The sequence below is a fragment of the Shimia abyssi genome, from assembly GCF_003014475.1.
In the GTDB taxonomy this organism is placed as follows: domain Bacteria; phylum Pseudomonadota; class Alphaproteobacteria; order Rhodobacterales; family Rhodobacteraceae; genus Shimia; species Shimia abyssi.
This window is the reverse complement of sequence record NZ_PYGJ01000005.1, coordinates 1-110,760: the sequence shown is the minus strand read 5'-3', so window position 1 is coordinate 110,760 and position 110,760 is coordinate 1. Positions and strand designations below refer to the sequence as shown.

Annotated in this window: 115 protein-coding genes, 1 pseudogene and 1 riboswitch (1 of these 117 only partly in view); of the genes and pseudogenes, 64 read left to right on the top strand and 52 right to left on the bottom strand. The window is 57.4% G+C overall.

What is annotated here, in order from left to right:
• On the bottom strand, nucleotides 1-757 hold the 5' portion of the coding sequence (locus CLV88_RS10535; RefSeq protein WP_106608354.1) for a sensor histidine kinase. It extends 710 nt beyond the left edge of the window; 757 of the gene's 1,467 nt are visible here — the first part of the coding sequence; the start codon lies at nucleotides 755-757; its stop codon lies beyond the left edge, outside the window.
• Between the two features lie 79 nt (nucleotides 758-836).
• Nucleotides 837-1,220 (bottom strand): hypothetical protein, encoded by a 384-nt coding sequence (locus CLV88_RS10530; RefSeq protein ID WP_106608353.1) that lies wholly within the window; start codon nucleotides 1,218-1,220, stop codon nucleotides 837-839.
• 583 nt (nucleotides 1,221-1,803) lie between these two features.
• Between CLV88_RS10530 and CLV88_RS10525 the strand changes: the two genes are divergently transcribed.
• Nucleotides 1,804-2,391, top strand: a complete 588-nt coding sequence (locus tag CLV88_RS10525; protein ID WP_106608352.1) for an acyl-homoserine-lactone synthase — start codon at nucleotides 1,804-1,806, stop codon at nucleotides 2,389-2,391.
• 58 nt (nucleotides 2,392-2,449) lie between these two features.
• Here CLV88_RS10525 and CLV88_RS10520 read toward each other — a convergent pair whose 3' ends face one another.
• From CLV88_RS10520 to cbiE, 7 genes are all read right to left on the bottom strand, one after another.
• Nucleotides 2,450-3,517: a response regulator gene (locus tag CLV88_RS10520; protein WP_165798858.1), complete on the bottom strand. Its 1,068-nt coding sequence runs from the start codon at nucleotides 3,515-3,517 to the stop codon at nucleotides 2,450-2,452.
• Nucleotides 3,518-3,830: 313 nt separating this feature from the next.
• Complete coding sequence (gene cobF / locus CLV88_RS10510; RefSeq protein ID WP_106608349.1) at nucleotides 3,831-4,583, bottom strand: precorrin-6A synthase (deacetylating); 753 nt, start codon at nucleotides 4,581-4,583, stop codon at nucleotides 3,831-3,833.
• 21 nt (nucleotides 4,584-4,604) lie between these two features.
• On the bottom strand, nucleotides 4,605-5,324 hold the full coding sequence (gene cobA / locus CLV88_RS10505; protein WP_106608348.1) for a uroporphyrinogen-III C-methyltransferase: 720 nt from the start codon (nucleotides 5,322-5,324) through the stop codon (nucleotides 4,605-4,607).
• The gene (locus CLV88_RS10500) at nucleotides 5,321-6,637 is read right to left on the bottom strand and encodes a cobyrinic acid a,c-diamide synthase CobB (protein ID WP_106608347.1); all 1,317 of its coding nucleotides are present in this window, start codon (nucleotides 6,635-6,637) and stop codon (nucleotides 5,321-5,323) included. Before CLV88_RS10500 ends, cobA begins: the two co-directional genes overlap by 4 nt.
• 105 nt (nucleotides 6,638-6,742) lie before the next feature.
• A complete protein-coding gene (cobM, locus tag CLV88_RS10495) occupies nucleotides 6,743-7,537 on the bottom strand; it encodes a precorrin-4 C(11)-methyltransferase (protein WP_106608346.1) in 795 nt (264 codons plus the stop codon).
• Nucleotides 7,534-7,899 (bottom strand): cobalamin biosynthesis protein, encoded by a 366-nt coding sequence (locus tag CLV88_RS10490; RefSeq protein WP_106608345.1) that lies wholly within the window; start codon nucleotides 7,897-7,899, stop codon nucleotides 7,534-7,536. Before CLV88_RS10490 ends, cobM begins: the two co-directional genes overlap by 4 nt.
• Nucleotides 7,896-9,095 carry a precorrin-6y C5,15-methyltransferase (decarboxylating) subunit CbiE gene (cbiE, locus tag CLV88_RS10485; protein ID WP_106608344.1) on the bottom strand — a complete coding sequence of 400 codons (1,200 nt, stop codon included), beginning with the start codon at nucleotides 9,093-9,095 and terminating at the stop codon, nucleotides 7,896-7,898. Before cbiE ends, CLV88_RS10490 begins: the two co-directional genes overlap by 4 nt.
• Between cbiE and CLV88_RS10480 the strand changes: the two genes are divergently transcribed.
• Nucleotides 9,094-9,849, top strand: a complete 756-nt coding sequence (locus tag CLV88_RS10480) for a cobalt-precorrin-6A reductase (RefSeq protein WP_207797047.1) — start codon at nucleotides 9,094-9,096, stop codon at nucleotides 9,847-9,849. The genes cbiE and CLV88_RS10480 overlap by 2 nt on opposite strands.
• Here the strand turns inward: CLV88_RS10480 and cobJ are convergent.
• Genes cobJ through CLV88_RS10445 form a run of 7 tightly spaced genes read right to left on the bottom strand, consistent with a single transcriptional unit; the run spans nucleotide 9,822 to nucleotide 17,767 of the window.
• A complete protein-coding gene (gene cobJ / locus CLV88_RS10475) occupies nucleotides 9,822-10,574 on the bottom strand; it encodes a precorrin-3B C(17)-methyltransferase (RefSeq protein ID WP_106608343.1) in 753 nt (250 codons plus the stop codon). The two genes, CLV88_RS10480 and cobJ, sit on opposite strands and share 28 nt — an antisense overlap.
• Nucleotides 10,571-11,302 (bottom strand): precorrin-2 C(20)-methyltransferase, encoded by a 732-nt coding sequence (gene cobI / locus CLV88_RS10470; protein ID WP_106608342.1) that lies wholly within the window; start codon nucleotides 11,300-11,302, stop codon nucleotides 10,571-10,573. Before cobI ends, cobJ begins: the two co-directional genes overlap by 4 nt.
• A complete protein-coding gene (locus CLV88_RS10465; protein ID WP_106608341.1) occupies nucleotides 11,299-11,928 on the bottom strand; it encodes a precorrin-8X methylmutase in 630 nt (209 codons plus the stop codon). The genes cobI and CLV88_RS10465 overlap by 4 nt, the downstream gene beginning before the upstream one ends.
• Nucleotides 11,918-13,063 carry a cobalamin biosynthesis protein CobG gene (locus tag CLV88_RS10460; protein WP_106608340.1) on the bottom strand — a complete coding sequence of 382 codons (1,146 nt, stop codon included), beginning with the start codon at nucleotides 13,061-13,063 and terminating at the stop codon, nucleotides 11,918-11,920. The genes CLV88_RS10465 and CLV88_RS10460 overlap by 11 nt, the downstream gene beginning before the upstream one ends.
• Nucleotides 13,060-16,344 (bottom strand): cobaltochelatase subunit CobN, encoded by a 3,285-nt coding sequence (gene cobN, locus CLV88_RS10455; RefSeq protein WP_106608339.1) that lies wholly within the window; start codon nucleotides 16,342-16,344, stop codon nucleotides 13,060-13,062. Before cobN ends, CLV88_RS10460 begins: the two co-directional genes overlap by 4 nt.
• A 5-nt stretch (nucleotides 16,345-16,349) precedes the next feature.
• Complete coding sequence (cobW, locus tag CLV88_RS10450; RefSeq protein WP_106608338.1) at nucleotides 16,350-17,387, bottom strand: cobalamin biosynthesis protein CobW; 1,038 nt, start codon at nucleotides 17,385-17,387, stop codon at nucleotides 16,350-16,352.
• A complete protein-coding gene (locus CLV88_RS10445) occupies nucleotides 17,384-17,767 on the bottom strand; it encodes a DUF1636 family protein (protein ID WP_106608337.1) in 384 nt (127 codons plus the stop codon). The genes cobW and CLV88_RS10445 overlap by 4 nt, the downstream gene beginning before the upstream one ends.
• 77 nt (nucleotides 17,768-17,844) lie before the next feature.
• Nucleotides 17,845-18,047: riboswitch (cobalamin riboswitch) on the bottom strand.
• Nucleotides 18,048-18,288: 241 nt separating this feature from the next.
• Here CLV88_RS10445 and cobO point away from each other — a divergent pair.
• Genes cobO through CLV88_RS10425 form a run of 4 tightly spaced genes read left to right on the top strand, consistent with a single transcriptional unit; the run spans nucleotide 18,289 to nucleotide 21,040 of the window.
• Nucleotides 18,289-18,897 (top strand): cob(I)yrinic acid a,c-diamide adenosyltransferase, encoded by a 609-nt coding sequence (gene cobO / locus CLV88_RS10440; RefSeq protein WP_106608484.1) that lies wholly within the window; start codon nucleotides 18,289-18,291, stop codon nucleotides 18,895-18,897.
• A complete protein-coding gene (locus tag CLV88_RS10435; RefSeq protein ID WP_106608336.1) occupies nucleotides 18,897-19,247 on the top strand; it encodes a Lin0512 family protein in 351 nt (116 codons plus the stop codon). Before cobO ends, CLV88_RS10435 begins: the two co-directional genes overlap by 1 nt.
• Nucleotides 19,244-19,588, top strand: coding sequence for a Lin0512 family protein (locus CLV88_RS10430; protein ID WP_165798857.1), 345 nt, complete (start codon nucleotides 19,244-19,246; stop codon nucleotides 19,586-19,588). The genes CLV88_RS10435 and CLV88_RS10430 overlap by 4 nt, the downstream gene beginning before the upstream one ends.
• A gap of 3 nt (nucleotides 19,589-19,591) precedes the next feature.
• Nucleotides 19,592-21,040 (top strand): cobyric acid synthase, encoded by a 1,449-nt coding sequence (locus CLV88_RS10425; protein WP_106608335.1) that lies wholly within the window; start codon nucleotides 19,592-19,594, stop codon nucleotides 21,038-21,040.
• A 41-nt stretch (nucleotides 21,041-21,081) separates the two neighbouring features.
• Here CLV88_RS10425 and CLV88_RS10420 read toward each other — a convergent pair whose 3' ends face one another.
• Nucleotides 21,082-22,059, bottom strand: coding sequence for a GlxA family transcriptional regulator (locus tag CLV88_RS10420; protein WP_106608334.1), 978 nt, complete (start codon nucleotides 22,057-22,059; stop codon nucleotides 21,082-21,084).
• A gap of 75 nt (nucleotides 22,060-22,134) precedes the next feature.
• On the opposite strand from CLV88_RS10420, the gene bcoG reads away from it, so the two are divergent.
• The 5 genes from bcoG to CLV88_RS10395 are packed head-to-tail and all read left to right on the top strand — an operon-like array spanning nucleotide 22,135 to nucleotide 26,358.
• Nucleotides 22,135-23,046 (top strand): 3-dehydrocarnitine:acetyl-CoA trimethylamine transferase BcoG, encoded by a 912-nt coding sequence (gene bcoG, locus CLV88_RS10415; protein ID WP_106608333.1) that lies wholly within the window; start codon nucleotides 22,135-22,137, stop codon nucleotides 23,044-23,046.
• Nucleotides 23,047-23,054: 8 nt separating this feature from the next.
• On the top strand, nucleotides 23,055-23,489 hold the full coding sequence (locus tag CLV88_RS10410) for a hypothetical protein (protein ID WP_106608332.1): 435 nt from the start codon (nucleotides 23,055-23,057) through the stop codon (nucleotides 23,487-23,489).
• Nucleotides 23,490-23,492: 3 nt separating this feature from the next.
• A complete protein-coding gene (locus CLV88_RS10405) occupies nucleotides 23,493-24,134 on the top strand; it encodes an SGNH/GDSL hydrolase family protein (protein ID WP_106608331.1) in 642 nt (213 codons plus the stop codon).
• Entirely contained in the window at nucleotides 24,131-25,603 is a 1,473-nt protein-coding gene (locus CLV88_RS10400; RefSeq protein WP_106608330.1) for a carnitine 3-dehydrogenase, read from the top strand. Before CLV88_RS10405 ends, CLV88_RS10400 begins: the two co-directional genes overlap by 4 nt.
• A complete protein-coding gene (locus tag CLV88_RS10395) occupies nucleotides 25,600-26,358 on the top strand; it encodes an SDR family oxidoreductase (protein WP_106608329.1) in 759 nt (252 codons plus the stop codon). Before CLV88_RS10400 ends, CLV88_RS10395 begins: the two co-directional genes overlap by 4 nt.
• Here the strand turns inward: CLV88_RS10395 and CLV88_RS10390 are convergent.
• Complete coding sequence (locus CLV88_RS10390) at nucleotides 26,355-27,212, bottom strand: helix-turn-helix domain-containing protein (protein WP_106608328.1); 858 nt, start codon at nucleotides 27,210-27,212, stop codon at nucleotides 26,355-26,357. The genes CLV88_RS10395 and CLV88_RS10390 overlap by 4 nt on opposite strands.
• Nucleotides 27,213-27,320: 108 nt before the next feature.
• On the opposite strand from CLV88_RS10390, the gene CLV88_RS10385 reads away from it, so the two are divergent.
• From CLV88_RS10385 to CLV88_RS10375, 3 genes are read left to right on the top strand one after another with little or no spacing between them, the layout of a single operon-like run.
• Nucleotides 27,321-27,527, top strand: a complete 207-nt coding sequence (locus tag CLV88_RS10385; protein WP_106608327.1) for a DUF2061 domain-containing protein — start codon at nucleotides 27,321-27,323, stop codon at nucleotides 27,525-27,527.
• Nucleotides 27,520-28,431: a fatty acid desaturase gene (locus CLV88_RS10380; protein ID WP_243403629.1), complete on the top strand. Its 912-nt coding sequence runs from the start codon at nucleotides 27,520-27,522 to the stop codon at nucleotides 28,429-28,431. The genes CLV88_RS10385 and CLV88_RS10380 overlap by 8 nt, the downstream gene beginning before the upstream one ends.
• A 20-nt stretch (nucleotides 28,432-28,451) precedes the next feature.
• Nucleotides 28,452-29,351 carry a DMT family transporter gene (locus CLV88_RS10375; RefSeq protein WP_106608326.1) on the top strand — a complete coding sequence of 300 codons (900 nt, stop codon included), beginning with the start codon at nucleotides 28,452-28,454 and terminating at the stop codon, nucleotides 29,349-29,351.
• A 143-nt stretch (nucleotides 29,352-29,494) separates the two neighbouring features.
• Here the strand turns inward: CLV88_RS10375 and CLV88_RS10370 are convergent, their stop codons facing one another.
• Entirely contained in the window at nucleotides 29,495-29,983 is a 489-nt protein-coding gene (locus CLV88_RS10370) for a MarR family winged helix-turn-helix transcriptional regulator (protein ID WP_106608325.1), read from the bottom strand.
• Between the two features lie 101 nt (nucleotides 29,984-30,084).
• Here CLV88_RS10370 and CLV88_RS10365 point away from each other — a divergent pair, with 101 nt between their 5' ends.
• Nucleotides 30,085-30,453 (top strand): antibiotic biosynthesis monooxygenase family protein, encoded by a 369-nt coding sequence (locus tag CLV88_RS10365; RefSeq protein WP_106608324.1) that lies wholly within the window; start codon nucleotides 30,085-30,087, stop codon nucleotides 30,451-30,453.
• A gap of 37 nt (nucleotides 30,454-30,490) precedes the next feature.
• Nucleotides 30,491-30,934: a hypothetical protein gene (locus CLV88_RS10360; RefSeq protein WP_106608323.1), complete on the top strand. Its 444-nt coding sequence runs from the start codon at nucleotides 30,491-30,493 to the stop codon at nucleotides 30,932-30,934.
• A gap of 103 nt (nucleotides 30,935-31,037) precedes the next feature.
• On the opposite strand, the gene CLV88_RS10355 is transcribed toward CLV88_RS10360, so the two are convergent.
• Together CLV88_RS10355 and CLV88_RS10350 are read right to left on the bottom strand one after the other, a co-directional pair.
• Entirely contained in the window at nucleotides 31,038-31,742 is a 705-nt protein-coding gene (locus CLV88_RS10355; RefSeq protein WP_106608322.1) for an NUDIX hydrolase, read from the bottom strand.
• A 29-nt stretch (nucleotides 31,743-31,771) separates the two neighbouring features.
• Complete coding sequence (locus tag CLV88_RS10350) at nucleotides 31,772-32,170, bottom strand: DUF983 domain-containing protein (RefSeq protein WP_106608481.1); 399 nt, start codon at nucleotides 32,168-32,170, stop codon at nucleotides 31,772-31,774.
• A 216-nt stretch (nucleotides 32,171-32,386) separates the two neighbouring features.
• Here CLV88_RS10350 and CLV88_RS10345 point away from each other — a divergent pair, with 216 nt between their 5' ends.
• The 4 genes from CLV88_RS10345 to CLV88_RS10330 all read left to right on the top strand — a co-directional run bounded on the left by CLV88_RS10345 (nucleotide 32,387) and on the right by CLV88_RS10330 (nucleotide 34,435).
• Entirely contained in the window at nucleotides 32,387-32,884 is a 498-nt protein-coding gene (locus tag CLV88_RS10345; protein WP_106608321.1) for an EF-hand domain-containing protein, read from the top strand.
• Nucleotides 32,885-32,982: 98 nt separating this feature from the next.
• Nucleotides 32,983-33,570, top strand: coding sequence for an RNA polymerase sigma factor (locus CLV88_RS10340; RefSeq protein ID WP_106608320.1), 588 nt, complete (start codon nucleotides 32,983-32,985; stop codon nucleotides 33,568-33,570).
• The gene (locus CLV88_RS10335; protein WP_106608319.1) at nucleotides 33,560-33,928 is read left to right on the top strand and encodes a hypothetical protein; all 369 of its coding nucleotides are present in this window, start codon (nucleotides 33,560-33,562) and stop codon (nucleotides 33,926-33,928) included. The genes CLV88_RS10340 and CLV88_RS10335 overlap by 11 nt, the downstream gene beginning before the upstream one ends.
• A gap of 9 nt (nucleotides 33,929-33,937) precedes the next feature.
• Entirely contained in the window at nucleotides 33,938-34,435 is a 498-nt protein-coding gene (locus CLV88_RS10330) for a periplasmic heavy metal sensor (RefSeq protein ID WP_106608318.1), read from the top strand.
• A 97-nt stretch (nucleotides 34,436-34,532) separates the two neighbouring features.
• Here the strand turns inward: CLV88_RS10330 and CLV88_RS10325 are convergent, their stop codons facing one another.
• Nucleotides 34,533-35,933: a diguanylate cyclase gene (locus tag CLV88_RS10325; RefSeq protein ID WP_165798856.1), complete on the bottom strand. Its 1,401-nt coding sequence runs from the start codon at nucleotides 35,931-35,933 to the stop codon at nucleotides 34,533-34,535.
• An 80-nt stretch (nucleotides 35,934-36,013) separates the two neighbouring features.
• Here CLV88_RS10325 and CLV88_RS10320 point away from each other — a divergent pair, with 80 nt between their 5' ends.
• The 6 genes from CLV88_RS10320 (at nucleotide 36,014) to CLV88_RS10295 (ending at nucleotide 42,457) form a co-directional block, all read left to right on the top strand.
• Entirely contained in the window at nucleotides 36,014-36,298 is a 285-nt protein-coding gene (locus CLV88_RS10320) for a DUF3572 domain-containing protein (protein WP_106608316.1), read from the top strand.
• A 98-nt stretch (nucleotides 36,299-36,396) separates the two neighbouring features.
• Complete coding sequence (locus CLV88_RS10315) at nucleotides 36,397-37,086, top strand: HAD family hydrolase (RefSeq protein ID WP_106608315.1); 690 nt, start codon at nucleotides 36,397-36,399, stop codon at nucleotides 37,084-37,086.
• A 282-nt stretch (nucleotides 37,087-37,368) separates the two neighbouring features.
• The gene (locus CLV88_RS10310) at nucleotides 37,369-38,931 is read left to right on the top strand and encodes a trimethylamine methyltransferase family protein (RefSeq protein WP_106608314.1); all 1,563 of its coding nucleotides are present in this window, start codon (nucleotides 37,369-37,371) and stop codon (nucleotides 38,929-38,931) included.
• Between the two features lie 123 nt (nucleotides 38,932-39,054).
• Nucleotides 39,055-40,797 (top strand): DUF4153 domain-containing protein, encoded by a 1,743-nt coding sequence (locus CLV88_RS10305; RefSeq protein WP_106608313.1) that lies wholly within the window; start codon nucleotides 39,055-39,057, stop codon nucleotides 40,795-40,797.
• Between the two features lie 63 nt (nucleotides 40,798-40,860).
• The gene (locus CLV88_RS10300; protein ID WP_106608480.1) at nucleotides 40,861-41,448 is read left to right on the top strand and encodes a heme NO-binding domain-containing protein; all 588 of its coding nucleotides are present in this window, start codon (nucleotides 40,861-40,863) and stop codon (nucleotides 41,446-41,448) included.
• Nucleotides 41,423-42,457, top strand: coding sequence for a GGDEF domain-containing protein (locus CLV88_RS10295; protein WP_341477157.1), 1,035 nt, complete (start codon nucleotides 41,423-41,425; stop codon nucleotides 42,455-42,457). The genes CLV88_RS10300 and CLV88_RS10295 overlap by 26 nt, the downstream gene beginning before the upstream one ends.
• A gap of 28 nt (nucleotides 42,458-42,485) precedes the next feature.
• Here CLV88_RS10295 and CLV88_RS10290 read toward each other — a convergent pair whose 3' ends face one another.
• Nucleotides 42,486-43,403, bottom strand: coding sequence for a LysR family transcriptional regulator (locus CLV88_RS10290; RefSeq protein ID WP_106608479.1), 918 nt, complete (start codon nucleotides 43,401-43,403; stop codon nucleotides 42,486-42,488).
• Between the two features lie 163 nt (nucleotides 43,404-43,566).
• Between CLV88_RS10290 and xdhA the strand changes: the two genes are divergently transcribed.
• The 6 genes from xdhA (at nucleotide 43,567) to CLV88_RS10260 (ending at nucleotide 53,266) form a co-directional block, all read left to right on the top strand.
• Nucleotides 43,567-45,018, top strand: a complete 1,452-nt coding sequence (xdhA, locus tag CLV88_RS10285; protein ID WP_106608311.1) for a xanthine dehydrogenase small subunit — start codon at nucleotides 43,567-43,569, stop codon at nucleotides 45,016-45,018.
• A gap of 11 nt (nucleotides 45,019-45,029) precedes the next feature.
• On the top strand, nucleotides 45,030-47,336 hold the full coding sequence (gene xdhB / locus CLV88_RS10280) for a xanthine dehydrogenase molybdopterin binding subunit (RefSeq protein ID WP_106608310.1): 2,307 nt from the start codon (nucleotides 45,030-45,032) through the stop codon (nucleotides 47,334-47,336).
• A complete protein-coding gene (gene xdhC / locus CLV88_RS10275; RefSeq protein ID WP_106608309.1) occupies nucleotides 47,336-48,166 on the top strand; it encodes a xanthine dehydrogenase accessory protein XdhC in 831 nt (276 codons plus the stop codon). Before xdhB ends, xdhC begins: the two co-directional genes overlap by 1 nt.
• Nucleotides 48,167-48,254: 88 nt before the next feature.
• Complete coding sequence (locus CLV88_RS10270) at nucleotides 48,255-49,832, top strand: SulP family inorganic anion transporter (RefSeq protein ID WP_106608308.1); 1,578 nt, start codon at nucleotides 48,255-48,257, stop codon at nucleotides 49,830-49,832.
• Between the two features lie 57 nt (nucleotides 49,833-49,889).
• Nucleotides 49,890-51,182: a guanine deaminase gene (guaD, locus tag CLV88_RS10265; RefSeq protein ID WP_106608307.1), complete on the top strand. Its 1,293-nt coding sequence runs from the start codon at nucleotides 49,890-49,892 to the stop codon at nucleotides 51,180-51,182.
• 128 nt (nucleotides 51,183-51,310) lie between these two features.
• Nucleotides 51,311-53,266, top strand: coding sequence for a bifunctional 2',3'-cyclic-nucleotide 2'-phosphodiesterase/3'-nucleotidase (locus CLV88_RS10260; RefSeq protein ID WP_106608306.1), 1,956 nt, complete (start codon nucleotides 51,311-51,313; stop codon nucleotides 53,264-53,266).
• Between the two features lie 54 nt (nucleotides 53,267-53,320).
• Here CLV88_RS10260 and CLV88_RS10255 read toward each other — a convergent pair whose 3' ends face one another.
• Nucleotides 53,321-53,983 carry a DNA-3-methyladenine glycosylase I gene (locus CLV88_RS10255; protein WP_106608305.1) on the bottom strand — a complete coding sequence of 221 codons (663 nt, stop codon included), beginning with the start codon at nucleotides 53,981-53,983 and terminating at the stop codon, nucleotides 53,321-53,323.
• A 286-nt stretch (nucleotides 53,984-54,269) separates the two neighbouring features.
• Between CLV88_RS10255 and CLV88_RS10250 the strand changes: the two genes are divergently transcribed.
• The 5 genes from CLV88_RS10250 (at nucleotide 54,270) to CLV88_RS10230 (ending at nucleotide 57,818) form a co-directional block, all read left to right on the top strand.
• Nucleotides 54,270-54,899 (top strand): ATP-dependent Clp protease proteolytic subunit, encoded by a 630-nt coding sequence (locus CLV88_RS10250; protein WP_106608304.1) that lies wholly within the window; start codon nucleotides 54,270-54,272, stop codon nucleotides 54,897-54,899.
• A gap of 137 nt (nucleotides 54,900-55,036) precedes the next feature.
• Entirely contained in the window at nucleotides 55,037-56,302 is a 1,266-nt protein-coding gene (gene clpX, locus CLV88_RS10245; RefSeq protein ID WP_106608303.1) for an ATP-dependent Clp protease ATP-binding subunit ClpX, read from the top strand.
• 209 nt (nucleotides 56,303-56,511) lie between these two features.
• Complete coding sequence (locus CLV88_RS10240; RefSeq protein ID WP_106608302.1) at nucleotides 56,512-56,895, top strand: NADH:ubiquinone oxidoreductase subunit NDUFA12; 384 nt, start codon at nucleotides 56,512-56,514, stop codon at nucleotides 56,893-56,895.
• Nucleotides 56,896-56,898: 3 nt separating this feature from the next.
• The gene (gene mlaD, locus CLV88_RS10235) at nucleotides 56,899-57,348 is read left to right on the top strand and encodes an outer membrane lipid asymmetry maintenance protein MlaD (protein WP_106608301.1); all 450 of its coding nucleotides are present in this window, start codon (nucleotides 56,899-56,901) and stop codon (nucleotides 57,346-57,348) included.
• Nucleotides 57,345-57,818 carry a DUF2155 domain-containing protein gene (locus CLV88_RS10230; RefSeq protein ID WP_106608300.1) on the top strand — a complete coding sequence of 158 codons (474 nt, stop codon included), beginning with the start codon at nucleotides 57,345-57,347 and terminating at the stop codon, nucleotides 57,816-57,818. The genes mlaD and CLV88_RS10230 overlap by 4 nt, the downstream gene beginning before the upstream one ends.
• Here the strand turns inward: CLV88_RS10230 and aat are convergent.
• The 9 genes and pseudogenes from aat to tldD form a co-directional block, all read right to left on the bottom strand.
• Nucleotides 57,764-58,399 (bottom strand): leucyl/phenylalanyl-tRNA--protein transferase, encoded by a 636-nt coding sequence (gene aat, locus CLV88_RS10225; RefSeq protein ID WP_106608299.1) that lies wholly within the window; start codon nucleotides 58,397-58,399, stop codon nucleotides 57,764-57,766. The genes CLV88_RS10230 and aat overlap by 55 nt on opposite strands.
• A 20-nt stretch (nucleotides 58,400-58,419) precedes the next feature.
• Nucleotides 58,420-59,772 carry an acetyl-CoA carboxylase biotin carboxylase subunit gene (gene accC / locus CLV88_RS10220; RefSeq protein WP_106608298.1) on the bottom strand — a complete coding sequence of 451 codons (1,353 nt, stop codon included), beginning with the start codon at nucleotides 59,770-59,772 and terminating at the stop codon, nucleotides 58,420-58,422.
• A gap of 9 nt (nucleotides 59,773-59,781) precedes the next feature.
• A complete protein-coding gene (gene accB, locus CLV88_RS10215) occupies nucleotides 59,782-60,282 on the bottom strand; it encodes an acetyl-CoA carboxylase biotin carboxyl carrier protein (protein ID WP_106608297.1) in 501 nt (166 codons plus the stop codon).
• Nucleotides 60,283-60,444: 162 nt separating this feature from the next.
• Complete coding sequence (locus CLV88_RS10210; protein WP_423827734.1) at nucleotides 60,445-60,987, bottom strand: helix-turn-helix domain-containing protein; 543 nt, start codon at nucleotides 60,985-60,987, stop codon at nucleotides 60,445-60,447.
• A 104-nt stretch (nucleotides 60,988-61,091) separates the two neighbouring features.
• Nucleotides 61,092-61,721 carry a CoA transferase subunit B gene (locus tag CLV88_RS10205; protein WP_106608296.1) on the bottom strand — a complete coding sequence of 210 codons (630 nt, stop codon included), beginning with the start codon at nucleotides 61,719-61,721 and terminating at the stop codon, nucleotides 61,092-61,094.
• Nucleotides 61,721-62,443 carry a CoA transferase subunit A gene (locus CLV88_RS10200; RefSeq protein WP_106608295.1) on the bottom strand — a complete coding sequence of 241 codons (723 nt, stop codon included), beginning with the start codon at nucleotides 62,441-62,443 and terminating at the stop codon, nucleotides 61,721-61,723. Before CLV88_RS10200 ends, CLV88_RS10205 begins: the two co-directional genes overlap by 1 nt.
• Nucleotides 62,444-62,618: 175 nt before the next feature.
• Nucleotides 62,619-65,246: a type I DNA topoisomerase gene (gene topA / locus CLV88_RS10195; protein ID WP_106608294.1), complete on the bottom strand. Its 2,628-nt coding sequence runs from the start codon at nucleotides 65,244-65,246 to the stop codon at nucleotides 62,619-62,621.
• A 145-nt stretch (nucleotides 65,247-65,391) separates the two neighbouring features.
• Nucleotides 65,392-66,538, bottom strand: a pseudogene (gene dprA, locus CLV88_RS10190) (DNA-processing protein DprA).
• A 169-nt stretch (nucleotides 66,539-66,707) separates the two neighbouring features.
• The gene (gene tldD, locus CLV88_RS10185) at nucleotides 66,708-68,129 is read right to left on the bottom strand and encodes a metalloprotease TldD (protein WP_106608293.1); all 1,422 of its coding nucleotides are present in this window, start codon (nucleotides 68,127-68,129) and stop codon (nucleotides 66,708-66,710) included.
• 183 nt (nucleotides 68,130-68,312) lie between these two features.
• Here tldD and coxB point away from each other — a divergent pair, with 183 nt between their 5' ends.
• From coxB to CLV88_RS10135, 11 genes are all read left to right on the top strand, one after another.
• On the top strand, nucleotides 68,313-69,161 hold the full coding sequence (coxB, locus tag CLV88_RS10180; RefSeq protein WP_106608292.1) for a cytochrome c oxidase subunit II: 849 nt from the start codon (nucleotides 68,313-68,315) through the stop codon (nucleotides 69,159-69,161).
• An 81-nt stretch (nucleotides 69,162-69,242) separates the two neighbouring features.
• The gene (gene cyoE / locus CLV88_RS10175) at nucleotides 69,243-70,181 is read left to right on the top strand and encodes a heme o synthase (protein WP_106608291.1); all 939 of its coding nucleotides are present in this window, start codon (nucleotides 69,243-69,245) and stop codon (nucleotides 70,179-70,181) included.
• A 2-nt stretch (nucleotides 70,182-70,183) separates the two neighbouring features.
• On the top strand, nucleotides 70,184-70,345 hold the full coding sequence (locus tag CLV88_RS23015) for a hypothetical protein (protein WP_165798855.1): 162 nt from the start codon (nucleotides 70,184-70,186) through the stop codon (nucleotides 70,343-70,345).
• On the top strand, nucleotides 70,345-70,920 hold the full coding sequence (locus tag CLV88_RS10170) for a cytochrome c oxidase assembly protein (RefSeq protein WP_106608290.1): 576 nt from the start codon (nucleotides 70,345-70,347) through the stop codon (nucleotides 70,918-70,920). Before CLV88_RS23015 ends, CLV88_RS10170 begins: the two co-directional genes overlap by 1 nt.
• Before the next feature lie 31 nt (nucleotides 70,921-70,951).
• Nucleotides 70,952-71,752: a cytochrome c oxidase subunit 3 gene (locus tag CLV88_RS10165; protein ID WP_106608289.1), complete on the top strand. Its 801-nt coding sequence runs from the start codon at nucleotides 70,952-70,954 to the stop codon at nucleotides 71,750-71,752.
• 106 nt (nucleotides 71,753-71,858) lie between these two features.
• Nucleotides 71,859-72,536, top strand: coding sequence for an SURF1 family protein (locus tag CLV88_RS10160; protein WP_106608288.1), 678 nt, complete (start codon nucleotides 71,859-71,861; stop codon nucleotides 72,534-72,536).
• A 5-nt stretch (nucleotides 72,537-72,541) separates the two neighbouring features.
• Nucleotides 72,542-73,930, top strand: a complete 1,389-nt coding sequence (gene thrC, locus CLV88_RS10155; protein ID WP_106608287.1) for a threonine synthase — start codon at nucleotides 72,542-72,544, stop codon at nucleotides 73,928-73,930.
• Nucleotides 73,927-75,189 (top strand): M16 family metallopeptidase, encoded by a 1,263-nt coding sequence (locus tag CLV88_RS10150; RefSeq protein ID WP_106608286.1) that lies wholly within the window; start codon nucleotides 73,927-73,929, stop codon nucleotides 75,187-75,189. The genes thrC and CLV88_RS10150 overlap by 4 nt, the downstream gene beginning before the upstream one ends.
• Nucleotides 75,189-75,779 carry a GNAT family N-acetyltransferase gene (locus tag CLV88_RS10145; RefSeq protein WP_106608285.1) on the top strand — a complete coding sequence of 197 codons (591 nt, stop codon included), beginning with the start codon at nucleotides 75,189-75,191 and terminating at the stop codon, nucleotides 75,777-75,779. Before CLV88_RS10150 ends, CLV88_RS10145 begins: the two co-directional genes overlap by 1 nt.
• A 267-nt stretch (nucleotides 75,780-76,046) precedes the next feature.
• Complete coding sequence (locus CLV88_RS10140; protein ID WP_106608284.1) at nucleotides 76,047-76,859, top strand: MBL fold metallo-hydrolase; 813 nt, start codon at nucleotides 76,047-76,049, stop codon at nucleotides 76,857-76,859.
• A 33-nt stretch (nucleotides 76,860-76,892) separates the two neighbouring features.
• The gene (locus CLV88_RS10135) at nucleotides 76,893-78,302 is read left to right on the top strand and encodes an FAD-binding oxidoreductase (protein WP_106608283.1); all 1,410 of its coding nucleotides are present in this window, start codon (nucleotides 76,893-76,895) and stop codon (nucleotides 78,300-78,302) included.
• Between the two features lie 58 nt (nucleotides 78,303-78,360).
• Here CLV88_RS10135 and CLV88_RS10130 read toward each other — a convergent pair whose 3' ends face one another.
• Nucleotides 78,361-78,900: an adenine phosphoribosyltransferase gene (locus CLV88_RS10130; RefSeq protein WP_106608282.1), complete on the bottom strand. Its 540-nt coding sequence runs from the start codon at nucleotides 78,898-78,900 to the stop codon at nucleotides 78,361-78,363.
• Between the two features lie 345 nt (nucleotides 78,901-79,245).
• Here CLV88_RS10130 and CLV88_RS23010 point away from each other — a divergent pair, with 345 nt between their 5' ends.
• Nucleotides 79,246-79,422: a hypothetical protein gene (locus CLV88_RS23010; RefSeq protein ID WP_165798854.1), complete on the top strand. Its 177-nt coding sequence runs from the start codon at nucleotides 79,246-79,248 to the stop codon at nucleotides 79,420-79,422.
• Nucleotides 79,423-79,437: 15 nt separating this feature from the next.
• Here the strand turns inward: CLV88_RS23010 and CLV88_RS10125 are convergent, their stop codons facing one another.
• From CLV88_RS10125 to CLV88_RS10090, 8 genes are all read right to left on the bottom strand, one after another.
• Entirely contained in the window at nucleotides 79,438-80,067 is a 630-nt protein-coding gene (locus CLV88_RS10125) for a LysE family translocator (RefSeq protein ID WP_106608281.1), read from the bottom strand.
• 10 nt (nucleotides 80,068-80,077) lie between these two features.
• A complete protein-coding gene (locus CLV88_RS10120; protein ID WP_106608280.1) occupies nucleotides 80,078-80,287 on the bottom strand; it encodes a DUF2927 domain-containing protein in 210 nt (69 codons plus the stop codon).
• 18 nt (nucleotides 80,288-80,305) lie between these two features.
• Nucleotides 80,306-80,749, bottom strand: coding sequence for a hypothetical protein (locus CLV88_RS10115; protein ID WP_133169943.1), 444 nt, complete (start codon nucleotides 80,747-80,749; stop codon nucleotides 80,306-80,308).
• Complete coding sequence (locus CLV88_RS10110) at nucleotides 80,746-81,621, bottom strand: S-methyl-5'-thioadenosine phosphorylase (protein ID WP_106608278.1); 876 nt, start codon at nucleotides 81,619-81,621, stop codon at nucleotides 80,746-80,748. The genes CLV88_RS10115 and CLV88_RS10110 overlap by 4 nt, the downstream gene beginning before the upstream one ends.
• A gap of 193 nt (nucleotides 81,622-81,814) precedes the next feature.
• On the bottom strand, nucleotides 81,815-82,375 hold the full coding sequence (locus tag CLV88_RS10105; RefSeq protein ID WP_106608477.1) for an invasion associated locus B family protein: 561 nt from the start codon (nucleotides 82,373-82,375) through the stop codon (nucleotides 81,815-81,817).
• A 389-nt stretch (nucleotides 82,376-82,764) separates the two neighbouring features.
• Nucleotides 82,765-83,874 (bottom strand): HlyD family secretion protein, encoded by a 1,110-nt coding sequence (locus CLV88_RS23575; RefSeq protein WP_106608277.1) that lies wholly within the window; start codon nucleotides 83,872-83,874, stop codon nucleotides 82,765-82,767.
• A 266-nt stretch (nucleotides 83,875-84,140) separates the two neighbouring features.
• Nucleotides 84,141-85,898, bottom strand: a complete 1,758-nt coding sequence (locus tag CLV88_RS10095; RefSeq protein WP_207797046.1) for a sulfatase-like hydrolase/transferase — start codon at nucleotides 85,896-85,898, stop codon at nucleotides 84,141-84,143.
• A 42-nt stretch (nucleotides 85,899-85,940) separates the two neighbouring features.
• Nucleotides 85,941-86,189, bottom strand: coding sequence for a hypothetical protein (locus CLV88_RS10090; protein WP_133169942.1), 249 nt, complete (start codon nucleotides 86,187-86,189; stop codon nucleotides 85,941-85,943).
• Nucleotides 86,190-86,345: 156 nt separating this feature from the next.
• Here CLV88_RS10090 and CLV88_RS10085 point away from each other — a divergent pair, with 156 nt between their 5' ends.
• Together CLV88_RS10085 and CLV88_RS10080 are read left to right on the top strand one after the other, a co-directional pair.
• Nucleotides 86,346-87,665: a hypothetical protein gene (locus tag CLV88_RS10085; RefSeq protein WP_106608275.1), complete on the top strand. Its 1,320-nt coding sequence runs from the start codon at nucleotides 86,346-86,348 to the stop codon at nucleotides 87,663-87,665.
• A 263-nt stretch (nucleotides 87,666-87,928) separates the two neighbouring features.
• Complete coding sequence (locus CLV88_RS10080) at nucleotides 87,929-89,599, top strand: SulP family inorganic anion transporter (RefSeq protein ID WP_106608274.1); 1,671 nt, start codon at nucleotides 87,929-87,931, stop codon at nucleotides 89,597-89,599.
• 54 nt (nucleotides 89,600-89,653) lie between these two features.
• Here the strand turns inward: CLV88_RS10080 and CLV88_RS10075 are convergent, their stop codons facing one another.
• Nucleotides 89,654-90,292, bottom strand: coding sequence for a CatB-related O-acetyltransferase (locus CLV88_RS10075; RefSeq protein ID WP_106608273.1), 639 nt, complete (start codon nucleotides 90,290-90,292; stop codon nucleotides 89,654-89,656).
• A gap of 2 nt (nucleotides 90,293-90,294) precedes the next feature.
• The gene (locus CLV88_RS10070) at nucleotides 90,295-90,900 is read right to left on the bottom strand and encodes a flavin reductase family protein (protein WP_106608272.1); all 606 of its coding nucleotides are present in this window, start codon (nucleotides 90,898-90,900) and stop codon (nucleotides 90,295-90,297) included.
• Between the two features lie 88 nt (nucleotides 90,901-90,988).
• On the opposite strand from CLV88_RS10070, the gene CLV88_RS10065 reads away from it, so the two are divergent.
• The 5 genes from CLV88_RS10065 to CLV88_RS10045 all read left to right on the top strand — a co-directional run bounded on the left by CLV88_RS10065 (nucleotide 90,989) and on the right by CLV88_RS10045 (nucleotide 94,005).
• Nucleotides 90,989-91,483 (top strand): GNAT family N-acetyltransferase, encoded by a 495-nt coding sequence (locus tag CLV88_RS10065; RefSeq protein WP_106608271.1) that lies wholly within the window; start codon nucleotides 90,989-90,991, stop codon nucleotides 91,481-91,483.
• 28 nt (nucleotides 91,484-91,511) lie between these two features.
• On the top strand, nucleotides 91,512-92,294 hold the full coding sequence (locus tag CLV88_RS10060; protein WP_423827733.1) for an EcsC family protein: 783 nt from the start codon (nucleotides 91,512-91,514) through the stop codon (nucleotides 92,292-92,294).
• Nucleotides 92,295-92,423: 129 nt separating this feature from the next.
• Nucleotides 92,424-92,939 (top strand): aggregation factor core, encoded by a 516-nt coding sequence (locus tag CLV88_RS10055; RefSeq protein ID WP_243403628.1) that lies wholly within the window; start codon nucleotides 92,424-92,426, stop codon nucleotides 92,937-92,939.
• A gap of 27 nt (nucleotides 92,940-92,966) precedes the next feature.
• Nucleotides 92,967-93,431, top strand: coding sequence for a TspO/MBR family protein (locus CLV88_RS10050; RefSeq protein WP_106608270.1), 465 nt, complete (start codon nucleotides 92,967-92,969; stop codon nucleotides 93,429-93,431).
• 73 nt (nucleotides 93,432-93,504) lie between these two features.
• Nucleotides 93,505-94,005, top strand: a complete 501-nt coding sequence (locus CLV88_RS10045) for a CIA30 family protein (RefSeq protein ID WP_106608473.1) — start codon at nucleotides 93,505-93,507, stop codon at nucleotides 94,003-94,005.
• Here the strand turns inward: CLV88_RS10045 and ptsP are convergent.
• The 3 genes from ptsP to CLV88_RS10030 form a co-directional block, all read right to left on the bottom strand.
• On the bottom strand, nucleotides 94,002-96,245 hold the full coding sequence (ptsP, locus tag CLV88_RS10040; protein WP_106608269.1) for a phosphoenolpyruvate--protein phosphotransferase: 2,244 nt from the start codon (nucleotides 96,243-96,245) through the stop codon (nucleotides 94,002-94,004). The two genes, CLV88_RS10045 and ptsP, sit on opposite strands and share 4 nt — an antisense overlap.
• A 58-nt stretch (nucleotides 96,246-96,303) precedes the next feature.
• Nucleotides 96,304-97,542, bottom strand: coding sequence for an aspartate kinase (locus CLV88_RS10035; protein WP_106608268.1), 1,239 nt, complete (start codon nucleotides 97,540-97,542; stop codon nucleotides 96,304-96,306).
• A gap of 182 nt (nucleotides 97,543-97,724) precedes the next feature.
• A complete protein-coding gene (locus CLV88_RS10030) occupies nucleotides 97,725-98,729 on the bottom strand; it encodes a hypothetical protein (RefSeq protein WP_106608267.1) in 1,005 nt (334 codons plus the stop codon).
• A gap of 118 nt (nucleotides 98,730-98,847) precedes the next feature.
• Here CLV88_RS10030 and CLV88_RS10025 point away from each other — a divergent pair, with 118 nt between their 5' ends.
• Nucleotides 98,848-99,291, top strand: a complete 444-nt coding sequence (locus CLV88_RS10025; protein WP_133169941.1) for a hypothetical protein — start codon at nucleotides 98,848-98,850, stop codon at nucleotides 99,289-99,291.
• 3 nt (nucleotides 99,292-99,294) lie between these two features.
• Here the strand turns inward: CLV88_RS10025 and CLV88_RS10020 are convergent, their stop codons facing one another.
• The 3 genes from CLV88_RS10020 to CLV88_RS10010 form a co-directional block, all read right to left on the bottom strand.
• A complete protein-coding gene (locus CLV88_RS10020; RefSeq protein ID WP_106608265.1) occupies nucleotides 99,295-100,278 on the bottom strand; it encodes an Ldh family oxidoreductase in 984 nt (327 codons plus the stop codon).
• Nucleotides 100,279-100,540: 262 nt separating this feature from the next.
• The gene (locus tag CLV88_RS23775) at nucleotides 100,541-100,720 is read right to left on the bottom strand and encodes a nitrilase-related carbon-nitrogen hydrolase (protein WP_106608264.1); all 180 of its coding nucleotides are present in this window, start codon (nucleotides 100,718-100,720) and stop codon (nucleotides 100,541-100,543) included.
• A gap of 423 nt (nucleotides 100,721-101,143) precedes the next feature.
• Entirely contained in the window at nucleotides 101,144-102,562 is a 1,419-nt protein-coding gene (locus CLV88_RS10010; protein ID WP_133169940.1) for a tetratricopeptide repeat protein, read from the bottom strand.
• 128 nt (nucleotides 102,563-102,690) lie between these two features.
• On the opposite strand from CLV88_RS10010, the gene CLV88_RS10005 reads away from it, so the two are divergent.
• The 3 genes from CLV88_RS10005 (at nucleotide 102,691) to CLV88_RS09995 (ending at nucleotide 105,141) form a co-directional block, all read left to right on the top strand.
• Complete coding sequence (locus CLV88_RS10005) at nucleotides 102,691-102,978, top strand: hypothetical protein (RefSeq protein ID WP_133169939.1); 288 nt, start codon at nucleotides 102,691-102,693, stop codon at nucleotides 102,976-102,978.
• Nucleotides 102,971-104,665 (top strand): sulfatase-like hydrolase/transferase, encoded by a 1,695-nt coding sequence (locus tag CLV88_RS10000; protein ID WP_106608261.1) that lies wholly within the window; start codon nucleotides 102,971-102,973, stop codon nucleotides 104,663-104,665. Before CLV88_RS10005 ends, CLV88_RS10000 begins: the two co-directional genes overlap by 8 nt.
• Nucleotides 104,666-104,922: 257 nt before the next feature.
• Nucleotides 104,923-105,141 carry a hypothetical protein gene (locus CLV88_RS09995; RefSeq protein WP_133169938.1) on the top strand — a complete coding sequence of 73 codons (219 nt, stop codon included), beginning with the start codon at nucleotides 104,923-104,925 and terminating at the stop codon, nucleotides 105,139-105,141.
• A gap of 70 nt (nucleotides 105,142-105,211) precedes the next feature.
• Here CLV88_RS09995 and CLV88_RS09990 read toward each other — a convergent pair whose 3' ends face one another.
• On the bottom strand, nucleotides 105,212-105,829 hold the full coding sequence (locus CLV88_RS09990; protein ID WP_106608259.1) for a TetR/AcrR family transcriptional regulator: 618 nt from the start codon (nucleotides 105,827-105,829) through the stop codon (nucleotides 105,212-105,214).
• A 112-nt stretch (nucleotides 105,830-105,941) separates the two neighbouring features.
• Here CLV88_RS09990 and CLV88_RS09985 point away from each other — a divergent pair, with 112 nt between their 5' ends.
• The 4 genes from CLV88_RS09985 (at nucleotide 105,942) to CLV88_RS09970 (ending at nucleotide 109,126) form a co-directional block, all read left to right on the top strand.
• Complete coding sequence (locus tag CLV88_RS09985; protein WP_165798853.1) at nucleotides 105,942-106,886, top strand: MBL fold metallo-hydrolase; 945 nt, start codon at nucleotides 105,942-105,944, stop codon at nucleotides 106,884-106,886.
• A gap of 535 nt (nucleotides 106,887-107,421) precedes the next feature.
• A complete protein-coding gene (locus CLV88_RS09980) occupies nucleotides 107,422-108,003 on the top strand; it encodes a TetR/AcrR family transcriptional regulator (protein WP_279338347.1) in 582 nt (193 codons plus the stop codon).
• Between the two features lie 136 nt (nucleotides 108,004-108,139).
• Complete coding sequence (locus CLV88_RS09975) at nucleotides 108,140-108,577, top strand: GNAT family N-acetyltransferase (RefSeq protein WP_106608257.1); 438 nt, start codon at nucleotides 108,140-108,142, stop codon at nucleotides 108,575-108,577.
• An 87-nt stretch (nucleotides 108,578-108,664) separates the two neighbouring features.
• The gene (locus CLV88_RS09970; RefSeq protein ID WP_243403627.1) at nucleotides 108,665-109,126 is read left to right on the top strand and encodes a GNAT family N-acetyltransferase; all 462 of its coding nucleotides are present in this window, start codon (nucleotides 108,665-108,667) and stop codon (nucleotides 109,124-109,126) included.
• 567 nt (nucleotides 109,127-109,693) lie between these two features.
• Here CLV88_RS09970 and CLV88_RS09965 read toward each other — a convergent pair.
• Nucleotides 109,694-110,440 (bottom strand): SDR family NAD(P)-dependent oxidoreductase, encoded by a 747-nt coding sequence (locus tag CLV88_RS09965; RefSeq protein ID WP_106608255.1) that lies wholly within the window; start codon nucleotides 110,438-110,440, stop codon nucleotides 109,694-109,696.
• Between the last annotated feature and the right edge of the window lie 320 nt (nucleotides 110,441-110,760).

Here is a 110,760-nt window from a genome sequence, read left to right as displayed (position 1 = left end):
CGCGGTCACGTTCAGTGCGCAGTTCTTCGAGTTGATCCAGCCCGCGCTGATATAGTCGCAGGAAGATGACCGAGCATTCCAGAACGAAATAGAGGACAAAGATAGCGGTGGCGAAGTGCAGCCACATCTTAGACCCATAGAGCGGGTTTTCCATCCAGATGTCATGTGCTGGAATGTAGATGAAGAGGGCACCATAAATCACGAGACGCACAGCCAGAACCTGTGGCAATTGGTGATTGTTGACGGCGGCAAACAAACCGGCTGCAAACAGGAAGAACAGCGACGTAAAGTGCTCTGCTGGTCCCTCAAGCTCAGCGACCAGCAATGTAAATGTGGCCACAGCAAGCGAACTGAATAGGTTGGACAAAAACAGAAATGCCAGCAGGCGACGTGTGTGACGGAATGAGTGGTTCTTGCGGTTAACCACCTTGAGCGACACAAAGCTGTCAAAGATATCAGCGAGTTGGCAGAATAGGTAGCAAAATGCCGCTACGGGTATGCTGTAGTAAAAGCCACACAACAGAGCGGATCCGAAATAGATGCCCTGGCGCTGCCAAAACAAGGCCAAGCCGCCACTTGCAAAATCGTGGAGCTGTTTTTCATACCGGCGGACATTCTCAATACTTGGTGTCTCGGCAAACATGAACCGAGCAAGCATACGTCCTAGGCGATGTCTCAGCGTGTTGACTTCGGCTGGCCGTTTGGAAATGTCAGTATGCATTTTGCGATACCCGGTTTGTGGTTTTGTCCCACTCATGCGGAACGGTCTGGTCGCTCTACTCAATCCTAGAATTGTGACTTAAGCGTGGTGTGCGTTCGGCGGGAGTTCGTTGATTTCAGTGCATCCAGACCATTTCCGGCAGAGAATACTTTCGTCCGGCGTGGAACAATTCCGGCCAGCTTTGGGCACGGCAGTTGAAATCGAGCAATAGAAAGGTTGTATCAATGTAACTGGTCTTGTGCGGGATATATCCAGATTGGGCAAAGGTGCCCGTCGCTTCGATGACGTCGCCAGGCGAAGTTTCGTCGCGAAACCTCTTGATGAGATCGGGGTTTTTAAGTGTGAAACACACGCGCTCGGGGTGAGCAAAACCCGGAGCTGAAGCGCCAGTGCTGGGATTGGGCGAAACATCAATCAGAAGTTTCTGTTCGGGTTCTCGCAATAACATGCTCCCGACAAGTTCGCCTTTTACGTGAAACGTCATGAAATAAGGTGACATGTTACCCTCTTGGCAGCGACAGATGTGGTGTGCGGTCCAGGAACTGGTCCGTGAATTCACAGCATGTTTGGGCAAAGGGGCAAATTCGTGGTCTCAAGTTGGAGAATCCACGATTTTGTGAACCACAATGGTAAAGGGCGGATGTGCAAAGAGCGTCCTGCAAATTGTGCATGCCGCTAGCAAAGTGACAATATGTTGAGCATGAGTGTCATCTTGGGCGGTGTTTCTGCCACACCCAAATCCGCCTAAGCTAGAGAATGGCATTTTTTGGTGGAATTTTCGACAGTTATGTGTCTGTCTTAAAAAAAAAATGAGGCAGAGCAGTTGCTACGCAGTTTCAAAACTAGCGTGGCCGAAACGGTCGACCGGTTGGTCGTTCCGTTTGGGTACATGTCATGTTCTCGGCTACGGTCTTGGCCGCAGCCGATATTGAACGTGCGCATGATCGGTTTTCGGGCTGAGTATACCCCCATCTTTAGACCTCAGAAAAATTGGTTTTCCGGACTTGCCCACGCGTTGGTCCGGCTGTGTCTTTCGCCTGTGTGGTTTCGAACTAAATCGACATCTAAGGAGAGATGGGGACATGCTAGCAACCACCCTGTCCTTTGAGAATTTGCACGTCCACGGCGAGTTGCTTGTTAAGCTTCTGAAAGCGCGTCGACAGTGTTTTATTGTTCAGAATAAGTGGAACCTGCCGGAGGCGGAGGGAATGGAGTATGATCAATACGACACGCCTGCCAGTCGCTGGATTGCCGTTCACGATGGCGGTGACGTTCTGGCGGGTATTCGGCTGACGCCCACAACGGCGCGTTGCGGGATGTATTCCTATATGATCCGGGACGCGCAAAAGGGGATGCTAGATGCGATCCCCACGGACTTGTTGGATTTTGAAGCACCTGTGGATGTTAATATTTGGGAATCCAGTCGCGTGTTTATTTCAAACAAAGTACCCGCAAGTTCCCGTACCAGAGTCCAAGCCGAACTGATGAACCAGTTGATTGCCACCTCGCGTGAATTGGGCGCGACCAAAGTGCTGGGGCTGGTGCCGGCTGTCTGGTCGCGGTGGATTGGACGCTTGGGGCTGGTTGCGGAACCCGCGGGGCCGGTTATGGAAATGGACGGCGCGCGTGTTCAGGTCGCGTTGATGGATCTGAGTAAGACGAAGCACTAATGAAAGGGCAGCGCCGATGACGCTGCCCGCATTCAAAATTTCGGTTGATTGGGAAATGCTATCCGTATGCTTTGGCATCGGGAAGTGTGTTTTCTTCACGCAATGCGTCCTGAAGCAAGACCTCATAGGCGCGTCGCTCCATTTCACTCTGGAAACCAGAGCGGCGGTGAACACGCGCTGTTCTGCGCAAAAGGGAGAGGATTTCCTTTTGGTTCTTGGCGCGTTGCTCGGCGTTGGCTCCGGCTTTTTGCAAGGAGAACATTGCCCCGGCACGCGTAAGCGATCGCATGGAAACAGGTTCGCCGACGCAAATTTTAACGTTCTGATCGTCCACATGCAGCGAGGGCACATAGTCTAGACGCGAGTTCAGTTCCACTTCGAAACGTGTGTGTGAAAATGCGCCGATCTTTGGCACCATGACCAAGAACATGCCGTTGCCTCGATAGGTGGCCATAGCATCGTTTTCGGCAAGCACTGACATGGTTTCGCTGGCGATGTCTGACAACATCTGGCGGAACGAGATATGGCTGACCGAGTCAAACAGGCGCTCTACCCCGGCAATCTTGATCGCAAAGACCGAAGAACGCAGCAAAGACGCGCGAGATAGCTGCATGAGGTAGTTTTCAAAAGCCACATAGCCAACGACCTGCGTGATCCCGGACAGTTCGACAGGTTCATTGAGGCTGTGGGCGGTATGGGTCATCAGGTCGCGCTTAAGCGCGGACATTTCAGAGGTACCCTCAATCACGCGTGCCTGTTCGCCGGCAAGCTTGTCTGCCACATTGATGCGGGTGAACAGCTCTAGAAAGTCGAAGGGTTTAGTGATGAAATCCGTGGCTCCGGCGGTAAAGGCAGCGTCGATGTATTTCTTTTGCGACATGGCTGTCAGCATCAGGATTGGTTTTCGCGCATAGCCCTTGGTCTTGCGGATTTTCGAACACAGGGTAATGCCGTCCATGATCGGCATCTGGATGTCGAGCAGGAAGCAGTCAAAGGGATCATTCTCTCTGGCAAGCATACGGATGGCTTCCGGGCCGGAGGAGGCGACCTTGATCGTGTGCGCACTCTTGGCGGCAACTGCCTCAATCAGCAGTTCGCGAATGCTCTCGTCGTCGTCGACGGCCATTATTTTCATATCCTCAGCCCTTTCTCTTCGGCTGTTCATTCGAAAACAAAACAATACACACTATTTGCACACGCGCTGCTTGAGGCGGATTTCAGGCCGCGCACTGCAAAATGTGCTCAAGGAATGCGTCGAGAACGGGGCAAAAACTGGGTTATTGCGCATTTGGTTCGAATTTTCAGGATTATGGTAATTTTTGACGCCAACGGGCGTCAAAAATCGCGCAAAAAGGACCAATTTCAACGGTTTGCGGGGTATTGTTCAGGCCGAATTCAGATTCGCATAGAGCAATTTTCGGCCCAAAAAGCGCGTGATGTCACATTTTACGCAATAGATAGATATCCATGATCCACCCGTTTTGAGCGCGCGCAGAAGCTCGGGCTTCGACAATTTCTGCGTGAACGTCCACCAGCGGCCCTTCGATCAAGAGTTGAATGGGCATGCCGACATAGGCGCCCCACCAGATGCGGTATTTATCCAGGTCAAGATGCTGAAAAGAGCACTCTCCGTCTAGCATGATCGCCACAGTCTCGGCACCCGCAGGCCAGCCATGGTCGCGTAAATTGCGCCCTGTCGTGATCTGGACAGCCCCGGCCAATGTGTTGAGCGGGATGGCGTGCGCCGCAGTCAGCATCTGGAGCGAGGTGATGCCGGGCACGACCGAGACTTCGATATTGACCCCCTGCGCTGTGAGACGATCAGCGATGCGCAGTGTGGAATCATATAGCGATGGATCGCCCCAGACCATCAGCGCCACATGGCCGTCGGGATGGGCGTGCCGCGCAATGAGTCCACCCCAGATCGCGGCGAGCGCATCGTGCCAGGTGTTGACACCGTCAAGGTATTTTGGCGTCGCCGCGTCGCGCACCGGATAATCGAACTCGACGATCTGAGGTGTAGTTTGCAATATGTCTTGCGCGATCATCCGGCGCAAATCGGCCAACTCGGTCTTGTCGTCACCTTTGCGGGGCAACAGGATCAGGTCCGCACTTTCAAGCGTACGGATGGCCTGAAGGGTTAGATGATCTGGGTTGCCGCTGCCGATGCCGACGAGAGAGAGCTTAATCATAGGGGCGTCCGTCTTGAAAGGTCAGCTTTCGGCGAGGTCGCCAAAAAGGATGAGGCCGGGCGTGCCGGAGATCTCGGATGAGAGCTGTTTGGCGAGGTCGGACATGGTGGTGCGCTGCAGGGTCTGGTCGGCGTGGCTGACGTTTTCCGCCAAGAGGGCCGGACAGTCGCGCCGCAGACCCGAGGCAAAAAGTTTCTCGGCCAAGGCCGGAAAGGTGCGTTTGGGCATGAAGAGCACGGTTGTCGCGCCGGGATCGGTCAGTGATTGCAGATGCAGATCGCCGGGCAAAGCACCAGCCACGTCGTGACCGGTAACAAACTGAACCCGTCGCGCCACAAGGCGGCGGGTTAGTGGGATGCCAGCGGCGGCGGCAGCGGCGCAGGCCGAGGTGACACCGGGAATGATCTCATAATCGATCCCGGCTGCCTTGAGCGCGTCGGTTTCTTCTTCGAGCCGTCCAAATATGCCGCTATCGCCGGATTTCAGACGCACGACATGTACGCCGGATTGGGCATAGTCCACGAGCAGCTGGCTGACGTGGTTTTGTTTTGGCGATGGTCGACCCGCGCGTTTGCCGACGCCGACCAGATCGGCCTCTGCGCTGGCATGTTCGAGGATCGGACCGGACGAGAGATCATCAAACAGGATGGCGTCGGCCTTTTTCAGACGGTCCACGGCCTTGAGCGTGAGCAGTTCCGGGTCGCCGGGACCAGAGCCGACAAAGCTGACAAATCCGCTCATTTGCTGGCCTCTGCGATCAGGTGGAAGAAGGTGCCGGTCGTATTACCGCGTAAAGAACCGGTTTCGGGTACAGGGTTGCCGTCGGCGTCGCCCACTTGGGCCAATGGCGCGTCGGGCTCTTCGAGGATGGTGGAATAGTGGAATTCGTGCCCACGCAGGCGCGCACCAGCCCCAAAGCCGGGCATTGGGGCGTGCAGGCTGGCTTGTCGGTAACCAAGGTGGAATTTGCGTTTTTCGTATGAGGTGACAAGGCCAAGCAGCCCAGCCATCTGGTGGCGGGTGCCTTCCTTGTCGATCAATGCGGTGCCTAAGGCCATGTAGCCGCCGCATTCACCGTGCACGGGCTTGGTTTCAGCGTGTTTACGCAAGCCGGAGAGGTATGTGGCATTGGCGGCAAGGGTGCCTGCGTGCAGTTCAGGATAGCCGCCGGGGAGCCAGACGAGATCGGCGTCGGTGGCAGGGGCTTCGTCGGCGAGGGGCGAGAAGGACAGAATTTCCGCGCCCGCATTGCGCCAACCCGTCAAAACGTGGGGGTAGGTGAAGGAAAAGGCCGCATCCTGAGCCAGCGCAATACGTTGCGCGGGCGGTTTGGGCAGAGCGCCGGGAGTTGAGTGAGGCGTGCCAGCAAGGGCGGCGGATTTGATCGCCTCAAGGTCGACATGGTCACGCAGGAAGGTGGCGTAGCCTTGGATCGCCTGTTCGAGGTCGGAGTGTTCAACAGCCTGGATCAGGCCGAGGTGGCGTTCTGGTAGCGCAAGATCACCCCGGCGGGGCAGTACACCCAGCACCTTGACGCCCGCATGGTCCATACCAAGGCGGGCGAGGCGTTCGTGACGTGGCGAGGCGCAGCGGTTGAGGATAACACCCGCAAAAGGCAGGTCGGGGTTATAGGCTTTGAAACCAAGCGCGGTGGCGGCGGCCGATTGCGCCTGACCGCCTACGTCGATCACCAGCACAACAGGCCAGCCCATGCGCAGTGCGGTTTCTGCCGAGGAGCCAAAGCCGCTTTCACCACGTGTTGCAACACCGTCGAACAGGCCCATGGAGCCTTCGGCAACGACGATATCTGCACCTTGCGCCTGATCGGAAATGCCTGAGACCAACGCGTCGTGCATGGCCCAGGTGTCGATATTGAACGACGGGCGGTGTGCTGCGACGCGGTGGAAGGCAGGGTCAATATAGTCAGGGCCGGACTTGAACGGTTGTACGGTTAGCCCGTCCTCAGCAAGAGCGCGCAAAAGGCCAAGCATCACGGTGGTTTTACCAGTGCCGGAGGACGGTGCGGAGATCAGGAGGCCGGGAGGAAGGGTCATGTGATGTGATCCGAGATCTAAGGTGTTTGGGGGTGGAGCCAGCGGGGGCCAGCCCCCGCACCCCCGGGATATTTTGCGCGAAAGGAAAGGTTGGGGCGTTTTAGGTCAATCGTCGCCGTGTTGCCAGCCTGACCATTGGCTGTTTGCTGTTTGAGGGCGGTAGCGGCGGTCATACTCGGTGGCGTAGAGGCAACTTTCGTCAAAGCCGTCGCCAGCCAGTGCCGGGCCGACAAGAATGAGGGCAGTGCGGGTGATGTTTTCGGTGACGTCTGATTTGAGTGATCTCAGAGACGTGCGGATGATCTGCTGGTCTGGCCAACTGGCGCGGTAGACAACTGCGACCGGGCAATCGGCGCCATAGGCCGGGGTGAGGTCGGAAATGACGTGATCAAGGTTGCCTATGGAGAGGTGGATGGCCAACGTGGCGCCTGTCGCAGCGAAATTGGTCAGGGTTTCGCCTGTCGGCATGGAGGAGGCGCGACCTGGCGTGCGGGTGAGGATCACCGACTGGGCAAGGCCCGGAAGAGTGAGTTCGGTTTGCAACGCTGCGGCGGCAGCAGCAAAGCTGGGCACGCCGGGTGTGACCGAGACGGGGATATTGAGCGCGCGCAGACGGCGGATTTGCTCACCCATAGCGGACCAGACGGAGAGGTCCCCGGAATGCAGGCGGGCAACGTCCTGACCTGCGTCATGGGCGGTTTTGCAGTGGGTTGTGATCGCGTCCAGATCAAGCGGAGCGGTGTTGATGATTTGCGCGTCTTTCGGGCAATGCGAGAGGATTTCATCCGGAACAAGGGAGCCTGCATAAAGGCAGACGGGGCATGAGGCGATCAGGTCGCGTCCGCGCAAGGTGATGAGGTCGGCGGCGCCCGGTCCGGCACCAATGAAATGGACGGTCAACGGGGGTCTCCCTTGGCGATGGCGCAGGTCGCAAGGCGATCCAGCGAGATGTGGCGTGGTGTCAGCAGGGTCGCATTGTGGGAAAGCGCGGCCAATGCGCAGGCCTCGGCGACGCTGCCGGTGCCGCGTTTTTCTAAAACTTTTGCCGAGTGCGTTAGGGTGGAGGCGGCCTGCATGGTTGGGGCGGTGATCGGCAGGATGGGAGCGCCGAGCGTTTTGGAGAGGGCAAGGAGTGCGGGTGCGTCTGCCTTATCAGATGGGGTCGCAATCGCGTCAGGCGCGGAGTGGCCGGTTGCATTCAGCGCGTGCTGGAGAGATTGGAGCGTGGCGCTCTGACGAAAACCGATACCGGCGACGATCATTTGGAAACGCTCCATTGCACGATGGGGTAGCTGTGTTTCCAGCCCCGTTTTCGCCCCAGTGGATTGGACAAAGCGATGTCGATGCGCATGAGATCGCCACCTTTGTCGGCGTGCCAGTTCATAAGAAGCGTTTCGGCCTCGAGCGTGACAGCGTTTGCCACAAGGCGCGCGCCGGCAGGAAGTGCAGCCCAGACCGTGGTGAGCATGTCCCGATTGATGCCACCACCGATGAAGACGGCGTCTGGTGGTGTCAGGTTTTTTAGCGCGTCTGGAGCGGAGCCGGTAACGACCGCTAGTCGGTGCACGCCGAGATTTGCGGCGTTGCTGGCGATGCGTTCGGTGCGGGTTGGGTCGATCTCGATAACGGTGGCTTGGGTGCTGGGGTGCGACCAGAGCCATTCAATGGCGATCGAACCTGAACCACCGCCGATGTCCCAAAGGTGTTCGCCGGGGCGTGGGGCGAGGGCGGATAGGGTCAGGGCGCGTACGGGGCGTTTGGTGATTTGGCCGTCATTCTCGAACAGGGTGTCGGGGCGGCCTGTGGCGAGTGGGATAGTGTGGCCATCACCGGCGACTTCGATGCCGACAGAGACAGGGTGTTGGATGTCAGTGTCGTTCAGCGTGCTTGCGGTTGTAGTGCGGATTCGCTGTCGTGGGCCGCCCAATGCCTCGAGCACATGAAGGGTGGAGGCTCCAAAGCCGAGGTCTGTCAGATAGGTGGCCAGATCGGAGAACGCAGTGCCATCACGCAGAGTGGCCAGCAGGTTTTGGCCGGGGTGCAAGTGTGGGCGCAGGGTCGCGAAGGAGGCCGCGTGCAGACCAAATGTGAGAGTTTTTTCCAACGGCCAGCCAAGGGCAGCGGCGGCGAGTGACATGGTTGAAGGGGCAGGGATAGCCACGTATTCATCCGGCGACAGGTGTTTGGACAGAGACGTTCCCGCGCCGTGCCAGAACGGATCACCTGAAGCGAGCGCAACAGTTGGTGTGCCGCGATGGCTCAGGAGCTGAGGGATGCCATCTGCAAAGGGAACCGGCCAAGGGATGAGTCGTCCGGTCAGGTCAGGTAGCAGCGACAGGTGACGTGCCGCTCCCATAATGATCTCGGCGTTTTTAAGTGCTTTGCAGCTTGCAGGCGACAGGCCATCCGGTCCATCTTCGCCCAAGCCAACGATGGTCAGCCACGGAGTGTCAACCATGGATCCCAACCTCCTTATTCTGGGCGGCACAACCGAGGCCAGCGCGCTGGCGAAGGTCGCGGCGGACCATGGTTTGCGCGCCGTGTTTTCCTATGCTGGTCGTGTGTCCTCGCCAAGAATTCAGCCGATCCCGCAGCGTGTTGGCGGCTTTGGCGGTGTTGCGGGACTGGTTGACTATTTGAACGCTCAGAATGTGACCCATGTGGTCGACGCCACGCATCCGTTTGCCGCTCAGATGAGTTGGAACGCGCATCATGCCTGCGTGCAGGCGGGTGTGCCGCTGCTTGCGCTGACCCGCCCTGCATGGCAGACGCAGAGAGGCGATGACTGGCACCATGTCGCCGATATTGAGGGAGCTGTGGCAGCGTTGAATGGGGCGGCGCGGCGCGTGATGCTGGCGCTGGGTAAACTCAATGTCCCAGCTTTTGCCGCACAACCCCAGCATCACTATGTTCTGCGTCTTGTAGACACGCCAGCTGCGCCCATCGACCTTCCCAACCACAACGTTGTGGTCGCGCGCGGACCCTTCGATGTTGCCGGCGATATGGCCCTGTTTCGCGAACACAGTGTTGATGTGGTGCTTTGCAAAAATGCCGGAGGTGTGGGCGCAGAGGCCAAGTTGCATGCGGCGCGTGCGTTGGGCTTGCCGGTGATCATGATTGACCGTCCAACACTGCCACCACGCACCGAGGTAGCGAGTGTTGAGGGGGTGTTGGACTGGCTTGCTCATGTCAAAACAGAGCGCGGCGTGTAGACGAAAGGCGCGCCGTTGCGGGTGATGATGCGGGTTTGTGATGAGCCGAGCAAAACCACGGTGCGCATGTCGGCCATATCTGGCGTGGTATCGTTCAACGGCACAATGCGAATGGTTTGATCAGGGCGCGTGACGTTGCGGGCAAAGATCATTGGGCGTGCATCACCACAGGTATTTTTCAGCGTTTCCAATGCTTTAACAAACCCTTGAGGGCGCGATTTGGACCGTGGGTTATAAAAAGCCATCGCAAAATCCGCCTCTGCGGCCAGGCGCAGGCGTTTTTCGATCAGCACCCATGGTTTCAGGTTGTCGCTGAGATTGATCGCACAAAAATCATGTCCCAAAGGCGCGCCGCAGGCTGCGGAAGCCGCGAGCATGGCGGTGATACCGGGTAAGACGTGGATATCAAGGTCTCTCCAATGCGCGTCACCGTTCTCGACCGCCTCAAACACCGCTGAAGCCATTGCAAAAACTCCGGGGTCACCGGATGAGACAACCACGACGTGCTTGCCCTCGCTGGCCATTTCCAGCGCGTGGCGCGAACGATCGATTTCGACGCGATTGTCAGAGGGGTGCAAGGTGAGGCCGGGGCGGGCCGCAACGCGCTCGACATATGGGATATAGCCGACAATGTCAGTGGCGCGTTCAAGTGCGGCATGCACTTCGGGTGTGATCAGGGCGTCGTTTCCGGGGCCAAGTCCGGCAATGACAAGAGAGCCGTTCATGGTCGTCGCCCCTGTCCATGCACCACGATGATCGAGAAATAGGGCGTGCCTGGATCTGTCATTTCCGAGAGTTTGGTCACAGTCTGCTTGGCCATCGTGGCATATTGCACAATCCATGCGTCATCGAATTTGCCACCGGCCTTGAGCGCAGATTTGACCTTGTCAAAGTTGCTGCCGATTTTCATGATCACCAGCGCATCCGTGCGGCTGATATGGTCGATTAACTTGTCCTCGGGCAGGGTGGCCATCAGCACGGTTAGTACATCGTCGCCCCATGTGATGGGGGCTTCGGTGGCGGTCCAGGCGCCGGACATGCCGGTGATGGCGGGCACAACCTCGACCGGGACGATGTCGCGCAAGCGGGCATAGAGATGCATGAACGAGCCGTAGAAGAACGGATCGCCCTCGCAGAGGACGACCACGTCCTGACCGGACTGCGCCAGCCCGATCAGGTGTTGTGTGACGTCCGCGTAAAAGGTCGAGAGCGCCTCGTTGTAGCGCGGATCATGCAGGGGAATTTCGGTTGTGACCGGGTATTCCATCGGGAACTCAATCACGTTTTCTGGCAACAGACCTTCGACGATCTGGCGGGCCTGGCCTTTGCGTCCTGCCTTGCGAAAGAAAGCGACATGCGGTGTGGAGCCGAGCAGGCGGTGGGCGCGAACGCTCATCAAATCCGGATCGCCAGGGCCAAGGCCGACGCCATATATGGTGCCGGTCTTGCTCATTCTTTGCGGCTCGCGATGGCGTTGATGGCCGCAACGGTCATGGCAGAGCCGCCAAGGCGCCCTTCGACGATCATGCATGGCACAGGCTGGTCAGCCCAAAGCGCGTCTTTGCTTTCGCGCGCGCCGACAAAACCGACCGGGCAGCCAATGATCGCGGCTGGTCGCGGGCAGGTTGAGTCTTCGAGCATGTTGAGCAGGTGAAAGAGAGCGGTGGGTGCGTTGCCAATGGCCACGATTGCGCCTTCCAAACGGTCGCGCCAATGTTCCAACGCGGCGGCGGAACGGGTGTTGCCCATTTCTTTTGCCAATTCTTGAATGCCGGGCGCGTGCAAAGTGCAAATCACCTCGTTATCGGCGGGTAGGCGCGGGCGGGTGACGCCTTCGGACACCATGCGCGCGTCGCAAAACACTGGTGCACCGTTTTCCAGAGCAGTGCGGGCGGCGGCGACCATGCCGGGCGTGAAGCGCACGTGTTTTTCCAAGCCCACCATTCCGGCTGCGTGGATCATGCGCACCACAACTTGTTCTTCGTCTGCATCGAATCCCACCAGATCCGCCTCGCGGCGAATGGTGGCAAAACTTTCGTCGTAAATGGCTTGGCCATTCTGTTCGTATTCATAAGGCATCACATTCTCCGATGCGCTGAGCAAGTGTTTCCGGCGTCAGGCTGGGTATGAGGGGCTCATCCCATGGCAGGCCGTTGCGGACAAGATCAAAGCGCCCGTTGCGACCCACCAGAGTGGTTTCACAGCGGCGCGGGCGGGCGCAGCCTTTGGAACAGCCGCTGATGTGCAGCGGGCGGCGGCTGAGCGGGGCGAGGGTGCGCGCAAGGGCGCGAGTTTCGACTGTGGCCGACGTACATAGAGGTGCGCCGGGGCAGGCGTCGATATTGAGCAGCGGGTCGTCGGCACAGGTGATGAAATCGGAAGTATCATCAGCGAAAAAGGAGGTGCCTTCGAGCAGGATCAGCCGCCACGGTGTTACGCGAAGGGCTTGTGCGCCGGTATCGTTGATCAGGCCGGCCAATGCGGTGGCGTCGATTTTGCCAAAGGCGGCGCCATAAATGTCGCCATTGTCGGTTGCGCCGGGGGCGAGGGGCGAGGCCGCGTTGAGCGGTGCGGTTGTGCGCCATTCGGCGGGCAAATCGGTTTGGGCCAGATGGACGGCCATGCGGCGGTGCTCCGTGCCTCTTGTGTCGGCAAACCAATGCGCCATTCCGATAAGCGCGTCGACGGCGGATTCGGGGGTGACGGGACACCCCAGATCAGATCCATCGGCGCGCAGGATCAGGGTGTTCTCGCCGCGCTCAAAACGGAAATCAGCGGAGTTCTTTTGAAACTGCGGGGTGGGGCCAGTGTCGACGGCATAGCCGACCTTGGCAGGCAAGCCCGGCAGTTCTCCAAGGCGGCGGGTCAATTCGCTGGCAAGGCTATGTGTCTCGTCGCCGTCTTTCCAGAAGGGGGCAATCAGGATGTTGCGGCGGCTTTCCAAGATGGGATCATCTGGTAGAAGATCGAGATCGAAAAGACGCTGCAGTAGGGCTTCGTGATTCGCTTCCGTTACGCCGCGGATTTGCAGGTTGGAGCGGCTGGTGAGATCTAGCACACCAGAGCCAAATTCCTGTGCGGCCTTGCAAAGACCCAAAACCTGATCGCGGGTTAGGCGCGCCAATAGGGGGCGCACGCGCACCACCAAACCGTCGCCCGACATCATCGGTCGATAGGCACCGGGGCACCAGCCTTTGGCCGCTGGTCGGCTCATGCTGAGCGCTCCAGATTGGCAAGGATTGAGTTGCGCCGTGTAATCCAGAGGCCCGCGCTGTGCAGGGCGGCGAACCGGTCACGCATGGCGGCAAGTGCTTCGGGGTTCTCGCGGTCAAGAAACGCAATTACAGTGTCGTCGCCCAGCGTGGCGTCATGGTAGGCATCAAAGAGATGCGGTGGCACTGCCCCGGCAAGGTTTGCAAAGGCAGCCATATGTTCAAGGGTTGCGGCAATTTCTGCGCCGCCGCGGAACCCATGACGCATCATTCCAGCGAGCCAATCCGGGTTCGTGGCGCGGGCATGAACAACGCGTGCGATTTCTTCGCTGAGCGCGCGTGCACGGGGATTTTCCGGGTTGGTATTGTCCATATGATAGAGTGCGGCGTTGCCACCTGTAACAGCTTGCGCCGCGGCGAAACCCGCCTCGTGAGTGGCATAGTCGGTTGCCAGAAGGATGTCGGTTTCGGGCATGTCCTGAAGATGCACAAAGCTGTCAGCATTTGCGACACGTTCGGCGATGCCGTCGCGGTCTTGCACGGGTTTGTCGCCCTCAAGCGCCCATGAACTGGCATTGAGCCATGCCATGCCTGCGGCAGCGCGCCCCTCGTCAGAGTAGTCATCTATGTTTTGGCCAATTCCAAGACCATAGCTGCCCGGTGCGGGGCCGTACACGCGCGGTGCGGTGACACGACCCGCAAATGGGTTCCAGTCAGCGGCCTCATCGCGATTAGACAAGGCGCGGATGGCCTGACCAAAGAGACCCGAGAGGGTTGGGAAGACGTCGCGAAACAGCCCCGAAACACGCAAGGTGACATCTATGCGGGGGCGATCAAGCAGAGTGATTGGCAGGATTTCAACACCGCTCACGCGCTCGCTTCCTGCGTCCCAGACCGGTTTCGCGCCCAAAAGGTGCAGCGCCATCGCAAATTCCTCGCCTGCTGTGCGCATGGTGGCCGAGCCCCAGAGGTCAACGATCAGGTTACGCGGGTAATCCCCCTCGTCTTGTAGATGGCGTCGGACCAGCTCTTCGGCGAGTTTGACGCCTTGGGCATAGGCTGCGCGAGTGGGGACTGAGCGGGGATCGGTGGTGTAAAGGTTGCGCCCCGTTGGCAGAACGTCATGGCGGCCACGGTAAGGTGAGCCGGAGGGGCCAGCCTCGATCCGTTTGCCGGTCAATGCGCGGCGCAGGGCTTTGGATTCTTGCGACACAGAAGCGGCGGTGTCAAAGCTGCTTTCTGTAACTGGAGGGCGGCCAAAGATATGCAGACCGTCGCCGAACTGGCTTTCCTTGATGTCGCAGACGAAGGTGTCGATCCGGGTGATTGCCTCGGCCAGACAGGTTGCGTCGTCCAACCCAAGTTCTGCCTCAAGCCCGAGCGCCTCTGCTTCGCCGCGGATGTCCTGTTGCAAGCGGTCGCGGCGGCGTGGGTCAAGGCCATCGGCGTTCGAAAACTCATCCAATAAGGATTCCAGTTGCGCGAAACGGTCGGGTGTGGCCGATGGTTTGAGCGGCGGGGGCACGTGCCCCAATGTCAGCGCGCCGATACGGCGCTTGGCCTGTGCGGCCTCGCCGGGGTCGTTCACGATAAACGGGTAAATAACTGGCGTTGCGCCGATTAGCACCTCGGGCCAGCATTCAGCGCTGAGGGCGACGGATTTGCCGGGCAACCATTCAAGCGTGCCGTGCGCGCCGATATGCAACAGCGCGTCGATGTTGTGGACACTGCGCAGCCAGAGATAGAAGGCGACATAGCTGTGGCGCGGGGTGCGGGTAACGTCGTGGTATTCTTCGTCGCGTTTGGTATCCTGCCCGCGTTCGGGTTGTAGGGCGATCAGGGCATTGCCGCGCTGTACCGCCTTAAATGTAAATTCGCCGTTTATTACGGTTGGATCGGTTTCTGGCGCCCCCCACGTTTCGGCAAGCTCGTTTTGCAAAACCACTGGAAGCTTGGCCAGCTCGGCGCGGTAGGTATTTACCGGCCAGCTCAGGGATTGTGTAATAAGCGCGTCGGAGAGATCACCGTGTGTGTCGATGGCAAAGCCGTCAGCCTCGAGATCTTCGAGGATGGCGTCTGTGCTGGCCAGTGCATCCAACCCCACAGCGTGAGCCATGTTCCAATCTTTGCCCGGATAGGTGCTGAGGATACAGGCGATATGTTTGTCGGCATTGGGTTTTTGCGACAGTGAAACCCAGTTTTCAACTTTGTCGGCGATGGCTGAAATACGTTCGTCGTGCGCGCGGTGGCCAAATCGGGAATACTCCAGAAGCGGGTCTTTCTTACCCGGTTCCTTGAATGACGACACCCCGGCAAAAAGCCGCCCGTCGACCTCGGGCAGGACCACATGCATGGCGAGATCTGCGGGTGAGAGGCCGCGTTCAGCTTCGGCCCAGTCCTTGCGCCGGGCCGTCGACAAGGCGATTTGAAACACTGGCGCGTCGGTGGCGTCGAGCGGGGAGGTGCCCGCCTCGCCTTTGCCAGAAAAGGAGGTGGCGTTAACAATGGCGGCAGGGGCCATTTCGCGCAACGTTTCGGCCAGCCATGCGGCGGCGGCGGGTTGTTTGAGGGAGGGGGCAAAAAGGCCAATAACCTCAAATCCTCGGGCGCGAAATTCGGTAAAGATCGCCTCAATCGGGGCGGTGTCGGCCGCGCTGACATAGGCGCGGTAGAAGGTGACGGCGATCAGGGGTTTGGCGGCGTCGCGCGCCGGAATGTCCTTGAGAAACCCAGTTTCGGGCGTCCATGCGCCGGTGTCTGGCAAGGCTTTGGAACCAGGCACGGGGCGCGCGTAGAGACCCGCGGCAAGGGCGAGCTGTGCGAGTGCCGCCTGCGCCGCCACAGCGCCGCCGGTGTCACAGAGATGGGTTAGTCGATGCAGGGTGCTGACCGGGAGAGTCGAGACCTCGTCCAGCCGCGTATCGGGGCGGCCATCAGCAGGCAGAACGGCCAGCGCGATGCCTTTTTCCTGCGCCAGCGCCATGACCTGTTGAATGCCATAAGACCAATAGGAGATGCCGCCTATCAGACGGATCAGGATCGCCTTGGCCCCGACCAATGTCTGTTCGACATAGGTATCAACCGAGAGCGGGTGTTTGAGCGCCGTCAGGTTGGCCAGTCGCAGCGAGGGCAGATCGCCATTCGCGCGATGCCAGCCTGCCGCGAAAGCGCCAAGATCAGAATCCGAAAACGACAACACCACCAGATCGGCCGGGGATTGGCCCAGATCCATCGGGGTTTCGGTTTCTTCCAACCCATGGCTTTCGCGAAAGACGACATGCATGGTGCTTAGTCCACCAGAGCGGCGCGGATAGCTGCTTCGTTCACGTCATCATGCTCGGCAATCACGACCATTTTGCCTTGACGGCCTTCTTCGGGCTTCCAAGGGCGGTCGAACTGGTGGCGCACTCGGGCGCCGACGGCTTGAACCAACAGGCGCATAGGTTTGCCTTCCACGGCGGCGTACCCTTTCACACGCAGAATGTTCTGCTCGTTAGCAAGCTTTTCGATCTTGGCCGCAAAAGCCGCCGGATCGGATTGCTCAGGGATATCAATCACAACGCTTTCGAAATCGTCGTGTTCGTGATCGTCGTGGCCGTCATGATGGCTTGGGCGGTTGTCCATGTCGTCTTCGGCAGCAGCTTCCAGACCAAGAATCACGCGTGGATCAACAACGCCCTCGGCCACCTCGACCACGGGCAGAGCGCGGGGTGCTTCTTTGAGCACCATTGCCTTTGCTTTGGCCACACCTTCGGGGCCAGCAAGGTCAGGTTTGGTCAACAGCACGATGTCGGCGCAAGATACTTGATCTTCGAATACTTCGGACAGAGGTGTCTCGTGATCAAGGCTGTCATCCGCCTCGCGTTGCGCATCCACTGCGGCCACATTGGGTGCGAAACGGCCATCGGCCACGGCCTCGGCATCGGCCAGCGCGATCACGCCATCAACGGTGATCTTGGAGCGGATATCGGGCCAGTCAAACGCCTTGAGCAACGGTTTAGGCAAGGCGAGACCTGAGGTCTCGATGACAATATGCTCGGGACGCGGTTCCAGTGCCATCAGCGCTTCTATCGTGGGGATAAAGTCGTCGGCCACCGTACAGCAGATACAGCCGTTGGCCAGCTCCATGATGTTCTCTTCCGGGCAGTCGGGAATGGCGCAGGATTTCAGGATCTCGCCATCTACACCCACGTCGCCGAACTCGTTTACGACAATCGCCAGACGTTTGCCTTGCGGGTTTTGCATCAAGTTGCGTATCAGCGTGGTTTTACCCGAGCCGAGAAAGCCAGTGATCACGGTGACGGGGAGTTTTTCGAGGCTGCTCATTCTGGGGTCTCCTGCGGCGGGATGCGCGCGATACAGTTTTTGCGGAAATGGATGGAGCGTTCACGCCAAGGAACAAGCCCGTCAACGGTGGCGGCGTATTTGGTGACACCATCAGCGACCAGTTCGGCGTCTTCAGCACCGGTGAAACGGCCATAGACATAGGTCCAACGCTCGTTGCCACCACGCAAAGTCACCGAACACCCCTGATCGCAATTGGAAAAACACTCGACCCCTTTGAGGGTCACATTTTCGGGAAGATCAGCGGCGGTAAGCGCGTCGAACAATTGCGTGCCGGGGCGGGGGCCTTCGACATTGGTCGGCTGTCCGGCCCGGCAGGTCGTGCAGACCAGCAATTCAACTGGCTGAGAAGCATCGGCCATCTATCTATCCCTATGGTGGGACGGGGTTGGGCGGGTTGCGCATGTCAGCCCGACACCGGAACACCCCGTCCGGTTTCGTCTTTTCTTCGGTGCTGGCAGGTCTCCCGGCTTGCGGATCTCGGCATATGCCTGCGGTTGCCCTGCCTTCCCGGATTGGTTCCAGTGGCTACGGGCGACCTCTCCGGTCACGGTCGCGGGGGCGGCTGCGCTCGCGGAGTGATCCGGTACGCATTCCCTATTCACCTGTCCGAAAACAGGCACCAGCGCGCCCAAGTGATGCAGGTAGGGGGGCTTTGTCAAGCAACAGGCGGCCATGTTAGCGTTTGTCGCGTGACAAGCGATCATTGCCGACGTGCTTTGCACCAAAACCGGCATGAAATTTGTGGATGTAGCAGCAAGGCATGAGGAGGCGATTCTCTTGTGCATGGCGGCAACACAGGTAAATCCGTCGCAGGCCTGCTTGTGATTGGCATCGGGCTATGGTTTCGTGCCGCGAAATCGCGCAACAGCAGGAACCGGTTATGACTGACGAAAACGCCCGACACACCGAAAAGATGAATAAAATCAAAGCCGCGCGGGATCGCATGATGGCGAACAAAACCGAGGAAAAGGGCTTGATCATGGTCCATACCGGCCCCGGAAAAGGCAAATCCAGTTCAGGATTCGGCATGATCATGCGCTGTATCTCGCACGGGATGCCGGTGGCCGTGGTGCAGTTCATCAAAGGCAATTGGGCCACGGGTGAGCGTGACTTCCTGCGCACCCATTTTCCGGACGAGGTGAAATTCCATGTCTCGGGCGAGGGATTTACCTGGGAAACACAGGACCGCGAGCGCGACATTGCCAAGGCTGAGGCGGGCTGGGAGCTTGCCAAGGAGCTGATCCGCGATCCGGCGAACCGGTTCGTGATGCTGGACGAAATCAACATCGCTCTGCGCAATGATTATTTGAATATCGATGACGTGGTGGATTTCCTGTTGGAGGAAAAACCCGACATGACCCATGTGCTGTTGACCGGTCGTAATGCCAAGCCTGAGCTGATCGAAGCGGCGGATCTGGTGACCGAGATGTCGCTGGTCAAACACCCGTTCCGTGACGGTATTAAGGCGCAGCAAGGGGTGGAATTCTGATGCCGAAAAAACGCCTTCTAACTGAGTTCGGGATGGGATCATCCCTTCGGCGGCTGGACTATACAGAAGCCGCGTGTCGGGCGGTCAGGGATGCGTTGTGGCATAATTCGATCAACCTGTCTGAGCTGTTTGGCAGGGAGAAAGAAGAAATGCACATCACTGTGGAGGTTGGCGTGCAGGATCCGGGGGCGGTGGATGCCGCCAAAGTGGCAGGAATATTTCCCTATGGTCAGGTCGATGTGCGCCCGGTTGCGGGCGGGTTGGATGTGCCACGTAGCGACGGTGGTAATCCGACGGTGATCGCAAATGTGGCGATTTCGGTAGCGCTGGACGTGGAGGAAAAGCCGTGAGTGATCAACGTTTTATTATCGAGATGGGCATGGGAAATGACCAATACGGTCAGGACTATACCAAGGCCGCTGCGCGCGCGATCGAGGACGCCATTCGCCATTCGTCGATCCCGATGTTCGATGCGCTTGGGTTGGACCATACAGAGATGCGTGTGCAGGTCACAGTAGCTGTTCAAGAGCCGGAGAAGGTGGATTGTGCGAAACTGACCCAAGGTTTGCCGCGCGGGCGGGCCGAGGTGAAGGCAGTGTTTGGCGGGCTTAATGTGACCAATCCCGACAGCGGAAATGTTCTGGTAATGGCAAGCGCGGCAGTTGAAGCGTTCTTGGCAAAACAGGCCTAGAGCATGACGCGGGCGGTTATGATCCAAGGGACGGGCTCGAATGTGGGCAAGTCAATGTTGGTGGCGGGCCTTTGCAGGGCGGCGGTGCGGCGCGGGCTGAGCGTGGCACCGTTCAAACCGCAGAACATGTCCAACAACGCAGCCGTGACCAGCGATGGCGGCGAGATCGGGCGCGCTCAGGCGTTGCAAGCGATGGCCTGCGGTAAGCCATTGGTGACGGACATGAACCCGGTGCTACTCAAACCAGAAACGGACGTTGGCGCGCAGGTGGTGGTGCAGGGCAAGCGCCTGACCACTGTAAAGGCGCGCGAGTATGCCAAGCTGAAACCGCAGTTGATGGAACATGTGTTGGAGAGCTTTAATCGGCTGAAATCGCAGCATGATTTGGTAATTGTTGAAGGGGCGGGGTCGCCGGCTGAAGTGAATTTGCGGGCCGGGGACATTGCCAATATGGGTTTCGCCGTGGCAGCGGATGTGCCGGTTGTTCTTGCTGGAGATATTGATCGCGGCGGGGTGATCGCGCAGGTTGTCGGTACTAAATCGGTTATGGAAACGGGCGACGTGGACATGGTGGCCGGGTTCCTGGTCAACAAGTTTCGAGGCGATCCGAGCCTGTTTGATGATGGCTATACCCTGATCGAAAAGACCACGGGATGGCGCGGGTTTGGGGTACTACCGTATTTTGATGAGGCTTGGAAACTGCCCGCCGAAGATGCGCTCGACATATCCAATGCGGAGCGGGAGGATGGGCTGAAAGTGGTGTGTCTGGGGCTGTCGCGGATTGCAAATTTTGACGATCTGGACCCCTTGGCACAGGAGCCGGGGGTGAGCCTGAGGATGCTGCGCGCAGGTGAGGTTTTGCCGGGCGATACGGATGTGGTGATCATTCCCGGCAGCAAATCGACGCGAGGCGATCTCGAGTTTCTCAAAGCGCAGGGTTGGGATGTGGATCTGGCCGCGCATGTGCGGCGTGGCGGGCATGTGCTTGGAATTTGCGGTGGATATCAGATGCTTGGGACCGTGGTGCGGGATCCAGAAGGCATCGAAGGATCGGCAGGCGATACCATGGGGCTGGGGCTCTTGGATGTGGAAACGGTGATGACGTCGGATAAGCGCCTGACCGAGACGCAGGCTGTTCATGTGCCGTCGGGGCAAGCGTTTCGAGGGTATGAGATTCATATCGGGCGAACGGAGGGCGGAGATAGGGCGCGGCCATTTGCGCACGTTGACCGGCGCGACGAAGGCGCGATGCGGGCGGATGGGCTGGTGGCGGGGAGTTACTTGCACGGGATGTTCCGTGATGATGGGTTTCGCGCCGCGTGGCTGGAGAGCGTGTGCGGTGCGGCCAACGGGCTGGAATATGACGCGACAGTGGAGGCAGTGCTAGACCGGTTGGCGGATCATGTAGAGCGGCATCTGGACGTTGCAAGCATTTTGAGCGTCGCGCGGTGAGGCGCAGGTGTTATTGGGTATTTTGGAACATTGAGAGGAGCTTAGCGGGGCGAGACCTTCTGGCGGAGGGCGCGGGTTGAGGTGCCGTAGGCGGCGCGGAAGGCGCGGGCGAAGCTGGACGGGGAGTTGAAGCCGGTGGCCAGTGCGATATCACGTACGGGCAGGGACGTGTCGGTGGCAAGGCGGTGAGCCTCGGACAGGCGGAGCGATAGGTAGTGCGCTTTGGGCGATTGACCGAGCTGGGTGCGGAAGCGCGTTTCCAGCGTGCGTATGGAAAGCCCTGTTTTTGCCGCGATTTCTGGGAGTGGGATTGGGTCGTCCAGAGTCGATTCCATGAGGTCCAATGCGCGGGCGATATGTGGGTTGCGGCGCAGGGGACGTGGCGCGGAGCTGGTGCTTTGCTGGTGGGCTGGGACCGGATCATAGAGAAAGGCGCTGCCGACGCGGCGAGCGAGTTCTGGGCCGAAGCGGTCGTTGAGCAAGTGCAGCATCATATCAATGCATGGCGCCGCGCCGCCGGAGGTGGCGAAGCGGCCTGAAAGGCAAAACCTGTCACGACGCACGTCGATATTGGGAAAGCGGGTGGCGAATTCTTCTAAGTCTTCCCAATGGGTTGTGGCGTGATGATTGTCTAAAAGGCCCGCGCGGGCCAGCAGCCACGGGCCGCCATCGATGGCGGCGATGGGGGTGCCTTGGGCCGCGATCCGGCGTAGGCTGGCAAGCAGTTGCGGGGTGGCTTGTTCTTCGAGCCGGAAGCCCGCGACAATTAGAAGGATGTCGGCGCGGGTGAAACGGCTGATGCTTTGGCCCGTCACAGTCAGGCCGCTGGTGAGGTTTGAAGGCTGGTCCGTTGGTGTAAAAAAATCCCATTTAAACAGTGACTTACCCGCGCGTCGATTGGCGGCGCGCATAGGATCGACTGCGGCGGCGAAGCTGAGCGTGTTGCACTCATCCAGCACGAGGATGGCGGTATCCAGTGTGCGACGGTCTGGTAAAAACGGCATTTTTTCGATTTTCATCAAGTCAACTACGTAAAATGGAAAGTCATTTGACGCAAGTCGGGGAATAATCACACAACTGAAAAGGAGTCGCTTATGCCGTTGGCCATGAACAAAGACGTTTTTATCACCTGCGCGGTCACCGGATCGGGCAGTACACAGGATCGCAGCCCCAAGGTACCACGGTCGCCTGAACAAATTGCTAACAGCGCGATTGCGGCGGCGAAGGCTGGGGCGGCGATTGTGCACTGCCATGTGCGCGACCCTGAAACCGGGGCGCCGAGCCGGGATCTGGCGCTGTATCGTGAAGTCACGGATCGGATCCGTGACAGCGACACGGATGTCGTGCTGAACCTGACGGCGGGCATGGGCGGTGACATCATTTTTGGTGGGGTCGAGAATCCGTTCCCAACAGCAGAGGGCACCGACATGATTGGTGCGACTGAGCGGGTGGCCCATGTGGCCGAATGTTTGCCGGAAATCTGCACGCTGGATTGTGGCACAATGAACTTTGCCGAGGCAGATTATGTCATGACCAACACGCCGGGGATGTTGACGGCGATGGGAAAAATGATGACAGAACTGGGGGTTAAACCAGAAATCGAGGCGTTTGACACTGGTCATCTTTGGTATGCAAAACAGCTGGTCAAGGACGGTGTGCTGGACAGCCCGGCGCTGGTGCAGCTGTGTATGGGCGTGCCATGGGGCGCGCCGGACGACCTCAATACCTTTATGGCGATGGTCAATAATGTGCCAGATGACTGGACGTTCAGCGCGTTTTCGCTGGGACGTAACCAGATGGCCTATGCTGCGGCGGCGGTGCTGGCCGGTGGCAATGTGCGCGTGGGGCTAGAGGATAATCTGTGGCTCGACAAAGGGGTGCTGGCCGAGAACTGGCAGCTCGTGGAACGGGCGCAAACCATCGTTGAAAACATGGGTGCGCGGGTGATTGGGCCACAGGAGGTGCGGGATAAGCTTGGGCTGGAAAAACGTGCGCCGAAAGCGTGATATGTCCAATGGTTAACGCCAAAAACCGCCGAAAAAGCAACGTCGGTTTTACGTCGGTATTGCGTCGGTATCGCGTCGGCGCGGTTTTGGGCGGCGCGCTTTTGTTAACGGGTGCAGTGCAGGCTGAGACGCCGCCAATTTGGGAAGGCTATTGGAGCGGGAACGCCAGTTGGTGCGTCCGCGCCGGTGAGGTGGGCGACGAGACGCCCACCTGGTTCGGGCGCGACGGTTTTTTCGGGATCGAGTGGAGCTGCGAGATCGATGGTGTTGTGGCGATTGGGGTCGGCCAAAGCTGGTCCATACAGACAACTTGTCTGGATGCCGGGTTTGAATACACGCAGTCGCAGATATTCCTGGTGACCTATGAAGACCGGCTGTTGATTTTGGATGAGACCGGAGAGACGGCGAATTTGGTGCGCTGCGCTCTGCCTGAGGGGCCGTGAGAGATGCCGGATATCCTATGTTTTGGAGATAGCAACACGCATGGCACCTGTCCGATGGTGCCGGAGTTTGGCGGTATTGAGCGGTTTGGACGCGATCTGCGCTGGCCTTGTGTGATGGCGCGCGCCTTGGGGGCGGATTGGCACCTGATTGAGGAGGGCCAGCCGGGGCGCACGACGGTGCTTGACGATCCGATTGAGGGCGAACACCGCAATGGACGGCGTGTGCTTCCGGCGATCATTGAGAGCCATGGGCCGATTGATGTGATGATTATTATGCTGGGCACCAATGACCAAAAGGCGCGGTTTGGGTTAACCGGACGCGATATTGCGCTGGGGGCCGGGCGGTTGGTGGAGATGGCACTGGCCAGTGGCAAGGTTGGCCGGGTGTTGATGGTCTGTCCACCGCCAGTGTTGGAGCGGGGCGAGGCGAACGAGGTTTTTGCCGGGGCCGAAGCGCGGAGTGCTGGGTTAGCGACAAAATATGCGGAAGTGGCGCGCGCACTTGGCGTGGCGTTTTTTGATGCCGGGGGGGTGATTGAAAGCCATCCGGATGAGGGCGTGCATTTTGGCGGCGCAGCGCATCGGGCGTTGGGGGTGGCAATTGCGGGCAAGGTACACACGATGATGCAGGAGAGTGCAACGTGACAACGGCGGCGATAATTGGCGGTGGGGTGATTGGTGGCGGCTGGGCCGCGCGGTTCCTGCTGAACGGGTGGGATGTGCGGGTGTTTGACCCGGACCCGGAGGCCGAACGTAAGATTGGCGAGGTGCTGGACAACGCACGCCGTTCGATGCCGGGGCTGAGCGATGTGGCGCTGCCGGAAGAGGGGCGGCTGAGTTTTCATGAGAGCCTGGCCGAGGTCGTTGAGGGCGCGGTCTGGATTCAAGAGAGTGTGCCGGAACGGTTGGAGCTGAAGCAAAAGGTCTATGAGGGACTGCAAGCGCATTGCGATGCGGGCGCGATTATTGGGTCGTCAACCAGCGGGTTCAAGCCAAGCGAATTGCAGGAACAAGCGCCGCGCCCTGAGCAGATCGTGGTGACGCATCCGTTTAATCCTGTATATCTGATGCCGCTGGTCGAGCTGGTGCCGACGGCGCAGAACACTGCGGACCTGGTGGCGCGGGCCAAAGAGATTTTAACCGGATTGGGGATGTTCCCGCTGCATGTGCGCAAGGAAATTGACGCGCATATTGCGGATCGTTTCCTTGAGGCGGTATGGCGCGAGGCGCTTTGGCTGGTCAAGGACGGGATCGCCACGACAGAAGAGATCGATGAGGCGATCCGTATGGGGTTTGGCATTCGCTGGGCGCAGATGGGGCTGTTTGACACCTATCGCGTGGCCGGGGGCGAGGCGGGTATGAAGCATTTCATGGCGCAGTTTGGCCCGGCGCTGGAATGGCCGTGGACCAAGCTGATGGATGTTCCGGAATTCACGGATGAGCTGGTTGATTTGATCGCGGGACAGTCGGATGCACAGTCAGGCCATATGAGCATTCGCGAGATGGAACGCATTCGCGATGACAATGTGGTGTCGATGATGCGCGCGTTGAAAGCACAGAACTTTGCGTCTGGTGCTGTGTTGAATACGCATGATGCCGGGCTTGAGGCCAAGGCGGGCATGGTGAAACGGGCGGGCGATATTGTCGATCCGGGACAACCGATTGTGACCATTCGGCGGGCGGTGCCGGTGGATTGGCTGGATTACAACGGGCACATGACCGAGAGCCGGTATCTGCATGCGTTTGCGGATGCGACGGATCGGTTAATGGAGATTGTCGGTTGTGATGCGGACTATATCGCGACGGGAGGCAGTTTCTTTACCGCAGAGACGCATATCCGCCATATCGATGAGGCCAAGCTGGGCGAACGGATTGAGGTGCGCACGCGGGTGCTGATGGGGGAAGGCAAGAAGATGCACCTGTGGCATGAGATGTATGGGGGCGAACGGCTGTTGGCGACCGGAGAGCATATTTTGATTCATGTGAGTTTGGAGACGCGTCGGCCCGCGCCGTTCAGTGCAGAGATTGCAGAGAATCTGGCGATGATAGCCGGGGCGCAGTCCGGATTGCCAGCACCGGACGGTGTTGGTCGCTATGTGGGAGCGCCGCGGTGAAGCGGGTTCTGATCACAGCCGGAGCCAGCGGCGTTGGGCGCGCCATGGGCGAGGCGTTTGACGCGGCAGGTTGGCAGGTTTGGGTTTGTGATCGGGATGCGAGCGCGTTGGCGGATGTGCCGGAGGCATGGCGCAGATCGTTGGTCGACGTGACCGATGAGGTGGCGGTTTCCGGTTTGTTTTCAGAGGTTTCCGAGGTTTGGGGCGGGGTTGATGCGCTTTGCGCAAATGCGGGTATAGCAGGGCCAACTGCGGCTATTGAGGACGTATCCTTGCAGGATTGGCAAGCCTGTCTGGCGGTCAATCTGGAGGGGGCGTTTCTGGCGGCGAAATATGCGGCACCGCTGATGAAGGCGGCCAAGGCCGGGTCGATCGTGGTGACAAGTTCGACCGCAGGGCAGTACGGCTATCCGTTTCGCGCGCCGTATGCGGCGGCAAAATGGGCGGTGATTGGACTGACCAAGACGCTGGCGATGGAATTAGGGCCGTATGGCGTGCGGGCCAATGTGATCTGCCCCGGCGCCGTGGAGGGGCCGCGCATGGAGGGGGTTCTGGCACGCGAGGCAGAGGCCAAGGGCATGTCGCGCGATGCGGTTTATGAGGGTTATGCCAGCGGGACGGCGATGGGGCGCTTTGTTGAGGGCAAGGATGTGGCCGGGATGGCAGTGTTCCTTGCTTCTGACACGGCACGTTTGGTCAGCGGACAGGTGATTGCGGTGGATGGGTTTACCGTTAACCCGGACCCGAAGGTCTAGATCGCTGTGCGCTGGGTGGACATGTATTCCGGGATTGCGCGGGCGGTGATTTCGGATTTGCGAACGAGATTGTCAAAATGTTCGGTGAAGGACGCAACCCGTTCGGTATCGCGAAAGGCAAGATAGTTGCGGCCGAGATAGAGCACTGCGAGCAGCGGGCCGAAGACGGTGATCGGGCTTGAGAACAGCCGGTGCGCATCAAAGAGATAGATGCGCAGGCGGGGATAGAGTTGAGCTGAGAGATCGGCAAAATGATCGAGCTGTGTGCGGCGCAGGTCGGGCGGCAGGCCACGGTAGTAGCCGGTGCCGGTGGCAAAGCTCTCTATCTCGTGCAGGGGCAGCGCGATTTCGTAGTCTGACTGAGAGGAGCGCATCCAATTCAGGCGGTCGCGCGAGGCGTTGATCGCCTGTTCGGTGGTGCGGCCCAGGTGGGCGGAGTATTCCCAAACCAGCATCTGGTCAGTTTTTAACATGTCGGGCAAACCGGCGGGGACGTGGCGGATTTTGTAGCCCGCGGCCTCTTGGTGCCAGTTGAAAATCTGTTCGTCCACTAGCGCGCGCGGGGCGGCGGTGACGGTGAGAGAGTTCGCAAGGATGTCTGCTGCGCTCTCGGGGCGATCAGTAAGCGAGAGCAGCCAGTCGGCAGAGACGCCTAGCGCGCTGGCGCATTCCCCGACAACTTGCGCATTGGGCAGACGTGCGCCGGTGTCCTTGAGCAGCTGCGATATGGTCGAACGGTCGACCCCAATCTGCCGTGCGAGTGCGCTTTGGGTCACGGATTGCCCCTGCATCGCGGCGGCGAGGCGTTGGCGGAAGCGATCGGCGCGCAGGCGTTTGTCGATAAATTCACTCATATTGTGATTTATATCTCCAATGCTGAATTTTGTTAATCATATTCAGAATTCTGCACGATGCCGATCCGAGGTAACAAAAATGTGAGCAATACATTTTGAGGAAGCAGAATGGAAACCCGAAAGAGGTCAATTCTCAAGGCAGTGATCTGGAACCTGATAGGTTTGGCGATGATGGCGCTGGTTGGGCTGATTGCCACCGGGTCGGTTGCTGTTGGCGGGACGATGGCGCTGATCAATTCGGCAATCGGGCTGACATTCTATGTGGTGTATGAACGTATCTGGGCAAAGATCGGCTGGGGGCGGACCCATGCGTGAGGCCGCAATGCGCCGTTCCCCGTTGGTCGAGTGGCCGACACTTGCGCTGATTGGGCTGTGTTATGCTGCGTTTATCTGCGGGACAGTGTGGCTGGCAGCGTGGTGGCTGCCAGTGGGGATAGCGGTGACGGCGCTGGCGCTGGCGTTGCATTCGTCGCTGAGCCACGAAGTGTTGCATGGGCATCCGTTTCGCAATCGACTGGTGAACGAAGCGCTGGTTTCCCCTGCAATCGGACTGTTCATTCCGTATATCCGGTTTCGCGACACGCATTTGGCGCATCATTTGGATTCAAACTTGACCGATCCCTATGACGATCCGGAGAGCAATTATCAGGACCCGGCGATCTGGGGTGGTCTGCCGGTTTGGCGGCGTAAGGTATTGACGTTCAACAATACTTTGGCAGGGCGGTTGCTGATTGGGCCTTTGGTGGCGCAAGAAGCGTTCATGCGCTGTGACTGGACGTCGATAAGAAACGGAGACCAGGCGGTACTAAAGGGGTGGCTGTGGCATATCCCGGCATTGGCGATCGGGGTCTGGTGGGTTTTGACCGTCGCGGCGATGCCGGTTTGGGCCTATTTACTGTCGGCCTATGGCGCGTTGTCGGTGTTGAAAATCCGCACCTTTCTGGAGCATCAGGCGCATGAGCGCGCGCGGGGTCGAACGGTGATCATCGAGGACCGCGGGCCGCTGAGCTGGATTTTTCTAAACAACAACCTGCATGTGGTGCATCACATGCACGCGCGGGTGCCGTGGTATCAGCTGCCACGTCTGTTTCGGGACAATCGGGAACGCTATCTGACCCGCAATGACGGGTATTACTACCGGTCTTATGGCGAAGTTTTTCGCCGCTATCTGTGGCAGCGCAAAGACCCGGTGCCGCATCCGCTCTGGTCAAAAGACTGAGGGGCGGGCACTAAGGCGGCATGGAACTCTGGATTGCCGCCTCACTTGCCGCCGCGCTGTTTCAGACGGTGCGGTTCATGTTGCAGAAACATTTGGCCAAGGTGTCGTTGTCGGCAGCGGGCGCAACGTTTGCGCGTTTTGTTTATTCGGCGCCGGTGGCGGTGCTGGTTTTGTTGATTGTTTTGTGGGGTGCGCGGCCCGAGGTCAGCGTGTCTGGCGCGGCGTTCTGGACATATGGCGTAGTGGGCGGCGCAGCACAGATCACGGCGACAGTGTGCACCGTGATGTTGTTTGGCCGGCGCAATCTGGCCGTGGGCATGACGCTGATTAAAAGCGAAGTTTTGCTGACAGTTCTGATCGGTTTGGTTGTACTGGGCGAGCGTATTTCCGGCGTTGGACTGGCGGCGATTGTTGTTGGCGTGGCGGGGGTATTGATCTTGTCAGGGCCGGTTGAGGGCGGCGTGGGCCTGCGCCGGTTCTGGACACCGTCGGCGGCGTTGGGAATTGCGGCGGGCGCATTGTTTGGCGTTTCTGCAGTATGTTATCGCGGCGCGACGCTGGAGGTGGCGTCAGATGCACCGCTGCTGCGCGCGCTGGTGACGCTGGCGGCGGTGACGTCGATGCAGATGGTGGGTCTGTGGGTTTGGTTGCGGGTGCGCGAACCGGGGGAAGTGGCACGGGTTCTTGGGGCTTGGCGCACGGCCGGGTTTGTCGGGCTGACCAGCATGGCGGGGTCGTTCAGCTGGTTCGTGGCGTTCACGTTGCAAAACGCGGCCTATGTAAAGGCGGTGGGGCAGATCGAGCTGGTGTTTGGGATTATCGCCACAGTGTTGTTTTTCAGGGAAAAGATCAGCGGGCGGGAGTTTGCTGGGATCGGGCTTTTGGCGATCTCGATCCTTGGGCTAATTGTTTGGTCCTGAGCGTGTTGCAGGACGTTAATGGCATTCTCTGGAAACCATTGTGGAATAGCTTGATAACGGTTGTCGCGAGCATCGTGGAACTTTTTCGAATTTGCGGAGAGTAACGGGAGAAAGCCTAAATGATTGTTGCTGCAAAGCGTATGTCAGCTTTGGGTTGGGCTCATACCTTGCCGCTCTGAGGTTTGTTCGAGACGTGCCTTGAGATGTGCGATGACCTGTTGTGCTGTTGCGATACTTTCTGGTGGCAGGCCGCTTGAAAGCTCATTCACCCACGGGATTTGCTTCGCAATCGCGGCTTCGTATAACTCATGCCCTTTTTTTGTCAGAGAGATTAAATGTGCGCGCTTGTGGTGTGGATTTGGCAGAAATTCCACCATGCCTTCTTTATTCAACTCATTGACGATCCGTTGAACGCCCTGTCGGTGAACCCCCATCGTGCGCGCGTGCCACGCAACTGATTCCGGCCGATCCGCGTAAGCGATGGCACCGAGGATCTGCCATCGGGCACTTGTCAGTTCCAAGTCGGATACGAGCCGATCACCAGCGAGTTGCAAACGACCATTCAGCCGGAACACATCCATTATCAGCGCAGTGACCGCTTCGCCTTCTTTCGTTCTTTGTTCATCTGGCATATTCGCACCTCATTTTATTTGACAATATGTTGTCATTATGGTTTGAAATCACAATATGACAACATGACACCATTTTAGAATGATATTCAAGGAGCACCAAAATGGTTAAATTCAAACCCCTCGACCCCGAGTTTCCCATTGACCGGCAGCTTGGCATCGACGCCGGACCAGTCGTTCTTGTTAATCTCTTTACAGTCGATCCCGTTGACCAAGACGCCTTGGTCGCAGCATGGAAGAGTGATGCTCAATGGATGAAGGCGCAACCGGGTTACATTAGTACGCAACTGCATAAAGCTATTGGCGATGGCGGCATGTACCTGAACTATGCTGTTTGGGACTCTGTTGCCGACTTCCGTGCTGCATTTTCTAACCCGGAATTCCAAGCGCACCTCGATCACTATCCATCAAGCGCCGTAACGGCTCCGCACTTGTTTGAGAAAGTTGCCGTTCAGAATTGCTGCACGGTCTGACATAGGCATTCGCACCGGCCCGATTGAGGAAAAGGTAATGAAAACAACAATTCACGCTACCGCAGGCTGCATCGGTTTTCTGTTGATCCTCATGTTTTGGACATCAACGGTTATGAGCGAACTCTTTATGAGTGACGAAACAGTAGCGGCAATCAAAGCGCTGATCCTGAAAGGAATGTTCATTCTGGTACCAGCAATGGCCCTTGCCGGCGGGTCAGGCATGGCAATGAGCCGCAAACGCAAAGATGCGCTGACGCGTGCAAAGAAGGCCCGAATGCCTTTCATTGCTCTGAACGGATTGCTGACCCTGATTCCGGCTGCTTGGTTTCTCGCAGGTAAGGCGGCCGCGGGCGAATTTGATGGCACATTTTATGCGGTCCAGGTTGTTGAGCTCATCGCTGGTGCCGCCAATCTCACTATGATGGGTTTGAACATTCTCGATGGATTGCGAATGACCGGAAAAATTAGAAGGCCGCGGTGAAACCGCGGTTTTGGTTCTTCGGATGGTCTTTTGTGAGTGGCCGCCGCATTGCGGGCTATTCGAGCGATGTTTTTGTGGAGACAGGGGTTTGTTGAACCTGTCTTTATTCGTCCGCCGCTGTCGGCGGCCGGCCCTTGAGGTGGAGAAACAGGCTTTCTTCGTCGCCGTTCTTGAAGAAAGGAACTGAGGCTGGAGGGGCGGTGTCGTGCAGACGGCCTTCGACTTCGGCGAGGACCACTTCGGTGATAAAGGGCAGGTCGAATTCGCGCGCCTTTTTCAACGGGATCCATTGCAGATGAGAAAGTTCGTCACAGGCGGCGGAAAAATCGTCGAGGTCTGTGGCGATTTGGGCAGCGTCCAGCAGGAAAAAGCGTGCATCAAATCGGCGGGGGCGGCCCGGAGGGGTGATGGCGCGGAACACAAATTGCAACGCCTGAGCAGAAGGCACATGTCCGGTGGCGGCGTAGGATTGCCAATCGGGCGGTGGTGATGACTGCCAAGTACCGGGTGCCCCGAGGATCAGGCCGGTTTCTTCCCACAGCTCGCGGATACAGGCCACGCCAATTGCGTGTACCAAGGATGGGTCCGCGTCCTCGGTAAGGCGGTCGCGGCAGAGCGCGGGCATTTGGCTGGTCAATGGGATATCGCCATCGGCCGCATCAACCGCGCCGCCTGGAAACACAAACTTGTTGGGCATGAACGCGGCTTTGGCACCGCGTTGGCCCATGAGGATATGGGGATCTGTTGCGCGATCACGCAGAACAATGACGGTAGCCGCATTGCGAATGGCGGTCTTGTCGATGGTCATGATCCCCTCCTGATGGCGAAATGCGCGGCTCAGGAACTGGGGTCGTCGTCAAACCCGTGCATGCGCCGTGCGTATTGGAACGCCACGACGACGCCCTTGAGCCTTGGCAGAAGGTAGAGCGACAAGCCGACACAGCCAACCGCAAAAATCGTGAAAAAGGTCAGCGGGTCCGGGCGGTAATGAGAATAGGCAAAATGCATGCCGAACCCGAGGATGTGACCGACAATCAGGATTGTCAGATAGGCAGGCCCGTCATCCGCCCGGTGATGCGAAAGATCCTGTTTGCACACGGTGCAGGTGTCGCGCACTTTGAGATAGCTCTTGAGCAACGGGCCGCTGCCGCAATTGGGGCATTTGCGGCACCAACCCTTGTACAGAGTGGGCCAAAGGGGGCGATCCTCCGCGATGGGAGCGTCTGTGATGGACATCGTGATTCCTTGCTGGTGTGAGGTCAAGATGTGCTCAATCGGGCGTGTTTGAAAGAGGGCAAAACGGCTTGCGTCGCGATGTCGCAAACCGGGCGGTGTGAGAAAGTGAAAGTTTTTGCGACGGAAACGTCGGGCCGCCGCGTTCTAGTTTCAACAAATCGGGCAGGAGCCGGGTTTGAAACCAGAGCAGGACACTGCGAAACAGGAGAATGAGTTATGAAACGCACGACATTTATCACCGGTATCGTTGTAGCAGCCCTGAGCGTGACGGCGGTGGCCGCGTCGGCAAAGGGGCAGGGCGGCAAGCATCGCGGGATGCAGATCAACTTTGAAGAGCTGGATACAAATGGCGACGGGTTTGTGACGCAGGCCGAGATGGACGCCCACGCGGCGGCGCGGTTTGCCAAGATGGATACCAATGGCGACGGCGCGCTGAGCGCGGATGAGCTGGAAGCAGCGGTTGCCGAGCGTGCGCAGGAGCGGGCCAAGAAGGGCGCCGCGCGCATGATTGAACACCGCGATGCCAATGGCGACGGCGTATTGAGCCAGGACGAGATGAAGCCCAAGGCGGAACGCAGTGCCAAGATGTTTGACCGTCTGGACAGCGACGGGGACGGCCAGATCTCGAAAGAAGAGTTCGAAGCTGCTCGCGAGAAGATGCGTCACGGTCATAAGGGCAAGAAGCGTGATGGCGATCGTGGTGGCGACAACTAAGGATCAGACCTGATCGAGCAGGTGGGCGGGCAGAAAATGCCCGCCCGTGATTGCCTGTGATTGCAAGTTTGACGGCAAGAGGCTAGCCATCGGGACCTATGAATATGCCCTATGACACGCAGGCGGATATACCGGACGACGCGCTATTGGTTCTTTATGCCAATGGCGATCAGTCGGCCGCGCGGTCGTTGACGCTGCGGCTGACACCTCGGGTTTTTTCCCATGCGTTTCGCATGTTGGGTGACAGGGCCGAAGCCGAAGATGTGGCACAGGAGGCGTTGATCCGCCTTTGGAAGATCGCGCCAGAGTGGCGGCAGGGCGAGGCCAAGGTGACAACCTGGCTCTATCGTGTGGTGGCAAACCTGTGCACCGACCGGCTGCGTAAAGGGCGCGGGGTTGGGCTGGATACTATTGCCGAACCTGAGGATGACGCCAAGGGGCCGGCACAGGTGATGCAGGATCGCGCGCGGTTGGATGCGCTGCAGGCGGCCTTGAACACATTGCCTGAGCGGCAGCGACAAGCGGTGGTCTTGCGTCACATAGAAGGCTTGGGCAATCCTGAGATTGCCGGGATACTGGAGATCAGCGTCGAGGCGGTAGAAAGCCTGACGGCGCGGGGAAAACGGATGTTGGCCAAGGCATTGGCCGGGCAGAAAGAAGCACTGGGGTATTCGGATGACGGATAAAGATCGTGACGACATGATGCTGGATGCTTTGTTTGCCGAGGCTCGAGCGGATACGGCGGCAGAGCCTTCGCCTGACTTTCTGGCGAAAGTGTTAGGCGACGCGGAGGCGTTTCAGCCCACTGCGCCGGAGGTGGCGCCACTGCCGGAACGTAGTGGGTTCTGGCGGAGCGTTTTGGCTGTGCTGGGCGGTTGGCCCTCGGTGAGTGGGCTGGCGATGGCGGCCACGGCTGGGGTTTGGATCGGTGTGGTCGGATCGACCAGCCTGATTGAAGACGGGATTGGTGCCAGTTTGCTGAGCGCGGGGCAGGACAGTTTCCTGTCGGATCTGGATACGAGCTATGCCTTTGTGGTGGAATAGGAGCGCGCCATGAGCGAGCAAGGAACTCAAAAACCTAAGATGCGGCTGGGCTTGCGGCTGTTGCTGATCGGGTCACTGGCGATCAACCTTGTGGTGGTCGGAATCGTGGGCGGTGCGGTGATTGGGCATCTTAAGGATGACGGCAAGAAGCGCCCACACGACCGATTTGGCTCTCCCTATGTTCGGGCACTGAGCTTTGAGGATAAGCGCAAGGTGGGGCGGTCAATCCGTGAGGCGTATCGTTCAGCTGAGATTGACAGGGCCGCCGAGGGGCGCAGCTATGCGCGGGTGGTAGATTTGCTGCGTTCATCACCGCTGGATCAGGACGCTTTGCAGAATGAGGTCAAACGACAAGAAGCGCATGGGCATGAGCGCCGTGACGTTGCACAACGGATTTGGATTGAGCGCGTCGTGAATATGACGGACACCGAGCGGCTGGAATATGCGGATCGTTTGGAAGACACGCTGAAACGTGGCGGACGTAAGGATAAGGAAAAACGGGATTAGGGGGAGTTGTATGGTGTTTAGTCAAGGCTAGGATCAGCGATGATCCGGTTCGCGTTCGACCCTGTCCCTGGGGCGGGCGCGATTTTTTGCGTTGGGCTCAGGCCGCAGGCGCGCTGAGTGTAACCTGATCGCGGCCATGAGATTTGGCACCATAAAGCGCTTTGTCGGCGCGGTCGATCAGGTCCGTTGCATTGATGTCGTTGGTGTTTGTGCAGTCCGGTACGTTCACGTCTCCCATGGCAACGCCGATGCTGACCGTGAGGGGAATCTGAATGTCGCGTTTTTGCAGGTACACAGGTTCGGCGCGCACGGCTTCGCAGAGGCGGCGAGCGACGTCACAGGCTTGGGCGCGATTTGCGCGGCGCAGCACGATCAGAAATTCCTCTCCGCCCAAACGGGCCAGCAGGTCAGCCTCTCCCACGGTTTGGCGCATTCGGCGGGCAATCTCGGCAAGAACCACGTCGCCTGCGGCATGCCCATAGCGGTCGTTTACACCTTTGAAATGGTCCAGATCGGCCACCATGACCGCAAAACTGGTTCCTTGAAGGCCCGATTGCCGCGCGATTCGCGCCAGTTGGGGTAGAGCATATCGACGGTTGTGCAGGCCGGTCAAAGGATCGGTCACAGCCGCATTCAACCCGTCATGCACATTCTGGCGCAACCGATCAATCAGGTGTTTGCGGCGGATCAGCGCATCGAGACGCAGTGTGACTTCCTCCGCGTCAAAACCGTACGGCAGCACATCATCTGCGCCCAAATCTAGCGCGTCGACGCGGGCCGTGTCATTGTTTGGGCCCATAACGATGAGCACAGCCGATTTGCGGGTGGCAGAACGGGCGCGTATTTCGGCGAGAAACCGCAGAGCTTCTTCCGGCGCGTTTTCATCTAGCGCGATTACAAAGGCGTCGGGCGCAGTGGTTTGCGACAGATTACGTAGGGCGTCATTCAGCGGGTGGTGGCGGTAAGCGTAAGGCGCCAGCGGCTTTAGCAGGCTGCGCCAGCGCAGACCAAGTTCGGGCGCATGGGTGGCGAGCAGGACGGCGGCGGGCGTGTCAAAGGGAGACGGGGACTCGGCAAATCCGAGGGCCTGAGCCGAGGAATCCTTGAGCCGCAGCTCTTCGATGGTATCACGAGCGCGTAGTAAGCTGCGGATGCGCGCCTTGAGGAAGGTGTCATTATGCGGCTTGGCCAAAACGTCGTCAGCCCCAGCTTCAAGTGCTAGGCGGCGGATACCGCAAGTTGCGTTTTCGGACACAAGGATAATGGGAATGAAACGGGTTTTTGCGTGGAGTTTCAGGCGACGGCATAACGAGAGCGCGGCCATGTCTGGCAGGGAGTCGCCCAAAATCACAAGGTCCGGTGGAGATTGTTGGATGAGCGACAGAGCGTCATTGGCGTTGGCCGCTTGTTCGACACGATAAAATGCAGAGGCGAGCTTGACCTTGAGCACGATGCGGTTCGTGGCAATGCTGTCTATGATTAAAATTCTTCCGGGCATTGTGGACCTGAGAAGTTGCCAAAAGGTTGACTCAATTTGTATGTGCATTGGTTAAGAAAACATTTCGAAAGCACTAAATAATGTCGATATCAGAGGAAGCGGCTGAGGTTCTGGCCCTTAAGGCGTTGAGTTGGTTGGTAACAAACGACGAATTGTTGCCAGTTTTTTTGGGCGCGACAGGCGCATCGGTTAACGATTTGCAGGCCAGCGCGGGTGAAAAAGAGTTCCTTGGGTCGGTTCTGGAGTTCCTGACAATGGATGATGCGTGGGTGATGGCCTTTTGTGATGCGCATCGGGTGGCCTATGAAGACCCGATGATGGCGGGTGCCGTTTTGATGGGCACGGCGCGTACGCATTGGACGTGATGGATGCCGTCGCGTAGATCAGCGCTTGTGCTGGTCTGGGCGGTCGGGCAGTCTGCGAACACAACCTTTGGTTTAAATTAGGGCACTCAGGGGCAGATATGCGCGCGGATGGAATATTGTTCGATAAGGACGGCACGCTTTTTGATTTTGGCGGAACGTGGAATGTGTGGTCGCGTGAGGTGATCAGGGCTTATGCAAAGGGCGACGCGGCAATTGAACGGCGGCTTGCTGATGCATTGGTGTATGATCTTGAGGCTGAGCAGTTTCACCCTGAGAGCTTTGTGATTGCAGGGACGAATCGGGAAGCGGCAGAGGCAGTTGCGGCTGAATTGCCTGGGTCAGACGTCGACGTGATCGAGGAGCAGATGGCCGTCAGCGCATCTGAAGCGCCCTTGGCACCTGCAGTGGATCTGGCGCCTTACCTGAAAGGGTTGGCTGACAAAGGATTGCGGTTGGGCGTGATGACGAATGACTCGGAATATTCTGCCAAAGCGCAGTTGAAGGGCGTGGGAGTCGACGGGCATTTCGATTTTATTGCCGGATTTGACAGCGGGTTCGGGGCTAAGCCTGACCCGTCGCCATTATTGGCGTTTGCCGATCACATGAAACTGGACCCTGCACGGGTGGTGATGGTTGGTGACAGCACCCATGACCTGATTGCGGGGCGTCGTGCTGGAATGCAGACTGTTGCGGTGCTGACTGGTATGGCCGGTACGGAAGAGTTGGCCCCTTTTGCGGATGCAGTGTTTCCTGATATCGGGCACATCACAGGATGGGTTGACGGCTGACGCGCAGCTTGTTTGCGCCTGGTAACGACTGGCGCGGGCTTGGCTGAATTGGCCCGCGGATCTTGCATTTTGTCAAGGCAGAGCATGAAACCGCTGTTCCTGAGGGGCAGCGGTGCATAGCGTTTTGGGCGGTGTGGCAGCGCCTGAAGAACAGAAAGGATTACAAAAACCGCACTTTTGAGCAGCCGGGCGTGAAAAACGACAAGACTTGTCGCAAAGGCGCAATCGACTGGCGCGAGCTTGGGTTTTCTTGTGAACCAAGGTTTAACGGGAGACGGATTCATGGCGGAAGAGATTGTGAAGCGGCGGCGCGGCGGTGGTCGTGCAGGCAATGCGGCGCGGCGTGGCCAGTCAGGGGCCATTGAACAGATGCCATGGCGGTTGCCAGTGAATACGGATCGCCCTACCGAACCGTTGAATGCGGATGGCGTGCAGCGCATCCATGAAGGATCGATGCGCATTCTCGAAGAGATCGGTATTGAATTTTATAACGCCGAAGCGCGCGAGATCCTGAAACAAGCCGGGTGTATTGTAGATGGTGACAATATCCGGTTCGGTCGCGATTTTATCATGGAGATGATTTCGAAGGCACCGTCGAGCTGGACGCTGACTCCACGTAATGCGGCCCGACAGATCACGCTGGGCGACAATCATATCCTGTTCGGCAATGTCAGCTCTCCGCCAAACTATTGGGACATGGCGCTGGGGCGTAAGGTGACAGGCACGCGGGAGATGTGTGCGAACCTGCTGAAGCTGAGTCAGTATTTCAACTGTATCCACTTTGTTGGCGGCTATCCGGTTGAGCCACAGGATATTCACGCAAGCATCCGCCATTTAGATGTGCTTTATGACAAACTGACGCTGACGGACAAGGTGGCGCATACCTATAGTCTGGGGGCCGAGCGGGTAGAGGACGCCATGGAAATGGTGCGCCTGTCGGGCGGCTGGTCCGAGGAGGAGTTCGAGGCGTCGCCCAAGCTCTATACCAACATCAACTCGACCTCTCCGCTTAAGCATGATGAGCCGATGATGGACGGCTGGATGCGGATGGCACGGCGCAATCAGGGGCTGGTGGTGACGCCGTTCACGCTGGCCGGGGCAATGGCGCCGGTGACCATGTCAGGTGCGGTGGCACAGTCGTTGGCAGAGGGGCTGTGCGCGGTGGCGCTGGCGCAATATATCCGTCCGGGCGCGTCCTGTGCGATTGGCACCTTCACCAGCAATGTGGATATGAAATCCGGCGCACCTGCGTTCGGTACACCGGAATACATGCGGGCCACGCAGATGACCGGGCAGATGGCGCGGTTCTATGGTCTGCCAATGCGGGCCAGCGGCGTGTGTGCGGCCAATGTGCCGGATGGTCAGGCGATGTGGGAGACCTCGAATTCGCTATGGTCGGCGGTGCAGTCCGGCGCGAACATGGTCTATCACGCGGCCGGGTGGCTGGAAGGGGGGCTGATTGCCTCGCCAGAGAAGTTTGTTATGGATTGTGAAGTGATCCAGATGATCCAACGCTATATGGAGCCTGAAATTTGCGCGACAGGCGAGGACGAGATTGCAATCGACGCGATCAAGGATGTGGGCAGTGAAGGGCATTTCTTTGGTATCCAGCACACGCAGGATCGCTACGCCACTGCGTTCTATCAGCCGATCGCTTCGGATTGGCGCAATTATGAAGCCTGGGAAGCGGCGGGCAGCGTTTGGACGCCTGAGCGCGCGCACCAGATTTACCGCGATATTCTTGCGGATTTTGAGGCCCCTGCAATGGACGACGCGGCGCGCGGTGCGCTGATGGAGTTTGTTGCGCGACGCAAGGAAGAAGGCGGCGCGCCCACAGATTTCTAAGGCTACGTGGGTATTGGTTTTCAGGGCGCGGCACAGCGATGTGTCGCGCCCTTTGCGCTAGGGCGTTGTTATTCCTTGTAAACTGCGGGTAAGCTGAACGCGAGTGATAGGCAGGAGGGCGCGATGTTATCCAGAGACGAACAAAGACTGGTAAGCCGCGCCGAAATGGCGCTGATTGGGGCGCTGGCCGGGGCGGCCATGTGGGTGCTGATCGAGTATGCGCGTGATGTGCTGGTCTCTGCGCATTTGTTTGTGACTGTGGCCAGTGGCGTCGCCGGTTTTTTCGCTGTGCTGCTGGCGTTGAGCTGTCCTGCGACGGTGCGTCGCGCTGCTCTTGGGGCGGTGATTTTGACAGTTCCAGCTGCGGTTTTACTGGGCTTGAGCAGTTTGCGGTATGACACGCTGGGTGAGTTTGCTGAGGCGGCACATCTGGTGTTTGCCTGGGGCGCGATGCTGTTTATCGGGACGCCGTTTTTGGCGGTCTGGCTGGAAGACCGGCGCGGGGTGCACAACTACGAGATGCTGTTTGACGCCGCCTGGAGCATAGTTGTGCGCTACAGCGCGGCGTGGCTGTTTGTCGGCGTGGTTTGGGCGGTTGTGTTCCTTTCGGACGCACTGTTGCAGATTGTCGGAGCCACGGTGATTGACGATGTGCTGGACATTCCGGTTGTTCCACATGTGTTGAGCGGCGTTGCACTGGGGCTTGGGCTGGCTGTGGTACACGAGATGCGTGACTACGTGTCACCATATCTGTTGTTACGCCTTTTGCGACTTTTGGTGCCGGTCATGCTGTTGGTGGTGGGCGTGTTTGTTAGTGCTGCGGCGCTGCGTGGTACGGGCGCGATGTTTGACGAGCTGAGCGTGGCAGCGACGTTGTTAGCGGTGGCGCTGGGGGTGATATCGCTGGTCAGCGTTGCGCTGGACAAATGTGATGAAGACGCGGTGACGATAAGTTGGATGCGTTGGGCAACTGGCGCGCTGGCGCTGTTGTTGCCGGCGCTCGCTGGGCTGGCGGGCTATGCGGTTTGGTTGCGCGTGGCGCAATACGGCTGGACGCCGCCCCGTTTGATGGCAAGCACGATCACCGGAGTTGTCGGGGTTTATGCGGTGACATATGCGGTTTCGGTGCTGTTGCGCGGGCGCTGGATGGAGCATATCCGACAGGCCAACATTGTGATTGCGGGCGGCATCCTGCTGCTGAGCGCGGTATGGATGACACCGGTTCTGAATGTTGAAGCGATTTCTGCCAGGAGCCAGATGGCGCGTATTGTGAATGGCAATGTTGCACCTGAGGACGCAGCGCTTTGGGAGTTTGCCAATCGTTGGGGCAGGCCGGGCAAGGCGGTGCTGGCTGATTTGGAGGCGCGCGACGATACCAGTGCAGAATTGGTGGCGGCAATTGAAAAGGCGCGTAGTCAGGCGAACAGTGTTTATCAGGCACCCGTTACGGAAACTCAATCGGAGCTAAGCGCAGAGCTGCGCGCGATGATCCGGGTGTTGCCGGATGAAGCCGCGCTGAGTGTGGCGATGCTATCAGGGCTACCCGACTATCGGGTGCTTGAATGGTACGGTCTGTGTGGGCGCAGCCGAGAGCCGGGCTGTGTGCTGGTGCTGGACGATTTTGATGTGTCGCGCGCCGGTCTTGAGGGCGTGATGTTCCTGCCCGGAGAAGGGCAGGGATATGATGTGATGAGTATGTGGGTCGAATCTGGAATGCTAAGCGCCGGGCTGTACGTGCAAGAATTGGGGCAAAGTGGCGTCACGCGGGGCGATGTTGAGCGTGTATTGCGTGGCGATTTCAGGGTTGCCCCGAGTAGTCGCAAAGCGCTTTGGATCGGTGATTTGGAGTTATTTCCGGAGAATTGAACCTATTGGGACTTTCTTAAACCCCTTGTGGTCATACTTGGCTGAAACGTAAGGGGAATGGCCATGCATGGGCTGATCAATAGAGCGATTCAGTGTTTTGTGCAGGACAGCTATGGCAATTGCCGGTGGATTGAAATCACCCGGTTGGCCGGACTGGACACGGTCGAGTTTGAAGCGATGCTGCATTACGAGGATCATGTTACGGATCAGCTGATCGCGGCGGCATGTCAGCAAATTGGTGCGCCAAAGGAGACAATACTGGAAGATATCGGCACCTATCTGTTGTCACATCCGAATGTCGAGGCCCTGCGGCGGTTACTACGGTTTGGCGGCGTGAATTTTGTCGAATTCCTGCATTCTCTGGATGATTTGCCCGACCGTGCGCGGCTGGCAGTGGATGATCTGCGGCTGCCAATTCTGGAACTGCGGGAACACGCCGTAAATCGCTTTAGTTTGACCTGTACGCATAGCAAGCAGGGGTTTGGTCACGTCATGATTGGCGTTTTGCGGACATTGGCTGATGACTATGGTGCATTAGTATTTTTGGAGCATCAGGGCGGTTCAGGTGGTACGGAAACCATTGATATTACGCTGATCGAAACGGCCTTTGCTCAGGGGCGCAGTTTTGATCTTGGCGCAAGGGCTGTGTAGCGCCATGGTGTGTTTGGGATACCTGACAAAGATGCTGGACGTGTTTTGTCCAATGCATATGGTGCTGGATGCGACCGGACACATCAGCCATGCAGGGCCAACCGCGCAAAAGCTCCTTCCTGACGATACGCTTGTGAATAAGCGGTTTTTGGAGGTTTTTGAGCTGTGTCGGCCAAGATCGGTGTCGTCCATGGAACAGCTTTTGGGTGTCGCCGGACTAAAGTTGCATCTGCGCAAACGGGATGCAGCGCAAACGACGACTAAAGGGGTCTTGGTGCCGCTGCCCGACAATGGCGGTGCGATTATCAACCTGAGTTTCGGGATTTCGATCATCGATGCAGTGCGGGACTTTGCGCTCACATCTGCTGACTTTGCGGCCACGGATCTGACTATAGAAATGCTTTATCTGGTGGAGGCAAAGTCAGCCGCGATGGAGGCGTCGCGCAAGCTTAACCAGCGGTTGCAAGGCGCTATGATTGCGGCCGAAGAGCAGGCATTTACCGATACATTGACGGGGCTGAAAAACCGCCGCGCGCTGGAAACAATCGTGCCGCGATTGTTGGAAGATCGCAGCCCATTTGGGATGATGCAGATTGATCTGGATTTCTTTAAGGCGGTGAACGACACGTTGGGTCATGCGGCGGGCGACCACGTTCTGCAAAGGGTTGCCAAGGTTCTGGTTGAGAACAGTCGGGACGACGATTGCGTAGCCCGAGTTGGTGGCGACGAGTTTGTAATGGTGTTCAAGGGCATCACGGATGCGGATGTGTTGGGACGCATTGCAGCGCGGATCATTGCCGAGGTTGAGCACCCTATGCCCTTTAAGGAACATGTCTGCAAAGTGTCGGCCAGCGTTGGCATTTCGGTGTTCGCCGGGCAGGTGGGCACCACAATTGATACGATCATGTCTGACGTGGACATCGCGCTCTATGCATCCAAGCATCAGGGGCGTGCGACTTATACGTTGTTCTCGGAAAACCTGCGTCAGGATGGACCGTTGTCGCAATGAAAACCGTCGTGGCAGCGTGGATGAGATATCACTGTGCCTTGGAAATGGTGTCGAGTTTCTTGCGCGCCTCGACTGTCATGAAATCCACAAATTGGCGAATTTTGGGATCTTGGAATTTGCGATGAGGATAAAGACAGCCAAAGCTTGCAGGCAGTGGAGGGGTGTCTGGCAGGATCTCGACCAGGTCACGTGTGGCCAAATGGCGGGCAATATCAAACCGCGGCTTGTTGGCGATGCCTGCACCATCCAACGCCCATTCCGTAAGAACGTCGCCATCGTCGGCGTCAAACCGGCCTGACGCTTCGATCTTGCGAGTGCCATTAGGGGTTTGCAACGTCCAGAAATATTCGGGTGAGCGTGGGAACCGCAGCAGAAGACAGTTGTGATCGCGTAATAGATCGTCAGGTGTTTCTGGTGTGCCCGCGCGCGCAAGGTAGTCGGGAGACGCGACAAGCACGCGGTCGCAATCGGCGATTTTGCGAAGCTTGAGATTCGAATCCTTAAGCTCGCCTAACACGAATGCTACATCGAGACCGTCCTCGAAAAGGTCCACTTTGCGATCGGACAGGCGCATTCGGATGTCGACAAGCGGATACTGGTTCGTAAACAGAGGAATCAGGGGGGCAATGATGCGCCGTCCGATCCCAAGCGGCGCAGTCACGCGGATTGTGCCGCGAGGGGTGTCGGAAAACCCGGCGACCACGGCCTCGGCCTCGTCCAATGCGTCGATTACTTTGCGAGCATGATCATAAAAGACCTTGCCGACCTCGGTCGGAGAGAGGTTCCGCGTGGTGCGGTTGAAGAGGCGTACACCGAGGCGCTGCTCTAATTCCTTGACCCGATTGGAGGCCACCGCTGGCGTCAGGCGCATGTCGCGCCCGCCGGAGGTGATCGATCCAAGCTCGACCACGCGCACGAAGACTTTGAGACTTTCGAGATAGGGCATGGTGTCTCCGAGGTTTGCCGTTTCCTTCAACATAGAGGCAATTGAATGTGCGATTATCAATGATTTGTTGAAATAGATTAGCAAAAACTCTCGTTTCATTGAAGGCTAATCGTCCGATAGAGTGAGATCAGCACAGGATTCCGCCAATTCCAGAGAGGGTAGCATGCAGGTTCGCAACGAGATCAGGTTTCTTTTGAATGGCCGGGATGTCGCGATGCGCGATGTGGCGGCGGATGACACGCTGTTGGATTTTCTGCGAATTGAGCGCCGTTTGACCGGCACCAAGGAGGGCTGTGCCGAAGGCGATTGTGGGGCCTGTACGGTTCTGGTGGGGCGCTTGACAGATGGCGGTTTACGTTATGAGGCGGTGAATGCGTGTATCCGGTTTCTGGCATCGGTGGATGGCTGTCATGTGGTGACTGTCGAGCATTTGCAGGGGCCAGGTGGGCGTTTGAACCCGGTGCAACAGGCCATGGTCCAACATCACGGCAGCCAGTGCGGATTTTGCACACCGGGCTTTGTAATGTCGCTTTATGCGTTGTGGATGGAGAACGAACGCCCGTCGGCGACCGAGGTTGAGACAGCGATACAGGGGAATTTGTGCCGGTGCACCGGATATGCGCCGATCATTCGCGCCGCGTTGGCCGTGGCTGAATACGGTACACCATCGGCGGAACACCTGGCAGCTGAGCGAGAGGATGTTGCGGCGCGGTTGCGGACGTTGAAGGATGGCACGCGCGTTGAGGTGTGCAAGGGCGCAGCGCGCGCGATTTTGCCGGGTGATGTGGATGACCTGGCCGCTGTTTTGGAGGCGGAGCCAGAGGCAACGATTGTTGCGGGTAGCACGGATGTAGGGCTTTGGGTGACAAAGTTTTTGCGCCCGATTTCACCTGCGGTCTTTGTGGGCCATTTGGATGGGTTGAAGGCGATCGAGGTTGATGTGGACGCGGTGACGATGGGGGCAGGCGTGACCTATTCCGAAGCGCAGGATGTGATTGCGCAGGAGTATCCACATCTGAGCGCTTATTGGGATCGGATCGCAGGTTGGCAGGTGCGCAACATGGGCACGATTGGCGGAAACATCGCCAACGGGTCGCCCATCGGGGACACTCCGCCGGTGCTGATTGCGCTAGGGGCGGAGGTTGTCCTGCGCAAAGGCCCAGTGCGGCGGATTCTGCCGTTGGAGGCGTATTTTATCGCCTACGGCAAGCAGGACCGCGTGGCAGGTGAATTTGTCGAGAGCATTCGGGTGCCGCGTCTGAAGGGCGGGTTTCATGCGGCGTACAAGATATCGAAGCGGCGAGACGAGGATATTTCTTCGGTTGCAGTCGGGTTTAATGTGCAGGTTGAGAATGGCGTGATCGCCAGTGCCTGTGTGGCCTTTGGCGGGATGGCGGCGACGCCAAAACGCGCAGGCGCGGCTGAGGCAGCTCTGGTGGGGCAACCTTGGAGCGCGGCGGCGTTTGACGTGGCAGGCGAGGCGCTGGCGCGGGATTTTGCGCCGCTCAGCGATATGCGAGCCACGTCGGAGTATCGGATGAAGGTCGCTCAGAACCTGTTCCGTCGGTTCTGGTTGGAACAGTCGGGCGCAGATGTGCGCCTGATGAGCGCGTGAGGAGTGGGGCGATGAAACAGACAGTATCCATTCAAGGAAGTGTGCACACGGATTTGCAGCACGATAGTGCGGTCAAACACGTGACGGGTGCGGCGGATTATTGCGACGATATTGCCGAGCCGATTAGCACACTTCACGCCTATCTGGGCACATCGAACGTAGCGCATGGGCGGATCAAGGCGATTGACCTGAGCAAGGTGGCGCAAGCCGCTGGTGTTGTTGGTGTTTTGACGGCTGACGACATTCCGGGTGTGAATGATGTGAGCCCAACTGGGCGTCATGATGAGCCGGTCTTTGCGACGGACAAAGTTGAATTCTGGGGTCAGCCGATCTTTGCGGTTGTGGCAACCAGCCGCGAGAACGCCCGCAGGGCGGCGGAGCTGGCTTTGGTGGATTATGAAACTTTCCCGCATGTGCTTGATGCGGCGGAGGCGATGGATCAGGGATATCCACATGTGACCGATCCGCTCAAATTAGAGCGTGGCGACGTGGCCGAGGGGCAAAAGGCGGCGCATCGGATCAAAGGGCGGATGCGCGTCGGTGGGCAGGACCATATGTACCTTGAGGGGCATATTGCCTTTGCCATGCCGGGTGAAGATGACGACGTGATCGTGCATTCCTCGACCCAGCACCCAAGCGAAGCACAGCACATGGTGGCCCATGTTCTGGGCGTGCCCTCAAACGCCGTGGTCGTAAACGTGCGGCGCATGGGCGGCGGGTTTGGTGGCAAGGAAAGCCAGATGAACCTGTTCTGTGCGGTCGCGGCGATAGCGGCCAAGAAGTGGAACTGTGCGGTGAAAATCCGTCCTGATCGTGATCAGGATATGGAAAGCACCGGCAAGCGGCATGATTTTGTCGTGGATTACGATGTGGCCTTTGACGAAGGCGGGCAGATTCAAGCGGTTGAGGGGCAGTTTGCGGCGCGCTGCGGTTGGACCTCGGACCTGAGCGGGCCTGTGACGGACCGCGCGTTGTTCCATGCTGATAATGCGTATTTCTATCCAAACGTGCGCCTGACCAGCCGTCCGATGAAGACCAATACGGTCAGCAACACAGCGTTTCGCGGCTTTGGTGGCCCACAGGGCGTGATCGCGGCAGAACGGATGATCGAAGAGATCGCATATGAGCTGGGCAAAGACCCGCTTGAGGTGCGCAAGGCCAATTTTTACGGCGTGCAGGGCGATGTGACGCCCTACCACCAGACAGTTGAAGACAATATCATGCCGCGTTTGGTGGACGATCTTGAGGAGCGCTCGGAGTATCAAGCGCGGCGCAAGGCGGTGCTGGAGCATAACGCCAAAGGCGGAATCATCCGCAAAGGGATCGCGCTGACGCCGGTCAAGTTCGGGATCAGTTTCACGGCGACATGGTATAATCAGGCGGGCTGTTTGCTGCATGTCTATAATGACGGCTCGATCATGTTGAACCATGGCGGTACTGAAATGGGGCAGGGCCTCAATACCAAGGTGGCGCAGGTGGTGGCAGATGCGATGCAGGTGGATTTTGAGCGAATCAAGATCACCAAGACGACCACCGAAAAGGTGCCGAACACCTCGGCCACGGCGGCATCGAGCGGAACGGATTTGAACGGTATGGCGGCGCTGGATGCGTGTGAGCAGATCAAGGCGCGGTTAGTTGAGTGGGCCGCTGGGCATTGGAATGTGACACCTGAAGAGGTTCACTTCCTACCAAATCAGGTCAAGGTTGGGTCGGAAGGCTTTGCTTTTGCCGATTTTATCAAACAAGCATACATGGCGCGCGTACAGCTGTGGGCCGCTGGGTTCTACAAGACGCCCAAGATTCATTGGGATCGTGAAAAGGGAATGGGTCGCCCGTTCTATTACTATGCCTATGGTGCGGCAGTGGCCGAAGTGAGCGTTGATACCCTGACCGGAGAATACGAGGTCGACCGGGTCGATGTGCTGCATGATGTAGGCAAGTCGCTGAACCCGATACTGGATAAGGGGCAGGTTGAGGGCGCGTTCATTCAGGGGCTGGGGTGGTTGACCACCGAAGAATTGTGGTGGGACGATGCCGGGCGCCTGCGCACCCATGCGCCGAGTACCTACAAGATTCCGTTGGCCAGCGACATACCGCGCGAGTTCAACGTTGAATTGGCGGATTGGTCGGAAAACCGGGAATTGACAATCAAACGATCCAAAGCTGTCGGCGAGCCACCGTTTATGTTGCCGATCTGTGTGTTTGAGGCGCTGGGCATGGCGGTGGCGTCGGTCAATGAATATGCCGAGTGTCCACGGCTGGACGCGCCCGCGACACCGGAGCGCGTGTTGATGGCGGTGGAGAGGCTTCGGGGCTGATGCGGGCCGAGGCGCTCTTATCGTTTCTGGATCGCGAAGCGGTGGTCGTGCAGGTCGAGATTACGCGGGTGCGTGGCTCGTCCCCGCGCGAGGTCGGCGCGTCAATGTTTGTCGCACCGGATGCGATGGTGGGCACGATTGGTGGCGGGCAGTTGGAGTATATGGCGTTAGATGAGGCGCGTAAGCTGTTGAAAAACGGCAGTGATACGGCGTTCATGGATGTACCGCTAGGGCCCGAAATCGGGCAGTGTTGCGGTGGGCGTGTTGAGATCGCGTTGACCTTGATGGACGCCACCGCGCGCACCCTGGCGAAGACGCGGGCAGGCGCGGATGAGCGGGCCTTGCCGCATGTTTATGTGTTTGGTGCCGGGCATGTTGGCCGGGCGCTGGCCGATCTGTTTCAGCATTTGCCTGTGCGCTGCATTCTGGTGGACAGCCGTTCTGAGGAATTGGCGTTGAGCTCGGCGCGGGTAGAGCTGCGGCTTTCTGCGCTGCCTGAAGCGGACGTGCGGGCGGCACCCAAAGGGAGCGCGTATATCGTGTTAACCCATGATCACGCGCTGGATTTCCTGTTGAGCGCGGAGGCGTTGGAACGTTGTGACGCGACCTGGGTCGGGATGATCGGGTCAGCCACCAAGCGCGCGTCGTTTGAAAGTTTTGCCAAGAAAACCTGCGGCGGATTAACCACCGACGCATTAATTTGCCCCATCGGGGCAAGCGGTAGCCGCGATAAGCGGCCGTCTGTGATTGCTGCGGCCGTGGTGGCCGAAGTGATCACGGCATTGACCTCTGAACCTGCCGCACAATCGCCCGAAAGGGCCATGCCCTGAGCTGACGCCTCAGGGAGATTGGAACCGGCCATCCCACCACCCCCGAGGAGGAGCGGGAGGGGTGCGCCTTTTACAGAGGAGACCCGCTATGAGCGGATCAAGCTATACATATAAGCTGTTTTCACGCAGCGATTTCAGCGCCTTCTGGGCGCTTTTTACCGATAACCTGATCAACCTGATGGTTTTGGCGGGGATTTGCCAGTTCGTCTTTGGCATGCCCGCCGAGATCGTGTTTGGCCGCATCGTGCCGGGCGCGGCGGTCGCGATTATGGCGGGCATTGCGGTGTACACGTGGCTGGCCAAACGCACGGCAGAGCGCACCGGGCGTGACGTGACCGCGTTGCCCTATGGTATTTCGACGCCGGTGATGTTCGTTTATCTGTTTGGCGTGATCGGGCCGATTTACTGGTCGACCAATGACCCGGTTCTGGCATGGCAGGTTGGGATTGGTGCCGGGTTCATGGGCGGGATTGTCGCCGCCTTTGGCGCGCTGATCGGACCGTTCCTCAAGCGGGTAACACCGCGCGCCGGAATGCTGGGCACATTGTGCGGGATAGCGTTGGTGTTCATTGGCACGGTGCCGCTGGCGACGATTTTTGAAGACCCTTACATCGGATTTGCATCACTGATCATCATCTTGTGGGGTTTGGTCGGGCGGTTCCGTTTGCCGTTTAACATGCCCGCTGGTCTGGTGGCGTTGTTGGTTGGGACACTTGTTGCGCTTATTTCTGGCAAGGCATCGGTTTCAGTTGAGGGTGTCGGGCTGTATCTGCCGCTGCCCTATGTGGGCGATCTAGTTGCAGGTATTCAGCACCTCTTTGCCAATCCAGAGCTGTTTCTGGTTCTGGTGCCGGTCCAGATCTACAATTTCATCGAGACCATGAATAACGTTGAGAGCGCAGAGGCGGCAGGGGATCATTACCCGGTGGGCCTGTGTCAGGTGACGGACGGTGTGGGCACGATGATCGGTGCAGTCTTTGGCTCTCCTTTTCCGACCACGGCCTATATCGGGCACCCTGCGTATAAGCGTATGGGGGCACATGCGGGGTATTTGATTGCCGTCGGATTGGTCATTCCGGGGGCGGCGTTCCTTGGGTTGCTGGCGTTCCTGAACAATCTGATCCCTGTTGCGGCGGCGGCACCGGTGCTGGTGTTTGTAGCGCTGAGCCTGATTACCAACACGGCACAATCGGTGAAACCGGCGCATATGGCGGCAGTGACGATTGCGATGATGCCGCATGTGTCGGCGTTCCTGATAATCAAATGGGGCAGCCTGATGAACGCGTTGGGGGCAACCGGAGTTGAGGGCCTGCCGCGTTTGGGCGACGAGGCGCTGACCGCAGCCTTGTTGCAGCAGGGCGCGCATTTCAGCGGACATCTTGCTTTAAGTCAGGGCGCGATCATCACCGGGCTTGTCTGGGGTGCGATTGTGGCAAGCGTGATTGACGGGCGGTTCCGCAATGCAGGTGGCTTTGCGCTGGCGGGGGCTGCGATGTCGGCGATTGGAATCGTGCATTCGGCCAGCCTGCATTGGCCGGAATTGTCGGGTGTGACGGTAGGATATCTGATTTCGGCGGCATTCCTGTTGATTTACCCGATCTTTCACAAAGCTGAAGAGAATTCGCATCTGGCAGTGGACGAACCGGGCGCGACAGCGGCAGAATGAGGCAACGGCGCGGGCGGCGGTTTGCGGCCCGCGCCACTATTGAGTGTGAGACAAATGATGACAAAAACAGTTCTGCGCGGGCGTATTCTGAGCTTTGAGCGCGAGCCGCAAAGCCCTGAGGATGTAGAGGCGTTTTCTTATATCGAGGATGGCGCGCTGGTGATAGCGGATGGCCTGATCGAAGCGGTTGGGACGTTTGACGAGATTAACACATCGGAGTGCAATGTCGTTGATCATCGCCCGAACCTGTTGATGGCGGGCTTTGTTGATACACATCTGCATTTTCCACAGGTGCAGGTGATTGCGAGCTGGGGTGCGCAGCTGTTGGATTGGCTGAACAATTACACGTTCCCCGAGGAAACCCGTTTTGTGGACAAGGCACATGCCGATGGCATTGCGAAAGTGTTTTTTGATCAGTTGATCGCGCACGGTACTACAAGTGCGGTCGCCTATTGTTCGGTGCACACAGAATCGGCAGAGGCCTATTTTGAGGAGGCCGCACGGCGCGATATGCGCATGATTGGCGGCAAGGTCATGATGGATCGCAACGCTCCTGATGGCCTGAGAGATACGCCGCAATCGGGGTATGATGACAGCAAGGCGATGCTGGAAAAATGGCACGGGCGGGGGCGGGCGCTTTATGCGATTACGCCGCGTTTTGCGATCACGTCCACTCAGGAACAGCTTGAGATGGCTGGGGCCTTGGCCGGCGAGTTTCCCGAGTGCCATATTCAGACGCATCTGAGCGAGAACCACGATGAGATCGCGCTGACAAAGGAGCTTTTCCCGGAAGCGCGGGATTACATTGATGTCTATCAACAGGTTGGCCTTTTGACCGACAAGAGTCTGTTGGGGCACTCAATCCATCTGGAGCCGCGCGAGATTGACGCGATGGTCGATACCGGCGCACACCCGGTGTTTTGCCCAACATCGAACCTGTTTCTAGGCTCGGGTTTGTTTGACTATGAAGGACTGCGCGCGCGGGGCCTTGTGAGTGGCGTGGCGACAGATATCGGCGGGGGAACGAGCTATTCCATGCTGACGACGTTGGCAGAGGGGTACAAGGTGCTTGCGCTCAGGGGACAGAAGCTGCACCCGTTCCGCGCATTTGACTGGATCACCCGTGGTAATGCCGAAACACTTGGGCTGGCGGACAAGATCGGGACATTAGAGCCCGGAACGGAAGCAGATGTCGTGGTGCTGGACGCACGCGCGACGGAGGCGATGGCGATCCGGATGGATCGTGTTGAAACGCTGGCAGAGGAGTTGTTTCTGTTGCAGGTCATGGGGGATGATCGCGCGATTGCCGAAACCTATGTGGCGGGCAAAGCGATGAAACAGGCCGTTTGAAGGTGGCGGTTAGGCGCTGATTGGGATGGGTGTCAAAAACGTTTCACATCTCCGTTCTTGCCAGATGGCGTCAAAGGTCTAGGCTCATTCGGGTTCTGCTCGCACAATTTTTTGATTGGAGACGCCAAATGCCGATTACCCTGAACCGCCGTCATTTTCTGGCAAGCACTGCCGGTTTCATTGCGCTACATCCGTTTTCCGCCAACGCCGCGACCAATCAGGCCCATCTGCGGATTATGGAAACTACGGACCTGCATGTGCATGTGTTCCCTTATGACTATTATGCTGACAAGCCACGCGACACGGTTGGTCTGGCGCGGACCGCGTCGTTGATCAACGCGATCCGCGATGAAGCCTCAAATTCCTTGTTGATCGACAATGGAGATTTTTTGCAAGGCAACCCGATGGGCGACTACATCGCTTATGAGCGGGGTATGAAGGAGGGCGACACGCACCCGGTGATTGCGGCGATGAATACGCTTGGGTTTGATGCTTCGACCCTTGGCAATCACGAGTTCAACTATGGGCTCGACTTTTTGATGAAGTCGCTGGCGGGGGCAAAATTCCCGGTGGTGAATGCCAATGTCGCGTTGGAGTTGGGCAGTGACCCGACCAAGGACAAAACGCTGATCCCGCCTTATGTGATTTTGGATCATATGGTGACGGATGGCGGTGGCGCTGAGCATCCGGTCAAGGTGGGTTTGATTGGGTTCACACCACCGCAGGTTATGAACTGGGATCGTCGTCATTTGGAAGGCAAGGTTCAGGCGCGCGATATCGTTGAAACTGCCAAGGCGTATATTCCGCAGATGAAAGAAGAGGGCGTTGATATTATCGTGGTGTTGTCGCATTCCGGTATCGGCGCCGCGGATGCCAGTGACGGGATGGAGAATGCAGCTGTTCCGCTTGCCGGGTTGGATGGTGTGGACGCCATTCTAACCGGTCACAGCCATCTGGTGTTCCCTTCGCCGGGTTATGCAGAATTTGCTGGGGCCGATGTGGACGCGGGCACGTTGATGGGCACACCTGCCACGATGGGCGGTTTCTGGGGCAGCCATATGGGACTGATCGATCTGTTGATCGAGAAGGATGGCAGCGAATGGCGTGTTGTGTCGGCGGTGTCCGAAGCGCGCCCGATTTCCAAGCGCAACGAGGACCGTTCGACCACTGCGCTGGTCGAAAGCGATGCGGCGGTGCTGGCTTCGGTTCAGGCGGAGCATGATGAGACGCTGGCTTATGTGCGCCGCGCTGTTGGCAAGACGGATGCGCCGTTGCACAGCTATTTTGCGTTGGTTGCGGACGATCCGTCGGTACAGATCGTGTCGATTGCACAGCTTTGGTACATTGAACAGATGATGAAGGGCACCGAGCACGAGGGCCTCCCGATCTTGTCCGCGGCGGCGCCGTTCAAGGCTGGTGGTCGCGGGGGGCCGGAGTATTTCACCGACGTGCCCAAAGGGGATGTTGCGATCAAGAATGTCTCGGACTTGTATCTTTATCCGAACACGGCACGTGCGGTACGGGTGACAGGGCAACAGGTGAAGGACTGGCTGGAACGCTCGGCGGGGATATTCAATCAGGTAACGCCCGGCGCGCAGGATGTGGTTCTGCTGAACCCGGCCTTTCCGAGCTATAACTTTGATGTGATTGACGGGGTTGAGTATCAGATCGACCTGTCACAGCCCTCAAAATACGATCCCAAGGGCGGGCTGCTGGACGAAAATGCAAGCCGCATTGTCAATCTGACCTACAACGGCGCGCCGCTGGATCTGGGCGCGGAGTTCATTATCGCAACCAACAATTATCGCGCAGGTGGTGGGGGCAAGTTCCCCGGAGCGTCCTCGGAAACCACCGTGTTTGAGGGACCTGATACCAACCGTGACGTGATCGTGCGCTATATTGTGGAGCAGGGCACAATCAGCCCGCGTGCGGACAGTAACTGGTCGTTTGCGCCGATGGCAGGCACGACGGTGTTGTTTGACACAGGGCCAGCTGCAAAGGCTTATCTGGATCAGGTTGATGTCAATATCGAAGAAGCCGGAGACGGCCCGGACGGGTTTGCACGGTTCCGTATTTCGCTGTGAACCATGGCAAGCGTCACGGGGTGCGTCGCGTCGCCCCCCGTGACACAAGTCTGTTCAAACTGACTTAGACAAAACCTGACTGATCTGCGTTAGGCCACGGCCGGATTGCTCCATCCACGTGTTGAACGCGGACTGGACGTTCTTCATGGCACCTTTGGACGTTGGTTGTTTGTCGATCACACCCTCGGCGATCAGGCGGGCGACGACATCCCGGCTGATGATGAAGCTGTCACGACCCATAAAGCGCATGGCATATTGGCCGGTGTTTCCGCCGATACGCGCGCCGTTTTTCTTCATGGAGTCTAGCAGGCCGACGTAGTCAGTGGAGGGCCAGCCGCCCAGAACACTGCCTGCGCCGCCCTGATCGCGCAAGCTCTGGAGGTAGTGGGCATTGTCGATGACGGTGCGAATCTTGGGGCCGTTGCGCACGATCGCGGTGTCTGACATCAGGCGATCCATGTCTTCGTCATGAAGAAAGGCGCAGCGGTCAATGTCAAAGCTGTGAAAGGCGGTCTCGAAGCCATCCCATTTGTTTTCCACGACTTTCCAATTGAAACCAGCCTGAAATACACACTTGGTCAGTTGCGCGAGCCAGCGGTCTTCGGGGATTTTGGCGAGCTCTGCGGGTGCCAAAGGAGACGCCAGCGAAGCATTGAGAGCGTCCGCGCCGCCTTTACGTTCAGCGGCAATGTCAAAAATGTCGTCAAAAGAACGCATTGGAATACTCCGGGTCGGGCGGCCAGAGAATGGCATGGTGTGCCCTGGTGGGGAAGGGGCGGATTGGGTATTTTGAAACATTGAGGATGAGGGTGCTGACAGTGATCGCAGGTGTTGCACATGAGATGCGCAACGGGGTGCGCTCACGGCGACTTAACCGTTCGTTAACTTAAAAAAGATCAGGTGGCCTTGCAGCCCCCCGGACGCGGCACTAAGACTCTGTGACGGGGGACGCGATGTGGACCCCGGATACGGTTGAACAGGCAGGTTGCACAGGCAGGCGGATATGACAGACCCATTTGAGACATATATGAACACGTTGGTGCCTATGGTGGTCGAACAGACCAGCCGGGGCGAACGTGCCTACGACATCTTTTCGCGGCTTTTGAAAGAGCGGATCATCTTCCTTAACGGTCCGGTACATGACGGCATGTCGAGCCTGATCGTGGCGCAGCTTTTGCACCTCGAGGCGGAAAACCCATCGAAAGAGATTTCGATGTATATCAATAGCCCCGGCGGCGTGGTGACCAGCGGATTGTCGATCTATGACACGATGCAATACATCAAACCCAAGGTGAGCACGCTGGTAATTGGCCAGGCAGCTTCGATGGGGTCGTTGTTGTTGACGGCCGGCGAGCAGGGGATGCGATTCTCGTTGCCCAATAGCCGCGTGATGGTGCACCAGCCATCCGGCGGATATCAGGGTCAGGCGACGGATATCATGATACACGCCGAAGAAACGCTGAAGCTTAAGCGGCGTTTGAACGAGATCTACGTCAAGCACACTGGCCAGGAACTCGACAAGGTTGAGGCGGCACTTGAGCGCGACAACTTCATGTCGCCGGAAGAAGCCAAGGCATTTGGCCTGATCGACGAGATCGTTGAAAGCCGCGCCAAGGGCGACGACGAGAGCTGATGGTGATCGTCCCGCGGCGTGTCGTGCGGCGCGGGACACTTTGACATTGTACCCGCCAATTGGCTGGCCTAAGCTGGTCCAAACGCGGGAGCCAACCGGGCCAACCGGGCGGCATATCAGGGCCTGAAAGGTAGAACATGGCGAACACGTCCGGCGGAGATAGCAAGAACACCCTCTATTGCAGCTTTTGCGGCAAGAGCCAGCACGAGGTTCGCAAACTGATTGCAGGACCCACAGTGTTCATCTGTGACGAATGCGTCGAATTGTGCATGGACATTATCCGCGAGGAAACCAAAGCCTCGGGATTGAAAGCAAGTGATGGCGTGCCGACGCCGCGCGAAATTTGCGACGTTCTGGATGATTATGTGATCGGTCAGGCGATGGCCAAGCGTGTTTTGTCGGTGGCTGTGCACAACCACTACAAACGTCTGAACCACGCTCAAAAGACTGGCGATATTGAGCTGGCCAAGTCCAACATTCTGCTGATCGGCCCGACGGGCTGTGGTAAGACGTTGCTGGCACAAACGTTGGCGCGCATTCTGGATGTGCCATTCACGATGGCAGACGCAACCACGCTGACTGAAGCGGGCTATGTGGGAGAAGATGTTGAAAACATCATTCTCAAGCTGTTGCAGGCTTCTGAGTATAACGTGGAGCGCGCGCAGCGTGGGATCGTTTATATCGACGAGGTCGACAAGATCACGCGCAAGTCTGAAAACCCGTCGATCACACGTGATGTATCGGGCGAAGGGGTTCAGCAGGCGTTGCTGAAGCTGATGGAAGGCACTGTGGCTTCTGTGCCGCCGCAAGGTGGGCGCAAGCATCCACAACAGGAATTCCTGCAGGTGGATACAACGAACATCCTGTTCATATGTGGTGGCGCGTTTGCAGGTCTTGACCGGATCATTGCGCAGCGTGGCAAAGGCTCGGCCATGGGGTTTGGCGCAGATGTGCGTGACAATGACGAACGCGGTGTGGGTGAAATTTTCCAAGAGCTCGAGCCGGAAGATCTTTTGAAATTTGGTCTGATCCCGGAATTCGTTGGTCGCTTGCCTGTTTTGGCAACGCTGGAAGATTTGGACGAAGACTCGTTGGTGACGATCCTGACGGCGCCCAAGAACGCGCTAATCAAACAGTATCAACGCCTATTTGAGTTGGAAGACACGCAACTGACGTTTACTGACGATGCGCTTCAGGCCATTGCCAAACGAGCCATTGAACGCAAGACCGGTGCGCGAGGATTGCGCTCGATCCTTGAGGAGATCTTGCTCAACACGATGTTCGAATTGCCGGGGATGGATAGCGTGACCGAAGTGGTGGTGAATGAAGAGGCCGCGACGAGCGATGCTGCGCCTTTGATGATCCACGGCGAGGCAGAGAAAGAGCCGGCAAGCGCCGGGTGACCCCGATCGAGACGGTCTGAGAATTGCGCCCCGGTGTCATCGCCGGGGCGTTTCTTTGTTCATGGATCGGGTGCGCGTCATGTTCCCTAAATGAAACGGTCGCACAAGAGGCGGGTGTCGGGCGATTTGGCGCTGAGACACTGCTATGCACGGGCTGGACCTTTTGCGCGTAATGGTCCATATGAAAAAGAGAATTTGCGGAGGCATCGATGGGCATTCTGAGCACGATCAACAGCGTTCTGACTTGGTGGAATGGCGGGACGCTAAACACTCGCCTTTATACCCGCCGCAAGGGCATCAAAATGGGCGAAGATGACCAGGGTAACGTTTTTTACCGCAATGCCGACGATTCCAAGCGCTGGGTGATGTTCAACGGCGAAGTTGAAGCGAGCCGGATTGGCGCGGATTGGCATGGCTGGCTGCATCGCACATTTGACGAGGCCCCCTCGGACAAGCCACTGCCACGTAAATCGTGGGAAAAGCCACATCAGGAAAACTTGTCGGGCACGGCGATGGCCTATGCGCCGGCCGGATCTATCCGCTCTGGCGCGCCGGTCGAGAGGCGTGACTATGAGGCGTGGAGCCCGGAATAAGCCATGTCGGCAGTACGCACAGAGGCCACCGTTGGGGCCGTGGTTGTTGCAGCGGCCGCTGGGTTCCTGATTTATGCCACGCAATTCACCAGCCTGTCCGCCAGCAGCGCGGGCTATCCGCTAACCGCGTCCTTTCGCTCGATCGAGGGAGTCAGTGTGGGCACGGATGTACGCCTCGCTGGTGTTAAGATCGGCACGGTCACAGATATTGTTCTGGATCCGGCGACGTTCCGCGCGGATGCGGAATTTACTGTCGCAAACGGTGTTGAATTACCCGATGACAGCGCTGTTGTGATCTCGTCCGAGGGGCTTTTGGGTGGGAATTTTGTGGAAATTCTGCCGGGAGGCTCGCCGTTCAATCTGGCCGCCGGGGATGAAATCGAAGACACGCAAAGCTCGGTCAGTTTGATCTCGCTATTGCTGAAGTTTGTGTCCGGTGGGGATGACGAATGAGGCTTGGTGCGGGAGTGATTGCAGGCGCGATATTGCTGTCCGCGCCAGTTTTGGCACAGGAAATCATTGTTGAAACGCTTGAGATTGAACCGCAAACCTTTGAGCCATTGCAACAAACGCTGGGTGATGTGACCAGCGAGAGTGTCACGGCGGCCAAAATTGCGCTGGGTGCGCAGCTGCGAGGGTTGGACAAGTTGACTGGCGATCTGGTTGATTTTGATCTGGAAAACGGGTTCAGCGTAAATTTTGGCGCGTTGCGTGTGGATATGGCCCAGTGCCGGTATCCTGAGGACAATGCGACAGGTGAGGCGTTTGCCTATCTGACGATCTGGGAAGACAACGGCGCGGGTGCCGTGGCATTTGAGGGCTGGATGGTGGCGTCTTCTCCGGCGCTGAGTGCGCTGGATCACGCGCGTTATGACGTCTGGGTCCTGCGGTGCAGCACCTCGGGGGCTGACGGCAGCGAGTGAGCCGTGATGTCGGCGTTCTGTCGGATCGCCCATGTCAGCAGTTTGTGATAATCTGCGCGCGGAATTTCGACCGCGCCCAGCGTGGCCAGATGGTCTGTTAGAAATTGCGTATCAAACAATGTAAACCCGCTGCGACGCAGGTGCTCAATCAGGTAGGCAAGCGCAATTTTTGACGCGTTCGGGCGTCGGGAAAACATGCTTTCCCCAAAAAACGCTCCGCCTAAAGTGACGCCATAGACGCCGCCGATCAGGTCGCCGTTATCCCAGAGTTCGAGCGAATGCGCCTGACCCCGGCGGAACAAAGCGATGTAGAGGCGGCGGATTTCGTCGCTGATCCAAGTCTCTGACCGGTCAGCGCAGCCATCAACGACACCCATAAAATCGCGGTCGAGCGTGACCGAATAAGGCGTTTTGCGAATGGCGCGGGCCAAGGAGCGCGAGATGTGGAATTTATCGAGAGGAAATACACCGCGACGGATGGGGTCGACCCAGAATATTTCTGGGTCGCCACGATGTTCGGCCATGGGGAAAACGCCCATAGCGTAGGCGCGCATCAATGTATCGGGTGTCAATTCACCCATACCGGCGCGCGCCCATCGTATCAGCCTTCGGGCAGGTTGGTTTCAAGCCAGCGTTCCAGCCAGTGGATATTGTAGTCACCCGACAGCACGTCATTTTCGGCCAAAAGTGCGTGGAACAGCGGCACGGTGGTGTCGATACCGTCCACGATCAATTCGCCCAAGGCCCGGTTCAGGCGTGCGAGCGCCTCGTTCCGGTCGCGGCCATGCACGATCAGCTTGCCAATCAGTGAATCGTAGAAAGGCGGGATCGAGTAACCGTTATAAAGCGCCGAATCCATCCGCACACCCAGCCCGCCGGGTGCGTGATAAGCCGTGATTTTGCCCGGACAAGGGGCAAAATTGGGCAGACGCTCGGCATTGATGCGTACTTCGATAGCGTGGCCGTTGATCTCGAGATCGTCTTGACCAAAGGACATATCCATACCGGAGGCGACGCGAATTTGTTCGCGCACAAGATCAACACCAAAGATCGCTTCGGTTACGGGGTGTTCCACCTGAAGACGGGTGTTCATTTCTATGAAATAGAACTCGCCATTCTCATAGAGAAATTCGATTGTGCCTGCGCCGATATAGTTGATCTGTGCCACCGCATCCGCACAGACCTTGCCGATTTTGGCGCGTTCCTCGGGGGAAATGCTGGGGCCGGGCGCTTCTTCGAAGACTTTTTGGTGGCGACGCTGCAGTGAACAGTCACGCTCGCCCAAATGTACGGCCTTGCCCTTGCCATCTCCAAAGACCTGAATTTCGATATGGCGCGGTGTGGTGAGGTATTTCTCGATATAGACCTCATCATTGCCAAAGTTGGCTTTGCCCTCGGCGCGCGCTGTTTGGAACGCGCTTTTCATCTCATTGGCGTTATGGGCCACTTTCATGCCCTTGCCTCCGCCGCCTGCCGTAGCTTTGATGATCACCGGGTAGCCGAATTCTTCACCAATTTTTAGAGCGGATTCGACATCTGGTACACCGCCATCCGAGCCGGGCACGCAGGGCACGCCAAGCGCCTTCATTGTGTCCTTAGCCGTGATTTTGTCGCCCATGACGCGGATATGTTCGGCGGTCGGGCCAATGAATGTCAGGTGGTGGTCTTCGACGATTTGCACAAAATTGGCATTTTCCGACAGAAAGCCATAGCCGGGGTGAATGGCCTGGGCGCCGGTGACTTCGCAGGCGGCAATGATCGAGGCCATGTTGAGATAGCTCTCGGTGCCAGCGGCAGGGCCGATGCAGATGGCTTCGTCCGCCATACGCACATGCATCGCGTCAGCGTCAGCGGTGGAATGCACCGCAACCGACTCGATGCCCATTTCGCGGCACGCGCGGATCACGCGCAGGGCGATTTCTCCGCGGTTGGCGATCAGGATTCTATCAAACATATCAGCGCCTTATTCGATGATCACCAGAGGAGCGCCGTATTCGACAGTGTCGCCGTCGCCCACGAGGATACGTTTTACGGAGCCGGATTTGGGCGCTGGAATGTGGTTCATTGTCTTCATAGCTTCGACGATCAGGATGGTGTCACCTTCGTTAACCTGTGCACCGACGCTGACAAATGGAGGTGTGCCGGGTTCAGCCTGAAGATAGATGGTGCCGACCATAGGCGACGTCACGGCGCCGGGGTGGCTGGCAGGATCGTCATCGTCAGTCGCGGCGGCAGCGGGCGCGGCTGCGGCGGGCGCTGCAATCGGGACGGCAGCAGGGGCGGCGGCCACGGCGACCGGCGCGGCGGCAATGGGGGCGGGTTGTTGGCGGCTGACACGCACATTCAGGCTGTCATCTTCGCCGTATTCGCGTTTGACTTGGAGTTCGGTCAGATCGTTTTCACGCAAGAGCTCTGCCAGTGCCTGAATAAAGGCAACATCTGTCTCGTGGTTCTTGGTGCTCATGTTCGTTTCTACCCTCTGCGACGCTTAAAAGCGGTTCTGGTCTTGTTTGGTGTTCCCTGCCGCGCCTTATAGGTGAAAACCACGGGCGTGGGAAGCTGATCTGACCTCGCCAGATAGGGGTTTGGCGCAGTTTTTACGAGGGTAAATCGCACAATTTGCGCATCAAAGCGGCATCCCCGACAGTTTCGCCACCAGTTCAGCGAGTTTACGTGCGCTGAATTTGCGCAGAAGGCGGGCGCGGTATTCTTCGACTGTGCGGTATGAGAGGCCAAGTTCGAGGCCGATTTCCTTGGAAGTTAAGCCGCGACAAGTCAGAATGGCGACTTCGCGCTCGCGCTGGGTCAGTTCGACCAATGGGCGTTCGTCGGAAAGGTCTGCAAACGACCAGATCGAGCGCTGAAATGGGTTGTCGGGAGTCAGGGAGGTTCCGCGGACACGGCACCAGAAAAGTTCGCCACCCCGGCGACGCATGACGCGCTCGTCATTATATCGCCCAGCCGCCAGAAACCCGGCCATGACCCGCTCGCCCATGACCTGAAAGTCTTCTTCTGAGGCGTAGAATTCGGCCAACGAGAGGTTTTCGCATGTTTTTGGATCTTCGCGGAACATCTCGCCGAAATGGCGGTTGCACCGCCGGATGATGCGGTTTTCCAGAACAAGAAGTCCCACAGGAGCGTAATCAAAGGCAAGTGCGTCCAAATCCATGCGCCTGTGATGGCATAAGCCGCGCCAAACGCCAAGAGGCAGGCGGCAAGACAAAAGCCCGGCCAATGAGACCGGGCTTTGGAATTGAGTGGCTGTTGATGCGCTTAATTGACGAGGGTCGCTTCGGTTGCGGCGCGCAACTCGTCTTCGGTGACACCGTCTGCGGTCTCGACAATCTTGAGGCCGCCTTCGACCACATCCAGTACGCCGAGGTTGGTGATGATGCGATCCACCACACCCTTGCCAGTCAGCGGCAGAGTGCATTCCTTGAGCAGTTTGGATTGGCCGTGTTTGTTGGCGTGATCCATAACCACAACCACACGTCCAACTCCGGCCACCAGATCCATCGCGCCGCCCATGCCCTTGACCAGCTTGCCGGGGATCATCCAGTTCGCCAGGTCGCCGTTTTCGGCAACTTCCATCGCGCCAAGGATGGCCATGGCGATCTTGCCGCCACGGATCATGGCAAAGGATTGGGCGCTGTCAAAATAGGCGGTTTGTGGCAGCTCGGTGATGGTCTGTTTGCCCGCATTGATCAGGTCCGGGTCTTCTTCGCCCTCATACGGGAAGGGGCCCATGCCCAACATGCCGTTCTCCGATTGCAGCGTCACCTCGACTCCGTCGGGGATGTAGTTGGAGACCAGTGTTGGGATGCCGATGCCGAGGTTTACATACCAACCATCTTGTAGTTCCTGCGCCGCGCGGGCGGCCATTTGGTTACGATCCCAAGCCATTATGCTTCCTCCCGCTTGCGCACAGTGCGCTGTTCGATGTGTTTTTCGGCGTTGCCCTGAACGATGCGGTTCACGTAAATGCCGGGTAGGTGAATGCTGTCTGGTTCGAGCGAGCCTGTGGGCACAATCTCTTCAACCTCAACCACGCAGAATTTGCCACATGTCGCGGCGGGCGCGTTAAAGTTCCGAGCGGTTTTGCGGAACACGAGGTTTCCGGTTGGATCCGCTTTCCAGGCTTTGACCACTGCGAGATCGGCAAAGATGCCTTCTTCCATGATGTAGTCTTCCATGGTGCCGTCGGGACCGGTGGGGAATTGCTTTTCGACCTTGCCGTCAGCGATTACGGTTCCAACGCCTGTCTTGGTAAAGAAGCCCGGGATGCCGGCGCCGCCGGCGCGCATACGCTCGGCCAAGGTGCCCTGAGGATTGAACTCAAGCTCAAGCTCGCCAGAGAGGTACTGGCGCATAAACTCGGCGTTTTCACCAACATAGGAAGACATCATTTTGCGCACCTGACGGGTTTCGAGCAGGATGCCAATGCCGTGACCGTCTGTACCGGCGTTGTTTGAGGCGAATGTCAGATCCTTGACACCGGAGTCGCGGATCGCATCTAGCAGCAGTTGAGGAACGCCGCAGAGCCCGAAGCCACCTGCCGCGATGAGCATGTCATCACGCAGGATACCGTCGAGCACCTCTGCAGCGCTTGCATATACCTTATTCATGGAACTCTCCCTTAGAACCGGAATTGCCCGTGTTTTGGCGAGGTGGGACGTGGGAGTCAATGTGAAGCGGGCAGGCGCGTATTACTACGGGCGGCTTGTAAACCAGCTGCTACCCGCCGTTGGCGGGGGGCGCTCGGCTAACGCTTGCGGGGCTTTGTCGCCAGCGGCGACGTTGCTATTCGGACGTGGTTTTCGTTGCCACAGGTTTTTTAGCGGTCGCCTTTTTGGCAGCTGTCTTTTTTGTCGTGGTCTTTTTTGCGGCAGCTTTTTTGGCGGGCGCTTTCTTTTTTGCAGGGGCCTTGCGTTTGGACCCTGATTTGGCAGCCTTTTCCGCAATCCATTCGACAGCTTGCTCAATGGTGACGTCTTCGGCTTTGACGTCCTTGGGGATGGTCGCGTTGACCTTTTCCCATTTCACATAAGCGCCATAGCGCCCGTCCATGACATTGACCGGACCACCGGAGTCGGGGTGTTCACCCAGTTCCTTCAATGGTTTAGCGGCGGCCTGGCTGCCGCGGCGGCCAGGGTTATTGCGTTTTTCGGTCAACAGTTCTACGGCGTGGTTCATGCCAATGTGAAAGACGTCGTTGGGGTCTTTGAGGTTGGCATAGACCGGTTTCGCATCGTCCGGCAGTTTGTGCATGACATAGGGGCCAAAACGCCCGAAGTTCGACGAGATCATCCCACCCTCGGGGTGTTCACCGATTTCGCGTGGCAAAGACAAGAGCGTCAGGGCCTTATCAAGGTCCATATCCTCTTTGTTCCAGCCGCGTGGCAGGCTGGCGCGTGGGGGTTTCTTGTTCTCAGGTGTGGGTTCGCCGCGTTGCACGTAGGGGCCAAAACGACCCGCCTTGAGCCAAATCTCGTCGCCTGCATCTTCGCCCAGAAGACGTTCGTCGCCGTCGGCCCCTTCGCCCGCGATGGGACGTGTATAGGTGCATTCGGGATAGTTGCCACAGCCAACAAACCCGCCCGTGCGAGAGGATTTGAGGTGTAGCTGGCCGTTGCCGCATTTGGGGCAGACACGCGGGTCGGTGCCGTCCTCGCGAGGCGGGTAAAGCTGAGGGGCGAGCGCGTCGTCGAGCACATCGAGCACTTGAGCAATCCGCAGTTCGGATGTTTCGGCAATGGCCGCCGAGAAGTCTTTCCAGAACCGTGCAAGGACGGTTTTGTAGTTGCGGTCGCCTGCGCTGACGTCGTCCAGCTCTTCTTCCAGATTAGCGGTGAACTCATAGCCGACATATTGACGAAAGAAATTCAGCAGGAAGATGGTGACGATCCGGCCCTTGTCCTCGGGGAAGAGGCGGTTTTTGTCCTTGCGGACATATTCGCGGTCCTGAATCGTAGTGATCACGCTGGCATAGGTTGACGGGCGGCCGATGCCCAGCTCTTCCATCTTTTTGACCAGTGTCGCCTCGGTATAGCGGGGCGGGGGCTGGGTGAAGTGCTGTTCGGGTGAAATGGATTTTTTGGTGGCGGCTTCGCCTTGCATGATTTGCGGCAGGCGCTTGTCGTCGTCATCGACAACCTGATCGTCGCGCCCCTCTTCATACACTCGCATAAAGCCGTCAAACAACATGACCTGACCGGTGGCGCGCAGGCCGACCTGTCCGTCATCGCTGGCGATGTCGACAGTGGTTCGCTCAAGGCGGGCACCTTCCATCTGGCAGGCAAGGGTGCGTTTCCAGATCAGATCATAAAGCTTGCGCTGGTCGTCATCGGACAGTTTGAGCGACGTTGCGTCGCGCGCCATGTCGGTGGGGCGAATACACTCGTGTGCCTCTTGCGCGTTCTTGGCCTTGTTTTTGTAAATGCGCGGTGACTTTGGAACGTAGTCGTCGCCGTAACGGTTTGCGATGGCCGCGCGGGCCGCCTCAACCGCTTCGGGGGCCATGTCGATACCGTCGGTCCGCATATAGGTGATATGGCCTGCCTCATAAAGCCGTTGCGCGGTGCTCATGCATTGGCGCGCGCCCATTCCAAATTTGCGGCTGGCTTCTTGCTGGAGCGTGGACGTCATGAAAGGGGCAGACGGGTTGCGGCTGGCTGGTTTGGCCTCGACCCGTGCGATTGAGAGATCGCGGGAATTGATTGCCTGAACGGCCAGTTCTGCGGCGGTGCCATTTTCAAGATCGTAGCGATCCAGTTTGTTGCCACCAAGTATGGTCAGACGTGCTTCGTATTCCTGACCGCGCGGTGTCGACAAAATGGCCTTGACCGACCAGTATTCGCGCGGATTAAACGCCTCAATCTCCATCTCGCGTTCCACGATCAGACGCAGGCAGACCGATTGCACACGCCCCGCAGATCGCGCGCCGGGCAGTTTACGCCACAAAACAGGTGAGAGATTAAAGCCGACAAGATAGTCCAGAGCGCGGCGGGCAAGGTAGGCGTCGACCAGCGGCTGATCCACTTGACGGGGATTCTTCATCGCCTCGGTCACGGCCGATTTGGTAATAGCGTTGAACACCACGCGGCTGACGGGCGTGTCTTTCTTGATGGCCCGCCGCTTGCGCAGGGCCTCTTCAAGATGCCAGCTGATCGCCTCTCCTTCGCGGTCGGGGTCGGTTGCGAGAATGAGTGCGTTATCTTCTTTAAGAGCGTCGGCTATCGCTTTGACATGTTTGCGAGAATCGTTGCCGATTTCCCATGTCATGGCAAAGTCGTCATCGGTATCGACGGACCCATCTTTGGGGGGCAAATCACGCACGTGGCCGTATGAGGCCAGAACCGTGTAATCGGATCCCAGATATTTATTGATCGTCTTGGCTTTGGCTGGGGACTCGACAACAACAACCGGCATGAAAACTCCTATCGACTCGAGACGAGCGTTATGGCGGCGAAAAATGTGGGGCGAAAGGGGGAATTGTCAATGCGTGACAAAAAAAGCGTTTTGTAGGTGAGGTGGCCGGGTGCCAGGTTGCGGATCATTTCAACGCGCAGTGAAATCAATTGCGGCTGAGCAACCCGCCAGATTGGCGCGTGATCTTGCCGTCAAGTTCGAGGTCGACCAACACCGGTGCGACATCTGAGGTGTCGGCCTTGAGGTCGCGGATCAACTGATCTTCGGCAACGGGGGTAGGGCCAAGACGGTTCAATATCTGCATATGCAGGTTGGACGTGTCGCGCAGCGATCGCTTTTTTGGTTTTTGTGCAGGTGGTAGATTGGGCAACTCTGGTTGGTCGAGCGGCGAAATGCCCGTAAGGTCGCTGAGCGCCTCGATCACATCTTCAGCAGAGCGCACCAGTTGCGCGCCGTCACGAATTAACATGTTGCAGCCCGAGGCGCGGGCATCAAAGGGATGTCCGGGCACGGCCAGGACGTCACGCCCTTGATCCAGCGCGTTGCGTGCAGTGATTAAGCTGCCAGATTTGGCGGCGGCTTCGATCACGACAACGGCCCGGGATAGGCCCGAGATAATCCGGTTGCGCGCCGGGAAATGGCGCGCCTGTGGCATGAGACCCATGGGTTGTTCAGAGATGCGCAGCCCCTGTTTGCCGATATCTTCGGCCAGCCGGGTATTTTCAGCCGGGTATATGGTGTCGACCCCGCTGGCGAAGACAGCAATGGTGCCAGTGGGCAAAGCTGCCAGATGGGCGGCGGTGTCCACGCCGCGCGCGAGGCCGGACACGACAACAAACCCCTTGTCGCCCAGATCGTGCGCCAAGGCGCGCGCCATGCGCGTCCCGAGTGAGGACGCGTTGCGTGCGCCGACAAGGGCAATCATTGGTTGATGAAGGAGTTCGATGCGCCCCATAGCCCAAAAGAGTGGCGGGGAATCGGGGATGTCGTTAAGCGCGCTGGGGTAATCGTAATCTCCGCGCGCAATCAAATGCGCACCTGTCGCCCGGCCTGCGTTAAGTTCGCGGTGAATAACCGACTCTGGGCAGACTTCGTATCGCTTTACACCGGCGGCGCGCGATTTCTGGCAGTGCCTCAAGAGCAGCGGCGGCGCTGCCGTGTTCGACCATCAAGCGGTTGAATGTGGAAATCCCAACCCTGCGAGAGCGCAAGAGACGAAGCCACGAAAAACGTTCTTCTTCCGTGGTGGGTGGGAGTTGGGGGTGAGTGGAAGAATAGTTGTCTTCAATCATCCGTGGCTCCGTCTGCTTGCAGAATCAGGTTTAGCGCGGTGGTGGTTAATGACGCGTAAACCAAGAACGATAATGTCGCAGAGCCGAAGAATTTTCTGGATGTGATGAGTCCGGCGCGATTGCACGCCTGAATGCATTGCCCACCGTTTGGCGGGCAATGCAAAGTTACTCAGGCAGCTGAGCCGCCCACGGTCAGCCCGTCCATCAGAACAGTTGGTTGGCCAACGCCAACCGGAACCCATTGACCCGCCTTGCCGCAATTCCCCATACCAGGATCAAGCGCCATGTCGTTTCCAAGGCCGCGAATCTGGGTCATGGCGGTGGCACCATCCCCAATCAGGGTTGCGCCCTTGACCGCTGCGCCGATCTTGCCGTTCTCAACACGATACGCCTCGGTGCAGGAGAACACGAATTTACCATTCGTGATATCCACCTGCCCGCCGCCAAAGCCCACCGCATAGATGCCATCCTTGAGCGAGGCGACCAGATCCTGTGGATTGGCGTCGCCACCTTCCATGTAGGTGTTGGTCATACGCGGCATGGGGGCGTGCGCATAACTCTCGCGACGTCCATTGCCGGTGGGGTTTACGCCCATCAGCCGGGCGTTCTGTCGATCCTGCATATAGCCAACAAGAATACCATCTTCGATCAGAGTGTTTTTACCGGAGGGCGTTCCCTCGTCATCCACGGTTATGGATCCGCGGCGATCCGGGATGGTGCCGTCATCAATGACGGTCACACCACGAGAGGCGACCTGTTGACCGATCATGCCCGAGAATTTCGAGCTGCCTTTGCGATTGAAGTCCCCTTCCAGACCGTGGCCGACCGCCTCGTGCAGCAGAATGCCAGGCCAGCCGGGGCCAAGCACAACCTCCATCGGGCCAGCCGGGGCAGGGACCGCATCGAGGTTTACAAGCGCAACGCGCAGCGCCTCGCGGGCTTTGTCCTGCCAATCGGCGGGATCAAGCAGGCCATCAAGTCCGATGCGCCCGCCGCCACCAGCGCCACCGCTTTCGCGGCGTCCGTCCTGTTCCACGATGACCGAGACATTGACGCGGGTCATCGGACGAATGTCGGTCACGCGGGTGCCGTCGGGACGCAGGATCACCACCTCTTGGTGGCTGGCGGCCAACGTGGCCGAAACCTGAACCACGCGCGAATCAAGGTCGCGGGCAAAGGCGTCGATTTCACGGAGGGTGTCGATTTTTACTGGAAAGGACACACCTCCAATGGGATCCGCGTCTGTATAAAGTTTGCGGTTGGTTGGCATCGGACCAGCGGCCAAGGAGCCACCACCCGCGCCGATTGCAAGGCGTGCGGTTTCCACGGCGCGTTTGATCGAGGCTTCGGAGATGTCTGAGGAATGGGCATATCCTGAAACATCGCCGTTGACAGCACGCAGGCCAAATCCTTCGCCCGCGTCATAGCTGGCGGTTTTTAGGCGGCCATCGTCAAAAACCAGTGCCTCCGAACTGCGCCGCTCTAAAAACAGCTCGCCGTCTTCGGCGCCGTCAGTTGCGGCGCGCAGGTGGCGCAGGGCTGTGCCTTCGTCCAAAATGGTCTCAAAGGGTCGAAAGGTGGTGTCGTTCATGCTCGGTTATCCCCGGTTATTTGATCTAAATCAAAAAAAGCGTCTGTTTGCCGCAAGCTTCGATCTTTATCTGTGCGTTAGAATATGGTTTCTAGGCGCGAAACAACAACAGGATTCCACGCAAGCCGCGTCGTGTCCTGTCGTTTAGACATAGAACAACACCGCAACCGATCAGGGTGACACATGCGAATTCTCTCGACAGTCCTGGGCCTATTGGCAGCCATCACAGCCGTTCCGGCAATCGCTCAGAGCGTTGAAACAGTGGGCAAACCGGTCCCGAAAGGCATCGGGTTCCAACCCGCTGCAACCGAGCTGGCACGCCAGATCCAATCGCTGGATTTTATGCTGCTGGTCATTATCACAGCCATCGTTGCGTTTGTTAGCGCGCTGATTCTTATCGTGATCGTGCGCTACAACCGCCGCGCCAATCCGACCCCATCCACATTTACCCATAACACGACGGTGGAAATCGCTTGGACTTTGATTCCGATAGTGATCCTGGTCTTTATCGGCGCGTTCTCGTTGCCGGTGCTGTTTAACCAGCAGGAGATTCCTGAAGGTGATGTGCACATCAAGGTCACTGGATACCAGTGGTACTGGGGTTATGAATACACCGATCACGAGTTCGAATTCGAAAGCTTTATGTTGGGCAAGACGGCTCTGGAAGAGAATGGCTATGCGCCTGACGAATATCTTCTGGCAACCGATACCAAGGTTGTTGTGCCAATCGGCAAGACCGTGGTGATGGATGTAACAGGTGCCGACGTGATCCATGCATGGACGATCCCAGCGTTTGGCGTCAAGCAAGACGCCGTTCCGGGCCGTATTGCGCAATTGTGGTTCGAAGCCGAGCGTGAAGGCATCTATTTCGGCCAATGCTCGGAACTCTGCGGTAAGGACCACGCATACATGCCAATTACTGTCGAGGTTGTTTCAGAAGAGAAATACCAAGAGTGGCTGAAGGGCGCGATCGAAGAGTATGCTGGCAATCCCGCAAGCCTGCCTGCAGTGAAAGTGGCTTCGGCTGATTGATTGAGATGGCGGGGGCTCCCCCGCCTTCTGACAAGCTTTTGGTTGAGGGGCCCCGCCCGTTGACCCCGCAAGGAAGAACAGATGAGCGACGCAAGCATTAATACGCAAGCCAGCACAAACGAGGCCGGGTTCGGCGATTATTTCGCCCTGCTCAAACCTCGCGTGATGTCGCTTGTGGTGTTCACGGCTGCCGTTGGGCTGTTGGCTGCGCCGGGATATGTGCACCCTTTTGTTGCGTTTTGCGCGATTCTGTTCATTGCAGTGGGTGGCGGTGCCTCTGGTGCTTTAAACATGTGGTGGGATGCCGACATCGATCATGTGATGAAACGCACGCAAAATCGCCCGATCCCATCTGGCAAGGTTGAGCCGGGTGAGGCGATGGCGATTGGCGTTGCGCTGTCTGGCTTCTCTGTTGTGATGCTGGGCCTTGCGACCAACTTTGTGGCCGCGGGGCTGCTGGCATTCACGATTTTCTTTTACGTGGTGATTTACACCATGTGGCTTAAACGCTGGACGCCGCAGAACATTGTGATCGGTGGTGCGGCGGGTGCGTTTCCTCCGATGATCGGTTGGGCGGCTGTGACCGGTGGCGTATCCGTCGAAAGCGTTTTGATGTTCACGTTGATTTTTATGTGGACGCCTCCGCATTTCTGGGCGCTGTGCCTGTTTATGAAATCTGACTACAAGGATGCGGGCGTTCCGATGCTGCACGTGACCCACGGGCGCCGTTCGACGCGCAACCACATCCTCGTTTACACGCTGTTGTTGGCGATCATTGCCGTGGGCATGGCCTTTACCGGTGTCGGTGGTCCGATTTATCTGGCGACATCGCTGGTGCTGAACGCGTTGTTTATCATTGGCGCAGTTGCAATCTGGCGCCGCTCGGAAGAGGCGTCTGAGGCGGATGGGTTCAAGCGCGAGAAATCATTCTTTGGCTTGTCGCTGCTCTACCTATTCCTGCATTTCGGTGCGATACTTGCCGAGAGCGCCTTGGCGCCTTACGGACTGGGGGGCTGGTGAGCATGAGTTTTCGTGCAGAACACGAGATTCACAAACGCCGCTTTGGCCGCAACCTTGGGGTGGCCTTAGTCTTGGTCGGCTTTATCGCAATTGTCTTTGGCTTAACCGTGGTCAAAGTGACCCGCGGGGACTATGAGCCTGAAAATTCGGTGATGACGAACTGATGGCTATGCAGGGTAAAAATAAGACAGCTGTTCAGGCGGTAAGCGTTGTAATCGTGATGGGTGCGCTGGCGTGGGCGTCGGTGCCGTTTTACGATTGGTTCTGTCGCGTGACAGGCTTTGGTGGTGTCACAAATGTTGCGGCAGATGGGTCTGATGTGATCCTTGATAAAACCATCAAGGTGCGTTTTGACGCCTCTAAGGAGCGCGACATGCCTTGGGAATTCAAACCCATGCAGCGCGAGATGGAAATCCGAATTGGTGAAACGGGACTGGCCTTCTATGAGGCGTACAACCCGACTGATCGTCCCATCGCCGGGTCAGCCAGCTATAATGTAGCCCCCTATGACGCAGGTGGGTTCTTTACCAAGATCGACTGTTTTTGCTTTGAAGAGCAGGTTCTGCAACCCGGTGAGCGGGTGACAATGCCAGTGAGTTTTTACGTGGATCCCGAAATTGTTGATGACCGCGACGCGAAATTCGTCAAGGTGATAACGCTGGGTTACACGTTCTTTGAAATCGATTTGCCCGAAGAAACCGCGTCTTTGACGCGGACGGGTGAGACGGACGTAAACTAAAAAAGCTTCCAACGAGGGGAAGAGAGAAAAAATGGCGCACGCAAAAAATCACGATTATCATATTTTGCCACCCTCGTGGTGGCCGTTCCTGGGCGCATTGGGTGGCTTTATCATGCTGTTCGGTGCGGTTCTGTGGATGCACGACAATGGCCCATGGATGTTCCTGATTGGTCTGGTGGCTGTTCTTTACGTCATGTTCGGCTGGTGGGCCGAGGTGGTTACAGAAAGCCGTGTTGGCGATCACACGCCAGTGGTGCAGATTGGTCTGCGCTATGGCTTTATCCTGTTTATCATGTCCGAGGTTATGTTCTTTTCGGCGTGGTTCTGGACTTTCTTCAAACACGCCATGTACCCGATGGGCCCGCTGAGCCCCGCAGTAGATGGCCCATGGCCACCCGTCGGTATCGAGACGTTTGACCCATGGCACCTGCCATTGATTAACACGCTGATCCTGTTGTGTTCGGGCTGTGCAGCAACCTGGGCGCACCACGCGCTGGTGCACGAGAACAACCGTGAAGACATGAAATGGGGTTTGATCATCGCGATTGCCCTTGGCGCGATCTTTACCGTTTTCCAGGTCTATGAATACAGCCACGCGGCGTTTGGTTTTGCTGGCAACGTCTATGGCGCGTCATTCTTCATGGCGACCGGGTTCCACGGTGCGCATGTTGTGATCGGAACAATCTTCTTGTTTGTCTGCCTGTTGCGTCTGATGAAGGGACACTTCACCCAAGATAAACATGTCGGTTTCGAAGCGGCGGCTTGGTATTGGCACTTTGTTGACGTGGTTTGGCTGTTCTTGTTCGCAGCAGTCTATGTATGGGGTCAATAAGCCTGGCGCATATGGCTTGAGCCGGTTGAAACCTGAATAAGAATAAGATTAAGAAAACGCGGATGGTTTTACTGTCCGCGTTTTTCTTTTGTGCAAGGAGCCCTGCGTGGCCCGATATCTTCTTCCACTCTTCTTTGGTGTTCTGGGAACCGTGGTTCTGGTGTCGCTTGGCGTATGGCAAGTGCAGCGCATGGGTGAGAAAGAAGCCTATTTGTCGGATATCTCGGCACGTATTGGCGCGGTGGCCGCCGACCTTCCTGCAAAGCCGGACCCGGTGTCGGATCGGTTTCTGGCGGTCCGCGCCGCGGGGCAGTTTACCGGCGAAGAGTTGCATGTCTTGGCCTCGACCCGCGACGTGGGTGCCGTTTATCGGATTGTCGCCGCGTTTGAGACCAGCGACGGTCGGCGTGTGATGGTGGATCGTGGTTGGATTAAGCCACCGCAAAAGGATGTGACGCGACCCAAAGTGGATGCAATGATCGAGGGCAATTTGCATTGGCCTAACGAAGTAGACAGCTATACGCCCCAAAATGATCTGGCAGCCAATATCTGGTTTGCGCGGGACGTGTCGGTTATGGCAGATGCGCTTGGTGCCGAGCCGGTGTTGATCGTGCTGCGCGAAACGTCGGAAAATGACCCAACGGTGACGCCTTTACCGGTCGACACATCTGGGATTGCAAATGATCATCTGGAATATATCGTGACATGGTTCGGACTGGCGATTGTCTGGGTCGCGATGACGCTCTATTACCTGCATCGACTGCGCAAAAGCGAAAAGGCCTGAGTCCTGTGAAATACATTTCGACCCGTGGAAACGCACCTGAACTAAGCTTTGAAGAGGCCATGCTGACCGGGCTGGCGCGGGATGGGGGGCTTTATGTGCCCGAAGCCATCCCGACGATGAGCCCGGAGGACATCGCGGCATTGGCTGGGCTGTCTTATGAAGAGGCTGCGTTTAAGGTGATGCGCCCGTTTGTGGGTGATGCATTCACCGATGAAGAGTTTAAGGTTATTATCGCCCGCGCGTATGCGGGTTTTCGCCACGATGCACGGGCGCCGCTGGTACAGCTGGCACCCAATCACTATTTACTTGAACTGTTTCACGGGCCGACGCTGGCGTTCAAGGATTTTGCCATGCAGCTGATTGGTCAGCTATTCCAGTTTTCGCTGGACCGCCGCGATGAACGTGTGACCATCGTGGGCGCAACAAGTGGCGATACTGGGTCGGCTGCGATTGAAGCGTTTCGGGGTTTGGACAACGTAGATGTGTTCATCCTGTTCCCGCATGGCCGGGTGAGTGACATTCAGCGCAAGCAGATGACCACACCAGACGATGCCAACGTGCACGCGCTGGCGCTGGATGGTGATTTTGACGATTGTCAGGCCAAGCTGAAAGACATGTTCAACGATTTCGAGTTCCGTGACGGTGTGAAACTGGCGGGTGTGAATTCGATCAACTGGGCGCGGGTTCTGGCGCAAGTGGTATACTTCTTTACCTCCGCCGTGAGCCTTGGTGCGCCGCATCGCAAAGTGTCGTTCACTGTGCCAACTGGGAACTTTGGCGACATTTTTGCCGGTTACATTGCCAAAAAGATGGGGCTACCCATCGAGAAACTGGTGATCGCCACCAACCAGAACGACATTCTGCACCGCACGATGGAAAGCGGGGCGTATACCAAGGATGGTGTGACGCCTTCGATCAGCCCGTCGATGGATATTCAAGTCAGCTCGAATTTTGAGCGCGCGCTTTTTGATGCCTATGGCCGGGATGGCGGTGCTGTGGCGCAATTGATGGAGGAACTCAAGGATGGGTCTTTCACTATCAGTCAGGGCGCGATGGAAACCCTGCGCGATCATTTCAGCTCGGGCCGGGCTTCGGAAGCGGAAACCTTGGCGGTAATATCCGAGGAATTTGTAAGCTGCGGAGAAGTTCTTTGCCCGCACTCGGCAGTTGGGGTAAAGGTTGGAAAAGAAAACCTTTCCGGGACACCCATGATCACTTTGGCCACTGCCCATCCGGCAAAATTCCCTGACGCTGTTGAACAGGCCATGGGCGCGCGACCGGTGCTACCGCCGCATATGGACGATATGATGCATCGCGAAGAACATGTGACGCGCGTGCCCAATGATCTGGAGCATCTGGAAACTCTCATCAAGGAACGGATTGCCCAACGTTGACCGTAGAACTGCACACACTTTCCAACGGCTTTCGGGTTGTGACGGAACATATGCCGGGGCTGGAATCCGCCGCGGTGGGAATATGGGTCAATGTCGGTGGTCGTCATGAACGACCACATGAGAATGGCATTGCCCATTTTCTGGAGCACATGGCCTTTAAAGGTACCAAGCGGCGCAATGCGCTGGAAATTGCCGAAGCCATCGAAGATGTGGGCGGCTATATCAACGCCTATACCAGTCGCGAGGTAACCGCCTATTACGCGCGTGTGCTGAAAGATGATGTGGCGCTGGCGTTGGATGTCGTGGGCGATATCGTATTGAACCCGGTGTTTGATCCGGTCGAAATCGAGATTGAGCGGGGTGTGATCCTGCAAGAGATTGGTCAGGCGCTGGACACGCCCGATGACGTGATTTTTGACTGGCTTCAAGAACGCGCCTATCCTAATCAGCCGCTGGGCCGTACCATTCTGGGCGAGGGCGCGCATGTACGCGGATTTGGGCGTGATGACTTTTCGGCATTTGTGTCCGAACATTACCGGCCCGAACGGATGGTACTGTCTGCTGCGGGTGGCATCGATCACGATGAGATTGTGCGCCTGGCCGAAGAATTGTTTGGCCATTTAGAGCGCGGACCCGGAATTACCGTGGCACCGGCGAAATTCGGCGGCGGTGAATTCCGCACCGAGAAAGAGCTGGAGCAGGCGCATTTTGCACTTGGTCTCGAGAGCCCGGATTACCGCAGCCCTGATATTTATTCGGCACAGATTTACACGACCGCCTTGGGCGGGGGCATGTCGAGCCGTCTGTTCCAGGAAATCCGCGAAAAGCGTGGTTTGTGTTATTCGATCTTTGCACAGACCGGGGCCTATGCTGATACGGGCATGACCACAATCTATGCGGGCACCTCTGGTGGGCAGATTGCCGAACTGGAGCAGATCACGATTGACGAGTTGAAGCGCGCCGCCGAGGATATGAACCCGACCGAGATTGCGCGGGCGCGTACGCAGATGAAAGCCGGCTTGCTGATGGGGCTGGAAAGCCCGTCGAGCCGCGCCGAACGGCTGGCACGGATGCTGGCGATTTGGGACCGCATTCCGGCGTTAAGCGAGACGGTCGAACGCATTGATGCTGTGACCGACGCGGATGTGCGCCGGATTGCCGAGCATATGGCAGTGGCCGCGCGTCCGGCGCTGGCGCTTTATGGGCCTGTGTCCAGTGCGCCTGATCTGGACACATTGCAGCGGAGGCGCGCTGCCTGATGCTGCTCAATCGGCGTAAGGTGCGGATTGATACGGAACGGTTGGTTTTGCGCCCACCGATCCATTCGGACTTTCGGGAATGGGCCGAACTGCGCAGCGACAGCGCAGATTTTTTGATCCCATGGGAGCCGATTTGGGCGCCGACCCATCTGAGCCGTAAGAGTTTTACCAATCGGGTGTATTGGGCGCAGCGCTCAATTAGCAATGACAGCGCGATGCCTTTGTTTCTACTGCGTCGCAGTGATGACATGCTAATGGGCGCGATTACGCTAGACAATATTCGGCGTGGCCCGGCACAGGCGGGGACGCTGGGATATTGGATTGGTCAACAATATGCCCGGCAGGGTTTTATGCGGGAAGCGATTGAAGCGGTGGTGCATCACGCGTTTCAACGCATGGATCTTAGCCGAATTGAGGCAGCATGTTTACCTGAAAACCTTGCGTCGCGTGGGGTGTTGGAAAAGTCGGGCTTTAAATACGAAGGCGTGGCGCAGAGTTATTTGCAGATCAATGGGCGTTGGCGCACACATGTGCTGTATGCGGCTTTGCGCGGTGATCGGCGCGGACGCACACTCGCGGGTCAGGCTTAGGGGCGAGGTTGGTTGGGGGCGTTGCCCCCTCACAGCAAAGCTGTGATTCCCTAAAGTATTTTTGGCAAGATGAAGGTGTTGGCCGCGTAATCGACGCCTTTACGTAGGGTTGGTGAGCGCAAATTGGTCGTTTGCTCGCAGAATTGGCACCCTCGTTATCTGTTGCAACGGAGGTCGGCTTTTGCACGCCGATATTGTGCTGTTGCAAAAGCAGTAGAGCGTGGCAGAGCGATTCTCTGATAGCCTGACGATCAGGGAGGCACGGATATGATACGCATTCTATTGGCACTGTTACTGACTTCAGGTATTGCACACGCGCAAGAGCGGCGGGTTAGTCATTGCATCGCGCTGGCAGAAGCGACGCCGGGCATTCAATATCTCCACAAAGCGTCGTTTCGCGATCCGGTTGAGAAACACGCCGTGCGCATCAGTTATATCTCCCATGCCTCTTTCCTGATTCAAAGCCATGATGGGCTGTCGGCAGTGACGGATTTTACCGGGTTTGTTGGCAATGTGGATTTTATCCCTGATGTGGTCACGATGAATCATGCCCATGGCACCCATTGGACGGCCAGTCCCGATCCGGCTATTACGCATGTATTACCCGGGTGGGGAGAGTATGGGCAGGGGATTGATCATCATCTCGATCTTGGCACGATGTTGATCCGAAATGTATCGACTGATATCCGATCCTTTGGAGGGGTAGAAGAAAACGGCAACTCAATCTTTGTTTTTGAAGTGGGCGGTTTGTGTGTCGGGCATCTGGGGCATCTGCATCATGAACCCAACCCGGCGCAATATGCAGCTCTTGGGCGGATCGACGTGGTGATGGCAGCGGTGGATGGTGGAACCAGCCTAGATGTGCCTACTATGATGACGGTGCTGCGTAAGCTGAGGGCGCAGGTGGTAATCCCGATGCATTGGTTTGAGGGTTGGACGCTCTCGGGTTTTTTGAATGGCATGTCAGATGCCTATGCTATTGTGAACGAAGGGGAAAGCAGCGTTGAGGTGAGCCTGCGCACGTTGCCGGATCGACCGACAATTGTGGTTTTACAGCCGAGATTTCTGACCGGGCCATAGACAGGTGATCGCTTGGGGCTTAAGCCTTGGAGCATGACACTCAATCCTGCTGACACTGCCTTTTGCGACCACCTTGCGGCGCTATTGCCAACCGATATTCTATGCACGCCTGAGGCGCGATATCTGGAAGAACCGAGAGGCAGGTTTGCCGGGATAGGTGGCGTTTTGGCGCGACCGCGCACCGTTGAGCAAGTGGCGTCTGTTGTCCGCGCTTGCAATGTTGCGCGCGTTGGTGTGGTGCCTTATGGCGGCGGGACCGGGCTGGTTGGGGGGCAAGTGCAACCAGAGAGACCGGCACCTGTTATTCTGTCACTGGAACGAATGAATCGAGTACGCGATGTGCGCCCGTTGGAAAACGTGATCGTTGCGGAGGCCGGTACCATTTTGGCAGATGTTCAATCGGCGGCAGAGGCGCAGGAACGTTTGTTTCCACTGTCGCTTGGATCTGAGGGCTCGGCCCGCATCGGCGGCAATTTGGCGACCAATGCCGGCGGGGTGAATGTTTTACGTTATGGCAATGCGCGCGACCTTTGCCTTGGGTTAGAGGCGGTGTTGCCAAATGGTGATATCTGGCGTGGCTTGACGCGGCTTCGCAAGGACAACACCGGCTATGACCTGCGTAATCTGCTGGTGGGGGCAGAGGGGACGTTGGGGGTAATCACGGCGGCAGCGTTGAAGCTGTTTCCACGACCCTCATCTGTTGGCACCGCGCTGATGGTGGTGAAGAGCCCGGAGGCGGCGTTAAAGCTATTGGCGATGGCACGAGATGAGGTGGGCGAAGGGGTGTCCAGTTTTGAGTTATTGCATCGTCAGGGGTTGGAGTTTGTGCAAGAGGTCCTCCCGGATGTGCGCGTGCCGTTTGAGGATTTTCCAGAATGGACTGCGCTGATCGAGTTTGGATTAGCGCAGGACGCAAATGACGCACTTGAACGTGTGTTTTCTGCCGGTTTGGAGGCGGATCTGGTTTCAGATGGATTGATTGCCCAGAGTGACAGCCAGCGAATGGCCTTTTGGGGGCTGCGAGAGGCGATTCCTCAAGCCAACAAGATTGTGGGTTCGATCGCGAGCCATGACATTTCCCTGCCGCTGGATGAGTTGCCTGGTTTTATCTCCAAAGCACGGGGGGCACTGGCTGAATTGGGGCCGCTGCGTGTGAATTGTTTTGGGCACTTAGGTGATGGGAATTTGCACTTTAACGTCTTTCCCGCCGCTGGCAGACACCGAGGCGAGTATGATAACATCCGCGCGCAAGTGACTGACATTGTGCACGAATTGGTTTACGTATGTTCCGGGTCCTTTAGTGCGGAACATGGTTTGGGGCGTATGAAGGTAGCGGATCTTGAGCGCTATGGAGACCCCACCCGATTGGCCGCTATGCGCGCCATTAAGTTGGCGCTGGACCCGAACGGGATCATGAATCCTGGCGCTGTTTTGCGCGCTTAGGTAGGAGTTGGCGAGCCGCCGCGTTAAAGAGCGTGCTGGCGACGCCTGACGCGATCACTCAGAGACCTTCGAATTCGCAGAGAACGGTCACATCCATACCGAGGTTTTCCAATCGCTTGCGTCCGCCAAGATCGGGTAGGTCGATGATAAAAACACATCCGATGATTTCGCCACCAAGACGTTCCACCAGTTTGATCCCGGCCTCTGCCGTGCCACCCGTGGCGAGCAGGTCGTCGACCAAGAGGATCTTTTCGCCGGGCTGAATGGCATCGTCATGGATTTCGACAATCGCCTCGCCATATTCCAGTTTATATTCTTCGGAAATGGTGGTGCCGGGCAGCTTGCCTTTTTTGCGGACGGGCACAAAGCCGACGCTGAGCTGGTGGGCGATAGCTCCGCCAAGGATAAATCCACGCGCCTCAAGCCCGATGACTTTGTCAATCCGCTCGCCTGCATAGGAGTGTAACATTTGGTCGATCGCCATTCGAAACCCACGCGGGTCTGCAAATAGCGTTGTTACATCGCGAAACAGAATACCCTCATGAGGGAAGTCCACGATTGTTCGGATATAGTCTTTGACTTCAGTTTTCTTGGCCATTTTTGCGCCTCTGCCTGTCGGTAATTCGGGCACAGCAATCACCCAAACCGCCCCTTAAATCAAGTGGCAGACGGTTCCATTCTTTTGGCGAAGCCGAAAACAGGTTACTCCCAGCGGCGGCGCGACGAACGGTACATGCGCACCCCAAACCAAGCCACATGCGGCTTGTGCCAGTCCATCCGGTCCTCAACCAAGAGCGTTTTCGCGGCGTGAAGGTTCATTTTTCATTCCTTTCTCAAACCGCCTCAGATATCGTTGTGTGTCTTTTGTATAGTTTTTGTATATACTGTGCGCGAACTAGATGCTAAATTTGGCTAACATGAGACGCGTAAACGTGGGGTAAACGTGGCGAAAAAAGACGGCAAATCCAAGGCCAAGAAGGACAGTCAGTTGGTTTTGCGACTGGACAAGAACGAGCGCGATGCGTTTGTCGACCTCTGCAAAGAGCTCGACACAAGCGCAGCGCGCGAAATTCGCGGTTTTATTCGCAAATTCATGAAAGAAAACCAGCTCGACGAATAGATCGCCGCCACCCTGTCAGGCAGAGCGGCGCAAGGTTGCCGTCAGAACCCCCATTCCAATGAGCGTAGCGCCGCCTGTGCGCGTGAGCCAGCGAATGACCGAAGGACGTTCGATGCGCGCGCGCAAGCGATCTGCCAAAAGGGCATAGGCCAGTGCGTTCAACGCGGCGAGCGTCACAAATGTCGCTATCAGAATGGCAAATTGCACGGACAAGGGGCGTGTCGGATCGATGAATTGCGGCACGAAAGCAATGAAAAACCCAATGCTTTTGGGATTGAGTGCCGTTACGGCGGCGGCATGTCCAAACACTCCGCGGGCGGGCAGTGTGCGGGCGCGCATTAGTGACCCGATTTCAGCATGTTGCGCCCCCTTGATCATCTTAAAGCCCAGCCAAACCAAATAGGCTGCACCGACCCATTTTAGCACAGTGAATGCGGTAGCTGAGGCCAGCACGATGGCTCCCAATCCAAGCAACGAAGCGGTCATCGCGATGAAATCGCCAAGGGCAACACCGGCCGCAGTGGCAACGGCCACTTGGCGACCCTGTGACAGGGCATAAGACAGTACCAAGAGGATCGTCGGCCCGGGAATTAGCAAGAGCGCGGTGGAAGCGGCGACGAAAGTGAGCCAGAGATCAAAGGGCATGGTTGTTCCTTTAGGGGTAGTGACGTCTCAGGACCATACGGTCTTGACCCTGAATGCGCGAGAGGCTGTAGCCGTCTTGGGAGAAGATACTTCGATTGGTGTAGTAGGGGTTATCAATATCCGTCAACAGGCCAAGCGCCTGAGTGATTTCTTCGAGCATTGTGGAGTTGATTGCGTCTGGGCCAATACCTGTGCCGATTACAATGGCGCTGCGTTTAATGCGATGGTTGCCATCCCACTAGATCTGAACACGTGCGGCTTCGATCTCAATGCCGTCTAGGCCAGATATGCCCGTGCCGTGTAACGTGCCGCCTTCTGGGATGTCGAGAAGTAGGATCGGGATCTTTGGACGGTTTGCCGATGGCCGCAGTTTGATGTCAGCGCCACTATTGTTAAGCTGTTGAATTGCTGATGAAACAGCTGCCTCTATCTGGGGGATGCGAGATGCTGGAAATGCGGGGTCAATGCGAGTGATGCCAACCGTCAAGCGCCGCGCATCCCGGCTGGACCAGCGCACGATGGGTTTGTTGCAATCCCCGCCAGGTGGGGCGCCACATGAGATCAAGCGATAGAAATCCGGGTCGCTTAGGCGGCCTTGGGTCGTGATGTATTCTTGTGCGAAGGCGAATGTGCCCATGCACAGGAACAGCGTGAGAGCTATGGCGCGCCTCAGGAGTTTCATCCCAACACGCGGCCTGCGATCGCGTCGAGCTTGGCGGTCATGGCTGCGTCGCGGGCGTCGGAGGCGGTGAGAATGGCGTATTCTAATGCGCGGTCGCAGCCGTGTGGGCATAAGTCGCGAGAGCCACCGAGCAGGGCGGGGAGGCGGGCGACGAGGTCGCGGGCTTTTTGCGCGTTGCCGGTCAAAGTGGCAATGATTTCAGAGACATCCACTTCGCCGTGATCGGGGTGCCAGCTGTCATAATCCGTCACCATGGCGACCGAGGCATAACACAGCTCTGCCTCGCGTGCGAGTTTGGCCTCGGGCATGTTGGTCATGCCGATCACATCCGCGCCCCAATGTTCGCGATACATTTTGGATTCCGCCAACGTTGAGAATTGCGGGCCTTCCATGGCGAGGTAAGTTCCCCCCTTGTGCACGGTCACACCGGCATCCGTGGCGGCCGTGAAGCAGGCATCGGACAGGCGCGGGCACGTGGGATGGGCAACGCTGACATGGGCAACAAGGCCGGGACCGAAAAAGGATTTCTCGCGTGCAAAAGTGCGGTCAATGAATTGATCTACAACGACAAAATCTCCCGGCGCCATCTCCTCGCGGAATGATCCGGTAGCCGAAACCGAGATCACATCAGAGACCCCGATCCGCTTTAATGCGTCGATATTGGCGCGGTAAGGAACAGAGCTGGGCGTGTGCACATGGCCGCGTCCATGGCGCGGCAGAAAGGCCATTTTTACACCGTTGAGCGTACCGGTCAGGATCTGGTCAGAGGGCGCTCCCCAAGGGGTTTCGACGGTCTGCCAGTTGGCGTTTTCCAACCCGTCAATGTCATAAATGCCGGAACCGCCGATGACGGCAATCATGGTCTCGCTCATGAAAGTGATCCTTTGTTAGCGCTGTTATTTTGGGGTCAAGTTTTGGGCCTGTGACGCAGATAATGCAACTGGGTTCACCAAGAGGTTAATGCGCCGTTTCGACTCAAAGCCTGACGTCGGTATCACGTCGGTATTTTGTCGGTAACGCATCGGTGCCAGATTTGTTGCATTTGTGTTTAAGCGCATCGCGCGCTCAGGGTAGATTGCGTTTATCCGATTGCGCGACGAAATCCTCATATGCGGGTGCGAACCCTTTGAGGGGCCAAGTCAGGTTGCGTGGTGCTCCGTGCCGATCGGTGAAGGTAAAGCGAAAGGCGTCACCGGTTTGCATGGCATCAACGAGCGGTGTTGCGTCATCGCCGCTGAACGTGCAGGCAAGGCCAGTCAGGCACCCGCCTCGCTGGGTGGACCAGATAATGGTGTCGTCGGCTGAAGTGATACGGAACCCGTCCGGATCGTAAATGGTGCCCGGTTCCATACCGAAGTCAACTTTGGGCCCATTTGGTTCGGGGGTGATGAAGACAAACTGCCCGGCGAATTTGGGCGCGCGCGAAAAGACGTCGACCCAGCGGATGTAGCAGCGCTGTGAGAGGGCGCCGTTATCAGGGCGTTCATCGCAAATGCTTGTCCAGATGCCAAAGGGTTCGAAATGCGTGACGACCCATTCACCAGGAGTGTCGTTGCCCTCACGATCCTGAGCGGAAAGGGGGACAGCAAGTGGAACTGAAAGGAGGAGAGGAAGTAGCCAGCGCATCATGTGTCCTTGGTGTTGATGCCATAAGGTGGAGCCGGACGCACGCAGGGTCCAGTCACAAGGGGGTGAAAGGGGGAAGAGTAAAGTAGCGGCCGCGCAATTTTTAACAAAGGGGGCGCCAATGTCCGAAGCCGTACATCCAAAAAATGGTGGCGCGAGGCAAAGCAGACGCCAGCAGTTACAGGCCGATACCCCAAGAATGCTAAGGAGCGGGCCATATTGCTGGTCGGTTTTGCGACAGACCTCCAGGCGGAGTGGCCTGTTCTGAACGGTCGCTAGCCCGTGATGGGTACTACAAGAGAGTCATCGCGGACCGTCAAAAGGAGTTTTAGCTGGGCTCCCGAATGGACGGAAACGCCAAGCAAGTCTGCGTAACCAAAATACCTTGGTCAGAGATAGTTCATCATCTTTGTGATCCAGAACAATATTTCCGCCAAGATTCCGATAGCGCCGGCCTTGTCAGTCATGACCAATGCGGTTCCAGAGGCACCGATGGGTAAGGATACAGGGTCAATCCCGTCTGGGGTTTCAATCATGACAGGGAATTCTGCGCTCCCGCGGAGATCGCGCAAACTCGGCAACCCGCTGCGTGTATCAAGCGAACCTTCTGCGGTTCCCGGCGGTAGTGCCGCAATACGCGCAGTGAGTTCTTTTCCAGGCAGAGCTCTCAGGGCCACGCGGATCTCGTCTCCGACGGCGACATTGCCGCGGCTCGATTGAGGCAGGGTAGCTACCATTCTGCGGTCCTGCGGGATCATGAAGTTGATCGCCCCACGCAGTGTTGTAACCCGGTTGCCTGGTCGAAGAGTAAGGCCCGTCACAAGGCCATCATCAGGTGCGCGTACTGTTGTCTGCGAGAGGTTCCAGCGCGCCGCGACCAGCGCGTTCTCGGCTTCGGCTACGCCGACATCCTGACCGTCGACCTGTGCCGCGATCCGGCGTTCTAGCCCCGCTTTGCGTGCTTCTGCCCCTCTTATGCCAGCCGTGAGCTGATCAATAGTGGACACGGCTTCCTGCAATTGGAACGTCGTTGAGGCACCTCGGTCTTCGAGGCGTATGATGTCGTCCCGGCGCTGGATTCCAAAGACCAGTTGAACATTCAGCGAGTCAATCTCGGCTTTTGCGGCCTCGAGGTCCAGATGAAGCTGGTCTGCGGCAGACCGTGCCGATTCCAGAGAGGCTTCTAGGCGCGCCACTTCTGCTGCATAGACCGTATCATCGATCTGGAACAGGACATCGCCCTCCTTGACCTCTGCTCCGGGCTCTACCACGACATCAGTTACACGCCCTGACACATTGGGAACGATATTGGTTACGACGCCCTGTACGGAAACCCGACCGGTTGGGGTCGTGTGGTTTAAGGCGCCAATCACAACAAGGGCAATGACGAGCGCAACCGTCCACACCACGGATTTAAAGAAACCGTTCCAGGGAAGGAACTTCATTTTGAAGAAGATAATCCAGACAAGACCGGCGTAGAGACCGAGAACAATAAGCATCTAGAAATATCCCTTTGTTGTTTGGCGCTACGTCATTGCAGCCAGTTATTCGTAATCAAAATGCTCTGTCAGGAACGTTTCGTCGAGCGTGAGCACCCTGTGCATCAGAGCCTGAGCCGCGGCACGGGTCAATGTCAACGGTGCGTAGGTGGAAGTGGTGGGGCGGTGGATTGCACGAGGCGCCTGTGGGTAAACAAGGCGGCCTTTCGTTGTTCAGCTGGAAAAGGGATCCCGGCCCTCACGGGGAAGGCCGGAATGCTGTTAACTCATTGTCCGATACTTGGATCAGCGTTCGGATCAAAAGGAAGTTCGTCCAGATGATCGATATATTCGAGCGGATCAAATGGCAGATCTTTCAAGATCAGTTGCGGGTTTTGCTCACGCTTTAGCGCCTCGGACGCATTGGCGATACCTGTCCACGGGATACCATGCGTTTCCGGGCGATCCGGATACTTTTCTTTCCACAGGTTGTGGCGTAGCACCATCCGGTTAAAGGGACGCTTTAGGTGGATAAGGTTGGTCAACATAGGTTGTACTTCGCGTGGATCGGACGGCAGGAAGTAAAAAGCTGCTGGAATGCCGCTGGCTTCACCGATTGGATCAGGCGAGATCATGTGGCGTTTGTAGTCACCCTTTACGACCGCGCCAAGCGTCGGACCCGCATAGGTAAATGTATAGTCCCGCCGACCTGCGGTATCACCATTCGGTAACAGTGCTGTTTGGTCGACACCATCAATCACGCGATCCGTTGGGATGTTGCCGATGGCTCCACCGAGGCTGGCGAATGTCGTAAACAGATCGGTGATGTGGATCATATCATTGGGAAGCGATCCAGGTTTGATCACGCTTGGCCAGACCGCAAAGGCTGGAACACGTACACCGCCTTCGAGAAAATCGCCTTTTCCGCCGCGGAAGATCGTTTCAGCAAAACCAGTGCCAGGGGGCGGGTTGTGTGACATTGGTCCGTTATCAGCCATCGCCACAATCAGAGTGTTTTCCGCGATGCCCAGTTCATCAAGTTTGGCGCGCAGTTCCGCAATGAACGGATCGATTGTGCACTGAAGCCCATTTTGCAGCAAGGCGCGAGCGCGGGTACATTTGGGGCGGATCGGCATGAAGTTCGCCATATTTGGACAACTGGCGACGAAGAAAGGTTTGCCCTCCTTGGCGTTGGCCTCGATGAAGGCAAACATGCGTTTGAAACCTTCGTCATCCATTGCTTCATAGGATTCGGTTGTGTTGTCACGCCATTGCAGTGTTTCCCCGCCCTTGGTGCCTTCGGCGGCCATCACCCAGTCTTTGGTGATGAATGTGTCGTCCAGTTTGTAAGGGTTCTCGGGCAGCATGTCCTCGAAGAGGCCGATCGAAGCGTTGCCCTGCTCTGCCTCGCGAGTGTTTAGTGAGAGGATTTGGTTATACCCGGTAAAAAGCGCCTCATCGAAACCCTGATTGTGGGGGTAGCTTTGTTCGATGTCGCCAAGGTGCCATTTGCCAAAAAATGCGGTGGCGTAGCCAGCATCACTTAAGACTTCGGCCAGAGTAACCTCTTCAGCATTCAGACCATGGCTCTCTTGTAGCATGCCAATGTTGTACATGCCTGAACGAACGGCCAGGCGCCCCGTGATCGCAGCGGCGCGGCTGGGGGTACAGCCAACCTCGGTGTACATGCGGGTAAACATCATACCTTCTTGGGCAAGTGCGTTGATGTTAGGGGTATCGAGACCGCGCACTGCCTGAATGCCAGGCATTCCGAGATCACCATAAGCAGTGTCATCCCACATGATGTGGATGAGGTTTGGCGGGGTGCCGTGCTTCTCGCGCAATGCGGCCAGCTTTGCCTGGATGTCCGCGTCCTCCGCTGCCCAGCTTTCGCCGTTTTGGGCCATGAGAACGTAGTACTCTGCGTCGTGAACGAGGCCGCCCGGACCCTCTGCGGTCTGGGCGAAAGCCGGGGCTGTCACCATCCCGGCTAAGGCCACCGCGACCAGCATCCTGCTGGTTTGCGCCATCTCGGATTTCGTCATCTCATTCCTCCTATTGGTGGTGAATTGTTTGCGCGTCAGTGGTCATTCTGCGGTCGATCGGGCGCGAAGGTGTCGCCGGATCTCTTCTGACAGACCGTCAAGGCTCTCTGCGACGGCCTCATCGTTTTGCTTACCTTCGCGTAAGACTTTGGCCATCAACTCAAAGTCGTGGCAGATCTCGTCAAATACCGGATCGTCATTGCGCAGCCTTCGAACTTCGCTGCGTTGCTCGGCAAAGAGGTCCTCTGGGGATCGAATGGCACCGTTACGCATTGGGTTTATCGGGTTCATTGATACAAGATGCTTACCCCTTGCATTCCCAAGCAAGGGTTTTACTGTGAATGTGGTGTTACATTGCAGATGTAACGTGCTGTAACGTTTTGGAATTGTTGTGCTTTGATGAAGATGTCCAACGACAGCGAGAGAGAAAGTAGTGCGGGCGCCGTTATGGAAAACTCAGTCCGCACAGCGCTTGAGTCTGCCCTGTCCAGCCCATCGTTCGCAAACGCCGGTCGACTGCGCGCCTTTTTGAGGCATGTTGTAGAAGAGACTCTCGAAGACCGTGCTGATCTGCTCTCAGGGAAGAGCATCGCGCATGGCGTTTATGGCCGCGACCCTGATGACACTGACAGTATTGTACGTGTCGACGCGGGCCGGTTACGACGCAAGCTAGCGGAGTACTATGCGGCGGAAAGAGCCACCGAGACGGTTCGCATCCACATCGACAGCGGTGGCTATGTTCCCCGGTTCGAGGAACTAAATCAGGAGGCGCCACCTGCAATTGACGAACCAGCGCACAACAATGGCGCCGCTAGGCGCTTTGGGCCCTTGAGCAAGCTTTTGGCGGTTGCTGGCATTTGCGGTCTAGCGGTTTTGTTCTGGCAGATGCGCACTGAGCCTGCTGATCCACCAGAAGACAGTGGGCACCGTGCGGTCATGAGCGCACAGAACAGCCTTGAACGTACGGCGCTGGCGGAGAAATCGACCGCGACACTGCAGGCCGCCAATCTGGCCGAAAAGGCGAGTGATCTTTTGTTTCCGATAGCCGATGCAGAACATCAGAAACTGGCGACTGCAATGTACCGGGAATCGATCCGGATCGACCCAACTCATTCTGGTGGATATGCAGGTGCTGCGCACAGCCTCGCGACCCTCGCCTTGATCGCTCCGAGCGCAGAACAGAGCGCGAAATTTCTGGAGGAGGCCGAGAGCTTTGCTAAACAGGCCGTTGAACTCGCCCCGTTGTCCGGCTGGTCCCACTCGGCCGTCGCCTGGGTCGCTCTGGCGGCGCAGAACTTCACTGAGGCCGTTGAGTTGAGCCGGTTTGCGGTGTCCCTCAGCCCGATGGACGGCAAAGTGTTAGATTTTTACGCCGTGACAGCGCTGATCACGGGGCATTTTGAAGAAGGGTTGCAGGCTTCGGACCCCGCTCGACCACGTGATAACAAGGGTCGTCAGCCCGCTTATCTCAATGTGCAGGGTGTGGCGAATTACCATTTGGGTCATTTCGACGAGGCCATCGCTTGGTTTGATGCAGCCATTCAGGATGGCGGTCCAGTGAGCGAGTTGACATTGACCTATAAGGCCGCTGCAAGTCAGGCGGCTGGTCGCACAGAAGTTGCGCGCGCCCTTTTGGATGAGCTGGCGCAGACCTGGCCGGCGTTTCGCCCGGAACCTATCCTGAAGAAGTTTTACCAATACCCGGAACATGCCGAACAAGTCATAGCCGAGCTTCGCGCAGCTGGTTGGCCCGCGGTTTTGAAATAGTCGGCATGGCAGCGAGGGATCTAAGACAAATCTCTACCTGACCGTCAGAGCGTGCAAATGGCTGGGTCTCGCGGCGTCGAGGTTCTGGAAACACGTATCGAATGACTGTTTAAAAAAAACGGGAGCGCAGCCCGTCAGCGCGGCGGGGTGTTTGAGCAACGCGCATGGCGGGTTTGTGTTGTGGGCATTGTGATTAAGGGCATTTGTCGTTAGGGACTGCGCCAAGCGAACAACACCCCACACCCTAGAAAGACAGGTAGCTCATGAGACGCGCGGCGCTGGCCATGCTGGCCAAGAACATTTCCCCGCCCAACCTTTCCATCATGCAGGATGAAGGGCTAAGTGCAGGCCGGATCCGCACCGAAGTGCTTTCGGGGCTGACCGTGGCGCTGGCCTTGGTGCCCGAAGCGGTGGCTTTTGCCTTTGTCGCAGGAGTGCACCCGCTGGTGGGGCTTTATGCGGCCTTTCTGGTGGGGTTGATCACGGCGATTATTGGCGGGCGTCCGGGCATGATCTCGGGGGCGACGGGGGCCTTGGCGGTGGTCATGGTGGCCTTGGTCGCGCAGCACGGGGTTGAGTACTTGTTTGCGACCGTGGTGTTGATGGGGATCTTGCAAGTTATCGCAGGTGCGATGCATTGGGGCAAGTTTATCCGATTGGTGCCGCATCCGGTGATGCTGGGCTTTGTGAACGGGCTGGCGATTGTGATTTTCCTCGCTCAGATGAGCCAGTTCAAAGTGCCCGGATCGATGGTGTCTGATGGGCATGGCATGACCGGCGGCGAATGGCTGGCAGGCCCGCAGTTGATCACGATGCTGGCGCTTGTGGGGCTGACGATGGTGATCGTGTGGGGGATGCCCAAGGTCACCAAGGTGATCCCGGCGCCGCTGGCAGGTATCGCGATCACGGCGTTTGTGGTGATTGGCTTTGGTCTGGATGTGCCGCGCGTGGGCGATATGGCCTCGATCGAGGGTGGTTTCCCGGCGTTCCATATTCCGTTTGGTGAGGGGCTTGGGATTTATGGCACACCGTTGGCACCGCTGAACCTTGAGACATTTTATATTATCTTGCCCTATGCGGTCATTCTGGCGGCGATTGGGCTGATCGAAAGCCTGCTGACGCTGAACCTTGTTGGGGAGATGACCGGCAAGCGTGGTGGCGCCAGCCAGGAATGTATCGCGCAAGGCGTGGCTAATGTGACCACCGGCTTCTTTGGTGGCATGGGCGGCTGTGCGATGATTGGTCAGTCGATGATCAACGTGAAATCGGGCGGACGGACGCGGATTGCGGGCATTGTTGCGGCGCTGTTCCTGTTGCTGTTCATCGTGGCGGCAAGCCCGTTGATCGAGCAGATTCCATTGGCCGCATTGGTTGGCGTTATGTTCATGGTGGTGATTGGCACGTTTGCGTGGAACTCGTTCAAGATCATGCGCAAAGTGCCTTTGATGGATGCGTTTGTGATCGTGCTGGTGACGGTTGTGACAGTCATGGAAGACCTTGCCGTGGCGGTTGTGGTGGGCGTGATCGTGAGCGCGCTGGCCTATGCGTGGCAGAACGCGCGGCGTATTCACGCCATCGAGCGAGAGTCGGAAACCGAGATTGGCGCCAAGGTGTATGAAATTCAGGGGCCGCTGTTCTTTGGCTCTGCTGACGGGTTTGCGGAGCTGTTTCACATCCAGGACGATCCGGACATGGTGATCGTGGACTTTAAGGCCAGCCGGGTGGTGGATCAGTCGGCGTTGCAGGCGATTGAGTCTGTTGCGGCCAAGTATGAGGCGGCGGGCAAGAATATCATGCTGCGACACCTGAGCCGGGATTGTCACAAGCTGTTGACCCGCGCAGGGCACCTGATGATCGACAGTGATGATGACCCTGAATATGAAATTGCCGTGGACTACTCGGTCAAGACCGGGGTTCTGGGAGGCGGGCACTAGCGAATGTGCCAGAGGTTTTTGAGGGCGGTTCCGCAAGGAGCCGCCCTTGTTCGTTCAGGGGGCGAGGTGTTCGAGCGCGGCGATGTCGCCTTTTAGGATCGCTTGCAGGGCGTGTTCGATCAGGGTGACGGGCCAATCCCACCAAGCAAGTGCCAGCAATCGGGCGACGTCATCGGGCGAAAATCGCAAACGGGCGACAGTGCCGGGATTGCCGGTGACGACAGAATAGTCGGGCACCGTGCCGCCCACGACAGCGCCTGCACCAATGATGGCACCGTTACCAATCCGGGCACCGGGCAGGATCAAGGCGCCGTAGCCAATCCAGACGTCGTTTCCGATGGAAGTGTCGCGCGTATCGGGCTGATAAGCTTGCATATTTGCCGGGTCAAACACCGGGAAAGGATAGCAGCTGAGCCCATCCTGAGCGTGATTGGCTGAGCTGGTCAGAAAGCGCACACCATGGGCGATTTGGCAGAACTTGCCAATGCTGAGCGTTTCCTGAGAAAACGGAAAAAGATAGGGCGCGAGATGGCTGGCCCAATCTTGGGGTGGGTTGAAGTCTGAGGCGTAAGTATAGGCCCCTGCGTGGAATTTTGGGTGATCGATGACCTGCGAGAGGAACACAGTGCCCTTGTGTGCACTGCCGTCGGGCAACGTGATGGGGTAGCGCTGGGAAGGGTCTGGTAAATGCATAGTCAATCGTCGGGGCGTGAAAGGGTGAAGGTGTTGTCCACTACAGAGTAGTCGCGATAGCCAAGCCGCGCGAGCGGGCGGTAGGTGGTCACATCAAAGATGCCATCAACAAGGCAATTGTCGCGCAGGTGGATGCCGATCACCTCGCCCATGATCATGAAGTTGTTTGCGCCCAATAACGGTACGATCTGTGTCAGGCGGCATTCCAGCGCGGCTGGAGCGCCGTGGAGGCGAGGGCAGTCGATGGTTTCACATTGCGCCGCAGTCAGGCCCGCGCGTTCGAATTCGTCCACGTCCTTGTCAAAGGTGGTGGTTGAGACATTCATGGCATTGCGGGCGGATTCTTCGACCACATTGATGCAGAATACCTCTGTTGCGCGGATATTGGCGAGCGAATCCTTGCCCTCGGTCTGGTCGGGTTTGGTGCCGGTCGAAGCAAACATCACCTGTGGCGGTGTGTAAGCAATACCGTTGAAAAAGGAATAAGGTGCGAGGTTTTTGACGCCATCCACGTCGCGTGTGGATACCCACGCAATGGGACGCGGGGTGATGATGGCGTTGAACGGGTTGTGGGGCAATCCGTGGCCGTCGGCGGGGCGGTAAAACATGCGTTGCGTGTCCTTATGGTTTGCCCAAGAGGTAGCGGCATGTTAGTGGCGATTCCACTGTAAAAAGACCAAATGGGGTGCAGGGCACGTGTTCACGCTCGCACAGGAGACAGATCAGGACTGGTGGGAGGTCGAGGCGCTGTATGACCTGTGCTTTGCGCCGGGGCGCGAGGCGTTGAGTTCCTATCGGTTGCGTGATGATGTTCCGCCAGTGACAGGGCTTTCCCTGGTTGCGCGTGACGGTCAGGATATCCTGGCAGGCGCCATCCGGTATTGGCCGGTGCGGGTGGGCACGTTTGAGGCGCTTTTGCTGGGACCGGTGGCCGTGCACCCGACCCATCAGGGCGAAGGATTGGGTGGGCTGCTGATCGAAGAGAGCCTGTCGCGCGGTGTGGATTTCGGCTGGGATCGGGTGATGCTGGTGGGGGATGCGCCGTATTATCGCAAGTTTGGATTTGCGCGGCTCGGTGACGTTATCATGCCACCGCCGACCAATCCGGAACGCGTTTTGGGACGTGAACTGCGCCCCGGCGCGTGGCACGGTGTGGCGGGTCATGTGCGGAGTTTCGCCGAGGAGGCTTGAACCAGCACGTGCGCGGGCCAATCTTTATATGATGAGTGATATTGATCCGTATACCGTAATTCATGCGCCAGTGATCGACCCCGAGGCCGAACTGGCGCGATTGACCAGCCGCTATCGCAATGCGGGCGGGCTGGGCATTGAAATCCTGAATGTGCTGGGTGGGCAGGCCGAGGGCCTGTTGGAGCGTTTGCCGTCGCAGGTGCGTGACACGTTGGATGGCGCCACCGAAGCGGCGTTGACCCAAGCGATGCGGGCCGCGCAAGGATCGCGGCGGTTCGTTGGTGATCCGCAGAAATCATGGCTGAACACGGCTGTTGCTACCGCGCTGGGCGCGGCAGGTGGGGCCGGGGGATTGCCCGGAGCGCTGGCGGAGCTGCCAGTGACCACCGCGGTTTTGTTGCGCGCCATTCAGGATGAGGCCAAGCGGCAAGGCTTTGATCCGCAATCAGAAAACGTGCAGTTTGACTGTGTGCGGGTGTTTGCCGCGGCAGGACCGATGGCCAAGGATGACGGGGCGGACCTGGCCTTTGTAAGCACGCGGCTGGCGCTGACGGGGGGGGCGATGCAGGCGTTGATCGCGCGTGTTGCGCCGCGCTTGTCGGTGGTGCTTGGCCAGAAGCTTGCAGCACAGGCGGTGCCGGTTTTGGGCGCGGCCGTGGGGGCGGCGACAAACTATGCTTACACGAATTACTATCAAGAAATCGCGCATGTGCATTTTGGGCTGCGCCGGTTGGCGATAGATGCGGATCTGGATCACGATGAGCTGGTGGCTGAGATGCTGGCGGGGATGAAAAAGCCGTTTGCGGCGTGATATTCGACGCTGTGAGGGTGGGCCGCTCTTCAAGCCCTTGCGGGCTTTCCTCGCGGGGCGCGCGCGAAAATGATCGGTTTGGTGGCGCGGTGCGTAGTCCTCCAATTCTACAGGAACAGGGAGCGACAGATGACATATTCACTCAGCCGGGCAAGCATGGTTTTGGGAACAGCCTTGATCGTGGCGGCACCGATGGCACAGGCTGATCTTGCCGTGCGGTTCATAGAAGGCGCGCCGAAGGATCGGTTTCAAATTGAGAATACTGGTGCATGCGCGGTGACGTCTGGACTGGTGCGGCTGGATTTGGCGACTTCGGATGGAAAACTGATTTTTGACGTCACGGATCGCGGTGCGGGTGTGGAAGTGTTTCAGCCCTTTGAGTTGGTTCAGGGGCAGTCTGCGGTTACTGATGCGCCAGCCGTTGTGGATGGGCAGTCGGTTGTTGAATTGGGTATTAAGTCCCTGGCACCCGGCGATATTATCGCCTTTACTATTGATGTTGATGACACGGTGGGGCAGCGAGAGATCACGGTGTCAGGGTCTGAGATCGCAGGCGCAACCGCGTCTTATGTGCGCGGGGCAGAGCGGTTTACAGCGGATTTTGATGAACGCGCCAGAACGACGGTCCCATTGAGTGTGTGCTAGGGGGATGCGCTGCGAGGCGAGTGCTTTATGAGTGTTTGGGTGGTACGCTTGGCGTTTCTGGTGCTGGTCATGGGTGGTGGCATCCTGATTGGCACCACAACGGCGCCGGGCTCTTGGTATGCTGATCTGAACAAACCGTTCTTCAATCCGCCAAACTGGATATTTGGCCCGGTTTGGACCGTTCTTTACGTGTTGATTGCCATGGTTGGCTGGCGTCAGTTTGAAGGTCGACGTTCAGGGGCGGAAACTGGGGCGGTGATGCGGCTTTGGTGGGCGCAGTTGGGGTTGAATTTCCTCTGGTCCCCGGCGTTTTTCGTGATGAAGCTGCCGTGGTTGGCGTTGATCGTGATCGGTGCATTGTGGGTGGTGTTGGTTTTTTTGATCAGAAGTACAGCGCGCACGGATCAGGTATCGACGTGGGCATTGTTGCCCTATCTGGCATGGGTCAGTTTTGCGCTGCTGCTGAACCTGTCAATTGCGGTGCTGAATTGAAGGGGCGATGATGCGGAGTGCTTTTGCGGCTGTATTTGCCGCTTTGTTTTGTCTGGGAGGGGCTGCGGCCTTGATGGCTGAGGACTTGGTGATCGAAACTTTTGACTCCGCGCCCGGTACCCGTTGGGATTATGTCGCCGATACGGTTATGGGCGGCGTGTCGACCGGGCAGGCACGTTTTGAGACGGAGCGGGGCGTTGCGTTTGCTCGGTTGAGCGGCGAAGTGAGCACGCAGAATAATGGCGGATTCATTCAGGTGCGTCATCGGTTGCAAATTCCAGTGCCAGAGACGGCCGCAGGTGTGCGGCTGATTGTGCGTGGGAATGGCGAAGAGTACTTTGTGCATTTGCGCACCAAGGGGACGCGATTGCCGTGGCAGTATTACCAAGCTGAGTTTGAGACAACCGGCGAGTGGCGTGAAGTGCAATTGCCCTTTGACGTGTTTGCGCCGTCGGGCAGCTTAATGCGGAAAACGCCCACGCCGGGGCGTGTGGTGTCCGTGGGCGTGGTGGCGTTTGGCCGGGATCACAGTGCGCGGGTGGATATCCGCGAGGTCGGCTTCTACGACCGCTAGTCTCGGGTGCGGAGATAATCCATGACGGCAGGGCGCACGGATTGGTCGCCGCGCTCGCGGGCCTCGATGATGACGTCGCGCACTTCGTTGAGGTGCACACGGCGCAGGAGGCTTTTGACCGGCCCGATAGAGGCGGGGCGCATTGACAGGTAGCGCAGGCCGATGGCCGCCATGCACACGGCTTCGATCGGGCGACCTGCATCCTCGCCACAGAAGCTGAGCGGGGTTTTTGTGGTCACGCAGCGGTTTACGATGCCTTCGAGGAAAGTCAGGAAGCTGACATTGAGTGTGTCATAGCGACGGCGCACCCGTTCGTTTTCGCGGTCGGCGGCAAAGAAGAACTGTTTCAGATCATTGCCACCGATGGAAAGGAAATCAACCTCTTCAAAGAATTGCTGTGGCGCGAAGGCGAGTGATGGGGTTTCCAGCATTGCGCCTACTTCGAGCTTTTCGGGCACGGCGTGGCCAAGGATATGTTCACGTTCAAGCGCCTTGTCCATTTCCGCACGTGCGGCCCGATATTCATCATATTGCGCGATGAAAGGGAACATCACAGTCAGCGGACGCCCTTTGGCGGCGCGCAACAGCGCCTGAAGCTGCATCCGCATCACGCCCGGTTTGTCCAGCGCAACCCGCACGGCGCGCCAGCCAAGTGCCGGGTTGGGTTCATCCTGTGGTGCCATGTAGGGCAACACTTTGTCTGAGCCGATATCAAGTGTGCGAAACACCACGCGTTTGCCCTCGGCGGCGTCCATTACAGTGGAATAAGTCTGGGCCAGCTCGGTCCGTTTGGGCATTTGGTTGCGGACGAGGAATTGCAATTCGGTGCGGAATAGCCCCACGCCATCAGCGCCAGAGCTGGGCAAGCTGGGCAGATCGGCCATGAGGCCGGCATTCATTTGCAGGGAAACCGTGATGCCATCGCGCGATTGTGCGGGTTTGTCGCGGATCGATGTGTAGCGTTCCTGAGCCTTTGCGGCCATGGCGATTTTGTCACGAAATGCCGCGACAACCGTATCGTCCGGGCGCAGGTGCACCGCGCCCTGATCACCGTCGACCATGATGTGATCGCCATTGAGCGCCTCGGTCGTGATCCGTTCGGCGTGGACAACCAACGGAATAGCCAAAGCACGGGCGACGATGGCGGCGTGGCTGCCGACAGAGCCCTCTTCGAGCACGATACCGCGCAGCGAACGGCCGTATTCAAGCAATTCGCCGGGGCCGATGTTGCGGGCGATCAGGATCGGGTCGGCGGGCAAATCCGCGCCGGTTTCGGAGCCTTGCCCTGTGAGAATACGCAAGAGGCGGTTTGAGAGGTCGTCCAGATCGTGCAGGCGTTCGCGTAGGTAGGCGTCAGTGACCTGTTCCATGCGGGCGCGGGCGGTGGATTGTTCTTTCTCGACAGCCGCCTCGGCTGAGAGGCCGCGCGAGATGTCCTGCTCCATGCGCTTCATCCAGCCCTTGGAGTTGGCAAACATCCGGTAGGCTTCGAGCACGTCGAGCTGTTCCTTGTCGCCGCGCGCGGCCCCTGCAAGCATCTTGTCAACGCCGACGCGCAGCTCTTCGACCGCGTCTGAAAGGCGCTGAAGCTCGGTTTCGGGATCATCGGCCACCGGGTTTGTGACCACAACGCGTGGTTCGTGAAGCCAGACGTGACCTTCGGCAGCGCCTTCTTGAGCGCTTCCTCCTTTGAAGGTGACGGCCTGTTGATGGCGCGCGCCCATGGCGGCACCTTCACCTATAAAGGCCCCCAGTTCGGTCATTTCGGCCAACACCATAGCGACCACTTCGAGCGCATAAACTTCGTCGGCGGAATAGCTACGGGCGTCTTTGGATTGGACCACAAGCACGCCGAGATTGTCGCCAAGACGTTGGATTGGCACGCCGCAAAAGCTGGAATAGATTTCCTCGCCTGTTTCGGGCATGAAGCGGAAGCCCTTGGCGGAGGGGGCATCATCGGTGTTGACCACTTGTGAGGTGCGCGCCACGCCCCCGACGAGCCCTTCGCCCACGCGCATACGGGTCTGGTGCACCGCGTCGGGGTTCAGACCTTCGGTGGCGCAGAGTTCAAGGGTTTCTTCGTCGCGAAAAAGGTAAATAGAGCACACTTCGGTGCCCATGGAGGTAGCAATCAGCTGAGTGATCCGATCAAGCCGTTCCTGGCCTGCCGTGTCTTCTGCGAGGGCGTCGCGCAGACGCCCCAACAGTTTCCGGCTTTCTGATTCAGGTCTGTCGGCCATGTTCGCCCATCACTTGTATCCGACCCACGCAGGACACCGCAAAGACAGGCGATGACCCTTAGGCCGCGTTTTCCAATTCGAACGCATCATGCAGTGATTGCACGGCAAGTTCCATGTATTTTCTGTCAATCAGCACGGAAATCTTGATTTCTGACGTGGTAATGACGCGAATGTTTATGCCTTCATCGGAAAGCACTTTGAACATCTTGGCTGCAACTCCAGATTGAGAGCGCATCCCAATGCCAACCACGGAAATTTTGGCCACGTCCAGATCGGTGATCAGGTCGGCAAAGTTCAGGCCGCCGGAGTTCTTGAGCTCTGCCAGCGCGCTTTCGGCGCGTTTGACCTGATCTGTGGGCAGTGAGAAGGTCATGTCGGTGCGACCATCCTCGGAAATGTTCTGCACGATCATGTCGACATTCACGCCACCATCGCTGAGGCAGCCGAAGATGATCGAGGCGATGCCTGGACGGTCCGCGACAGATTGCAGGGTCATTTTGGCTTCGTCGCGGGAATAGGCGACGCCAGAGACGGCATTGGATTCCATGATTTCCTCCTCATCGCAGACCAGCGTACCGGCCTCGTCGGATTGTTCTTCAAACGAGCTGAGTACGCGCAGTTTGACTTTGTAGCGCATGGCGAGTTCGACCGAGCGGGTTTGCAGGACCTTGGCCCCGAGGCTGGCGAGTTCGAGCATTTCCTCAAACGCGATCTTGTCCAGCTTGCGCGCCTTTTCGCAAATGCGCGGGTCCGTTGTGTAGACGCCGTCGACGTCGGTGTAGATGTCGCAGCGTTCCGCGTCAAAGGCAGCGGCAAAGGCCACGGCCGTTGTATCCGAGCCGCCCCGACCCAGCGTGGTGATGCGCCCTTCGGGGCTGACGCCCTGAAAACCCGCGACAACAGCCACGCGCATACCTTCGTCAAACTTGGCGTTGATATTTTCGGGCGGGATGTCTTCGATCCGGGCCTGTGAATGGGCCGAAGTGGTCAGGAGCGGCACTTGCCAGCCTTGCCATGAGCGCGCCGGAACATCCATTTCCTGCAACGTGAGAGCCATGAGGCCAGCGGTCACGTTTTCACCTGAAGAGACAACAGCGTCATATTCACGGGCGTCAAACAATGGCGAGGTTTCATCAACAAGACCAACCAGCTTGTTGGTTTCGCCGGACATTGCCGAGACAATAACTATGACGTCGTAGCCTTTGGCGACTTCGACGCCGATACGTTTCGCCGCGCGGCGGATGCGGTCGAGATTGGCGACCGAAGTGCCGCCGAATTTCATCACGAGAACAGGCATAGCGTTTCCCTGGATAAGAACTTGGGGCGGGGTTTACGCGGTTGGGCCGGAGGGTGCAAGTGGGCGGGAGGAGGGGCGTTGCCCCTCTTGGCGCGGTGCGCCAATTCACCCCAGGATATTTTTGGCGAAAGGAAGCCAAGGATGTGGTTGAGAGGGTTGGCGTGCGCAAGTAAGTTGCGCGGTCAGCGCATCCAATAGCCGTTTTTGCGCAGAGTGTTGCGAATGGCCTGTTCCTTGCGCGGCAGGAAGGAGCGGTCAAACAGGGCGCGGGCCTTGTGGCCACGGTTTTGGTAGATCATACGCTTGAACGGGTCGTACTGCTTGAGCACCTTTTTGATGCGGTTCGGTGCGGCCACCTGTTCAAGTACATCAACGGCATGGTCGCTTTCACGCGCATAAAGCAGTGGTAGAAAACGATAATGGCAGCTGACTGAGCCGTCGAGATATCCCGGCGGTAGCGTGTCGCGCGCGCCGCCAAAGGAATGGATCACGAGCGGTAGGGCCACCTGATCAAGCCAAGGTTTCATGGTCTGGCAGACCAATTCGACCGGTGGGTCCGTTTGGATCGCGATTGCATAGTCCAGAAATCGTTGGCCAAATTCATGCGGGCAGCGGTAGTAGAAAAATCCGGCGTTGAAGTAGAGATATCGGCGCCAGTATTCATCGGGCTGCGAACGGTCGAGCGTGGGTTCAAAAGAGAGGCCAAACTTGTCGTAGAGCGACTTCCAGATCTGGGTGTAGCCGGGGCCGTAAAGTTCGATCTGCGGCCATGTGCCTTCGACTCTGAGGGAGGCGGAGGGACGGGCAAAATCAAAGGGAACTGATGACAGGTCGCCGGTGATCAAGGTGTCGGTGTCAAAAAACACAAACGGTTCGCCTTTGGGGAGCGCCGAGAGCAGTTCGATCTTGTTTCCTTCGGGATAGGATTGACCAAAGTGGCGGTTTTCTATGGGCAGGATCTCAGCATCTTGCTCCTGAAGGAAAGCTCGGACATCCGGGTTGGACATGCGCGGATCCTTGTCCCACAGAGGCCCCGGTTGCGGTTCAGCCACAAACAGGCGCCCGGAAAAATCCGGATTTGTGTGTCGCAAAGAGGCGACAAACAGCGCCGCCTCATATTGCAGGCGTCCCGATTGCCCGACCACGACAACGTTGAAATCTTTGGGAGGCGTTGCTTTTCTTGCCATTTTGCCTGCTGCCCTGCACGATGTTTGGATTGACTATAGAGTGCCCCGGCGTGTGGGAAAAGCAGAACCCACAATGGAGTGCGCAAAGGGGCGTGATGTCTCGGGTTATGGAGGGTTTATGAATAAGGTATTGATATCGGGTATTTGCGCGGCGTTTTTGATGGGCGCCGAACCAGTTGTCGCGCGCGAAGCGGAGGATCAGACTCCATCGGGCAAGTTTTTGACCGCGACCGAGGTGCGTCCGATCCTGGATGCGACCAAGGGGAACTGGGTGGCGGTTCGCGAATATGGCGGGCAGGATCTTGTGTATTTTACGCATCTTTTGAGCTGGCGATGCGGGCTGTTTGACGTGCATTTTTCGATCAATGGCGGCGAGATGCAGCGGTTTGACATTCCCGAATGCCCGCCCGACATTGCCCAACCCAACGCAATTCCCGACGATGCGACCATCTATCTGAGTTTTGAGCTGGGGTCAGTTCAGTCGATTGAAGTAGAACTGCTGTATGACGATCTGGGTGCCGACGCCGCCACGTTTGAGCGTGCCGCTATCCTATTGCCCTGACCCTCAGGCACGCCCGGCCAGCGCAAGTGTCTGCTCCCATACCGCCATTTCGAGCGGGACTGGGTCCATTTCAGCCTTGCCCTGACCGGGCATGCGCGCGCCTTCGTCCAATGCAACGCCTTCGGCCACACGCTGCATGCGATCAAAGAAGTCTGGGGCATTGCCGGGGTCAATCAGTAGATAATATTGGCCCAAATCGTGAGGTGGGCCATCCGGCGCCTTGAGTGGTTTGACATCGCGGCTGATCACGCCGCCGGTCATGCCCGCGGCCAAAAATTCGGCCATCAGGCCAAAGCCCCATCCTTTGTAGCCCCCCATACTGACCAATGACCCACCAAGGGCCGCTTCCGGATCAGTTGTGGATTGGCCTTTTGCATCTACAGCCCAGCCTTCGGGGATGGTCTCTCCTGCGGCCTTGGCCATGGTGATCTTGCCAAGTGCCACGGTGGTGGTGGATTGGTCGAACTGCATCGCGATCCCACCCGACCCGTCGGGCACCGAAAAGGCAATTGGGTTGGTGCCGATCACGCGGGTTTTGCCGCCCGGAGGTGCGACAATGGGCGAGGCGTTGGTCAATCCAAGACCGATCAGGCCACGGCACGCGATCTGTTCTGTGAAATAGCCCAGCGATGTGCAGGTGTGCGCATGGCAGATGGCAAGGCTGGCGACGCCGTTCTCCTGTGCCGCCGTCATGGCGTCTGACAGACCGCGTGAAAACGCCGGTTGAGCAAAGCCGAATTTCGCATCAACGACAACGGAGCCGGGTTTGGGGCGCGTAACCTGTGGTTCGGCACTGCCGTCCACCCGCCCGCTGTGCAGCTGTTTGCAATAGCTTTCCAAGTAATAGAGGCCGCAGATGCGATTTCCGACCGCCTCGGCCTTGCGCACGGCGCGTGCCACTTCGGCAGCGATCCAAGGTTGCGCACCATGACGTTCAAGTGCGGCTTGGGTGGTCGTCTCGATCTCGGTCAATGAAATGTCGGGCATGTCGTGCTTTCGTAAATGTCGCTGCCTGACTGGCATCGCCTCTGACCGTAGCGCCCGAGCCAAGCTCAGGCTAGGCAAATAACGCTGTGATCCGAGCAAAAGCGCGTTGGTTTGAATCTGCGGGAAGACTATGTGCGGGTTTTTGAAGGTCTCGTTCCGAGATCGTCTGTCAGTGGCTGTTTGGTGCACAATATTTCGCGATCCCGCAGGTCCGGCACGGCCTTGCGTGCGCGTTAGATCAGATCAAGGTCCAACGTGGCGCCTATGACTTGCTCGGAAGGATCGCGCCAGCATTAGAACGGCCGGAGGGGTCAACAATGCAGCTGAGACCGCAATGCTCGTGGTCGTTTTCTGAGCCGCAGCAGTGAGCACAAACCATGAAAATGCCATTCTCATAGCCACTCGAGGAGGCAACGAAGTGTGACGACTGTTCCCAATCCACGCCGCAAGAAGCCGGGACCGAACTGGCTTAGGCACCTATGGCTGCAAGGCGGCGTATCAGATCTGGGAACGTGCACTCATGTTAGAAAACAATGCCCATTCTCACATGGCGAATATTGAAAACTGTAACATAAGTGCCGAGAGCATACTAATCCTGCTCGGTCCTAACCGGCAGCATGGATTTTCGATATTTGGTCTGCGTTTGGCCCAAGGCATCAATCAAAATGGCAGCTGTAAAACCCAAGTCACACGAGCGTTCGGGATACACTTCGAGAAAGCGGCCCTTCGCTGCAAGTGCAAGCCGGGCGTGTCGGAACATTGAAAGCAGACATTGTAGCAATGGCTGGTTTGTCAACACCCTCCGCCTTTAGGTCCAACTGTAACGCTCAGCATTTTAGTCAAACAAAGCCGGAGCGGCGTTTGCCTAATCCTCGAGACTGGTCGTAGGATTTGAAGGTGTGGGAGCTGACCATCCCGACTCTTCTAGCGCTCTGGTCAGGTCTGTCACTTGATCCGGATTCAAATACAACCTGCTCAAAACTGTCTGCGGGTCAAAATCTGGCCAGTTCTCCGTGAGTTCAACAACGTGGCGTTTTGATTTGAACGCATTGCCCAAGCGATGATGAGAAGCGGCCAGATACGCAAGAGTTGGAGCTGAAATAGGGTCTCCCGAAATGGTCGCGGCTGTTAGGGCATCAATGGAATCCTGATATTGCCCGAGATGATAGCTAGATGCGCCAAACAAACTCTTGTTGGCGAACCGGCCCAATCCGGACGTTCGCTTTCTGTTGTTATCAGACGCCTCTTGCGCAGCAGTGAAATTGCCAGCTGAAAGCATCAAAACCGCGTAAAAATCCAGAACATTTCCATCCGTCGGCGCAAGATCAATCGCAATATTTGCGTGCTCAATTGCCTGTTCTGTCTGCCCCTCTACGAAAAACACCCAGGAAAGTGCGGACTGTGTCCAAGAGTTGGCCGGTGAAAGCGCTTCTGCCTGGTCAACCATATCGCGCGACTCTTCTAAGAGCGCAGACTTTTTTTCCCCTTCTGGCAGGTAGATCGCCAGGGCAGCGAGGCTTTGCGAAGCCCCGGCGTATCCCCCGAAATACAAACTGTCCTTTTTGATCGCCTGCCGGAACATTGCGAGCGATAATTCCACCTGTTGCGTTTCAACAAAAGGAAAGATTAGATTCCGGGCCTGGTCCGACATAGTAACGGCTTGAAGGCTGGACGGCGATTTCGCCAATCTTGCACGACGTTCTGCTTCGAGTTTCGGATCGCCGGAGTATTCCACCTGAAGATCAGAGGGTTTGAGCGTTTGATCGCCCGGAAAAAAGGCGACGCCCAATCCAAATCCGATGAATAGCGCGACAAAAACTGCAACAACTGTCGTGAAAGGCCTTTTCCACGCCCCGTGCGTCGATGCTCCCAGCTCCGAAGGTGTGAATTCCGCGTTCTGTGCACGTTGGTTTGTTTCGAAACGAGGTACATAAGCGCCGGGATCGACATGAATCAGTATCGGATTGTCCCGCCCCGGACCGGCATAAAATTCCGCCAGTCGTCTTCTCAGCCGTCCGGCATCAACCCTGACAATATTTTGACTGTCGTTGTCCTTGTCGGGAGCTCTGCCATATATTTCCTCTGCGATTGTTTTGGCCAAAATCTTTCGCGAAGGATCTTTTAAATTCTCTTTCACAATGTATTCGAGCAGGTCGACAAGTCGACTTGCGCCAGAGAACATTTCGCTCGACCGGATCGTCTGCAACTGTTCAAGGACCGCTTCCGGAGAAACGGAAGCGGTAGTCTGGTCCTTAGCGTCAGCTGAATCGTGTGCGCTCGTCATTTGACTACTTTAACCGTAACTATCGAAAATCAAAAGTATTTCACCCCTTTCACACGGTGTGAAACTGGCGGGCCGTCGATGTGAGTGCGATCCTGATGGCACGGACCGATCCAGGATTGGAGGGGCACATGGACATTTTCGAGGAGGACTTTCCGGAGTGGGTCAACATAATTAGGGCTCTCCGAATTGTAGATGCGGAAACAGATGAAATTTGTCGCGACTACGAAATCCTAAAAGTCGATCTGCACGATGCTGAACGCATTGAAGGCATATCGGGTGAGAGCCGGCAGGCTGATCTCAGAGCGAGCCTCTCGGGGTTGGAAAAAGAGATCCAAGCCAAGGTTATGTCAAGCCGGGGTGCTGCTCTGCGGAACACAGAAACCACAAAGCAAAGAAAGGGAACAATTGATGGTTAGGAGATGCGCGATTCTTGCGTCAACATTTGCCACAGTGGCATTTGTATCGACGCCTTACGCACGGGCTCAGGAGGCCCCCATCGTTCGCGACGCGGAGTACCGGATCCTTGAACGCCAGCACGGGGACCAATGGGCTGCAGAAGACGCAAACATAAATGAAAAGCTCGCAGAGTTTCGTGAGCGCAACGGCGGAAAGCCACCAAATATTCTTTATATCTTGCTGGATGACATTGGGTTTGGTGAATTTGGAATGCCAGACCTGGATGTTATTCGCGGATACTCAACTCCTGAGATTTCGAATTTTGCCGAACAGGGCATGTCGATGATGCGGATGTACTCTGAGCCAAGCTGCACGCCAACACGCGTTGCCATGATCACTGGTCGACACCCGGTCAGAACCGGTTTTGACGAGGCAAAAGCCGTACCCGAGGGCGAAGGTCTTGCGGCCGGTGAAGTGACGATTGCCGAAATACTAAGTGATGCAGGCTATGCCACGGCCCATATCGGCAAATGGCATATGGGGGATATCGAGCAGAGCTATGCGATCAACCAGGGCTTTGACTATGCCGAACACCCGATCCATCAGCAGGCGCAGCTAGCTCTTATGAACACAACAGCGCTGAACGAAGGCCATATCTCGGGTGTGGACTTGCGTCTGCGCTCTGATGAACTGATGCTGGACGACACGTTTCGAATTGATCCATTCGCCATGGTCTACAACATTGTCGGCGAAAAGGGAGGTAAACCGCGCGAAGTTGACATGGAGCCTGGCCAGAAGTTCTCGCAAGATGACTACCTAGCGATGGGGCAGCGTTATCAGGACAAAACCTTGGAGCAACTCGAAGTACTGTCTTCAGGTGACAAGCCTTTCTTCCTACAATACTGGCCGTTGATTCCGATCAGCTTTACCCGGACCGATATCGAGCAGGCCCAGACGCTCAACGGAGGGCCGATTGCCGAAGCCATCGTCAACATCGACACTTACGTTGGTGAAATCCTGGACCGGATGGACGCGCTTGGGATTGCGGACAACACAATCGTTGTGATCATGGGCGACAACGGCCCGTTCATGGAGTTCGTTGACCGCAGCGGTCAGTCCGACCGGATTTACCGGGGTGGGAAGACCGAGCATCTTGAGGGTGGGGTTCGTGTAAATGCCTTTGTCCGTTGGCCCGAATTGATCGAAGCAGGTTCTCGCGTTAAAGACATCACCCACGTGTCGGACCTGTTCACCACATTTGCCAGGCTTGGTGGCGCCGAAGAAGGCATTCCACGGGACAGAATTATTGATGGCGTTGACCAATTGCCGTTGTGGCTTTTGGGGGAAACACATGGTCGGCGCGACTATGTCTTCATTTACGAGGGATTTGTGCTCAAGTCATTGGTCAAGCAGCAATACAAGATGCATTTGCCACCACCAGGTGGAAATCCAATTCTGGCTTCTATGTACGACCTTTACAAAAATCCGCGTGAAGACCGCCCGCAGGATTCCATTCAGGTCGGTGTTGGTTTTGGAGCCAATTTTAGTCTCATGGCGCAAAGACATCTGGGCATGAAGGAACTCTATCCTGATATGCCGGCAGGGCATGGCCCACTGTATGGTGGCATCGAATACCTGCGCCCAGAAACTCAGGCACTGGTCGACAACATCTTGTTTGCGCAAAGCCTGACAAAGAAGCCAGAGTAAAATGGCTTTCCCGATCCCTGGCCAAACTCTTTCGGCTGGGGATCCCGCAAATTTTGCGGATCATCAGGTTTCGATGATTACGGTGTCCTCTACACACATTTGAAATTCTGCGAGACCTACACTCAGGCCTTTGACGCAATGGATGTCATAAGAAATGTCCATTTTTGAAGCTGCAATGCTGTGAGGCTGGTGTTCTTCTGATTAAGGCAGGACGCCATTTAGGTGCCCCGTTCAGGGTCTGGAACAGGATGCAGACAATGACCGGTATATTTGCCCGGAAGGTAAAGATCTCCACCACATACGGCGGAAATACTCCGCCGCCAGAAGAGACAAACCCAAATCTGGTTGCTCCACAATATCAGACCAACATTCCCGAATGCTCCATCGAAAACAGCAATTTTTTAACGACATCGGCCCAAAGTGACGAATGCTGCGGTCCGTTCAAACGGCGGCGTATCAATAAAAGCTGGCGCTAGCTGAATTCAATGCTGCAACATGCCTATGGCCGTTTGGGGAACATGCACAGGTCACGAACCGCGTTGCCCGTCATTGGTCACAACAAGAGTCCAATTGTTGGGCAATGCACCCGACCGAGAACTCCACCACGTCTTCCAGATCAGCTTTGGACACTCCACGTGTTGTCATCTGCCGCAAGCCGGTATGCAGGGTCATAAGGTAGGTGCCAAGAGCTTGTGCGTCGCTTGTCGGGCGCCCGGCTGACAGCAGTGCCCGTTCGAAAAAAGCAACGTATGTTTGCTGCGCCAGCGCATTCATTGCGTGGACCTTGGCGGTCTCATGGTTTGGCAGATGCCCCCCACAATCATCTGTTGAAGACGACAAGACCAAACATCCTTTTGGACCATCTGGGTGTTTAACAGACGCCAATGAAGCTTTCAAAAACATGCGGATCGCTTTGGTTGCCCCGATGTCATCCCGTTTCAAGTGAACGTAGGCAGTTTGGGACTGTTGCTCAATGTATCGATCAAGTGACGCAGAGTACATCGAAGCCTTGTTGCCGTAGGCCGCATAGAGACTTGGCTTGGTCAGACCCGTTGCCTCAACCAGATCAGACATAGTCGTTCCGACATAGCCTTTGCGCCAGAACACATCCGTGATGCGACTTAGAACCTGCCCTTCATCGAAAGTCCTCGGACGCCCTTTCATGCCGCACTCCTCTTTTTTATCAGTTGACTTATATACCGAACGGTATGTATGTCAAATAAATACCGTTCGGTATAGTAATGTGATTGAACTCTTACAGCTTGGGAGACTGTTCATGGAACGACGTGACTTCTTGATTGGAACTGGAATGACATCCGCATTGGCAGCTCTTGGATGGTCGGTTGGACCTGCGGACGCCGAAGGGCTTGTAGCGGCACGACGCTACCGGGTTGGGGCAGCAACGGTTCATGTCTTGTCTGACGGGTACATTCCACTCGGGCCAGAAATGCTCAATGGAGTTACCCCAGAAGAGTTCGCATCCTTGCTTGAGGCCGCGCATATCTCGTCCGATTTGCATCCGACCGCTGTAAACGCGTTCCTTGTTGAGATCGGAGAAAGCAAAATTATGATCGACGCTGGCGCTGGGGACATCCTTGGCCCGACAGCGGGCAAGCTGCCAGAGGTTATGAATGCCATCGGCATCGACCCGGCTGATATCGACACGGTGATCTTCACCCACCTGCACGGGGACCATATCGGTGGCGTTGTGTCGCCGTCGGGCAATCCCTTCATCAACGCAGCGCTGCGGGTCGCAAGTGCGGACGTCGACTTTTGGACCAACGCCGATATCCAGGCCCAAGCCCCGGACGCATTCAAACCCTCGTTTGACCTTGCGCGCGCCGCGCTTGGCGGCTTTGGAGACCGTGTGGATGCGTTCGGGTCAGGTGAAGTTTCGCTTGCGCCGGGCCTGACAACCGTTCCGTTGCCGGGGCACACGGTCGGCCATACGGGGCTGATGCTTGAAAGCGAAGGCGAAGCCCTATTTATAACTGCCGACATATTCCATGTTCCGGCGGTGCAGCTTTCGATGCCCGGCGTGACAATTGGCTTTGACACTGATCAAGAGTTGGCACGTCAGACGCGCCTGAGAACGTTGGATATGATCGCAACGGATCGCATGATGATGGGTGGATCGCATGTCGCTTTGCCCGGCTTGGGCCATCTCGACACAGCCGGCGATGGATATCGCTGGACGACTGCCCGGCATCAATATGGATAGTCCGCCCCCCCCCCGCCAAACGACTAACGGCCAATCCTGCCAGTGGGTTTATGGCCAGCCGTTCTGTGGACCTACCTGGAGCTCATAAACTTTGTGGCGAAATGGTCGCGACACGCGAAGAACCGAGCAGAAAACGCCTTAACCGGACCTAGATGTGGATCTCAGCTGATGACGGCTTTGGGCCAATGTTCAAGATGCTGCATGGTGCATTACTACCCGCTGGTGCTGAGTCTTTTCCGATTGAGGTAAATTCACCGTGCACTGGTGCGAACTCTCCTTGTTCGCCATCGGCAACAGATGCCTCTCAATTGGCCGAAGATGAGCTTCTAGTGTGTCCCGGATCGGATTCATCCAATTTTCTTCAGGCTTTGACTCCCGCAATACGTCACATTCATAACTGACTTTACAGTCACTGACCTTTTAGTCAGTTATGGTTTGCGGTTTTGTCCCCGAGGAGATTCGCTTCGAATTACGGGTTTCTGCTCCTTGAAGAGAAGCCCATAGCGACATCGTCACAACGTAAAGGCTGACACAGATGAGACCACAAAAGGGGAAGAAAAAGATTTTCGATGCCGCGATGGAGCTGTTTGAAACACAGGGGTACTTTGCGACGACTGTAGAGCAAATCACCGCAAAGGCCGGCGTTTCCAAAGGTCTCGTCTACAACTATTTTCCCAGCAAAGAAGCCTTGCTAGTTGGCCTCATTGAAAACACAACAGAGACGATGAATGTTGTGGCGGAAACGTGGACGCAACAAGAGACATTAGAAGCATCAATATCCGGGTTTTTAGACGGCTATTTCCAGTACCTTGCGTCTGAACGCCGTTTTCTGAAACTCCAGCTGACGCTTTTGTTGATGCCTGAACTGCAGAGCGTTGTGCGACAACCTCAGCAAGCACGTGCGCAGCTATTGCTGTCGATTATGACCGATTGGTTCGCAGAGTGGGGGTCCGCAGAACCGGAAAACCAAGCCCGGCTGTTTCTGGCGATGTTGGATGGAATAGCCCTGCATTACTTGTCTGTGTACGAAAACTACCCCTTGGTTGAGGTGAAGTTGACCCTTTTACAAACGGTGAATGATTGGTGTCGTAACACCTCTGTGGGGTCGCAGCCATGAAAATTGGGCGACACAAACACCCCGTATGAAATTTCGAGAATGATGGTTTCAGTCTCCTTGGCGGAGCGAAAATCCGGCGACAAGTCCCTGAGTAAGACGATCACAAAGATCCAGAAGAACAATCGAAAGCAAGACAATGATCAGAGAATATACACACAACGATACCAACGCACTGATTGCCATTTGGGAAAAGGCCAATGCACTGGCGCATCCGTTTCTGGCCCGTGATTTCGTTGCTTTCGTCAAGGACGCGATGCGCAACATGTATCTGCCCAACGCGGAAACATGGGTGCTCGAAGAGAACGGCAGCCCCATCGGCTTTATCGCCATGATCGGCAATGAAATCGGAGGGTTGTTCCTTGATCCGGCACATCACGGGCAAGGGCACGGGCGTGCGATGGTGGACTACGTGGTCGAACTTAAAGGCCCGCTACGTGTCGAAGTGTTCGAAGACAACAAAGTAGGCCGTCCCTTTTACGAACGCTATGGGTTTGAGTTTGTCGAGGACTACCTGCACGAGCAATCAGGCGCGGTTAACGTGAAAATGTCCATGCCCGGTGCAGCATCAATTTAACCAGCGAATTTAACGCCCCCGCAGTTGCGCATCGCTATGTGCATCACGGGCTCTACTGTTCGGGGTGCAAGATACAGGGCACCTACATTGGAAGCGATCATGACGAATAATGCACTCACAATCCGCCCCTATGACACAGAAGACAACGCCGTGTTGACCGACATTTGGTATTCAGCGTCAAAGGTAGCCCATCACTTTCTGGGAGAAGACAAGCTTCATGAACATCGGTCTTTGGTTGCGGAACTATATCTACCGCAAGCAGAAACATGGGTAGCATGCCTTGACGGGACTCCTGTTGGGTTCGTTGGCCTGATGAATAACTTCGTCGGCGGACTCTTTGTTTCTCCCGAAGCACAGGGCAAAGGCGTCGGCCAAGCGCTAATCGCATACTGTCTTGAGTTGAAGGGCGGCCTGAATTTGGACGTCTATGCCCTCAATGTGCGCACCTATGAATTCTACAATAGATTGGGGTTTGTAGAAACTGAACGCAGGCCAACTGACAAAGAAGGGCTTCCCTTCGAAGAAATTTCTATGTGCTTGTCAAAATGAGACTGCGTTAGGGAGGAGGGCTTCCAACCTGGAACTCACGTCATCATTGTTTGTAATGGGGCCACCGCTCTGAATTGGGCTCGACGCTGTTCATCGCCCACCAGAGAACAGAGCGCATCATCGACCGGTGTGGAAGTGCAGTTGCCACAGTCCGAATAGCGGACCTTGGCTCATCCCGCGGCGAACGAACGCTCCCCGCCATTTCAGTTGGCGACGTGAACGGCGCTTAGCTGACCTTGATGCGGATCGAAGCTAAGGTCCGGTATGAGCCCAACCTGCACCTTCATCACGCCGCGGCGAGCTACCCTTGGCCTATTTGGGGCTAACGTTTCAAAGCGTCAAAAACTGTGCCTTGGGTTTCAAACCAACCGGTCGCTTTGGAGGTTCAGGCAATGCTTGGGCGGGCCAGAAACGACCTAATTGATATCCATTCTCCGGATGCGACCGACGAGCTAAAGGCGAGAAGGGATGCAGGCGCCTCGAATACCATCGCGAAACAACGCCCCTGCTTGACTGCACCGCTCAACCTCAAGGTCGCGGCGTTTCTTCTCCATAATGAGCCGAGACCTAATGGAAAGTCAGGCCGCCGTCGATGACCAGCGTCTGACCGGTGACCGTCTCTGCCCGGCAGAAAGTCAGCGCCTGCTCGGCCACATCGTCGATAGAAGTTGTCTTCTTCAATTTGGCCGCCTCGCGCCAAGTCGAAACGAAGCTTTCGGGTGCCCCGCCGCTCATTACCGTGTTCTCCATCAGCCCGGGCGCTACGCAGTTTACCCGCACATCCGGCGCCAGAGAGGCCGCGAGGAATCGGGTCAGGCCCGAGACGGCGGCCTTCGCAGGCTGAAATGTCCGGTCGGCACCCCAAGTTCCGTGCCCGATGGTGGAGCCGAAATTGACGATAGCGCCCCGCGCGGCGCGCAGATGCGGAGCGGCAGCCCGGGAGACGAGGAAGGGACCACGGAAGTTGATGTCGCTGATGCGATCCCAGGTCTCGGGGTCGTAGGCGAGGAGATCGCCCGCGGGCGGCCCCCCGGCTGCGCCGGCTGCGTTCATCAATATCGCGAGGCCGTCCAGCGCCTCGGCCGCCAACGCCACACCCGCTTCGACCGAAGCTGGGTCTCTCAAATCGAGCGGGACAGCGACCGAGCGGCGACCGTGCTTCTCGACCGCTTCGCAGGCCGCTGCCGCGCGGTCCTCGCCGCCGCTCCAACCCACGGCCACGTCGGCGCCCGCCTCCGCCAGCAGCTCTACCAACCGGCGGCCCAGACCGCCGCTGCCGCCGACGACCAGAGCCGGTTTTCCTGCGATGTCCATGTCGTAGCGCCCTTTCTTTGAAGCAGGCTTCTCCAAGCTAGTTAAATACTGCCAAGCTCCGACCGCTGGCGCAACCGATCAAGCGGAACCAGTCCCATCGGCGAAGTCGATGACGGCAGAGACGCCGAACGTGTTGAAAAACTAGGAAGCCAGTTATCTGCTACGGAATCGACAGCTTCTGTCGTTTGCAGGAACCCGCCTTTCAGTGGATGGCAGCTTTGTCCGGAGGCTGTGTGGAAACTCGGCTGATTGCGATGCCCGTCTGTCTTTACCTGCGTTTTTGCCCGTTTTGGCGTGAGATCGGCATTTCAGCCGACAGA

Bases quoted from the DNA above. Each gene is read 5' to 3' on its own strand.
- CLV88_RS10405 (WP_106608331.1), top strand. From the start codon at position 23,493: ATGCCGGATATCCTATGTTTTGGAGATAGCAACACGCATGGCACCTGT.
- bcoG (WP_106608333.1), top strand. From the start codon at position 22,135: ATGCCGTTGGCCATGAACAAAGACGTTTTTATCACCTGCGCGGTCACC.
- CLV88_RS10465 (WP_106608341.1), bottom strand. From the start codon at position 11,928: ATGCCTTATGAATACGAACAGAATGGCCAAGCCATTTACGACGAAAGT.
- coxB (WP_106608292.1), top strand. From the start codon at position 68,313: ATGCGAATTCTCTCGACAGTCCTGGGCCTATTGGCAGCCATCACAGCC.
- CLV88_RS10035 (WP_106608268.1), bottom strand. From the start codon at position 97,542: ATGCCTGTTCTCGTGATGAAATTCGGCGGCACTTCGGTCGCCAATCTC.
- CLV88_RS10025 (WP_133169941.1), top strand. From the start codon at position 98,848: ATGAATAAGGTATTGATATCGGGTATTTGCGCGGCGTTTTTGATGGGC.
- CLV88_RS23575 (WP_106608277.1), bottom strand. From the start codon at position 83,874: ATGCTTATTGTTCTCGGTCTCTACGCCGGTCTTGTCTGGATTATCTTC.
- CLV88_RS09985 (WP_165798853.1), top strand. From the start codon at position 105,942: ATGGAACGACGTGACTTCTTGATTGGAACTGGAATGACATCCGCATTG.
- CLV88_RS10370 (WP_106608325.1), bottom strand. From the start codon at position 29,983: ATGCCAGATGAACAAAGAACGAAAGAAGGCGAAGCGGTCACTGCGCTG.
- CLV88_RS10500 (WP_106608347.1), bottom strand. From the start codon at position 6,637: ATGACCCTTCCTCCCGGCCTCCTGATCTCCGCACCGTCCTCCGGCACT.
- topA (WP_106608294.1), bottom strand. From the start codon at position 65,246: ATGCCGGTTGTTGTTGTCGAGTCCCCAGCCAAAGCCAAGACGATCAAT.
- cbiE (WP_106608344.1), bottom strand. From the start codon at position 9,095: ATGGTTGACACTCCGTGGCTGACCATCGTTGGCTTGGGCGAAGATGGA.
- CLV88_RS10005 (WP_133169939.1), top strand. From the start codon at position 102,691: ATGGACATTTTCGAGGAGGACTTTCCGGAGTGGGTCAACATAATTAGG.
- CLV88_RS10360 (WP_106608323.1), top strand. From the start codon at position 30,491: ATGAAAACAACAATTCACGCTACCGCAGGCTGCATCGGTTTTCTGTTG.
- CLV88_RS10075 (WP_106608273.1), bottom strand. From the start codon at position 90,292: ATGCATTTACCAGACCCTTCCCAGCGCTACCCCATCACGTTGCCCGAC.
- CLV88_RS10050 (WP_106608270.1), top strand. From the start codon at position 92,967: ATGAGTGTTTGGGTGGTACGCTTGGCGTTTCTGGTGCTGGTCATGGGT.
- CLV88_RS10090 (WP_133169942.1), bottom strand. From the start codon at position 86,189: ATGAACCCGATAAACCCAATGCGTAACGGTGCCATTCGATCCCCAGAG.
- CLV88_RS10380 (WP_243403629.1), top strand. From the start codon at position 27,520: ATGCGTGAGGCCGCAATGCGCCGTTCCCCGTTGGTCGAGTGGCCGACA.
- CLV88_RS10330 (WP_106608318.1), top strand. From the start codon at position 33,938: ATGAGCGAGCAAGGAACTCAAAAACCTAAGATGCGGCTGGGCTTGCGG.
- ptsP (WP_106608269.1), bottom strand. From the start codon at position 96,245: ATGGCCGACAGACCTGAATCAGAAAGCCGGAAACTGTTGGGGCGTCTG.
- CLV88_RS10375 (WP_106608326.1), top strand. From the start codon at position 28,452: ATGGAACTCTGGATTGCCGCCTCACTTGCCGCCGCGCTGTTTCAGACG.
- CLV88_RS10250 (WP_106608304.1), top strand. From the start codon at position 54,270: ATGACAGACCCATTTGAGACATATATGAACACGTTGGTGCCTATGGTG.
- CLV88_RS10530 (WP_106608353.1), bottom strand. From the start codon at position 1,220: ATGTCACCTTATTTCATGACGTTTCACGTAAAAGGCGAACTTGTCGGG.
- CLV88_RS10290 (WP_106608479.1), bottom strand. From the start codon at position 43,403: ATGCCCTATCTCGAAAGTCTCAAAGTCTTCGTGCGCGTGGTCGAGCTT.
- CLV88_RS10140 (WP_106608284.1), top strand. From the start codon at position 76,047: ATGATACGCATTCTATTGGCACTGTTACTGACTTCAGGTATTGCACAC.
- xdhA (WP_106608311.1), top strand. From the start codon at position 43,567: ATGCAGGTTCGCAACGAGATCAGGTTTCTTTTGAATGGCCGGGATGTC.
- CLV88_RS10385 (WP_106608327.1), top strand. From the start codon at position 27,321: ATGGAAACCCGAAAGAGGTCAATTCTCAAGGCAGTGATCTGGAACCTG.
- xdhB (WP_106608310.1), top strand. From the start codon at position 45,030: ATGAAACAGACAGTATCCATTCAAGGAAGTGTGCACACGGATTTGCAG.
- CLV88_RS10305 (WP_106608313.1), top strand. From the start codon at position 39,055: ATGTTATCCAGAGACGAACAAAGACTGGTAAGCCGCGCCGAAATGGCG.
- CLV88_RS10135 (WP_106608283.1), top strand. From the start codon at position 76,893: ATGACACTCAATCCTGCTGACACTGCCTTTTGCGACCACCTTGCGGCG.
- CLV88_RS10300 (WP_106608480.1), top strand. From the start codon at position 40,861: ATGCATGGGCTGATCAATAGAGCGATTCAGTGTTTTGTGCAGGACAGC.
- CLV88_RS10230 (WP_106608300.1), top strand. From the start codon at position 57,345: ATGAGGCTTGGTGCGGGAGTGATTGCAGGCGCGATATTGCTGTCCGCG.
- CLV88_RS10060 (WP_423827733.1), top strand. From the start codon at position 91,512: ATGATGAGTGATATTGATCCGTATACCGTAATTCATGCGCCAGTGATC.
- cyoE (WP_106608291.1), top strand. From the start codon at position 69,243: ATGAGCGACGCAAGCATTAATACGCAAGCCAGCACAAACGAGGCCGGG.
- CLV88_RS10480 (WP_207797047.1), top strand. From the start codon at position 9,094: ATGGATCCCAACCTCCTTATTCTGGGCGGCACAACCGAGGCCAGCGCG.
- CLV88_RS10110 (WP_106608278.1), bottom strand. From the start codon at position 81,621: ATGAGCGAGACCATGATTGCCGTCATCGGCGGTTCCGGCATTTATGAC.
- CLV88_RS10350 (WP_106608481.1), bottom strand. From the start codon at position 32,170: ATGTCCATCACAGACGCTCCCATCGCGGAGGATCGCCCCCTTTGGCCC.
- CLV88_RS10080 (WP_106608274.1), top strand. From the start codon at position 87,929: ATGAGACGCGCGGCGCTGGCCATGCTGGCCAAGAACATTTCCCCGCCC.
- CLV88_RS10030 (WP_106608267.1), bottom strand. From the start codon at position 98,729: ATGGCAAGAAAAGCAACGCCTCCCAAAGATTTCAACGTTGTCGTGGTC.
- CLV88_RS10310 (WP_106608314.1), top strand. From the start codon at position 37,369: ATGGCGGAAGAGATTGTGAAGCGGCGGCGCGGCGGTGGTCGTGCAGGC.
- CLV88_RS10045 (WP_106608473.1), top strand. From the start codon at position 93,505: ATGGCTGAGGACTTGGTGATCGAAACTTTTGACTCCGCGCCCGGTACC.
- CLV88_RS10115 (WP_133169943.1), bottom strand. From the start codon at position 80,749: ATGAAACTCCTGAGGCGCGCCATAGCTCTCACGCTGTTCCTGTGCATG.
- CLV88_RS10085 (WP_106608275.1), top strand. From the start codon at position 86,346: ATGGAAAACTCAGTCCGCACAGCGCTTGAGTCTGCCCTGTCCAGCCCA.
- CLV88_RS10355 (WP_106608322.1), bottom strand. From the start codon at position 31,742: ATGACCATCGACAAGACCGCCATTCGCAATGCGGCTACCGTCATTGTT.
- CLV88_RS09990 (WP_106608259.1), bottom strand. From the start codon at position 105,829: ATGAAAGGGCGTCCGAGGACTTTCGATGAAGGGCAGGTTCTAAGTCGC.
- cobW (WP_106608338.1), bottom strand. From the start codon at position 17,387: ATGAGCAGCCTCGAAAAACTCCCCGTCACCGTGATCACTGGCTTTCTC.
- xdhC (WP_106608309.1), top strand. From the start codon at position 47,336: ATGCGGGCCGAGGCGCTCTTATCGTTTCTGGATCGCGAAGCGGTGGTC.
- CLV88_RS10335 (WP_106608319.1), top strand. From the start codon at position 33,560: ATGACGGATAAAGATCGTGACGACATGATGCTGGATGCTTTGTTTGCC.
- CLV88_RS10200 (WP_106608295.1), bottom strand. From the start codon at position 62,443: ATGAATAAGGTATATGCAAGCGCTGCAGAGGTGCTCGACGGTATCCTG.
- CLV88_RS10170 (WP_106608290.1), top strand. From the start codon at position 70,345: ATGGCTATGCAGGGTAAAAATAAGACAGCTGTTCAGGCGGTAAGCGTT.
- accB (WP_106608297.1), bottom strand. From the start codon at position 60,282: ATGAGCACCAAGAACCACGAGACAGATGTTGCCTTTATTCAGGCACTG.
- CLV88_RS10490 (WP_106608345.1), bottom strand. From the start codon at position 7,899: ATGATCGTCGCCGGTATCGGTTTTCGTCAGAGCGCCACGCTCCAATCT.
- aat (WP_106608299.1), bottom strand. From the start codon at position 58,399: ATGGGTGAATTGACACCCGATACATTGATGCGCGCCTACGCTATGGGC.
- CLV88_RS10425 (WP_106608335.1), top strand. From the start codon at position 19,592: ATGACGCGGGCGGTTATGATCCAAGGGACGGGCTCGAATGTGGGCAAG.
- tldD (WP_106608293.1), bottom strand. From the start codon at position 68,129: ATGAACGACACCACCTTTCGACCCTTTGAGACCATTTTGGACGAAGGC.
- CLV88_RS10410 (WP_106608332.1), top strand. From the start codon at position 23,055: ATGGTTAACGCCAAAAACCGCCGAAAAAGCAACGTCGGTTTTACGTCG.
- CLV88_RS09965 (WP_106608255.1), bottom strand. From the start codon at position 110,440: ATGGACATCGCAGGAAAACCGGCTCTGGTCGTCGGCGGCAGCGGCGGT.
- CLV88_RS10365 (WP_106608324.1), top strand. From the start codon at position 30,085: ATGGTTAAATTCAAACCCCTCGACCCCGAGTTTCCCATTGACCGGCAG.
- CLV88_RS10105 (WP_106608477.1), bottom strand. From the start codon at position 82,375: ATGCGCTGGCTACTTCCTCTCCTCCTTTCAGTTCCACTTGCTGTCCCC.
- CLV88_RS10390 (WP_106608328.1), bottom strand. From the start codon at position 27,212: ATGAGTGAATTTATCGACAAACGCCTGCGCGCCGATCGCTTCCGCCAA.
- CLV88_RS10125 (WP_106608281.1), bottom strand. From the start codon at position 80,067: ATGCCCTTTGATCTCTGGCTCACTTTCGTCGCCGCTTCCACCGCGCTC.
- mlaD (WP_106608301.1), top strand. From the start codon at position 56,899: ATGTCGGCAGTACGCACAGAGGCCACCGTTGGGGCCGTGGTTGTTGCA.
- CLV88_RS10525 (WP_106608352.1), top strand. From the start codon at position 1,804: ATGCTAGCAACCACCCTGTCCTTTGAGAATTTGCACGTCCACGGCGAG.
- cobF (WP_106608349.1), bottom strand. From the start codon at position 4,583: ATGATTAAGCTCTCTCTCGTCGGCATCGGCAGCGGCAACCCAGATCAT.
- CLV88_RS10255 (WP_106608305.1), bottom strand. From the start codon at position 53,983: ATGCGTTCTTTTGACGACATTTTTGACATTGCCGCTGAACGTAAAGGC.
- accC (WP_106608298.1), bottom strand. From the start codon at position 59,772: ATGTTTGATAGAATCCTGATCGCCAACCGCGGAGAAATCGCCCTGCGC.
- CLV88_RS10130 (WP_106608282.1), bottom strand. From the start codon at position 78,900: ATGGCCAAGAAAACTGAAGTCAAAGACTATATCCGAACAATCGTGGAC.
- CLV88_RS09980 (WP_279338347.1), top strand. From the start codon at position 107,422: ATGAGACCACAAAAGGGGAAGAAAAAGATTTTCGATGCCGCGATGGAG.
- CLV88_RS10520 (WP_165798858.1), bottom strand. From the start codon at position 3,517: ATGGCCGTCGACGACGACGAGAGCATTCGCGAACTGCTGATTGAGGCA.
- CLV88_RS10315 (WP_106608315.1), top strand. From the start codon at position 36,397: ATGCGCGCGGATGGAATATTGTTCGATAAGGACGGCACGCTTTTTGAT.
- cobJ (WP_106608343.1), bottom strand. From the start codon at position 10,574: ATGAACGGCTCTCTTGTCATTGCCGGACTTGGCCCCGGAAACGACGCC.
- CLV88_RS10000 (WP_106608261.1), top strand. From the start codon at position 102,971: ATGGTTAGGAGATGCGCGATTCTTGCGTCAACATTTGCCACAGTGGCA.
- CLV88_RS10435 (WP_106608336.1), top strand. From the start codon at position 18,897: ATGCCGAAAAAACGCCTTCTAACTGAGTTCGGGATGGGATCATCCCTT.
- CLV88_RS10445 (WP_106608337.1), bottom strand. From the start codon at position 17,767: ATGGCCGATGCTTCTCAGCCAGTTGAATTGCTGGTCTGCACGACCTGC.
- CLV88_RS10320 (WP_106608316.1), top strand. From the start codon at position 36,014: ATGTCGATATCAGAGGAAGCGGCTGAGGTTCTGGCCCTTAAGGCGTTG.
- CLV88_RS09995 (WP_133169938.1), top strand. From the start codon at position 104,923: ATGACCGGTATATTTGCCCGGAAGGTAAAGATCTCCACCACATACGGC.
- CLV88_RS10460 (WP_106608340.1), bottom strand. From the start codon at position 13,063: ATGAGCCGACCAGCGGCCAAAGGCTGGTGCCCCGGTGCCTATCGACCG.
- CLV88_RS10240 (WP_106608302.1), top strand. From the start codon at position 56,512: ATGGGCATTCTGAGCACGATCAACAGCGTTCTGACTTGGTGGAATGGC.
- CLV88_RS23015 (WP_165798855.1), top strand. From the start codon at position 70,184: ATGAGTTTTCGTGCAGAACACGAGATTCACAAACGCCGCTTTGGCCGC.
- CLV88_RS10340 (WP_106608320.1), top strand. From the start codon at position 32,983: ATGAATATGCCCTATGACACGCAGGCGGATATACCGGACGACGCGCTA.
- cobI (WP_106608342.1), bottom strand. From the start codon at position 11,302: ATGAGCAAGACCGGCACCATATATGGCGTCGGCCTTGGCCCTGGCGAT.
- guaD (WP_106608307.1), top strand. From the start codon at position 49,890: ATGACAAAAACAGTTCTGCGCGGGCGTATTCTGAGCTTTGAGCGCGAG.
- CLV88_RS10210 (WP_423827734.1), bottom strand. From the start codon at position 60,987: ATGGATTTGGACGCACTTGCCTTTGATTACGCTCCTGTGGGACTTCTT.
- CLV88_RS10325 (WP_165798856.1), bottom strand. From the start codon at position 35,933: ATGCCCGGAAGAATTTTAATCATAGACAGCATTGCCACGAACCGCATC.
- CLV88_RS10020 (WP_106608265.1), bottom strand. From the start codon at position 100,278: ATGCCCGACATTTCATTGACCGAGATCGAGACGACCACCCAAGCCGCA.
- CLV88_RS09975 (WP_106608257.1), top strand. From the start codon at position 108,140: ATGATCAGAGAATATACACACAACGATACCAACGCACTGATTGCCATT.
- CLV88_RS10055 (WP_243403628.1), top strand. From the start codon at position 92,424: ATGACATATTCACTCAGCCGGGCAAGCATGGTTTTGGGAACAGCCTTG.
- CLV88_RS10165 (WP_106608289.1), top strand. From the start codon at position 70,952: ATGGCGCACGCAAAAAATCACGATTATCATATTTTGCCACCCTCGTGG.
- CLV88_RS10270 (WP_106608308.1), top strand. From the start codon at position 48,255: ATGAGCGGATCAAGCTATACATATAAGCTGTTTTCACGCAGCGATTTC.
- CLV88_RS10345 (WP_106608321.1), top strand. From the start codon at position 32,387: ATGAAACGCACGACATTTATCACCGGTATCGTTGTAGCAGCCCTGAGC.
- cobO (WP_106608484.1), top strand. From the start codon at position 18,289: ATGACTGACGAAAACGCCCGACACACCGAAAAGATGAATAAAATCAAA.
- CLV88_RS10010 (WP_133169940.1), bottom strand. From the start codon at position 102,562: ATGACGAGCGCACACGATTCAGCTGACGCTAAGGACCAGACTACCGCT.
- CLV88_RS10145 (WP_106608285.1), top strand. From the start codon at position 75,189: ATGCTGCTCAATCGGCGTAAGGTGCGGATTGATACGGAACGGTTGGTT.
- CLV88_RS10205 (WP_106608296.1), bottom strand. From the start codon at position 61,721: ATGGCTTGGGATCGTAACCAAATGGCCGCCCGCGCGGCGCAGGAACTA.
- cobA (WP_106608348.1), bottom strand. From the start codon at position 5,324: ATGAGCGGATTTGTCAGCTTTGTCGGCTCTGGTCCCGGCGACCCGGAA.
- clpX (WP_106608303.1), top strand. From the start codon at position 55,037: ATGGCGAACACGTCCGGCGGAGATAGCAAGAACACCCTCTATTGCAGC.
- CLV88_RS10420 (WP_106608334.1), bottom strand. From the start codon at position 22,059: ATGAAAATCGAAAAAATGCCGTTTTTACCAGACCGTCGCACACTGGAT.
- CLV88_RS10070 (WP_106608272.1), bottom strand. From the start codon at position 90,900: ATGTTTTACCGCCCCGCCGACGGCCACGGATTGCCCCACAACCCGTTC.
- CLV88_RS10095 (WP_207797046.1), bottom strand. From the start codon at position 85,898: ATGACGAAATCCGAGATGGCGCAAACCAGCAGGATGCTGGTCGCGGTG.
- CLV88_RS10260 (WP_106608306.1), top strand. From the start codon at position 51,311: ATGCCGATTACCCTGAACCGCCGTCATTTTCTGGCAAGCACTGCCGGT.
- cobN (WP_106608339.1), bottom strand. From the start codon at position 16,344: ATGCATGTCGTCTTTCGCGAAAGCCATGGGTTGGAAGAAACCGAAACC.